Annotated in this window: 108 protein-coding genes and 1 other RNA gene (1 of these 109 cut by a window edge); 64 read left to right on the forward strand and 45 right to left on the reverse strand. The window is 66.4% G+C overall.

From position 1 onward, the window contains the following. Window positions 1–96: 96 nt before the first annotated feature. The 8 genes from HNR60_RS09250 to HNR60_RS09285 all read right to left on the reverse strand — a co-directional run bounded on the left by HNR60_RS09250 (window position 97) and on the right by HNR60_RS09285 (window position 6,857). The gene (locus tag HNR60_RS09250) at window positions 97–2,229 is read right to left on the reverse strand and encodes a heavy metal translocating P-type ATPase (protein ID WP_347339331.1); all 2,133 of its coding nucleotides are present in this window, start codon (window positions 2,227–2,229) and stop codon (window positions 97–99) included. Beyond that, window positions 2,213–2,716 (reverse strand): hypothetical protein, encoded by a 504-nt coding sequence (locus HNR60_RS09255; protein ID WP_184256665.1) that lies wholly within the window; start codon window positions 2,714–2,716, stop codon window positions 2,213–2,215. Before HNR60_RS09255 ends, HNR60_RS09250 begins: the two co-directional genes overlap by 17 nt. 29 nt (window positions 2,717–2,745) lie before the next feature. Further along, window positions 2,746–2,961, reverse strand: coding sequence for a hypothetical protein (locus HNR60_RS09260; RefSeq protein WP_184256668.1), 216 nt, complete (start codon window positions 2,959–2,961; stop codon window positions 2,746–2,748). A 27-nt stretch (window positions 2,962–2,988) separates the two neighbouring features. Then, window positions 2,989–3,345, reverse strand: a complete 357-nt coding sequence (locus HNR60_RS09265) for a heavy-metal-associated domain-containing protein (RefSeq protein WP_184256669.1) — start codon at window positions 3,343–3,345, stop codon at window positions 2,989–2,991. Between the two features lie 333 nt (window positions 3,346–3,678). Beyond that, the gene (locus tag HNR60_RS09270) at window positions 3,679–3,969 is read right to left on the reverse strand and encodes a hypothetical protein (RefSeq protein ID WP_347339332.1); all 291 of its coding nucleotides are present in this window, start codon (window positions 3,967–3,969) and stop codon (window positions 3,679–3,681) included. Between the two features lie 247 nt (window positions 3,970–4,216). Next, complete coding sequence (locus HNR60_RS09275; protein WP_184256673.1) at window positions 4,217–4,873, reverse strand: response regulator transcription factor; 657 nt, start codon at window positions 4,871–4,873, stop codon at window positions 4,217–4,219. Then, on the reverse strand, window positions 4,870–6,354 hold the full coding sequence (locus tag HNR60_RS09280) for a histidine kinase (protein WP_184256675.1): 1,485 nt from the start codon (window positions 6,352–6,354) through the stop codon (window positions 4,870–4,872). Before HNR60_RS09280 ends, HNR60_RS09275 begins: the two co-directional genes overlap by 4 nt. Next, window positions 6,354–6,857, reverse strand: coding sequence for a hypothetical protein (locus tag HNR60_RS09285; RefSeq protein ID WP_184256677.1), 504 nt, complete (start codon window positions 6,855–6,857; stop codon window positions 6,354–6,356). The genes HNR60_RS09280 and HNR60_RS09285 overlap by 1 nt, the downstream gene beginning before the upstream one ends. A 414-nt stretch (window positions 6,858–7,271) precedes the next feature. Here HNR60_RS09285 and HNR60_RS09290 point away from each other — a divergent pair, with 414 nt between their 5' ends. From HNR60_RS09290 to HNR60_RS09345, 12 genes are all read left to right on the forward strand, one after another. Continuing rightward, the gene (locus HNR60_RS09290; RefSeq protein WP_184256679.1) at window positions 7,272–9,146 is read left to right on the forward strand and encodes a methanol/ethanol family PQQ-dependent dehydrogenase; all 1,875 of its coding nucleotides are present in this window, start codon (window positions 7,272–7,274) and stop codon (window positions 9,144–9,146) included. A gap of 120 nt (window positions 9,147–9,266) precedes the next feature. Continuing rightward, a complete protein-coding gene (moxJ, locus tag HNR60_RS09295) occupies window positions 9,267–10,196 on the forward strand; it encodes a methanol oxidation system protein MoxJ (RefSeq protein WP_184256681.1) in 930 nt (309 codons plus the stop codon). Between the two features lie 56 nt (window positions 10,197–10,252). After that, a complete protein-coding gene (gene moxG, locus HNR60_RS09300; RefSeq protein WP_184256683.1) occupies window positions 10,253–10,867 on the forward strand; it encodes a cytochrome c(L), periplasmic in 615 nt (204 codons plus the stop codon). Further along, window positions 10,861–11,157 (forward strand): methanol dehydrogenase [cytochrome c] subunit, encoded by a 297-nt coding sequence (locus tag HNR60_RS09305; protein ID WP_184256685.1) that lies wholly within the window; start codon window positions 10,861–10,863, stop codon window positions 11,155–11,157. The genes moxG and HNR60_RS09305 overlap by 7 nt, the downstream gene beginning before the upstream one ends. Window positions 11,158–11,297: 140 nt before the next feature. Continuing rightward, the gene (locus HNR60_RS09310; protein ID WP_246432882.1) at window positions 11,298–12,338 is read left to right on the forward strand and encodes an AAA family ATPase; all 1,041 of its coding nucleotides are present in this window, start codon (window positions 11,298–11,300) and stop codon (window positions 12,336–12,338) included. Between the two features lie 14 nt (window positions 12,339–12,352). Beyond that, on the forward strand, window positions 12,353–13,225 hold the full coding sequence (locus HNR60_RS09315; RefSeq protein ID WP_246432883.1) for a DUF58 domain-containing protein: 873 nt from the start codon (window positions 12,353–12,355) through the stop codon (window positions 13,223–13,225). After that, complete coding sequence (locus HNR60_RS09320) at window positions 13,222–14,133, forward strand: nonribosomal peptide synthetase MxaA (RefSeq protein ID WP_184256691.1); 912 nt, start codon at window positions 13,222–13,224, stop codon at window positions 14,131–14,133. Before HNR60_RS09315 ends, HNR60_RS09320 begins: the two co-directional genes overlap by 4 nt. Then, entirely contained in the window at window positions 14,133–15,131 is a 999-nt protein-coding gene (locus tag HNR60_RS09325; protein WP_184256693.1) for a vWA domain-containing protein, read from the forward strand. Before HNR60_RS09320 ends, HNR60_RS09325 begins: the two co-directional genes overlap by 1 nt. After that, complete coding sequence (locus HNR60_RS09330; protein ID WP_184256695.1) at window positions 15,128–15,745, forward strand: hypothetical protein; 618 nt, start codon at window positions 15,128–15,130, stop codon at window positions 15,743–15,745. Before HNR60_RS09325 ends, HNR60_RS09330 begins: the two co-directional genes overlap by 4 nt. Further along, window positions 15,742–16,713 (forward strand): vWA domain-containing protein, encoded by a 972-nt coding sequence (locus HNR60_RS09335; protein ID WP_184256697.1) that lies wholly within the window; start codon window positions 15,742–15,744, stop codon window positions 16,711–16,713. Before HNR60_RS09330 ends, HNR60_RS09335 begins: the two co-directional genes overlap by 4 nt. Before the next feature lie 12 nt (window positions 16,714–16,725). Further along, window positions 16,726–17,256 carry an SRPBCC family protein gene (locus HNR60_RS09340; protein WP_184256699.1) on the forward strand — a complete coding sequence of 177 codons (531 nt, stop codon included), beginning with the start codon at window positions 16,726–16,728 and terminating at the stop codon, window positions 17,254–17,256. Between the two features lie 315 nt (window positions 17,257–17,571). Then, window positions 17,572–17,946, forward strand: a complete 375-nt coding sequence (locus tag HNR60_RS09345; protein ID WP_184256903.1) for a hypothetical protein — start codon at window positions 17,572–17,574, stop codon at window positions 17,944–17,946. Window positions 17,947–17,952: 6 nt separating this feature from the next. On the opposite strand, the gene HNR60_RS09350 is transcribed toward HNR60_RS09345, so the two are convergent. Together HNR60_RS09350 and HNR60_RS09355 are read right to left on the reverse strand one after the other, a co-directional pair. Next, the gene (locus tag HNR60_RS09350) at window positions 17,953–19,251 is read right to left on the reverse strand and encodes a polysaccharide deacetylase family protein (protein ID WP_184256701.1); all 1,299 of its coding nucleotides are present in this window, start codon (window positions 19,249–19,251) and stop codon (window positions 17,953–17,955) included. A 137-nt stretch (window positions 19,252–19,388) separates the two neighbouring features. Then, a complete protein-coding gene (locus HNR60_RS09355; protein ID WP_184256703.1) occupies window positions 19,389–20,162 on the reverse strand; it encodes a polysaccharide deacetylase family protein in 774 nt (257 codons plus the stop codon). Window positions 20,163–20,329: 167 nt separating this feature from the next. On the opposite strand from HNR60_RS09355, the gene mgtE reads away from it, so the two are divergent. From mgtE to HNR60_RS09370, 3 genes are all read left to right on the forward strand, one after another. Further along, complete coding sequence (gene mgtE, locus HNR60_RS09360) at window positions 20,330–21,751, forward strand: magnesium transporter (protein ID WP_184256705.1); 1,422 nt, start codon at window positions 20,330–20,332, stop codon at window positions 21,749–21,751. Window positions 21,752–21,850: 99 nt separating this feature from the next. Next, entirely contained in the window at window positions 21,851–22,669 is an 819-nt protein-coding gene (locus tag HNR60_RS09365) for an aldo/keto reductase (RefSeq protein WP_184256707.1), read from the forward strand. Between the two features lie 41 nt (window positions 22,670–22,710). Further along, window positions 22,711–23,511, forward strand: a complete 801-nt coding sequence (locus HNR60_RS09370; protein WP_184256709.1) for a YdcF family protein — start codon at window positions 22,711–22,713, stop codon at window positions 23,509–23,511. 3 nt (window positions 23,512–23,514) lie between these two features. On the opposite strand, the gene HNR60_RS09375 is transcribed toward HNR60_RS09370, so the two are convergent. After that, complete coding sequence (locus HNR60_RS09375; protein WP_184256711.1) at window positions 23,515–23,790, reverse strand: DUF3253 domain-containing protein; 276 nt, start codon at window positions 23,788–23,790, stop codon at window positions 23,515–23,517. Window positions 23,791–23,903: 113 nt separating this feature from the next. On the opposite strand from HNR60_RS09375, the gene HNR60_RS09380 reads away from it, so the two are divergent. From HNR60_RS09380 to HNR60_RS09395, 4 genes are all read left to right on the forward strand, one after another. Further along, on the forward strand, window positions 23,904–24,554 hold the full coding sequence (locus HNR60_RS09380; RefSeq protein WP_184256713.1) for a glutathione S-transferase family protein: 651 nt from the start codon (window positions 23,904–23,906) through the stop codon (window positions 24,552–24,554). Between the two features lie 255 nt (window positions 24,555–24,809). Next, window positions 24,810–25,001, forward strand: coding sequence for a hypothetical protein (locus tag HNR60_RS09385; protein ID WP_011473765.1), 192 nt, complete (start codon window positions 24,810–24,812; stop codon window positions 24,999–25,001). Window positions 25,002–25,157: 156 nt separating this feature from the next. Then, window positions 25,158–26,102: a hypothetical protein gene (locus tag HNR60_RS09390; protein ID WP_184256715.1), complete on the forward strand. Its 945-nt coding sequence runs from the start codon at window positions 25,158–25,160 to the stop codon at window positions 26,100–26,102. Between the two features lie 34 nt (window positions 26,103–26,136). Beyond that, entirely contained in the window at window positions 26,137–26,574 is a 438-nt protein-coding gene (locus tag HNR60_RS09395; protein WP_184256717.1) for a DUF1489 family protein, read from the forward strand. Here the strand turns inward: HNR60_RS09395 and HNR60_RS09400 are convergent. After that, window positions 26,569–27,495 carry a LysR family transcriptional regulator gene (locus tag HNR60_RS09400; protein ID WP_184256719.1) on the reverse strand — a complete coding sequence of 309 codons (927 nt, stop codon included), beginning with the start codon at window positions 27,493–27,495 and terminating at the stop codon, window positions 26,569–26,571. The two genes, HNR60_RS09395 and HNR60_RS09400, sit on opposite strands and share 6 nt — an antisense overlap. A gap of 90 nt (window positions 27,496–27,585) precedes the next feature. On the opposite strand from HNR60_RS09400, the gene HNR60_RS09405 reads away from it, so the two are divergent. Then, on the forward strand, window positions 27,586–28,416 hold the full coding sequence (locus HNR60_RS09405) for an NAD(P)H-dependent oxidoreductase (protein ID WP_184256721.1): 831 nt from the start codon (window positions 27,586–27,588) through the stop codon (window positions 28,414–28,416). Here HNR60_RS09405 and panC read toward each other — a convergent pair whose 3' ends face one another. Further along, window positions 28,417–29,268 carry a pantoate--beta-alanine ligase gene (gene panC / locus HNR60_RS09410; protein ID WP_184256723.1) on the reverse strand — a complete coding sequence of 284 codons (852 nt, stop codon included), beginning with the start codon at window positions 29,266–29,268 and terminating at the stop codon, window positions 28,417–28,419. Between the two features lie 453 nt (window positions 29,269–29,721). Here panC and HNR60_RS09415 point away from each other — a divergent pair, with 453 nt between their 5' ends. The 3 genes from HNR60_RS09415 (at window position 29,722) to HNR60_RS09425 (ending at window position 32,208) form a co-directional block, all read left to right on the forward strand. Next, window positions 29,722–30,579 carry an alpha/beta hydrolase gene (locus HNR60_RS09415; RefSeq protein WP_184256726.1) on the forward strand — a complete coding sequence of 286 codons (858 nt, stop codon included), beginning with the start codon at window positions 29,722–29,724 and terminating at the stop codon, window positions 30,577–30,579. Window positions 30,580–30,666: 87 nt separating this feature from the next. Further along, window positions 30,667–31,419, forward strand: a complete 753-nt coding sequence (locus HNR60_RS09420) for a VWA domain-containing protein (protein ID WP_184256728.1) — start codon at window positions 30,667–30,669, stop codon at window positions 31,417–31,419. A 60-nt stretch (window positions 31,420–31,479) separates the two neighbouring features. Continuing rightward, the gene (locus HNR60_RS09425; protein WP_184256730.1) at window positions 31,480–32,208 is read left to right on the forward strand and encodes a DnaJ domain-containing protein; all 729 of its coding nucleotides are present in this window, start codon (window positions 31,480–31,482) and stop codon (window positions 32,206–32,208) included. 313 nt (window positions 32,209–32,521) lie between these two features. On the opposite strand, the gene HNR60_RS09430 is transcribed toward HNR60_RS09425, so the two are convergent. Continuing rightward, window positions 32,522–34,279, reverse strand: coding sequence for a serine hydrolase (locus HNR60_RS09430; protein WP_184256732.1), 1,758 nt, complete (start codon window positions 34,277–34,279; stop codon window positions 32,522–32,524). A 359-nt stretch (window positions 34,280–34,638) separates the two neighbouring features. Here HNR60_RS09430 and HNR60_RS09435 point away from each other — a divergent pair, with 359 nt between their 5' ends. After that, on the forward strand, window positions 34,639–34,977 hold the full coding sequence (locus tag HNR60_RS09435; RefSeq protein ID WP_184256734.1) for a phasin family protein: 339 nt from the start codon (window positions 34,639–34,641) through the stop codon (window positions 34,975–34,977). Between the two features lie 75 nt (window positions 34,978–35,052). Here the strand turns inward: HNR60_RS09435 and HNR60_RS09440 are convergent, their stop codons facing one another. Continuing rightward, entirely contained in the window at window positions 35,053–36,486 is a 1,434-nt protein-coding gene (locus tag HNR60_RS09440; RefSeq protein WP_184256905.1) for a TadE/TadG family type IV pilus assembly protein, read from the reverse strand. 511 nt (window positions 36,487–36,997) lie between these two features. Here HNR60_RS09440 and clpS point away from each other — a divergent pair. Further along, window positions 36,998–37,330: an ATP-dependent Clp protease adapter ClpS gene (gene clpS, locus HNR60_RS09445; RefSeq protein ID WP_184256736.1), complete on the forward strand. Its 333-nt coding sequence runs from the start codon at window positions 36,998–37,000 to the stop codon at window positions 37,328–37,330. A 196-nt stretch (window positions 37,331–37,526) separates the two neighbouring features. After that, entirely contained in the window at window positions 37,527–39,935 is a 2,409-nt protein-coding gene (gene clpA, locus HNR60_RS09450; RefSeq protein ID WP_184256738.1) for an ATP-dependent Clp protease ATP-binding subunit ClpA, read from the forward strand. 96 nt (window positions 39,936–40,031) lie between these two features. Here clpA and HNR60_RS09455 read toward each other — a convergent pair whose 3' ends face one another. The 3 genes from HNR60_RS09455 to HNR60_RS09465 all read right to left on the reverse strand — a co-directional run bounded on the left by HNR60_RS09455 (window position 40,032) and on the right by HNR60_RS09465 (window position 43,526). After that, window positions 40,032–41,894 (reverse strand): glycosyltransferase family 39 protein, encoded by a 1,863-nt coding sequence (locus HNR60_RS09455; protein WP_347339334.1) that lies wholly within the window; start codon window positions 41,892–41,894, stop codon window positions 40,032–40,034. A 248-nt stretch (window positions 41,895–42,142) separates the two neighbouring features. Continuing rightward, on the reverse strand, window positions 42,143–42,490 hold the full coding sequence (locus HNR60_RS09460) for a PilZ domain-containing protein (protein WP_184256741.1): 348 nt from the start codon (window positions 42,488–42,490) through the stop codon (window positions 42,143–42,145). 97 nt (window positions 42,491–42,587) lie between these two features. Next, window positions 42,588–43,526, reverse strand: coding sequence for a glycine/sarcosine/betaine reductase selenoprotein B family protein (locus HNR60_RS09465; RefSeq protein WP_184256743.1), 939 nt, complete (start codon window positions 43,524–43,526; stop codon window positions 42,588–42,590). 105 nt (window positions 43,527–43,631) lie between these two features. Between HNR60_RS09465 and HNR60_RS09470 the strand changes: the two genes are divergently transcribed. The 4 genes from HNR60_RS09470 to tsaA all read left to right on the forward strand — a co-directional run bounded on the left by HNR60_RS09470 (window position 43,632) and on the right by tsaA (window position 46,442). Further along, window positions 43,632–44,702, forward strand: a complete 1,071-nt coding sequence (locus HNR60_RS09470) for a lytic transglycosylase domain-containing protein (protein ID WP_246432885.1) — start codon at window positions 43,632–43,634, stop codon at window positions 44,700–44,702. A gap of 132 nt (window positions 44,703–44,834) precedes the next feature. Continuing rightward, window positions 44,835–45,572, forward strand: a complete 738-nt coding sequence (locus tag HNR60_RS09475) for an AzlC family ABC transporter permease (RefSeq protein WP_184256911.1) — start codon at window positions 44,835–44,837, stop codon at window positions 45,570–45,572. Next, window positions 45,569–45,913 (forward strand): AzlD domain-containing protein, encoded by a 345-nt coding sequence (locus HNR60_RS09480; protein WP_184256745.1) that lies wholly within the window; start codon window positions 45,569–45,571, stop codon window positions 45,911–45,913. The genes HNR60_RS09475 and HNR60_RS09480 overlap by 4 nt, the downstream gene beginning before the upstream one ends. A 67-nt stretch (window positions 45,914–45,980) precedes the next feature. Then, the gene (gene tsaA / locus HNR60_RS09485; RefSeq protein ID WP_184256747.1) at window positions 45,981–46,442 is read left to right on the forward strand and encodes a tRNA (N6-threonylcarbamoyladenosine(37)-N6)-methyltransferase TrmO; all 462 of its coding nucleotides are present in this window, start codon (window positions 45,981–45,983) and stop codon (window positions 46,440–46,442) included. 238 nt (window positions 46,443–46,680) lie between these two features. Here tsaA and HNR60_RS09490 read toward each other — a convergent pair whose 3' ends face one another. From HNR60_RS09490 to HNR60_RS09505, 4 genes are all read right to left on the reverse strand, one after another. After that, the gene (locus tag HNR60_RS09490; RefSeq protein WP_184256749.1) at window positions 46,681–47,106 is read right to left on the reverse strand and encodes an HIT family protein; all 426 of its coding nucleotides are present in this window, start codon (window positions 47,104–47,106) and stop codon (window positions 46,681–46,683) included. A gap of 51 nt (window positions 47,107–47,157) precedes the next feature. Continuing rightward, window positions 47,158–48,366: a GNAT family N-acetyltransferase gene (locus tag HNR60_RS09495; protein WP_184256751.1), complete on the reverse strand. Its 1,209-nt coding sequence runs from the start codon at window positions 48,364–48,366 to the stop codon at window positions 47,158–47,160. Window positions 48,367–48,465: 99 nt separating this feature from the next. Further along, window positions 48,466–49,218, reverse strand: coding sequence for a glycerophosphodiester phosphodiesterase (locus HNR60_RS09500; protein WP_184256753.1), 753 nt, complete (start codon window positions 49,216–49,218; stop codon window positions 48,466–48,468). A gap of 10 nt (window positions 49,219–49,228) precedes the next feature. Then, complete coding sequence (locus HNR60_RS09505; protein WP_184256755.1) at window positions 49,229–49,696, reverse strand: RidA family protein; 468 nt, start codon at window positions 49,694–49,696, stop codon at window positions 49,229–49,231. A 197-nt stretch (window positions 49,697–49,893) separates the two neighbouring features. Here HNR60_RS09505 and HNR60_RS09510 point away from each other — a divergent pair, with 197 nt between their 5' ends. Further along, on the forward strand, window positions 49,894–50,766 hold the full coding sequence (locus HNR60_RS09510) for a cell envelope integrity EipB family protein (RefSeq protein ID WP_184256757.1): 873 nt from the start codon (window positions 49,894–49,896) through the stop codon (window positions 50,764–50,766). A 209-nt stretch (window positions 50,767–50,975) separates the two neighbouring features. Here the strand turns inward: HNR60_RS09510 and HNR60_RS09515 are convergent, their stop codons facing one another. Beyond that, entirely contained in the window at window positions 50,976–52,274 is a 1,299-nt protein-coding gene (locus tag HNR60_RS09515) for a DNA polymerase IV (protein ID WP_184256759.1), read from the reverse strand. Continuing rightward, window positions 52,271–52,570: a DUF3572 domain-containing protein gene (locus tag HNR60_RS09520; RefSeq protein ID WP_184256761.1), complete on the reverse strand. Its 300-nt coding sequence runs from the start codon at window positions 52,568–52,570 to the stop codon at window positions 52,271–52,273. The genes HNR60_RS09515 and HNR60_RS09520 overlap by 4 nt, the downstream gene beginning before the upstream one ends. Before the next feature lie 128 nt (window positions 52,571–52,698). Between HNR60_RS09520 and HNR60_RS09525 the strand changes: the two genes are divergently transcribed. From HNR60_RS09525 to murB, 6 genes are all read left to right on the forward strand, one after another. Continuing rightward, window positions 52,699–53,064 carry a response regulator gene (locus tag HNR60_RS09525; protein ID WP_011473739.1) on the forward strand — a complete coding sequence of 122 codons (366 nt, stop codon included), beginning with the start codon at window positions 52,699–52,701 and terminating at the stop codon, window positions 53,062–53,064. 9 nt (window positions 53,065–53,073) lie between these two features. After that, window positions 53,074–54,447 carry a PleD family two-component system response regulator gene (locus HNR60_RS09530; RefSeq protein WP_184256763.1) on the forward strand — a complete coding sequence of 458 codons (1,374 nt, stop codon included), beginning with the start codon at window positions 53,074–53,076 and terminating at the stop codon, window positions 54,445–54,447. 151 nt (window positions 54,448–54,598) lie between these two features. Continuing rightward, window positions 54,599–55,750 carry a putative lipid II flippase FtsW gene (gene ftsW, locus HNR60_RS09535; protein ID WP_184256765.1) on the forward strand — a complete coding sequence of 384 codons (1,152 nt, stop codon included), beginning with the start codon at window positions 54,599–54,601 and terminating at the stop codon, window positions 55,748–55,750. 24 nt (window positions 55,751–55,774) lie between these two features. Beyond that, window positions 55,775–56,902: an undecaprenyldiphospho-muramoylpentapeptide beta-N-acetylglucosaminyltransferase gene (murG, locus tag HNR60_RS09540; RefSeq protein ID WP_184256767.1), complete on the forward strand. Its 1,128-nt coding sequence runs from the start codon at window positions 55,775–55,777 to the stop codon at window positions 56,900–56,902. Between the two features lie 149 nt (window positions 56,903–57,051). Beyond that, a complete protein-coding gene (murC, locus tag HNR60_RS09545; protein WP_184256769.1) occupies window positions 57,052–58,455 on the forward strand; it encodes a UDP-N-acetylmuramate--L-alanine ligase in 1,404 nt (467 codons plus the stop codon). After that, complete coding sequence (murB, locus tag HNR60_RS09550; protein WP_184256771.1) at window positions 58,413–59,384, forward strand: UDP-N-acetylmuramate dehydrogenase; 972 nt, start codon at window positions 58,413–58,415, stop codon at window positions 59,382–59,384. The genes murC and murB overlap by 43 nt, the downstream gene beginning before the upstream one ends. Window positions 59,385–59,420: 36 nt before the next feature. Here murB and HNR60_RS09555 read toward each other — a convergent pair whose 3' ends face one another. Both HNR60_RS09555 and HNR60_RS09560 read right to left on the reverse strand, forming a co-directional pair. Then, on the reverse strand, window positions 59,421–60,245 hold the full coding sequence (locus HNR60_RS09555; protein WP_184256773.1) for a bestrophin-like domain: 825 nt from the start codon (window positions 60,243–60,245) through the stop codon (window positions 59,421–59,423). Window positions 60,246–60,255: 10 nt separating this feature from the next. Further along, window positions 60,256–61,422: a glycosyltransferase family 4 protein gene (locus HNR60_RS09560; protein WP_184256774.1), complete on the reverse strand. Its 1,167-nt coding sequence runs from the start codon at window positions 61,420–61,422 to the stop codon at window positions 60,256–60,258. Between the two features lie 121 nt (window positions 61,423–61,543). Here HNR60_RS09560 and HNR60_RS09565 point away from each other — a divergent pair, with 121 nt between their 5' ends. The 8 genes from HNR60_RS09565 (at window position 61,544) to ligA (ending at window position 73,136) form a co-directional block, all read left to right on the forward strand. Beyond that, window positions 61,544–62,470 carry a D-alanine--D-alanine ligase gene (locus HNR60_RS09565; protein WP_184256775.1) on the forward strand — a complete coding sequence of 309 codons (927 nt, stop codon included), beginning with the start codon at window positions 61,544–61,546 and terminating at the stop codon, window positions 62,468–62,470. Further along, on the forward strand, window positions 62,437–63,429 hold the full coding sequence (locus HNR60_RS09570) for a cell division protein FtsQ/DivIB (RefSeq protein WP_184256776.1): 993 nt from the start codon (window positions 62,437–62,439) through the stop codon (window positions 63,427–63,429). Before HNR60_RS09565 ends, HNR60_RS09570 begins: the two co-directional genes overlap by 34 nt. Continuing rightward, complete coding sequence (gene ftsA / locus HNR60_RS09575; RefSeq protein ID WP_184256777.1) at window positions 63,426–64,748, forward strand: cell division protein FtsA; 1,323 nt, start codon at window positions 63,426–63,428, stop codon at window positions 64,746–64,748. Before HNR60_RS09570 ends, ftsA begins: the two co-directional genes overlap by 4 nt. 96 nt (window positions 64,749–64,844) lie before the next feature. Further along, window positions 64,845–66,626 (forward strand): cell division protein FtsZ, encoded by a 1,782-nt coding sequence (gene ftsZ / locus HNR60_RS09580; protein WP_184256778.1) that lies wholly within the window; start codon window positions 64,845–64,847, stop codon window positions 66,624–66,626. A gap of 345 nt (window positions 66,627–66,971) precedes the next feature. Beyond that, window positions 66,972–67,931 (forward strand): UDP-3-O-acyl-N-acetylglucosamine deacetylase, encoded by a 960-nt coding sequence (lpxC, locus tag HNR60_RS09585; protein ID WP_184256779.1) that lies wholly within the window; start codon window positions 66,972–66,974, stop codon window positions 67,929–67,931. Window positions 67,932–68,196: 265 nt separating this feature from the next. After that, window positions 68,197–69,105: an outer membrane protein assembly factor BamD gene (locus HNR60_RS09590; RefSeq protein WP_184256780.1), complete on the forward strand. Its 909-nt coding sequence runs from the start codon at window positions 68,197–68,199 to the stop codon at window positions 69,103–69,105. Between the two features lie 12 nt (window positions 69,106–69,117). Beyond that, window positions 69,118–70,803 (forward strand): DNA repair protein RecN, encoded by a 1,686-nt coding sequence (gene recN / locus HNR60_RS09595; protein ID WP_184256782.1) that lies wholly within the window; start codon window positions 69,118–69,120, stop codon window positions 70,801–70,803. Window positions 70,804–71,012: 209 nt separating this feature from the next. Continuing rightward, complete coding sequence (gene ligA, locus HNR60_RS09600; protein ID WP_184256785.1) at window positions 71,013–73,136, forward strand: NAD-dependent DNA ligase LigA; 2,124 nt, start codon at window positions 71,013–71,015, stop codon at window positions 73,134–73,136. Between the two features lie 144 nt (window positions 73,137–73,280). Here the strand turns inward: ligA and HNR60_RS09605 are convergent, their stop codons facing one another. Then, window positions 73,281–74,567 carry a multidrug effflux MFS transporter gene (locus tag HNR60_RS09605; RefSeq protein WP_184256787.1) on the reverse strand — a complete coding sequence of 429 codons (1,287 nt, stop codon included), beginning with the start codon at window positions 74,565–74,567 and terminating at the stop codon, window positions 73,281–73,283. 89 nt (window positions 74,568–74,656) lie between these two features. Then, entirely contained in the window at window positions 74,657–76,510 is a 1,854-nt protein-coding gene (locus HNR60_RS09610) for an aminopeptidase P family protein (RefSeq protein WP_184256789.1), read from the reverse strand. A gap of 190 nt (window positions 76,511–76,700) precedes the next feature. Here HNR60_RS09610 and HNR60_RS09615 point away from each other — a divergent pair, with 190 nt between their 5' ends. Then, the gene (locus tag HNR60_RS09615; RefSeq protein ID WP_184256791.1) at window positions 76,701–76,874 is read left to right on the forward strand and encodes a hypothetical protein; all 174 of its coding nucleotides are present in this window, start codon (window positions 76,701–76,703) and stop codon (window positions 76,872–76,874) included. 54 nt (window positions 76,875–76,928) lie between these two features. On the opposite strand, the gene HNR60_RS09620 is transcribed toward HNR60_RS09615, so the two are convergent. Together HNR60_RS09620 and HNR60_RS09625 are read right to left on the reverse strand one after the other, a co-directional pair. Then, window positions 76,929–77,819 carry a 50S ribosomal protein L11 methyltransferase gene (locus HNR60_RS09620; protein ID WP_184256793.1) on the reverse strand — a complete coding sequence of 297 codons (891 nt, stop codon included), beginning with the start codon at window positions 77,817–77,819 and terminating at the stop codon, window positions 76,929–76,931. A 200-nt stretch (window positions 77,820–78,019) separates the two neighbouring features. After that, window positions 78,020–79,633 (reverse strand): phytoene desaturase family protein, encoded by a 1,614-nt coding sequence (locus tag HNR60_RS09625; protein ID WP_184256795.1) that lies wholly within the window; start codon window positions 79,631–79,633, stop codon window positions 78,020–78,022. Window positions 79,634–79,829: 196 nt separating this feature from the next. Here HNR60_RS09625 and HNR60_RS09630 point away from each other — a divergent pair, with 196 nt between their 5' ends. Beyond that, window positions 79,830–82,109 (forward strand): spermidine synthase, encoded by a 2,280-nt coding sequence (locus HNR60_RS09630; protein WP_184256797.1) that lies wholly within the window; start codon window positions 79,830–79,832, stop codon window positions 82,107–82,109. A gap of 40 nt (window positions 82,110–82,149) precedes the next feature. On the opposite strand, the gene HNR60_RS09635 is transcribed toward HNR60_RS09630, so the two are convergent. Continuing rightward, a complete protein-coding gene (locus HNR60_RS09635; protein WP_184256799.1) occupies window positions 82,150–82,932 on the reverse strand; it encodes a L,D-transpeptidase in 783 nt (260 codons plus the stop codon). Between the two features lie 259 nt (window positions 82,933–83,191). Between HNR60_RS09635 and HNR60_RS09640 the strand changes: the two genes are divergently transcribed. Then, window positions 83,192–83,533 carry a hypothetical protein gene (locus HNR60_RS09640; RefSeq protein WP_184256800.1) on the forward strand — a complete coding sequence of 114 codons (342 nt, stop codon included), beginning with the start codon at window positions 83,192–83,194 and terminating at the stop codon, window positions 83,531–83,533. 80 nt (window positions 83,534–83,613) lie between these two features. Here the strand turns inward: HNR60_RS09640 and HNR60_RS09645 are convergent, their stop codons facing one another. Continuing rightward, window positions 83,614–84,375, reverse strand: a complete 762-nt coding sequence (locus tag HNR60_RS09645; protein WP_041802961.1) for an ABC transporter permease — start codon at window positions 84,373–84,375, stop codon at window positions 83,614–83,616. 2 nt (window positions 84,376–84,377) lie between these two features. Beyond that, complete coding sequence (locus tag HNR60_RS09650) at window positions 84,378–85,298, reverse strand: ABC transporter ATP-binding protein (protein WP_184256802.1); 921 nt, start codon at window positions 85,296–85,298, stop codon at window positions 84,378–84,380. Window positions 85,299–85,524: 226 nt separating this feature from the next. On the opposite strand from HNR60_RS09650, the gene HNR60_RS09655 reads away from it, so the two are divergent. After that, window positions 85,525–86,019, forward strand: coding sequence for a hypothetical protein (locus HNR60_RS09655; protein ID WP_184256804.1), 495 nt, complete (start codon window positions 85,525–85,527; stop codon window positions 86,017–86,019). A 177-nt stretch (window positions 86,020–86,196) separates the two neighbouring features. Here HNR60_RS09655 and HNR60_RS09660 read toward each other — a convergent pair whose 3' ends face one another. The 4 genes from HNR60_RS09660 to HNR60_RS09675 form a co-directional block, all read right to left on the reverse strand. Further along, window positions 86,197–86,475, reverse strand: a complete 279-nt coding sequence (locus tag HNR60_RS09660) for a type II toxin-antitoxin system HicB family antitoxin (RefSeq protein WP_184256806.1) — start codon at window positions 86,473–86,475, stop codon at window positions 86,197–86,199. A gap of 32 nt (window positions 86,476–86,507) precedes the next feature. After that, window positions 86,508–86,798 carry a type II toxin-antitoxin system HicB family antitoxin gene (locus tag HNR60_RS09665; protein ID WP_184256808.1) on the reverse strand — a complete coding sequence of 97 codons (291 nt, stop codon included), beginning with the start codon at window positions 86,796–86,798 and terminating at the stop codon, window positions 86,508–86,510. 8 nt (window positions 86,799–86,806) lie between these two features. Next, window positions 86,807–87,001 carry a type II toxin-antitoxin system HicA family toxin gene (locus HNR60_RS09670; RefSeq protein ID WP_184256810.1) on the reverse strand — a complete coding sequence of 65 codons (195 nt, stop codon included), beginning with the start codon at window positions 86,999–87,001 and terminating at the stop codon, window positions 86,807–86,809. Between the two features lie 68 nt (window positions 87,002–87,069). Next, window positions 87,070–89,685: an ATP-dependent helicase gene (locus HNR60_RS09675; protein ID WP_184256812.1), complete on the reverse strand. Its 2,616-nt coding sequence runs from the start codon at window positions 89,683–89,685 to the stop codon at window positions 87,070–87,072. 281 nt (window positions 89,686–89,966) lie between these two features. Between HNR60_RS09675 and HNR60_RS09680 the strand changes: the two genes are divergently transcribed. Beyond that, window positions 89,967–90,140 (forward strand): DUF1328 domain-containing protein, encoded by a 174-nt coding sequence (locus HNR60_RS09680; RefSeq protein WP_184256814.1) that lies wholly within the window; start codon window positions 89,967–89,969, stop codon window positions 90,138–90,140. On the opposite strand, the gene HNR60_RS09685 is transcribed toward HNR60_RS09680, so the two are convergent. Continuing rightward, a complete protein-coding gene (locus HNR60_RS09685; protein WP_184256816.1) occupies window positions 90,141–90,659 on the reverse strand; it encodes a thioesterase family protein in 519 nt (172 codons plus the stop codon). Between the two features lie 94 nt (window positions 90,660–90,753). On the opposite strand from HNR60_RS09685, the gene HNR60_RS09690 reads away from it, so the two are divergent. Both HNR60_RS09690 and HNR60_RS09695 read left to right on the forward strand, forming a co-directional pair. Continuing rightward, the gene (locus tag HNR60_RS09690) at window positions 90,754–92,172 is read left to right on the forward strand and encodes an FAD-linked oxidase C-terminal domain-containing protein (protein ID WP_184256818.1); all 1,419 of its coding nucleotides are present in this window, start codon (window positions 90,754–90,756) and stop codon (window positions 92,170–92,172) included. Window positions 92,173–92,536: 364 nt separating this feature from the next. Then, complete coding sequence (locus HNR60_RS09695) at window positions 92,537–96,322, forward strand: AsmA family protein (protein WP_184256820.1); 3,786 nt, start codon at window positions 92,537–92,539, stop codon at window positions 96,320–96,322. A 74-nt stretch (window positions 96,323–96,396) separates the two neighbouring features. Here HNR60_RS09695 and HNR60_RS09700 read toward each other — a convergent pair whose 3' ends face one another. From HNR60_RS09700 to ssrA, 5 genes are all read right to left on the reverse strand, one after another. Further along, window positions 96,397–96,660 (reverse strand): ribbon-helix-helix domain-containing protein, encoded by a 264-nt coding sequence (locus HNR60_RS09700; protein WP_184256822.1) that lies wholly within the window; start codon window positions 96,658–96,660, stop codon window positions 96,397–96,399. After that, window positions 96,657–96,842 (reverse strand): DUF4169 family protein, encoded by a 186-nt coding sequence (locus HNR60_RS09705; protein WP_184256824.1) that lies wholly within the window; start codon window positions 96,840–96,842, stop codon window positions 96,657–96,659. Before HNR60_RS09705 ends, HNR60_RS09700 begins: the two co-directional genes overlap by 4 nt. A gap of 267 nt (window positions 96,843–97,109) precedes the next feature. Continuing rightward, window positions 97,110–98,528, reverse strand: a complete 1,419-nt coding sequence (gene fumC, locus HNR60_RS09710; protein WP_184256827.1) for a class II fumarate hydratase — start codon at window positions 98,526–98,528, stop codon at window positions 97,110–97,112. A gap of 67 nt (window positions 98,529–98,595) precedes the next feature. Then, window positions 98,596–99,099 carry an SspB family protein gene (locus HNR60_RS09715; protein ID WP_184256829.1) on the reverse strand — a complete coding sequence of 168 codons (504 nt, stop codon included), beginning with the start codon at window positions 99,097–99,099 and terminating at the stop codon, window positions 98,596–98,598. 154 nt (window positions 99,100–99,253) lie between these two features. After that, window positions 99,254–99,607, reverse strand: a transfer-messenger RNA (tmRNA) gene (gene ssrA / locus HNR60_RS09720). Between the two features lie 134 nt (window positions 99,608–99,741). On the opposite strand from ssrA, the gene HNR60_RS09725 reads away from it, so the two are divergent. From HNR60_RS09725 to HNR60_RS09780, 12 genes are all read left to right on the forward strand, one after another. Then, complete coding sequence (locus tag HNR60_RS09725) at window positions 99,742–100,518, forward strand: tripartite tricarboxylate transporter TctB family protein (protein WP_184256832.1); 777 nt, start codon at window positions 99,742–99,744, stop codon at window positions 100,516–100,518. 7 nt (window positions 100,519–100,525) lie between these two features. Beyond that, complete coding sequence (locus HNR60_RS09730; protein WP_184256834.1) at window positions 100,526–102,043, forward strand: tripartite tricarboxylate transporter permease; 1,518 nt, start codon at window positions 100,526–100,528, stop codon at window positions 102,041–102,043. A 100-nt stretch (window positions 102,044–102,143) separates the two neighbouring features. After that, window positions 102,144–103,127, forward strand: coding sequence for a tripartite tricarboxylate transporter substrate-binding protein (locus HNR60_RS09735; RefSeq protein WP_184256836.1), 984 nt, complete (start codon window positions 102,144–102,146; stop codon window positions 103,125–103,127). 185 nt (window positions 103,128–103,312) lie between these two features. Next, entirely contained in the window at window positions 103,313–104,107 is a 795-nt protein-coding gene (locus tag HNR60_RS09740) for a thymidylate synthase (protein WP_184256838.1), read from the forward strand. Between the two features lie 2 nt (window positions 104,108–104,109). Beyond that, on the forward strand, window positions 104,110–104,529 hold the full coding sequence (locus HNR60_RS09745) for a HEPN domain-containing protein (RefSeq protein WP_184256839.1): 420 nt from the start codon (window positions 104,110–104,112) through the stop codon (window positions 104,527–104,529). Continuing rightward, window positions 104,508–104,894 carry a hypothetical protein gene (locus HNR60_RS09750; protein ID WP_184256841.1) on the forward strand — a complete coding sequence of 129 codons (387 nt, stop codon included), beginning with the start codon at window positions 104,508–104,510 and terminating at the stop codon, window positions 104,892–104,894. Before HNR60_RS09745 ends, HNR60_RS09750 begins: the two co-directional genes overlap by 22 nt. 20 nt (window positions 104,895–104,914) lie before the next feature. Beyond that, a complete protein-coding gene (locus HNR60_RS09755; protein WP_184256913.1) occupies window positions 104,915–105,427 on the forward strand; it encodes a dihydrofolate reductase in 513 nt (170 codons plus the stop codon). Between the two features lie 158 nt (window positions 105,428–105,585). Beyond that, the gene (gene hflK / locus HNR60_RS09760; protein ID WP_184256843.1) at window positions 105,586–106,737 is read left to right on the forward strand and encodes an FtsH protease activity modulator HflK; all 1,152 of its coding nucleotides are present in this window, start codon (window positions 105,586–105,588) and stop codon (window positions 106,735–106,737) included. After that, on the forward strand, window positions 106,734–107,633 hold the full coding sequence (gene hflC / locus HNR60_RS09765) for a protease modulator HflC (RefSeq protein ID WP_184256845.1): 900 nt from the start codon (window positions 106,734–106,736) through the stop codon (window positions 107,631–107,633). The genes hflK and hflC overlap by 4 nt, the downstream gene beginning before the upstream one ends. 155 nt (window positions 107,634–107,788) lie before the next feature. Beyond that, window positions 107,789–107,989 (forward strand): DUF2065 domain-containing protein, encoded by a 201-nt coding sequence (locus HNR60_RS09770; RefSeq protein ID WP_184256847.1) that lies wholly within the window; start codon window positions 107,789–107,791, stop codon window positions 107,987–107,989. A 189-nt stretch (window positions 107,990–108,178) separates the two neighbouring features. Next, a complete protein-coding gene (locus HNR60_RS09775) occupies window positions 108,179–109,675 on the forward strand; it encodes a Do family serine endopeptidase (protein WP_184256849.1) in 1,497 nt (498 codons plus the stop codon). A gap of 280 nt (window positions 109,676–109,955) precedes the next feature. Continuing rightward, complete coding sequence (locus HNR60_RS09780; protein WP_246432886.1) at window positions 109,956–110,498, forward strand: hypothetical protein; 543 nt, start codon at window positions 109,956–109,958, stop codon at window positions 110,496–110,498. A gap of 70 nt (window positions 110,499–110,568) precedes the next feature. Here HNR60_RS09780 and HNR60_RS09785 read toward each other — a convergent pair whose 3' ends face one another. After that, complete coding sequence (locus HNR60_RS09785; protein ID WP_184256853.1) at window positions 110,569–110,778, reverse strand: hypothetical protein; 210 nt, start codon at window positions 110,776–110,778, stop codon at window positions 110,569–110,571. 158 nt (window positions 110,779–110,936) lie between these two features. Then, window positions 110,937–111,268 carry the final stretch of a phosphoserine phosphatase SerB gene (gene serB, locus HNR60_RS09790; RefSeq protein ID WP_184256855.1) on the reverse strand. 562 nt of this gene lie beyond the right edge of the window, so only the last 332 of its 894 coding nucleotides appear in the window; its start codon lies beyond the right edge, outside the window; it ends in the stop codon at window positions 110,937–110,939.

Consider the following 111,268-nt stretch of genomic DNA (forward strand, 5'->3'; position numbering starts at 1 on the left):
TTGTGGATGTTCATCCGGTCCTCCTTGGATGCCTGAACTTCGCAACCTCAGTTTCCTCGGTCTGGATCGGATGAACAACCTATTGAAAGCTCACACCTAGCGCGGCACCTCGGCCTTTTTGCTCGACTGGGTGCCGACATCGGCTGCGGTGATGGCGTCGAGCAGGATGCCGATCGTGGTGCCGTTGTGCAGCAGCGACGACAGCACCGGCGGCAACCATCCGAACGATGCGCCGGCCATGATCGCGGTGTTGACGCCGATCGCGGTTTTGAAGCCGCGCTGGATCCGCGTCACCGCGCTGCGCGCCGCGGCGACCGCATCCGGCAACCCGTCGAGCCGATCGTCGAGCAGCACGACGTCGGCGCTGGCCCTCGCGATGTCGGCGGCCTGCGGCATCGCGATGCCGATATCGGCGGTCATCAGCGCCGGCCCGTCATTGACGCCGTCGCCGACGAAGGCGACACGGTGGCCGTCCTGCTTGAGATCGCGCAGCACCGAAGCCTTGCGTTCCGGATCGGCCTCATAGATCACCTCGTCGAGATCGAGCCCGGCGGCGACCCGCAACGCCGCCTGGCGCTGATCGCCGGTCACCATCACCAGCCGGCGAATGCCGAGCCCGCGCAATTTGCGCAGCGTCGCCGCGGCCTCCTCGCGCGGCCGGTCGCGCAGCGCGATGACGCCGAGCGGCTTGCCGTCGAGCGCGACGTGCAGCAGCGTCTTGCCGTCCTGCTCCAACGCGGCAAGCGCCGCATCGTAAGGCGCCAGCTGCACCTGCTCGTGATCGACCAGATAATGCCGGCTGCCGATCCGCAGCAGTCCGTCGTCGATCCTTGTCGAGAGGCCGTGGCCGATGAAGAAGTCGACCTCCTCGTGGCCGATATGAACCATCGCCTCGGCGCGTGCCAGCCGCACCACCGCCTTGGCGACCGGGTGGGTGGAGTGCTCCTCGACCGAGGCGATGGTGGCGAGGAAGCGCGCGCGCGGCCACAGCTGCGGATCGTAGGTCAGCGTATCGGTGACCTCGAGCTCGCCATGCGACAGCGTGCCGGTCTTGTCGAACACCATGGTGTCGATGTCGGCCAGCGTCTCCAGCGCACCACCGCCTTTGACCAGGATGCCGCGTCGTGCGCAGCCGTACAGCGCCGCCTTCACGGTGACCGCGGAGCCGAGCTTGATGGCGCAGGAATAGTCGACCAGGAACATGGATTCCAGCCGCCGGGCGTCGCGGGTCAGCGCGTAGACCGCGGCGCCGGAGCCGAGGCTGATCCACACCCTGCGGTCGGCCAGCGTTTCCGCCAGCCGCTGCGTGGTGCCGCGCCGGCCCAGCGCCTCGCGGATGAAATGCGAGATCCGCGCCGTGGTGGTGGCGTCGCCGACGCGCTCGGCGATGAACACCAGCCGGCCTTCTTCCAGCACGGTGCCGGAGAGCAGCGGATCGCCGGCCTCCTTGGGGATCGGCAGGCTCTCGCCGGTGACCGAGGATTGGTTCACGGTGGCGCCGCCGTCGGCGACGGTGCCGTCCGCCGGCACCAACTCGCCGGCATTGACGTGCACCCGGTCGCCGGCGAGCAATTCGGCGAACGGAATAGCGGTCACCACGCCGTCGCGTTCGACCATCGCCGAAGCTGGATTCGGCCGCAGCAAATTGCGGATCAGCTCGTCGGAGCGTCGGCCGGTGGAGGCCTCGATGTATTCCGAGAGTTCGATCAAGAACTGCGCGGCGCTGGCGGTGAAATACTCGCGGCGCAGCACCGCGACGCCGATCGACACCGCGTCGAGCACCTGCACCTTGACGCCGCGCGTCGCCAGCGTCCAGCCGCCTTTCGCCAGCGTCGGGGCGGTGCTGGCGAGCGTCAGCATCAGCCGCAGCGGCGTCGGCAGCACGATGGCGCCGAGCGCAGCCAGAGCGGCCAGCGCCAGGCGGCCGCCGGAGGGAGCTTCGTCGTCGTCATGGTCGGCCGGAGGCGCCGCAGTGTCGCGGGGCCGCCATGAGGTCAGACCGTCGAGAATTTGCGCGCGCGTTGCGGCGCGCCCGTCGTAGCTCACCACCGCGCAACGGGCGCGGCTATTGATCCGCACTGAACGGACACCCGGAAGCGCGCCGAGATCGGCGGCGAGCTGGCCGCCACCACCGTTGAGCGCGTGCGCGGACGTTCGAAGGCGCAGACGCCGCGGCAATTCGTGAACCACCACGAACTGCCGCTGCGCCGCGTTACTCCGGCTTGGCACCGGCGCCGTCTTCCGCTGCGGCCTTTGCCGCGGTCACCTCGGCTTCCGCATCGCGGATCCGTTCTTTGACTTCCTCAAGGCCGCCCTGCACGGTGGCCCAGAGCGACACCGCGGTGCGGATCACGCTGCTCTGTATTTTGTCGTTGCTGAGCAGATAGGCCGCGGCGGCGCCCACCACCACGCCGGCCAGCAGGTCGTGATGCTGGGCGTGATGTTGATTGCTGGCCGGCCCGACCTTGGGCTCGGGAGCGGCCGCGGCGGCGGGCGGCACCCACCATGGCCCCGCGGCGTAGCCGGGGTGGCCGTGCCATCCGCCGTGCAAATGGTGAGGATAGGGCGCCGCACCGGCCCAGGGCGGCGGCGCCCATGCGCCCGGCGGCGGGCCGGGCTGCGGATATCCCGCGGCCGCATAGGGCCAAGGTGCGGAGGGCGCGAAGCCCGGTTGCTGCTGGCCTTGCGCCGCCGCGTGATCATTGTGGTCCGACATGGTGTGATGTCCTGATGGTCGTTGGATCGTTAGTCTTCGCCCGGCGCCTTGCTACGCGCGCGTTTGGCTTCGGCGGGATGCGAATTCAGCAGCAGCACCGCGCCGGCGCCGATCGCCGCGCCGACCCAGAAGCTGCGGCTGCTGAGGTTCGGCACCCGCAGCAGCGAGGTCTGGTCGACATTGCCCGACAGCAGGTTGCGCACCATGGCGTCGAAGGGCGGCGGGAGAACGTGGTCGTCGGACATTGGCAGTCTCCGGGGGGTGGTGAGGGGTCAGGAGGAAGCGAGGAGCCGCGCCACCAGCGCGGCGGCAGAGGCCGGCGAGCCCTCCAGCAACAGCTCCCAGTCGGCCGGCGGCAGCGTCGTCGGGTCGTAGTGGACGATCAGGCTGCAGGCCGCGAGATTGATCTCGGTGCTGCGAATACCGCGCAGCCGCCGCAACGCGGTCTCCAGCGTTGCGGCGCGGCCATGCAGCAGTGCCGCCAGCGCAGATAGCTCGAAGCGCAGACGAATCCGGCCGTCGACATGATGGACCATCCGAAAGTGCCGCCGCGCCGCGAGGATCAGCTCGGCGTCGATAGCGCCGCGTGGCGGGGCGGCGATGGGAGTGAAGCTCTGGTCAAGCGGCATGATACAACGCAACAGCGCCGATACCCGTTGCGATCGACGGCGTCCGCCGATCGACGATGGATCGTCGCAGCCAAGTAATATCCGGCGAGCGCTGCAAGCGGGATCGACAATGAATAGGAGCCGCGCCAACGGCGCGGCGCTCTCGTCCGGGCATTGATTACTCCGCGCCGTGCATCCTGATGCCGAGCGTTATCCCGCTTGTCTGATAGGATCAACCAAGCGCGCGGCGAGATTTGAGATATTCTAATTCAGCCATGCCGCTGCGTCGCGGGTAGCACCGTACTGATCGCGTGCGGCGGCCTCTAAGGCCAACGGCGCACCGGCGCGAAGCGGTCAGGCGCGGCCGACGGGCGCCATCGCCCAGAGGTCTTCCTGATTGACGACGGCGCAGGCCAGCGCCGAGCGCATCAGCTCGACATCGGTCACCGGCGAAGGCTGCCAACCGCAGCTGCATCGCCCAGCCTGATGGGTCGCGGCGACGCCGGCGTAGGCCTTGCCCAATGCGCTTGCGATCATCCGCATCACCACGACCGGGGGCAACCGCGTGTTGTTCAGCGTGCGGCAGAACGTCGCCATCAACACACGGTTGATTTGGTCCTGGGCGGTTTGCTGATCGGTCAGCACGGCGGGGCCGTCTTGCGGAGTGAACATCGATGATTTCTCGCTCTGATCGACCAGCTAATCGTTGCGCAAATCTATCCGCTGTGCGGCTGCTACTCAATATCCCGCGGCCCTCGGCAGATTGGAAAATCTCGAAGTCGGCGGTGGCGTCGGTCGGCCGTGAACGTCTCCAAGCAGTGTGCGGGGAATCGACCGTGGGAGAACGGCTGCTTCTGGTGCAGCACGACGATCCGCGGCCGACGACCAGCGTCTAGCGCCGGGGCGCCGCCGTCGACTCGATCGAGGGCAATTGGTCGATGGCGATCCGCATCAGTTCCGGCAGCGTGCGGACGCCGAGCTTGTTCTTGATCAGCGCCACCGAATTGGCCACCGTCTTGTAGCTGACGTTGAGTTCGTCGGCGATCACCCCATAGGGCTTGCCCTCGGCCAGGATGCTCAGCAGTTCCAGTTCGCGCAGCGTCATGGCTTGCAGCCGGTGCTTCTGGCCGCGGGTTTCCATCATCACGATGTCGGCGGCGAGTTCGTCGCTGATGAAGGGGCGGCCGTCGCCGACGCGCTTGATCGCCTTCAGCAGGTCTTCGGCGGCGGAATCCTTCAGCACATAGCCCGACGCGCCGGCCTGCAGCGCGCGGCTGACGATCACCGGATCGCGATGCATGCTGAGCACCAGGATCGGCACCCGCCGGTTGACCACGCGCAGCCGTCGGATGAACGACAATCCGCTGAGCAGCCCGCTGTGCATCGTCAGATCGACGATAATGACGTCGGGGTCCTGCTGCCGATACAGCCGGAACCCCTCCGCCATGCTGACCGCGGTCAGCACCTTGATCGGTCCGTTGGCCTCCAGGATCCGCGCGCAGCCCTGCAGCACGATCGGATGGTCGTCGATCACCAGCACTGTGGTCATGAGGAGCTCCGGTTGGCGGCGGTCGGGCCGGGCCACGACAGCGGCAGCGATGCGGTGATGGTGACGCCGCAGGGCCAGTTCTGCGACAGCTCCCAGATCCCGCCCAGCGACTGCACGCGCTCGCGCATCACCGCGAGGCCGAAGCCCGGCGTCGCCGCCGCGGCGATGCCCTGGCCGTCGTCGCGCAACGCCAGCAGCAGCGCGGTCGGTGCCGCCGCCGAGGTCGGCGCAACCTCGCTGAGTTCGACGCTGACGCAGCTCGCCTTGCCGTGCCGCAGCGCGTTGACGATGCCTTCCTGAATGCAGCGATAGATCGTGAGGTCGACCACGTCGCCATAGCTGCGCGGCGCGATGCTGAGTTCGCTGACGAAGCGGACGTCGCGATAGCGGCGGGCGAAGTCCGCCACCAGGTCGCCGATCAATTCGCCGAGCGTCACCTTGCCGAGCGCGATCGGCTGCAGCCGTTTCATGATCTGGCGATTGAGCGCGGTCAGGCGCCCGGCGATGCTGGCGATCTCGGCCAATTGCCGGCTGATTTCCGCCGCCTCGTCGTGGTGGCCGCGCGCCATCCGGGCTTCGATCGCCGCCGCCGTGGTGGTGATGCCGAACAGGCAGGGGCCGGCCTCGTCGTGCAGTTCGCTGGCGATCTGCCGGCGCTCGTCCTCCTGCACGGTGATCAGTTCGCGGTACAGCCGGCCGTTTTCCTCGCGGGCGGCGCCGAGCGCCGCGGCCAGTCCGTTGAAACTGCCGATGATGGCGTCGAATTCCGGCACCCGCGGCGGATCGATCTTGACGTGATAGTTTCCCTTGCCGAGATCGGCCATGCCGCGCGACACCGTGACCAGGGGCTGCAGGATCCGGCCGAGAATGAAATAGAACGCCGCGATCATCACCGCGTTGGCGGCGAGCCACACCACCGCCTGATGTTGCGCCTCCTGCCACACCTCGGCCAATTCGTCGGAGGCGTCGGAATTCAGGATCACGGTGCCGATCCGCCGCTCGCCGGCGGTGAGCGGAATTTCGCGGTGCTCGGCGATGTTGCCGGCCAAGGCGGCGAACCAGCGCGGCACCTCGCTTTCCGACGGCTGCGGCTCCTCGGTGCTGCGCGGCAGCGCGACGCTGTTGCCCGCGGCATCCAGCACGCTGACCTTGAGGTGGCGGATGTGCCGCAGCTGCATCGCCAGCGCGAGCGGCAGCGTCGTGAGCAGCTTCTCGTCGGCGGCGGAATTCCGCGTGGTCTGCAGGATGTATTGCTCCGCCAGCGCGGTGGGAGAGATGAACTCGGCTTCGATGCGGTTTCGGATGCCGACCAGGGTGGCCGCGCCTCCGAGCACCGAGATCACCGCGCTCAGCGTCACCAGCGCGATCAGGATCCGGGCGCGGACCGGCCGTCCGTACCATAGTAACTGTACGAGCCGCCGCGTCGCCACGCGTCGGCCGAACTCGGGAACGTTGGATGTCGCGGTGGCGGTCACTTGCATCAATCCTTGGCGTTGGATGCGCGGAGCGCGGACAAGGCTTGCTGCTTGGATGGCGATCGAATCCGCAGCAGATAGTATTGCTGGCAGCGCGCGCCGAAGCCTTCGGCGCGGCGTTCTGGCGGCAGCGCGAACGACAGCTCATCGAGCAGCTCCAGGGCGTTTTCATCGATGCCTTGTCGCGCCAGCATCGCCTCGAGCTGCACCACGCGGTTGGCGATCATCCGCGGGGAATCCGCGAAGTTCTGCGCGGCCTTGGCGAGGCGATCGTGGATCTGCGCGGCCGGCGGCGCTGCGGCTTTGGCCCTGAGCTGATGATCGAGCAGCCAATGCTCCGGTGCGATGCCGTCGTTTGGCGCCAACCAGGGCTGCGGTCCTGCCACGGCGGGGCGGTCGTTGCGCTCCGGCGGCAGCTCCGGCGCGGCCTCGTTGCTGCACCCCGCCAGCACCTGTGCGACCACCGTGAGATGACGAATCCGCCTGGCATTGCGACCGCCGATGATCACCGCTGTCTTCTCCCGGGATGCCGCACCTTGGGGCGCGTGCAAGCTTGAAGCATCAGGCTACATCAAAATTTTCCCTGGGTGCATGGAAATACTTCCCGGGTGTTATTGGCAGTCGGACTAAAGACGCCGCCCGATGCTTAGCCCTATGTTCAATTCTGGCCACATAGGCTGCACGGGGATACCCAGACTTCAGCAGCGCCTCATCCGCACGGCGCAACTCACGATGCAGTGCAACAATACGCAGTGCAATAAGACGAAGCGGCAATAACGAGACAAGAGCGGCCATCGCACGCGCGGGGGGCGTTGGGAGTATCGATCGAGAAATCCAAAACACACTACAGTGAGACGGCGCCCCAGCAGAGGGACATAACAAACGCCGCCTTGGGACCGGGAAACGACAAAGGGAGGCTGTTGATGAAACGCGCACGGTTTGCGTTGCTGCTTGCTGCGTCTGCGTTGGCGCTGTCAGTTCCGTTTGGGAACGCGGCGTTCGCCAATGACAAGTTGGTCGAATTGGCGAAAAGCAACCAGAATTGGGTGATGCCGGGGAAGAACTACAACTCCGACAATTTCAGCCCGATGACCCAGATCGACGACAAGAACGTCAAGCAGTTGAAGGCCGCCTGGAGCTTCTCGACCGGGCTGCTGCATGGCCATGAAGGCGCGCCGCTGGTGGTCGAGGGCGTGATGTACGTCCACACCTCGTTTCCGAACTACACCTTTGCGCTCGACCTGAAGGACCCGGGTCACATCCTGTGGCAGCACAAGCCGAAGCAGGATCCCGCCGCCCGCTCGGTCGCCTGCTGCGATCTGGTCAACCGCGGCCTGGCCTATTGGCCGGGCGAGGGCTCGACCCCGCCGCTGATCCTGAAGACCCAGCTCGACGGCAATGTGCTGGCGCTCAACGCCAAGACCGGCGAAGAATTCTGGAAGGTCGAGAACTCCGACATCAAGGTCGGCTCGACGCTGACGATCGCGCCCTATGTGGTGAAGGATCTGGTGCTGGTCGGCTCCTCGGGTGCCGAGCTCGGCGTGCGCGGCTATGTCACCGCCTACGACGTCAAGACCGGCGCGCAGAAATGGCGTTACTACGCCACCGGCCCGGACGAGGATGTCGGCCTCGCCGACGACTTCAACAAGGCCAATCCGCATTACGGCCAGAAGGGCCTCGGCACCGCGACCTGGGAAGGCGACGCCTGGAAGATCGGCGGCGGCACCAATTGGGGCTGGTACGCTTATGACCCCGGCACCGACCTGTTCTATTACGGCTCCGGCAATCCGGCGCCGTGGAACGAAACCATGCGGCCCGGCGACAACAAATGGACCATGACGATCTGGGGCCGCGACGCCGAAACCGGCAAGGCCAAATTCGGCTACCAGAAGACCCCGCATGACGAATGGGACTATGCCGGCGTCAACGTGATGATGCTGTCGGATCAGAAGGACAAGGCCGGCAAGGCGCGCAAGCTCTTGACCCATCCGGATCGCAACGGCATCGTCTACACGCTCGACCGCGAGAACGGCGAACTGGTCTCGGCCGACAAGATCGACGACACCGTGAACGTCTTCACCCAGGTCGATCTGAAGAGCGGCGTTCCGGTCCGGGTGCCGGAGAAGGGCACAAGGATGGATCACGTCGCTCGCGACGTCTGTCCGTCGGCGATGGGCTACCACAATCAGGGCCACGACAGCTACGATCCGGATCGCCAGCTGTTCTTCATGGGCATCAACCACATCTGCATGGATTGGGAGCCGTTCATGCTGCCCTATCGGGCCGGCCAGTTCTTCGTCGGCGCCACCTTGTCGATGTATCCGGGACCGAAGGGCGACCGCCAGAACTCGCTCGGGCTCGGCCAGATCAAGGCCTACAACGCCATCAGCGGCAAGTACAAATGGGAGAAGATGGAGAAGTTCGCGGTCTGGGGCGGCACGCTCGCGACCAAGGGCAATCTGGTCTTCTACACCACGCTGGACGGCTTCCTGAAGGCGCGGCACGCCGACACCGGCGAGTTATTGTGGAAGTTCAAGCTGCCGTCCGGCGGCATCGGCTATCCGATGACCTACGAGCATGACGGCGTGCAATACGTCGCGGTGATGTACGGCGTCGGCGGTTGGCCGGGCGTCGGCCTGGTGTTCGATCTGCAGGACCCGACCGCCGGTCTCGGCGCGGTCGGCGCCTTCAAGGAGCTGCAGAACTACACCCAGATGGGCGGCGGCGTGATGGTGTTCTCGCTCGACGGCAAGGGCCCCTATGACGACGTCAAGGTCGGCGAATTCGAGGCCAACTGATCCTGAATGAACCGCGGCGGTCGGTCTCGACCGCCGCGGAGCTCGCGGCACGGCGCGCGACAGCGTCGATGAACTCAAAGAATTCAAAGAAGAAGACTGCTTCAGGGAAGGGACCGATCCATGGGTCGATGTGGTGGACGAATCCGCGCAGGACGAACCACGCGCAGCGCACAGCGCGTTAGCTGGCGGTCCGGCGCGTTGCTGGTCGCATTGGGGCTTGGCGTGGTGCCGGCCCTGGCCTCGGACGAAAACCCCTATGCCGACGACAAGACCGTGCTGCGGGTCTGCGCGGCGTCGGAGGAGGAGCCGTATTCCGTCAAGGACGGCAGCGGCTTCGAGAACAAGATCGCCGAGGCTCTCGCCGCCGCGATGGGCCGCAAGGCGGTGTTCAAATGGTACAACAAGCCCGCGATCTATCTGGTGCGCGATCAGCTGTCGTTGAAGCTGTGCGACGTCGTCGTCGGGCTGGATACCGGGGACCCGCGGGTGCTGACCTCGGCGCCGTATTATCGGGCGCCCTACGTCTTCATTCAGCGCAAGGATTCCAAGTTGTCGATCAAGGACTGGAGCAGTCCGGATCTGGCCAAGGCCGACAAGATCGGCTTCGTGCCCGGATCGCCGGCGCAGACCATGATGGAAAAGATCGGGCTGTTCAACGTGCATTTCAACTACATGCATTCGCTGACCGATTTTCAGGACCGGCGTAACAAATACACCCGGATTTCGCCGCGCCGCGTGGTCGGCGAGGTGGCCAACGGCACCGCCAACGCCGCGGTGATGTTCGCGCCGGAAGTCGCGCGTTACGTCAAGGCCAATGCCGAGTTGGCGATGACGGTGATCCCCGACGACAATGTCGGCGCCGACGGCGCGAAGATTCCGCAGCATTTCGACCAGTCGTTCGGCGTGCGCGAGGACGACCGCGAGCTGCGCGACGCGATCGACGCGGCGTTGCCCAAGGCGCGTCCGAAGATCGAGGCGATCTTGGCCGCGGAGGGCATTCCGCTGCTGCCGTTGCCGAAATCACAGCCGGTCCGCGGACCGCGGTCGTGAGCGATCAGCGTCGGCGGAAGGCAATGCGAGCGGGGGCTACGGAGCCAGGAGCCACAATGAGAATGCCGTCACTCAATCGATCCGTCGTTGCCGCAGCCGCCGTTGTGGCCGGCCTGCTGACGCCCGCCGTGGCGCAGGAAGTGTTCCGCCACACCGTCACCGGCGAAGATCTGAAGATCATGGAAAGCAGCCAGCCGGGCGGGCGCGATACCGAGGCGGTGCGCAGCTTTCTCAACACCGGCGTCAATCCCTACACCGAGGTCAAGGAACATCTGCCGAAGGGCGAAGAGACATTTCTGTCGGCCTGTTCGGGCTGCCACGGTCATTTCGGCGAAGGCAAGATCGGTCCTGGTCTCAACGATTCCTATTGGACCTATCCGAAGAACAAGACCGACAAGGGCCTGTTCGAAACCATCTACGGCGGCGCCCAGGGCATGATGGGGCCGCATCACGATCTCGAACTCGACGAGATCCTGACGGTGATGGCCTGGGTTCGGCATCTCTACACCGGGCCGATCGAAGAGGCGGATTGGCTCGACGACGAGCAGAAGCGCGCCTTCACGCAATTCGCGCAGAAGCACAAGGACGACGACACGGCCTGTTCGGGGCAGACCTTCGAGCGCGCCGATGCCGCAAATCACGACGTCAAACCGGAGAAAACAGCATGTTGAAGCGAACGGGTCTTGGATTAGCCGCCGCCTTCGTCGTGGCAACGCTGAGCGCCGGCGGCGCGCTCGCCTATGACGGCACCAAATGCAAGGCGCCGGGCAATTGCTGGGAGCCGAAGCCCGGCTACCCGGAAAAGGTCGCCGGTTCGAAATACGATCCCAAGCACAATGTCGCCGAGCTCAACAAGCAGTCCGACTCCATCAAGGCGATGGAGCAGCGCAACGAATTGCGCGTCGCCAATTTCAAGAAGACCGGGAAGTGGGTCTACGAGGTCAACAAGATTCCGAAATGATCGACGTGACGTGAACGCGTAGCGTCGCAACGAGATGATCAGCTCCCAATTATCAGCTCCCATGGGGGGCGCGGCTCGCCCCCCTTTTTTTTATTTGCCTGGGTCATCCGATGATCGCAAGACCGATGAGGGCGCTCGGCATGGCTGGCGAGGAGAGCGCAGGCGAGGACGGCGTCGACCTCGCGGCATGGCGCGACGTCGCGCGGCAGTTCGAAGCCGAACTCGGCAAGGCGATCCTCGGCCAGCAGCGGGTGATCCGTCTGCTCACGGTGGCGATCTTCGCCCGCGGCCATGTGCTGCTGGAGGGCGATGTCGGCGTCGGCAAGACCACGCTGCTGCGGGCCGCGGCGCGTTGCCTCGGCGGCAGCTACGAGCGCATCGAAGGCACTATCGATCTGATGCCGGCCGATCTCGTGTACTACACGTTTCTCGGCGAGGACGGCCGGCCGCGCGTCGAGCCCGGTCCGGTGCTGCGCCGCGGCGAAGACCTCGCGATCTTCTTTTTCAACGAGATCAACCGCGCCCGCCCGCAGGTGCATTCGCTGCTGTTGCGGCTGATGGCCGAGCGCACGCTGAGCGCCTTCAACCGCGACTATGCGTTTCCGCATCTGTTGGTGTTCGCCGACCGCAACCGGATCGAGCGCGAGGAGACCTTCGAGCTCCCCGCCGCGGCGCGCGACCGCTTCCTGATGGAGATCGCGATCGACACCCCGGCCGACCCCGAAGTTCGCCGCTGCCTGATGTTTGACACAAGATTTCACGACGCCGATCGGCTGGTCGGCGCGCTGCGCCAGGTGGTGCCCGACCACCGTGCGCTCGACGGCGTCGGCCGCGCGATCCAGCAACATGTCGGTGCCAGCGAGGCGTTGCAGCACTATGCATTGAGGCTGTGGGATGCGGTGCGCTATCCGGGACGCCACGGCATCACGCTGGCCGGACTCGACAGCGAGCATCTGGTCGAGGCGGGGGCGAGCCCGCGCGGCATGAGCTTTCTGCTCCGCGCCGCCCGCGTCGTGGCCTGGCTCGACGGCCGCGACAAAGTGGTGCCGGAAGATCTGCGCGAGGTGTTCTTCGAGGTGATGGCGCATCGGATCTTTCTTGATCCGATCCACGAGATGCGCCGCGCGGAGATCATGCCGGGGCTGATCAGCCAGCTGTTCGAGACGGTGCCGGCGCCGTAACGCGGAGTGTGATGATGGCGGATCTTGCGTCCCTGCAATCGGGGCCCTTGCGCGATCTGCCTTATCGCGTGGCGTGGCGCGCCCGCGGCGTCCATGCCGGCGCGCATCGCGGAACGAGCTCCGGCGCCGGCGGATTGTTTCGCGACCTCGCGACGCTGTTGGAAGCGCCCGATCCGCGCCGGCTCGATCTGCGCGCCAGCCTGCGCGATCCGTTCGAGCAGCTCTATGTGCGGCGCTTCGAGCGCAGCACGGCGATCACCATCTACGCGCTGATCGACGTCTCGGCGTCGATGGGTTTCGTTGGCAACATGCGCAAGCTCGAGGTGGCGGCGGCGATCTGCGCGGCGTTGTCATTCTCGGCGCGGCGGATCGGCGATCGTTTCGGCGTGATCGGCTGCGACCGCGAGATCGTGCCGGAGTTGCATCTTCCGGCTGCGCGTGCACGCGCCGGCGCGGTGGTTGCCGCGCTGCGCACGTTCCGGCCGACGCGGCGCGGCGCCGGTGGCTTGGTGGACGCCGCAGCGCAAATCGCGGGGCGTCGCAAGCTGGTGCTGCTGATCTCCGATTTTCAGATCGCCGCCGATGAGTTGGCGGCGGTGTTCGAAGCCTTGGCCGCGCACGACACCGTTCCGATCCAGTTGATCGACAGCGCCGAGGCGGCCAGCCTGCCGCGCTTTGGATTACTGCCGCTGGCCGACCTGGAGACGGGGCGGCGGCGCTTGGTGGTGTTGCGACCATCGCTGCACGCCGCGTGGCAGCGGGAGCGTGCCGAACATGAGGCGCTGCTGGCGTCGCTGGCCGCGCGCTACGCCCGGCCACCGTTCCGGATCGTCGACCGGCTGGACTGGGACCGGCTCGCCGCGCATCTGATGGAGGCGCGCGGATGAGCGCGCGCGGTGTTCTCGGGGCGTTGCTGCTGCAGATGTTGCCGCTGATGCTGAACCCAGCGTCCGCGGTCGCTGGTCTGCGTTGGCTGCGGATGGAGGAGCCGCGCAATTTCGGTTATTTCGTCGGCGATACGCTGCAGCGGCACGCCTACATCCTGGTCGATCCCGACGATACGCTGCAGGCCGCGTCGTTGCCGAAACCGGGCGCGGTCAACTACTGGCTGGATCTTGTGAGCGTCGAGGTTCGCGAAAGCCGGGCGCAGGGCGGCAAGCTCTATCGGGTGACGCTGGTCTATCAGAATTTCTACGTGCCGCTCGATCCGCGCAAGCTGACGGTTCCGGAATGGCCGCTGCAACTCGGCGGCGGCAGCGCAGTGATCCCGGCCTTCGCCTTCACCGCGTCTCCGATCCGCGAATTGTTTCCCGAGAAGAGCGGCGAGACCGTTGATACGTTTCTCAAGCCCGACGCCAGAGCCGCGCTGGTCAGTGCGGGCTGGGCGCCGCACGGGCTTGCGCTCAGCGCCGCCGTCGCGCTGCTCACACTGGCGCTGCTGGCGTGGCACTACGCGTGGTGGCCATTCGGGGCGCGGCCGGACCGGCCGTTCACCCGCGCGGCGCGCAAGATAGCGGCGCTCGCCGGCAATGCCGTCGCGACGGCAAATTATCGCGCGGCCTTGCTGGCGCTGCACCGCGCGTTCGACGCCGCCGCCAAGCGCCGGCTGCTGGCCGACGACGTCGATGGCTTCCTGGCGCAACATCCGGAATTCGCGGCCTGCCGCGCCGAGATCGCGAAATTCTTCCAGAGCTCGCGGGAGGTCTTCTTCGGCGGCAGTGTCGCGCCGCTGATGCCGCTCGACGCCGTCGAGACGCTCGCCGCGCAACTGTCGGCGGCGGAGCGGACACGTTGATGGCGCTGGCGCTCAGCACTCCGGCGGTGCTCTGGCTCGCGCCGCTGGCGCTGCTGCCGCTGATCGTTCGACTCCATGCGCCGCAGCCCTATCCGTCGCTGGCGTGGCTCGGCGGCGATCCGCTCTCGACCGCGCTCGAGGTCGGGCTGCGGCTCGCCGGAGCGCTGGCGATCCTGGCGCTGCTGCTCGGCATCGGCGGGCTGCATCTCGCAGGGCAGACTACCCGGCAGATCGGCAACGGCGCGCATATCGTGCTGGTGATCGACCGCTCCAGCAGCATGGACGACAGTTTCGCCGGCAGCCGCCCGACCGCCGAGCAGGCGTCGAAATCCGCCGAGGCCCGGCGCTTCCTGCGATCGTTCGTCTCCAACGGCGAGCACGACATGTTCGGCGTCGCGATCTTTTCGACCGCGCCGCTGCAGGCGCTGCCATTGACCAGCCACCGCGAGGCGGTGCTGGCCGCGGTCGATGCGATCGACCGCCCCGGCCTCAGCGAGACCGACATTGCGCGCGGCATCGCGATGGCGCTGTCGATGCACGACGACGATCCGTCGGCGGCGTCGCGCGCCATCGTGCTGGTGTCGGACGGCGCCGGCGTGATCGACCGCCGCGTCCAGGAAAAACTCCGCGCCGCGTTCCGCAAGCGCCCGATCAATCTGTATTGGGTGTTCCTGCGCACCGCCAATACCCGCGGAATTTTCGAGCCGCCGGGCGCGGGCGAGCGAGACGTGCCGCAAGTGGCGCCGGAGCGGCACCTGCATCGGTTCTTCGAGAGTCTGAAAATTCCCTATCGTGCCTTCGAGGCGGAACGGCCGGACTCGATCGGCGACGCGGTCGCCGAGATCGCGCGGCTGGAACGGCATCCGATCGCCTATGTTGAGCGCACGCCAGCGAAGAACTTAAGTCGGCTCGCCTACGCGATCGCGGCGCTGGCGCTGGCGCTGTTGGTGGCGGCTCGCTTGGCCGAGGTGCGGATCACCGCGGAGCGGGTGCCATGAATGCGTGGCGTCTTCGCTTGCAGCAGCTTTGGCGCGGCGCCGGGACCGCGCTGCGTGCGGCGCGGGGAGGGCTGCTCGTCTCGGTGTTGATCGTCGGCTTGGTGGGGATGGCAGCCGCGATCGCGGCGATGATCGAGACCAGCCGGCAGAACGCCGTGATCGCGCAATTGGCCGATGGCCGCGACGTCGCCGTCGATCCCGCCGCAGCGCCGGATGCGCTGTTGCTGGCCCGGCATCATTTTCTCATCGTCCATGACCAGTTGGACGAAGCACAGATCTTCGCCGAAATCGCGGCGCCGCGCGCATCGCCGCATATTCGCGCGCTGCTGCTCTACAATCTCGGCAATGCCCGGGTGCGGCAGGCGTTCGGCTACATCGAGACTGCCGATCTCGACCGCGCCGCTTCGGCGATCGGGCTTGCCAAGGCGAACTATCGCCAGGCGCTCGGCATCGAGCCGCAGAACTGGAATTTGAAGCACAATCTCGACGTCGCCCAACGGCTGGTCCGGGACCTGCCGCGCGGTTCCGCGTCGGAGGAGGACGACCCGCCGCCGGGCGAGAAGGCCAAGCCGCTGTGGAGCGATCTGCCTGGCCTGCCGCGGGGCCTGCCATGACGCTTGCCCGGTTCGACAGCAAAGCGTGGCTGCTGGTCGTGGCGCTTGTTGCCGCGCTGGCTGCGGCGCTGATGCCGCCGCTCGGGCTGCAGCAAGACGTCTACGACATCGTCGCGGTGGTCGACATCACCGGCAGCATGAACACCCGCGACATGGGCGACGTCGGGCGGCCGCTCAGTCGGCTCGCCGCCGCGCGCGACGGTCTCGAGCAACTCGCGGCAAAGCTGCCGTGCAGGTCGCGCATCGGGCTCGGAGTGTTCACCGAGCGGCGCGCCTTGCTGTTGTTCGAGCCGGTGCCGGTATGCGCCAATTTCGACGCCGTCACCGGCGCGATCAGGCAGCTGGATTGGCGGATGGCGTGGGAGGGCGACAGTTACATCGCCAAGGGGCTGTACTCGGCGATCGAGCTGGGTGCCAACCTCGACGCCGATCTGCTGTTCTTCACCGACGGCCACGAGGCGCCGCCCTTGGCCGGCGGCCGGGTGCCGGAGTTTGACGGCAAGCCCGGCGCGGTCAGCGGCTTGATCGTGGGAGTCGGTGGCGACGTGAAATCGTCGATCCCTAAATTCGACGACAGCGGCCGCGAGATCGGGGCCTATCGTCCGCATGACGTGGCGCAGGACAACCGCCACGGCCTGCCCCCCGCAGGCGGCGAGGCGGTCGCCGGCTGGCATCCGCGCAACGCGCCGTTCGGTGCGGCGGCCGCAATCGGTGATGAGCATCTGTCGTCGCTGCGTGAGCCGCATTTGCGCGAGCTCGCCGAGCTCACCGGGCTCGGCTATCGGCGCCTCGGCTCGGATCGCGCCTTGCTCGACGCCGTCCATCAGACGCTGCGCCGGCGCAGCTTGGTCGAGCCGACCGAGATCGGCGTCTATCCCGCCGCCGCCGCGCTGGTGCTGCTTGCCGTGCTCTACGGGCTGTTGCCGCTGTTCTCCCGCGCGCCGTCGTCGCGTTCCAAACTGACATGAAAGGAAACCCCGATGCCGAGATTGCTCACCCTCATCGCCGCGTTGCTGCTCGCCCCCGGCTTGGCCTTCGCCCACGGGCCGACGCCGCAGAAGATCGAGGAGACCATCGTGATCCAGGCGCCGCCCGCCGCGGTATGGCTGATGGTCAAGGATTTTGCCGGACTGGCGAAGTGGCACGCGGCCGTCGCCAATTGCGACGGCCAGGGCGGCAATGCCAACGGCGCCACCCGCACCGTCACGCTGAAATCGGGCGGCAAACTGGTCGACGGCCTCGACGAGTACGACGACGCCGGCAAGTCCTACGGCTACCGGCTGGCGCAAGAAAACCTCGAAGCCTTTCCGGTCAGCTACTATTCGGCGACATTGACGGTGCGCGCCAAGGGCGACGCCAGCGAGGTGGAATGGACCGGCCGATACTACCGCGGCGACACCGGGAACTATCCGCCCGAGACCCAGGACGATGCGGCGGCGACGGCGGCGATGAGCAAATTCTTCCGGGATGGATTGGAGAGCCTCAAAGCCAAGCTCGAAGCCACGCGATGACGCGGCCTGCTGCCGCGCCCGTGACCCACGACCGATCCGGCTCCACGCGGTTTTACGCATGAACCGGGCGACGCCGCGGAGCGTTCCGGCTTCGGAAATATCGTCATGAAATCGCGCTAAAGGATTGTTGACACGCGGTCCGGAACCGGGACAAACGATCCGGCCCCCATAACGGATATTTCATCCGGATGGCGAAGATTGCTGCCGTGGCGGGAGCCGAACTGCGACCGGGTTGCAAGTCGCATGCGCCTGCCGCCGCGGACAAATTCACCTCCTGACGTCGATCTGCCGGCGCTTCCACGATTGATGCAATCCATGGTCTTCCTCAGCTATCTGAACCGCTTCGTATCCAACTTCGTGCTGTTGGCGGTCGCCTATTACAGCTTGAACGCGATGGATAAATATCAGCAGCGCGCAATTCTGGCGTTCTTGATCCTGATCTACGTCGCGATGCGCGCGGTGTCGGCGCTGCGCTCGTTCAATTTCTTTCACCGCATCGAGCGGCTGGAGAAGGAAGCCCGGCGGCTCGGCGGCATGCTCGGCCTTGGCCCGGAGGAATCGCTGTTCCGCCGGCAGATCATTACCGACGTTGCGGTGATCCGGCGCAGCGGCGAAATGAAGTCGTATATCGACCTGATGTTCCTGCTGCTGATCGTGCTGATCTGCGTGGCGAAGATCGTCACCGATTGAACGCGGCTATTGCGGCAAGGGCTCGGTCCGCCGCGATTGGCTGGTCATTTCGCTGGGGCGCACCGGCCGGCGACGCAGGCCGCCGCCGTCGATCCCGTTCAATCGCGCCGTTGCGTCGGCCGCGGTCGGCGGCGTCGCGATTTCGGCGGCGCGCCGCGGCAGCAGGGTGACCGCCTTCAGCTCGGCATGCACCCGTTCCGGAATCTGAAACACGTCGCGGGCAGGGACCGGCATGTCGAGCGTGGCGGCCGGCGCCTGCAGCAGCCGTTGTCGCGGCCAGGGTGCGGCTTGCGGCAGCGGCACGGCGCCGCGCGCCAGACGCGGGCGGCGCGCGGCCAACACGAGCAGCTGGCCATCGTGCACGTCGGAGTCCGACAGCGCCGGGCCGGGAAGCATCTCCGCATTAGCGAACACGAAGTTCGGGATCTTCGGCCAATGCGAGGTCGCCACCGTCTCGGTGATCGGATGCAGCCGCCACTGGCCGGGCTCGGTCGGGGTGGCCGGCCGCTCCGGCGTCGCCGGAACCACCTGGACGATCCGATAACCGCGGGCCTTCAGTTCCTGCAGGATATGCGGCAGCGCGCCGACCGTCCGGGCCTGGATGTCGTGCAGCAGCAGGATGCCCTTGCCCTTGGCCTCGAGCCGGCTCATCGCCAGGCTATAGACCTGCGCGGATGAAATATGCCGCCAGTCGTCGGCCGGGAAATCCGCGCTCCAGGTCTGGATGCCCTGCGAGGCGAGATAGTCTTCGACCGCTTCGGCGCGCAGCAGCCCGGGAATCCGGAAGAACGGCGCCAGCGCCTTGGCGTCGCCGAGCGCCGCGGTGACCGAGGCGATGCCGGCGTCGACCTCCTGCTTGGCCTGCTCGACCGACATCCGGTTCATGCTGAGCGGATGGTTCTGGCTGTGGGTGCCGATGGTGTGGCCGGCGTCGCGCAGCTTGCGGACGCCCTGCGGATGCTCCTGCGCCATCCGGCCGACCACGAAGAACGTCGCCTTGACGCATTGCGCCGCGAGAATCGCCAGCACCTGGTCGCTGTTGCGCGGGATCGGGCCGTCGTCGAAGGTCAGCACCACCTCGTGGTCCTGCAGCGGCAGGGTTTCGGCATATTGCATGGTGCCGATGCGCTTATGCTCGCGCGGATCGACCACCAGCGTGCGCGAGGTGCCGAGCGCGTCGGGATTGCCCGGACAATCGCCGGCCGATGCCGGATTTGTTGCGAAACAGGCGGTGGTGGCCAGAATTCCGAAGCACAGCGTCGCCAAATGTCGGGCCCGTTGGCCGACCGATCGATTACCCGACATCAAATACCGCAATCCGTGACTCGCATTGGTTGCCGGAAGCCTACAACCGGCGCTGTGAACGGGGCGTTAACCAAAGATTTCTGCACCGGCTTTTTGCCTCCCATCGACCAGGCCCGATCGGGCCCAGGCTCCGGACCTCAATGCGTGACATTGGCGGCCGGCGGCTTCGCCACGACATGCACCACGCGATAGTGGTTGTCGCGCAGATAGCGCAGGAAATCCGGCAGCATCGCGGCAGTTTGCGCCCGCGGGTCGTGAAACAGGATGATGCCCTTGCGGTTTGCTTCGAGTCGCGCGGTGATCAAGGTGAGCTGCTCCTGCGGCGTCATCTTGTTCCAGTCGCTGGCCCAGAAGTCGGCGCCAAACACCACGATGCCGCGCGACTGCAGTAGCTCGAGCAGGGCAGGCGTCGAGTCGAAATAGGGAAACCGGAAGAACGGCGTGGTCGGCACGTGGCTCGGCTTGCCGCGCAGCGCGGTTTCCACCGCGGCGATGCCGCGGTCGATTTCCTCGGCGGCTTGCTCCGGCGGCAGGTGTTTCAGGTTCTTGTGCGACCAGGTGTGGGTGCCGATGCTGTGGCCTGCGGCCGCCACCCGACGCACCAAAGTCGGCAGCGCGGTGACGCCAGTGCCGACCATGAAGAAGGTGGCCTGAACGCATTCGTTGGCCAGCGCCGCCAGCACCTGCGGCGTGGTCTGCGCCGGGCCGTCGTCGAAGGTCAGCACCACCTCCTTGTCCGCCAGCGGCAGCGTGTCCGGAAAGCTCTTCAGCCCAACGCGGGGCGTGCTCGCCGCATCGACGCTGAGCACCCGCGCGGTGCCGAGCGTGCCGGGGCGCGGGCAGTCCGCGGCGTGCGCCGAACTCATCGCCGCCAGCAGGACGGCAAGGGCGAGGACTCGTGACGCGATCATGACGGTGGGCTCCGGGCAGCTGATTGTGCGGTCGGTTGTACATTTTTCATTGCACTTTGCATCGCCTATTGGCTATTGCCTCGAACACTCTTCGGCGATCGACCGAACAGCAATGTGTCGCCTGACCGGGCGCAGGATCCGCAACCAATCACGTGGCGAGGTGCGGCATGGCCGACAATGCTGACGAGGGCCGTGCCGCTGCCGACGTGCTGCTCGAACGGCTGCCGATGCGCGACGACGAAGGCGACATCCGGCCGGAATTCGTCGCCGAAATCTCCCGCGCCATCGCCGCCAAGGACGACGGCTTCCTGCGCGAAATCGTCGCCGAGCTGCACGAGGCCGATCTCGGCGATCTGATCGAAGCGCTGGAGACCGACGAGCGCGTCAGCCTGGTCGAACTGACCGGCGCCGACTTCGACTTCTCCGCGCTCAACGAAGTCGACGATGCGGTCCGCGAAGAGATCCTCGAGGAGCTGGAGCCGCAGACCGTCGCCGAAGGCGTCCGCGAACTCGACTCCGACGACGCGGTCGAGCTGTTGGAAGCGCTCGACGAGGAGGACCAGGACGAAATTCTCGACAAGCTGCCGCCCTCGGAGCGTGACGCGCTGGAGCGCAGCCTGGACTATCCGGAAAACTCCGCCGGGCGGCGGATGCAGACCGAGTTCATCGCGGTGCCGCTCGACTGGACCGTCGGCCACGCGATCGACCACATGCGGGAATCCCCGGAGCTGCCGGAGCGGTTCTACGAGATCTACGCCGTCGACGGCGCGCAGCATTGGCAGGGCGCGGTGCCGCTCGACGCGCTGCTGCGCTCGGGCCGGCAGGTGCCGCTGGCCGACCTGATCGACGAGGACCGCCGCAAGGTCTCGGTGCTCGACGACCAGGCTGAAGTGGCGCGGCTGTTCGGCAAGTACAATCTGGTCGCAGCACCTGTGCTCGACGTCGACAGCCGGCTGGTCGGCGTCATCACCATCGACGACGTGGTCGACGTCATCGAGGAAGAAGCCGAGGAAGACATCAAGGCCTTGGGCGGCGTCGCCCGCGACGAAGAATTGTCCGACAACGTCTGGACCATCGCCCGCGGCCGCTTCAACTGGCTGTTGGTCAATCTCGCCACCGCGTTCCTGGCCTCATCGGTGCTCGGCATGTTCGAAGGACAATTGGAGAAGATGGTGGCGCTCGCGGTGCTGGCGCCGATCGTGGCGAGCCAGGGCGGCAACGCCGCGACCCAGACCATGACGGTCGCGGTGCGCGCGCTGGCCACCCGCGAGCTCGGTGCCAGCAACGCCTATCGCATCGTGATGCGCGAGGCGCTGGTCGGTCTGGTCAACGGCATCGCCTTTGCCGTCATCACCGGCGTGGCGGCGGTGGCCTGGTTCAAGATCCCCGGCCTCGGCGTGGTGATCGGGCTCGCCATGCTGTGCAACCTGATCGCCGGCGCGTTGGGCGGCATCCTGATTCCGATGGTGCTGGAGCGATTCCGCGCCGACCCGGCGGTGGCGTCCGGCACATTCGTCACCACCATCACCGACGTGGTCGGGTTCTTCTCGTTCCTCGGCATCGCGACGCTGTGGTTCGGGCTGAGTTAACGAGTGGCCCGCCACGGCCCTTCATGGCCCATTAACGCCGATCGCCGATGATCGATGGCCCGCCAATTGGCGGCGCATTCGGCTGAACGGACGGGCGACATGCAATTCGTTGAAGCCCACGGCGCCAAAATTCCGGTGCTCGGCCTGGGGACCTGGGAGCTGAGCGGGCGGATCTGTTCGCGCGTGGTCGAGCAGGCGCTTCGGCTCGGCTACCGCCATATCGACACCGCCCAGATCTACGAGAACGAGCGCGAGGTCGGCGAAGGCCTGCGCGCCTCCGGGATCCGCCGCGACGATGTGTTCGTGACCACCAAAGTCTGGACCACGCATTTTACGCCGCACGATCTGTTGCGCTCGGCCAAGGACAGCCTGTCGAAGCTGCGGCTCTCCGAGGTCGATCTGCTGCTGCTGCACTGGCCCAACCCGCATGTACCGTTGGCGGAAACCCTGGGCGGGCTCGGCCGTGTCAAGGAGCTGGGGCTGGCTCGGCATATCGGCGTGTCGAATTTCACCGTCGCGCTCATCGAAGAGGCGGTGAAGTTGTGCCCGCAGCCTTTGGTGTGCAATCAGGTCGAGTATCACCCGTATCTCGATCAGACCAAGGTGATCAACGCCTGCCTCGATCACGGCTTGGCCGTGGTGGCCTACAGCCCGATCGCCAAGGGCCGCGCCAAGAATGCCGAGACGCTGACAAGGATCGGTGCCGGCTACGGCAAGACCGCGGCGCAGGTTTGCCTGCGCTGGATCGTGCAGCAGGACATCGTCGCGATTCCGCGGACCTCGAAGCTCGAACGGCTGTCGGAGAACATCGGCATTTTCGATTTCGAGCTGACCGAAGAAGAGATGCGCGCGATCTTCGCGATGGCCACGCCGAAGGGGCGGCTCACCGATTTCGGCTTCGCGCCGAAATGGGACTGAGCGGCGGCCGGCGGCTTGATCGCAGCAGGGTCGGTTGAGCGATGTTCTTTTTGGCTTCGAAGCTTGTCGGATTTTTTGCGGTGCCGTCGAACGCGATGGTGATGCTTTGCGTGCTCGGCGCGCTGCTGCTGCTGACCCGCTGGCGACGCGGCGGCCGGCGCTTGCTGATGCTTGGGCTGGCGCTGTTGCTGATCGCCGGATTTTCGCCGCTCGGCAACGTGCTGCTGTTGTCGCTGACCGAGCGGTTTCCGGCCTGGCAGTTCGACGGCCGCGCGCCCGACGGCGTCATCGTTCTCGGCGGCGCCATCGACTCCGAAGCCTCGCTGGCGCGTCACGCGCTGGAAGTCGACGGCTCGGCGGAGCGGGTGGTGGCGATGCTGCAGCTGGCGCAGCGATTTCCCAAGGCGCGGATCGTGTTCAGCGGCGGCAGCGCCAACCTGCTGCAGGCTCCGGTGCCGGAGGCGCCGCTGGCCGGCGAACTGCTGCAGAGTTTCGGAGTTGCCGCCGATCGCATCGTGCTGGAAGACCGCTCGCGGACCACCGCGGAGAATGCCGCCTTCACCCGCGAACTGATCGCGCCGAAGCCCGGCGAGCGCTGGCTCTTGGTGACCTCGGCGTTTCACATGCCGCGATCGATCGCGGCATTCCGGGCGGTCGGCTTCGACGTCGAGGCCTATCCGGTGGATTGGCGCACCCGCGGTTGGAGCGATGCGGTGAAGCCGTTCGATCAGATCAGCGCCGGCCTGGCGCGGACCGACGTCGCGGTGCACGAATGGGTCGGCCTGATCGCCTATCGCCTCGCAGGGCGCAGCGCCGAGCTGGTGCCGGGGCCTGCAAAGTAAGCGTCAATCGTGCCGCGGCAGGCCGAGCCGATAGACGCCGCGAAAGTCGTTCGGATCCGCCGGCTTGCCCTTGCGGTAGATCACCAGCCGGCCGGCCAGCGCCAGCGCCACGGCGGCGCGTCGGATCGGCATCAACAGCCCGTGCCAGTCGCCGTCGGGCGCCAGCGCATGGGCGATTTCCGGCGCGCTCAGCGTGCCGCTGCCGGCATTTGCCAGGACTTTCAGAATGCCATCGTCAAGCGACGGGGCGGGGGCGGGGGGCGAATCTTGCAGGGTCATGCGTCTGCAGTGACGCATCGCGCGGCGCGCCGCAAGCGCTGCCTTGGTTGCCATGCGCGGGTTGATCGCGCCCCGCGGCGCGTGGCAGATTGCGCGCCGCAAGGAGATCGGCAATGGCGCTTACTCTGGTGATTGGCAACAAGAACTATTCGTCATGGTCGATGCGGCCGTGGCTGGCTTTGCGCGCGACCGACATCGCCTTCGACGAGGTGGTGATCCCGCTCTACACCGGCGCTGCCGACAAGCAGCGGATTCTCGATGTCAGCCCGGCCGGCAAGGTGCCGGTGCTGGTCGACGGCGACATCACGGTGTGGGATTCGCTGGCGATCATCGAATACGCCGCCGAACGATTTCCTGAGGCAAACCTGTGGCCGCAGGATCGCGCCCGTCGTGCCCATGCCAGATCAGTTTCGGCGGAAATGCATTCCGGCTTTCAGGCGCTGCGCAATGAATGCGGCATGAACCTTCACCGTCCGGTGGGCGCAAAACCGCTGTCGGCGGCGGCCGAGGCCGACATCGCGCGCATCCAGGCGATCTGGTCGGAGTGCCGGCAACGCTACGGCGGTCCGTATCTGTTCGGCGGCTTCAGCGGCGCGGATGCGATGTACGCGCCGGTGGTGCACCGCTTTCTGACCTATGCGATCGCGACCTCGGAGGAGGTGAGCGCCTACATCGCAGCGATGACCGCGCTGCCGGCATTTCAGCAATGGACAAAAGCGGGTCTGGCGGAAACTCTGGTGATCGAGAAGTTCGAACAGGATTGAAAGGCTTAAGGATTGGTTAACCTCGCCCGTCGCAATTGCGAATGACTCGCAACAGTGCGCTCGCCAGGAATCGCCGATCGCCCGATAAACAACATCCATCATACTGAAATGGTTGCAAATTCCGGGCAGTTGCTATGCCCGGATGCAACTGGCCAAAATGCCCTCCTGCGTGCTATATGCAACCCAAGCTTTCGGCCGGGACTGCCGCGGGGCTGGGGCAAGCCGGCGTTTCTCGTTGCGTGATGGAGAGGGTCGTTGAAGCATAAGTTTATCGTTGGAGAGAATGTCTATTTTACCGCTAGCAATGTGGCCCGTCCGGCCGCCAGCGGCATTTACGAGGTGATCCGGTTGCTGCCCACCGAGGGCGACGATTTCCAGTATCGGATCAAGAGTTCGACCGAAGCCTTCGAGCGCGTCGCCAAGGAAAGCCAACTCGACGTTTGCTGACGGCGCTTTGATTCCCATCAGAACCTCCTAAAGTTCAGGACCATCGGCCGCATTCTGCACAGAATGCGGCCGGTCTTGCTTCTGTCCGCCAAAACTTGCGCATAATTCGCCTGCAAGACCGGACTTCGTCGATGCGGCGCGCAGGGGACAACGCGGATGAATTGGGCTTGGGCAAATTCGATCGATCAGCTGTGGCGTCAGCCCAGCTTTCCGATCTGGCTGACGATCGCAGCCGCGGGGTTTTTTGCGATCATCCTGTTCATCACGCTGCTGCGGGCGCAGAAATCGGTGGCCAACGGCGCGCTCGCGGTGATCGCGCTGCTGGCGATCGCCACCGCGGCGGCCGCCACCATCCGCGGCTTGGCGCCCGGCGAGGCCGGCACGCGCCTGGCGATGGGCTCGCCGCCGGCTGCGGCCGCGGTGCCGGCGCTGGCGTGTCTCGACGAACTGGCCGGCGAGGCGGTGCTGGCCGGCTGTGAGAAGCAGCTGTTCGGCTCGCCCGATACGATCGCTGCCGCGGTGGCCGCCACCGCGAGCCGGCTGGTGCGACTCGGCGCTGCCGGCGATGGCGCTGCCGCGACCCCGGAGTTGGAACGGCTGCGGCGTTCGCTGGAACGCGACCGCTACGGTCTTGTCGCCTATGTGCTGATGGCGCGCGATCACTGCCAGGCCAATGAATGCGCGGCGTACAAGATGCTGACCAATCACGACCAGATCGCAGCCAATATGGACCAGCGGGTCTATGAGGGGCTGGTGGTGCGTTACGCCTCGAGCTGGAACAGCCCGGCGATCACGGCTTCGGCGGCTTCCGCGGTGGCGGCGTTGCCGCCGTCGCTGCCGACCGGCAAGCCGACCACCGCGGACTTCCCGACCTCGGCGTCGATCCCGCCGGTGAATATCATGACGCCGGAGCCGACCGCCTCGGCCAAACCGGCGACGCCCGCCGCCAACGCGGCCAGTGCCGCGCCGGGCGCCGCCAACGCCCAGGCTGCGGTGCGACCGGCGCCGAAGAAGCCGGCCGCGCCGAAACCGCGCCCGGCGGCGCCGGTTCAACTGGCACCGGCGCAGCCTGCACCCGCCGAGGCGGGCGCCGAACAGTAGCCATCCGCCCGGTTCTGGAGTATCCGCTGCGACCATGCCGCTGCATCTCATCAAGCTCGCCGTCGGCTGTGAATCGGTGAAGGACTTCGAAAGCCGGGTCGCGGAGCGGGCGCGGCTCGCCAAGGCGCAGGGCCTGCCGCGGCAGCACATCCACGTCACCAGGATGACGCCGAAGCGCGACGCCGAACTGCTCGACGGCGGCTCGATCTATTGGGTGATCCGCGGCGAGATCGCGGCGCGCGAGAAGATCTTGGCGATCGAGCCGTTCCGGGATGGCGACGGCATCGCGCGCTGCCGGCTGATCATGCAGCCCAAGGTGTTTGCGGTGGCGCCGCGGCCGATGCGGCCGTTCCAGGGCTGGCGCTATCTGGTGGCCGCCGACGCGCCGCCCGACCTCGGCAGCGCCGCCGCCAGCATCGCGGCGATGCCGGAGCCGATGCGCCGCGAATTGCGCGAACTCGGGCTGCTATAGCCGGGCGCGTTCGATGCCGGGCAGGCGGCCGATCTCGTCGACCAGGAAATCGATCAGCAGCCGAACCCGCGCGATGCCGGCGCGCTCCGGCACGATCAGCATGCTGAGCGGCATCGTCGGCAGCTTGAAGTCCGGCAGGATCGCCTCGACCCGACCCGCGGCCAACAGATCGTCGACCAGCCAGCGATGCGACGCGGCGATGCCGCGCCCCGCGACCAGCGCCTTGCGCACCGCGAGGCCATGGTCGACCACGAAGCGTCCGACGAACGGCACCTCGTGGCGTTCGCCATCCGGCCCCTGCAGCGCCAGCGTGTCGCTGCCGGCCACGTTCGACATCCGAATACACTGATGGGCAGCCAGGTCCTGCGGCACGGCGGGGCGGCCTCGCGCTGCCAGATAGTCCGGCGACGCCACCAATAGACGCTGGCTCTGGCCGAGCGTCCGCAGCTTCATCGAGCTGTCGGTCAAAGGCGCCAGCCGGATCGCGAGGTCGATGCCCTCGCGCACCAGATCGACCCGCTGGTCGGACAGGTTGAGATCGATCCCGATGTCCGGATAGCGGTCCTGAAACGCGAAGATCAGCCGGGTGAGATGCAAGACGCCGAAACCTGCGGTGCAGGAGATCCGGATGGTGCCGGCCGCAGCACCCCTTGTGCCGCGCACCTCGTCGCCGGCCTGCTCGACGAGCCGCAGGATCTGCACGCAATCGGCATAATAGCGGCTGCCCTCGGTGGTCATCGTGACCCGCCGGGTGGTCCGGCTCAGCAGCGGCACGCCGACCGCCTGCTCGAGTTCGCGCAATTGCCGCGTCACCGTGGATTGGCCGATGCCGAGTTCGCGGGCGACCGCCGACAGATTGCCACGCTCGGCGACGCGGACGAACGTCCGCAGCCGCTCCAAGGTGACGTCTGACTTATCCATTATTCGGAATAATCCTATGCATTGCCAAGATATAGTGCGACGAGCGATCACCGACTAGCCAAGGCTCAGGTCCCTTAAAGGAGTCTGGCCATGAACGTCCTTCTCGTGTTTGCCCATCCCGAACCGCGCTCGCTCAACGCCGCGTTGCGTGACGTCGCCATCCAGCAACTTGAGGCCCAGGGCCATCAGGTGCGGGTGTCGGATCTCTATGCCGAGCGCTGGAAAGCGCAGGTCGATCGCGGCGACTTTCCGGCGTTGCCGCTCGGGGAGCGGCTCAAGGTGCCCGCCGCGTCGGGCGAGGACTTTACTGCCGGCGCGCTGACCGACGACGTCAAGGCCGAGCAGCACAAGCTGCTGTGGGCGGATGCATTGATCCTGCAATTTCCGCTGTGGTGGTTTTCGATGCCGGCGATCCTCAAGGGCTGGGTCGACCGGGTGTTCGCCCGCGGCTTCGCCTATGGCGTCGGCGAGCACAGCGACCGCAAATGGGGCGAGCGCTACGGCGAAGGAGTTTTTGTCGGCAAGCGCGCCATGCTGATCGTCAGCACCGGCGGTCGCGAAACCCACTACGACGCTCGCGGGGTCAACGGGCCGATCGACGACCTGCTATTCCCGATCCAGCACGGCATTCTCTACTATCCGGGCTACGACGTGCTGCCGCCGTTCGTCGTCCACAGTGCGGATCGCCTGAAGGAGACCGAGTTCGAGCCGATCGCCGAGCGCCTGCGCGACAGGATGCGAACGCTGGCGACCACTGCGCCGATCGCCTATCGGCCGCAGAACGGCGGCGACTATCTGATTCCGAGCTTGCAGCTCCGCCCGGGAGTGGGTGAACCCGGCGCAAGCGGTTTCGCGCTTCACGTCAAGCCTGCGGCCGCCGTTGCGGAGGTTGTCGTCGGCGACGCTCAGCGCGTGGGCTGATCACACCGCCACGTTGTCGATCAGCCGCGTGGTGCCGATCGTGGCGGCGACCAGGAGCCGGATCGGGCCGTCCTTGCGCGCGGCGATCGGCGCCAGGGTTTCGGCGTGGCGGGCTTCGAGATAGTCGAGCTTGAAGCCGGCCGCGGTGATCGACGCGGCGCCCTCGGCCAGCGCCGGCGCGAGCTTGTCGCCGGCGCGGATCCGCTTGGCGGCTTCCTTCAAGGCGCGGTACAGCGCAGGCGCGCTGGCGCGGTGCTCCGGCGACAGATAGCGGTTGCGCGACGACATCGCGAGCCCGTCGCGCTCGCGGACGATCTGCACGCCCATCACCTTGACGCCGAGATCGAGGTCGCGCGCCATCCGCGCCACCACCCGCAACTGCTGAAAATCCTTCTCGCCAAACAGCGCCAGGTCCGGTCGGACCTGGGCGAACAGCTTGCCGACCACGGTGGTGACGCCGCCGAAGAAATGCGGCCGGAAGCGATCCTCGAGCCCGGCCAGCGCCGGGCCTTCGGTGAGAATCTTGCTGGCGAAGCCGGCCGGATACATCGTCTTGGCATCCGGATTCCAGATCAGGTCGACCTTCTCCTCGGTGAGCCTCGCGAGATCCGCCTTCCAGGTCCGCGGGTAGGCGGCAAAATCCTCGTTCGGGGCGAACTGCGCCGGATTGACGAAGATCGACACCGCGACCTTGCCGGCGCGGCGCTTCGCCTGGCGGACAAGCGAAACGTGGCCGTCGTGCAGCGCGCCCATGGTCGGCACCAGCGCAAGGCTGGCGTTGCGGGTGCGGAGTATATCCAGCGCGCGGCGCAAGGCCGGCAGGGTGCGGACGATAACGGGAGGACGGGACATCACGACTCGATTGCTGCAGACGGCGGGGCCTAACTCTACCAAGCCCGGCGCGACACCGCCAACGCCGCATGTCCGAGCGGCGACATGCAGCATCGAGGGACCGGCGGTTTGCGTTGGCGCAACGCCCCCGCCTTCGATTCGCGCGATCGGTTGCGGGCCGTGTGGCGGCCGCGACAGCCAACCCATGTGGCTCAAGTTTGCGTTGAATTGTCGCAACTTTGGACGGCGGTGCGGGCGATCATGCTCGTTCCGGATGCAGGGCGAAACGATCAGGTCTGATGGGTGCCGGTGCGGAGCATATTTCAGCAATATGACACTCTGCACAATGATCGGGCCGTAGCACCTATTCTTTGTTCGTGGTGTTGGTCGCGCGCTGGGTATAATAGGTATATTGGATGTCCAGTACGATCGGTTGAACCGCGGGCAAGCCGGCTCTGCCGATCAGGATCGCAGATGAAACGCGGAATTTACATTCTGAGTTCGCTTTGCTTGGTATTTGCCGTCGGTTACTTCACCGCGAGCAAATGGGCGATCCGTCACGAGACGCTGACCTTCTATGACACGACGCGCAGCCGGCCGGTGCAGGTCGATATCGCGGTGCGCCGCGACCGCGAAATGCAGTCGACGGCGGGCATGTTGAAGCTGCCGGTCGCGATCCTCAATCACGGCAACACCGTCAAATTCACCGAGTACTCGTTCCTCGCCAATCTGTTCGCCGCGCGCGGCTACATGGCGGTGAGTATTCAGCACGACCTCGACACCGACGCGCCGCTGGTCACCAATGTGGGCGAGCCCTATGTCGGCCGGCTGCCGGTGTATCAGCGCGGCGTCGCCAACATCAATTTCGCGATCGACCGGCTGAAGAGCATCCAGCCGAACTCGGACTACGACCATCTGACCATGGTCGGTCATTCCAACGGCGGCGACATTTCGATGTACTTCGCCAAGATCAACCCGGACCGGATCACCAAGGTGGTGACGCTGGACAATCTGCGGGTGCCGTTCATGATCGACGGCAAGTTCAAGATCCTGTCGTTCCGCTCCAAAGACCCCGAGTTCAAGCCCGATCCGGGCGTCGTTCCGGAGACCGAAATCTGTGCGAGGGCCGGGATCACCGTGGTGAACACCGGCTTCCAGCATACGCAAATGAGCGACCGCGGGCCGGAAAGCGTCAAGACCGACATCAAGGGCGTGGTCGACAAGTTCCTGCAGGACAGCGAGGGCGCGTCGCGCGCCCCGCGGACGCCGCCGGTGATGGCCACCGGCGCGTGGCCGGAGGCCAAGACGGTCGCGCACGGTCATGGCCATTGAGCGTGGCGGGCCATAGCGCCGCGGCCGCGATGCATTGACCGCGGGGCGCACACTCGCCACATAAGCTCGCCACGCCTGCGAGCCGCCATGTCCCGCCAACCGATGAAACCTCCGGTCGACACCTCCGCGCCGCCGGCCGCGCGCGGCGGTGCGCTGCCCAACAGCCGGGTGTCGCCGTCGGAGGAGATCGCGGCGTTCGTCGCCAAGGCGCGGGCGATGTCGCCGCACGCCCCGGGCGCGCGCGGCCGGCTGGTGTTCGCGCTCGACGCCACCATGAGCCGGCAACCGACCTGGGACATGGCTTGCAGCCTGCAGGCCGAGATGTTCCGCGAGGCCGCCGCACTCGGCAGCCTGGACATCCGGCTGGTGTATTATCGCGGCATGAACGAGTGCCGGGCCAGCGGCTGGATCTCGGAGCCCGCCAAGCTGGCGACGCTGATGGCGAAGATCGATTGCCGCGGCGGCAACACCCAGATCGGCAAGGTGCTGTCGGAAGCAAGGCGCGACGCGGTGGCGTCCGGCGTGCGCGCGGTGGTGTTCGTCGGCGATGCGATGGAAGAGCCGGCCGATGAGCTTTGCGTCAAGGCCGGCGAATTGGGGCTGCTCAAGGTGCCGATGTTCCTGTTTCAGGAGGGCTACGACGCCACCGCGGAAGCCACCTTCCGCGAGATTGCAAGGCTGACCGGCGGCGCCTGGTGCCGGTTCGATCCGGGCGCCGCGGCGCAATTGCGCGAGCTGCTGCGCGCCGCTGCCGCCTATGCGGCCGGCGGCCGCGATGCCTTGCAGCGGCTGTCGCGAACCGATGGCGGCGCGGCGCGGCTGCTCGGCCAGATGAAGTGAGCGCGGGATGCGGCTGCGGATAGCGGTGCATTTCTCGCGCGCCCGCACTATATGGGTGTCATGCCTACGCTGATCGCCGGCGTCGTCGCCGTCATAGTGCTGTATTCGCTGCTGCAGATGTTCCGGGCCGCCAACCCGGCGGTGCTGGCGCGTGGCATCAAGATCGGCGGCGGCGTCGTGACGCTGGCGGTGGCGGCGTTCACCGGGGTCAAGGGCGAGCTCGCGGTGGCGATCCCGCTCGGCATCTTCGGTGCCGGGCTGCTCGGCTGGGCGCCGTTCGGCTCCGGCGCTTTCGGCAATCTCGGCACGCTGTTCGGATCGCGCGGCAAACGCTCGGCCGGCCAGAGCTCGCGGGTGGTGTCGCAATATATCGAGATGATGCTCGACCACGACAGCGGCGCGTTGAGCGGCCGCTTTCTGGCCGGGCCGCAGGCCGGCCGCTCGCTCGACGAGTTCGATCTGCCGCAACTGGCGGCGATGATCCCTTCGTTCGACGCCGAGAGCTGCGCGCTACTTGAAAGCTATCTTGACCGCCGGTTTCCCGCTTGGCGTCAGAACGCGCAGGGCGACCGGGCAGGGCGGCAGAGCCGCGAGACGTCGAGCGGCAAAATGACGGACGAGGAGGCCTATCAGATCCTTGGCCTGAAGCCGGGCGCGGGGCGCGCCGAAATCGGGCAGGCCCACCGTACGCTCATGAAGAAACTGCATCCCGACCAAGGGGGGTCGACGTACCTTGCCGCCCGCGTAAACGCGGCCAAGGATACTTTGCTTCGCACTCATCGCAGCTAACTCCAGCACGCTACATACGCTACCGAACTGTGAGTTGCTTCTGGTCTCTGCCTAACGCCCCGGGGGGCCGCCCGCCGTTTGCCGACGTGGTCAACCCTCAGCATCCGTTGTAGCCGGCAATCCTTGATGAGTGGTTTTCAGCGGATGTTTTTTATCGGCCGTCAACCATGCCGGCGCAAAGCGCGGCGCGGACAGCCGGGGCGGCGCGCGGCGGCGGGCCGAAGCCCGCGCCGACCACGTGCCGGGGCCGCGTGACGACGCCGCGGCGTCGTCAGTTCTTGCGGATCAGTTCTTGCGGATCAGTTCTTGCGGATCAGTTCTTGATGGTGATGCAGGAAATCTCGGAGCGCTTCAGCGCGCGACAGACCGCCTCGGCCTGGTCGCGGTCCAAGCCGGCAAAGCGGGCGCGATACAGCTTCTTCTCGCCTTTGGCGATGGTTTCGGTGAACGGCTCGGCCTTGGCGAGCGTGCCGCGGGCCTGGTCGCGCGCCGCCTCGAGCCGCTGCCGGGCTTCGGATTCGCTGCCCAGCGCGCCGACCTGAACGATCCAGCCGCTATGCACCGCGGGCTTCACGGTGCCGTTCTGCTGCGTCGCCAGCGGCTGGCCGCGCGACGGATCGGCATAGGCCATCGCCTGCGAGGAGGGGCCGCCCGAGGCGGGCAGCACGCCGAGAATGCCCTGGCCGGTGCCGTGATTGAGCGGCTGCGGCGGCATCAGGCGCGACGGCTCCGTCCGCATATCGGCCTTGGCGATCATCGAGCCCGAAGTCTCCGCCACGTCGGCGCGCGCCGGGATCGCATTGGTGATCGGCGGCGCCGACTGCGCTGGGCCCGCCGAGGCCAGCTTGACCGCGCCGGCTTTGACCTGGACGGTCTTCACCCGCACCGGCTTCATCGGCTCGTTCGAACCCGGAATGGCGGCCTGCTGCTGGGATTGAATGACGCCGGAATTGAGCGGACCGGGTTCCGGCTTCTGCACCGCCTGCGGCGGGATCAGCGATCGCGCCATCGACGCCGCGGGGCGCGGGGGCGCGACCGGCTCGGCCGTCGCCGAGGCGACCTGCACCGGGGCCTGGATGCCGCCCTGGACCTGGACGGTCTTGGTCGGGCGGCTCTCGGACTCGTCCTCGGCGACATCGGCATTGGCTTCGGCGCTGCCGCGTTCGGAGACCGCGGCGACGGTGCGCCGGGTCGCGGCCTTGTCGAGGTTTTCGGCGAGCAAATTGCGCATGATGGCGTCGCGCGAGCCGCCGCTGCGGCCGCCCAACACGACGCCGATCAGGTGGCGGTTGCCGCGGTGCATCGAGGTGACGAGATTGAAGCCGGAGGCGCGGGTGTAGCCGGTCTTGATGCCGTCGACGCCTTCGACGCTGCCGAGCAGGCGGTTGTGATTGCGGATCGCGTTGCCGCGGTAGTTGAAGACGCTGGTCGAGAAGAAGCGATAATAACGCGGGAAGCGCTCTTGGATGGCGCGGCCGAGCGTCGCCTGATCGCGCGCGGTGGTGACCTGGTCGTCGTCGGGCAGGCCCGAGGCGTTGCGGTACACCGTCCGGGTCATGCCGAGCGAGCGCGCCTTCTTGGTCATCAGCTTGGCGAAATCGCCTTCGTCGCCGGCGATCGCTTCGGAGATCACCACGGCGGCGTCGTTGGCCGAGCGCGTCACCAGCGCCTTGATGGCGTCCTCGACGCGGATGCTCTGGCCGGGACGCAGCCCGAGCTTGGTCGGGGCCTGAACAGAGGCGTGTTCGGAGACGTCCATCTCGCTGTCGAGCTGCATCTTGCCGGATTCCAGCCGCTCGAACAGCAAGTACAATGTCATGATCTTGGTCAGCGACGCCGGGTGGCGCAGGCCGTCGGGACTGTTGGCGGTGAGCACTTCGCCGGAATTGCCGTCGACGATGATCGATGCGAAGGCCGGATTGTAGCTTTCGGTCGCCACGTGATGACGGACATGGCGAGCGCGGTGACGGCGGGCATCGGCTGAGTCGGTGGTGTAAATGATGGCCGCGACGGTGGCCAGCCCGAGCACGCAAACCCGAAGGGTGCGCGAAACTGAGGTTTTGCGATGCATAAAGGTCCCCGTCCGATTCTCAGTACATCACCGGTCCGTGAGGCTAAATTATGCCCGACGCCCGCCGACCGTCGTCGCGGGTTGCGCCGTGTTCGGTCCGCCGGCCGGGCAAAAGCAGCCTGTATTTCCGGCTAACTCGCTGTCACCAAGCGATTATTATCTCTAGCGATCGTGCAAAGAGCAGGGTAGGCCGGGCGAGTTTCGAAAAGGTTAAGCAACTGTTGCACGGCCACGTTGAATTTATCCGAAGTCCGGATTGTGCGGCGCACAATTACCATTGACATTTTTGTGCAGTGCAGTATGTTCGCCTGGTGAAAAGCCGGGTCGCCCGGCGACAGCAGTCTGGGAAGGACGCGAAAATGGTCAACGTGGAAGAGATCCAGCAGTACGGCAAAGAGCAGTTCGATACCGCGGTTGCGTCGGCGAGCAGCGTTCAGAAGAGCTATCAGGCGATCGCCACCGCGGTCGGCGACTACACCAAGAAGTCGTTCGAAGACGGCAATGCCTTCGTCGAAAAACTGTCGGCGGTGAAATCCTTCGACAAGGCGATCGAGTTGCAGACCGAATACGCCAAGAGCGCCTATGAGACTTTCGTCGCGGAGTCGCAGAAGATCGCCGGCCTCTACAGCGATCTGGCGAAGCAGAGCTTCAAGCCGCTCGAAGGCATCGCCGCGAAATTCGTGCCGGCCGCGCGCTAATCTCGATCGTTAATTCAAACATGCCAAAGCCCGGCCGCAGACAGCGGTCGGGCTTTTGTTGTGCGAGCCGCGAAACTATTGCGCGAGCCGCAATTTGGTCAGCGACGAGCCGATCGACTGGAATGCGACTGCGATTTGGTCGGCGGTGGTCGATTGAAAGAACTGGCCGTCGCTGGCGCAATATTTCAGCACCGCGGACTCATCGTCGCCGTCGGTGTTCACCTGAATTGTGAAGATCGTCGTCGTGCCGTTCAGCGGGTCTTTGATATTGTCGCAAAGCTTCTTTTGCCTGGCGTCGATCACGGAGACGGAACTGCTGTAGCCGCTTTGGGTGTTGTCGCCGTCGGATAGCAGGATGATGGCGTCGGTGTATTTGTAATCCGTGTCTTTGACTGGCGTATTCAGTGGATCGCCGAGTTGGAGCGACATCCACGCCCAGAACAGGCCGATCGGCTGGTTAGTATTGCCCTCGGCGTCGAGCTTGTTGATTTTGCCTTTCAGTGTGGTCACGTCGGTGGAGGTGTCCGACTCGGTCGCTTTGTAGGCGGATTTCATCGGCAAGAGGGACAAAGGACAGCTGGAGTAGGGCTGCGCCAGGAACAACGTCGCCGGCGTCGCCGTCGTGGGCGCGGTTTTTTTGATGTCGTAATCGCCCGTGGTGGTGCGATCGGTGACGCAGCCCTGCCAGTTGCTAACGTTGCTCGCGGTCCAGGTCTCGCCGGCTGCCACACATAAACTCTTCCGTGTATATTTGGATATGCAGCTATTGTTGCTCCAAGTCTCGCCCGCGGCCTGACAGGTCGACTTCTTGGTGTTGTTGGATTTGCAACTGCCGTAATTGGTGTCCCAGTCGAGCCAGGTCGCATTCTTGTTGGCGGTTCCGACGTCGACCATGACGTTGAAGGGAACGATGGAAATATAGACGTCCTCGTCGGTCGTCGCGGAGGCCTTCAGCGTATTGACGAGCTTGATCGCCGCGGTCTTCATCGCCGCGAGCTTGTCGTCGTATTGCATCGAGCCGGTGACGTCGAGCGCCATCGCGACGCGCAACCGGGTGGCGCCCCAGGTCGACGTCGACGTCGCCGCAAATGGAATCTCGGTGAAGCCGGCGACCTTGAGGAAGGAGGTCGGCAGACTGCCCGTGGTTTTCAACACGACGGTCGACGTGCCGTCAGCGGATTTGGCCGTATAGGTCGCCTTGACGTCGAGAGAGCCTGCACCCGTGCCGGTATACAGCGCTCTGAAGTACTTATCCGCGGTGGTCTGGATATCGCTCTGTTGGATGACGCCGGAGGCATAGTCCTTGGACACCATCAGCGTGGCGGAATCCACCGCCGCCTGCATGGCGGTGCGGGCGGCGGCGGCTCGGCTGTAATCGACGGCGACCCCGACGAAGCTGATCAGCGGAATGATCGCGAGGCCGAACAGCACCGCGATGTTGCCCTGGTTGGCGGTTCGAAATGCCTGCGCCGCGCGGCGCAGCCGGCGAAGAGGGGAGGCGAGAGGCATGGCTTTTCCCAAAATGCGCGTTCTGTGCGGGCATTTCGGGCCGATGCCATGAACGCTGGGTAAAGATCTCCTGCAAAACAAGGTCAATTGCCGTACATTTCCGAGGCGCGCGGGCTTCGCCGTCGTGCCATTGTCAACGGCAGATGAATCGCCGCGACGAATCCTGGCTGGTTCCCGTTAACGTCGCCGAGGCGCGGGCGGAGCGGTCGCGCGGCGGCCGGTCGTCGTAACGATCCAGAATCGCTATAAATCTCTGCGCTTGCGGCCAAGCTGATGCTGACCCATATTCATGCGATCCGATCCAGTCGGCGGATCGGCCGCTGCCGTTGAGCGGCTCCCAACGTGCTGGATTGAACGCATTCAAGGGGCTCATTTGGGGGGCGCCTGTCGTTTGCCGTCAATCGCCTCCCTGGATTTCGAACGCCTAACCATGCTGCACGCGACGCCATATCGAGCATATTCGCCCTTCCAACGGTCTTCGACGCGGGACCTCGTTCGGTCCGGCCCGCGAATGGGCAATGACGAAGGCCGCTCCGGCGGTCCGGGCAACCCGGCGACCTCGGTCATCACCAAGGTCAAGCCGAAGACCAAGCGGCCCAATCTGTACCGCGTGTTGATTCTCAACGACGATTACACGCCGATGGAATTCGTCGTGCATGTGCTGGAGAAGTTTTTCCAGATGGACGTCGAAGCCGCCACCCAGGTGATGTTGCACGTGCATCATCACGGAATCGGCGAGTGCGGCGTGTTCACCTACGAAATCGCCGAGACCAAAGTGACTCAGGTGATGGATTTTGCCCGCAAGCATCAACACCCTTTACAGTGCGTGATGGAAAAGAAGTGACGCGGCCGGGGACGCTGAAATCCGGAACGGGTCTTGCATCGGGTCTTGCATCGAGTCTTTCGGCGAGCACTTCACCGCGCATCGGCCCGCGCGGAACCGGACTTTCGCCGCGAGGTTGGATCACTATATGAGCAAGGTTGTTGTTGCCTGACCAAGCATCGGCGGCCATGATAGGCGGGGGCCATAGAGGACGAGAATGCCAACATTTTCACAGAGCCTTGAGCAATCCCTGCACCGCGCCCTCGCGATCGCGAACGAGCGCCATCATCAATATGCGACGCTCGAGCACTTGCTGCTTTCGCTGGTGGACGACTCCGATGCCGCGGCAGTGATGCGGGCCTGCAGCGTCGATCTCGACAAGCTGCGCACCAGCCTCGTCAATTATCTCGAGACCGAATTCGAGAACCTGGTGACCGACGGCGCCGACGACGCCAAGCCGACCGCCGGATTCCAGCGGGTGATTCAGCGCGCCGTGATCCACGTGCAGTCGTCCGGCCGCGAAGAGGTCACCGGGGCCAACGTTCTGATCGCGATCTTCGCCGAGCGCGAGAGTCACGCCGCGTATTTCCTGCAGGAGCAGGACATGACGCGCTACGACGCCGTCAATTACATCAGCCATGGCATTGCCAAGCGGCCCGGAGTGTCCGAGGCGCGGCCGGTGCGTGGGGTTGATGAGGAGACCGAGACCAAGGGTGGCGAGGACAGCAAAAAGAAAGGTGACGCTTTGGACACCTATTGCGTCAACCTCAACAAGAAGGCTCGCGACGGCAAGATCGATCCGGTGATCGGCCGTAACTCCGAAATCAACCGCGCGATCCAGGTGCTGTGCCGCCGGCAGAAGAACAACCCGCTGTTCGTCGGCGAAGCCGGCGTCGGCAAGACCGCGATCGCCGAGGGCCTCGCCAAGCGCATCGTCGACTCGGAAGTGCCGGAGGTGCTGGCTGCCGCAACCGTGTTCTCGCTCGACATGGGCACGCTGCTCGCCGGCACGCGCTATCGTGGCGACTTCGAAGAACGCTTGAAGCAGGTGTTGAAGGAGCTGGAAGCGCATCCCAACGCGATTCTGTTCATCGACGAGATCCATACCGTGATCGGCGCCGGCGCCACCTCCGGCGGCGCGATGGATGCCTCGAATCTGCTCAAGCCTGCCCTCGCATCGGGCACCATCCGCTGCATGGGTTCAACCACCTACAAGGAATATCGCCAGCACTTCGAGAAGGACCGCGCGCTGGTGCGCCGGTTCCAGAAGATCGACGTCAACGAGCCGACCGTCGAAGACGCGATCGCGATCCTCAAGGGGCTGAAGCCGTATTTCGAGGACTACCACAAGCTGAAATACACCAACGAGGCGATCGAAGCTGCGGTACAACTATCGTCGCGCTACATCCATGACCGCAAACTGCCGGACAAGGCGATCGACGTGATCGACGAATCCGGCGCGGCGCAGATGCTGGTGTCGGAGAACAAGCGCAAGAAGACCATCGGCATCAAGGAAATCGAGACCACGGTCGCGACCATGGCGCGGATCCCGCCGAAGAGCGTGTCGAAGGACGACGCCGAGGTGCTGAAGCATCTCGAAACCACGCTGAAGCGCGTGGTGTTCGGCCAGGACAAGGCGATCGAAGCCTTGGCGGCGTCGATCAAGCTGGCGCGCGCCGGCTTGCGCGAACCGGAGAAGCCGATCGGCTCCTATCTGTTCTCCGGCCCAACCGGCGTCGGCAAGACCGAGGTGGCAAAGCAACTCGCAGCCTCGCTCGGCGTCGAGCTGATCCGCTTCGACATGTCAGAATACATGGAGCGGCACACCGTGTCGCGGCTGATCGGCGCGCCTCCGGGCTATGTCGGCTTCGACCAGGGCGGCCTCTTGACCGACGGCGTCGATCAGCACCCGCATTGCGTGGTGCTGCTCGACGAAATCGAGAAGGCGCATCCGGATCTTTACAACGTGCTGTTGCAGATCATGGATCATGGAAGGCTGACCGATCACAACGGCAAGCAGGTCAACTTCCGCAACGTGATCCTGATCATGACGACCAATGCCGGCGCCGCCGATCTGGCCCGCCAGGCGTTCGGCTTCACCCGCAACAAGCGCGAAGGCGACGACCACGAGGCGATCAACCGGCAGTTCGCGCCGGAATTCCGCAACCGTCTCGACGCCATCGTGTCGTTCGCGCATCTCAATGCCGACGTCATCGGCATGGTGGTGGAGAAGTTCGTGCTGCAGCTCGAGGTGCAGCTCGCCGATCGCGACGTCACCATCGAACTGTCCGAGCCGGCGAAGGCCTGGCTGGTGCAGCACGGCTATGACGAGCAGATGGGCGCGCGGCCGATGTCGCGGGTGATCCAGGAGCACATCAAGAAGCCGTTGGCCGACGAGGTGCTGTTCGGCCGGCTGAAGGGCGGCGGTCACGTTCGCGTCGTGCTGGTCAAGGACGAAGCGGTCGCCGGGGTCGATCTGGAGAAGATCGGTTTTGAATATGTCGAAGGCCCGGTGACGCCGAAGCCGGAGAAGCTGCCGGGCGCCCGCAAGCGCAGCGCGCGCAAGCCGAAATCCGGCGGCGGCTCGGACGGGCCGTCCTCGAAGGGACCGCTGGTCAAGGTTTGATCAGCAGGCGGCCGTCAGGCTGCCATCCGAAGAGTCAATCAGACGGGGCCGGCGAGCGATCGCCGGCCCCGTTGGTTTGTTACGGTTGGGTGGATCTCACGGCTGCTTGGGTGCGCCGGGGGGCGGCGCCAGCGTCGGCGTGCCTTCCGGCAGCATCACCGCCCAGCCATAGGTCTGCGATTTGCCGTGGCCGAGCGGCAGCACCATGGTGCCAAGCGTCGGCGTCAGCCCTTCGAGCGCCGCGCGATACGGCTCCGGAATCTCGTCGGTGCGCGGGAAGTCCGAGGTCGCCCAGATCACCAGGGTGCCGGATTGCTTCAGCCGCTCCGGCGTCACCCACGGGCTCTTGCGGAAATCGGCGTCGATGAACACCGACGGCCGCGGCGAGGCGTAGAGCGCGACGAAGCCGGCCTGCTTGAAGTCGCCGGTGACGATGTCCAGCCGGCGCAGCGACTTGCTGTTCCAGATCGCCTGCATCGCGCCGGACAATTCCCGCGCCGGCCACATCTGGGTCGGCACCTGGCCGCTGCCATTGGCCTTGGCGTTGATGAACACCACGTGGCCGATCGGCAGGCCGATCAGCACCAACAGCCAGATCGTGGTGACCAGCCGCGGCGCGCGCAACACGCTGCGCTGCGGCAGCAGCATCACCATGGCGAGCCCCGACAGCGCCACCAGCGAGCCGCCGATTTCCGGCCGTTGATCGACGCCGGCCCAGGACGTCATCGCGCCGATCATCAACAGCGGCAGAAACGCCGCCATCAGCACCAGCGACTTGTCGAACAGGCTCGGTCGCCCCAGCTCGATCGCGACCGGCTGGCCCTGCAGCGGCAGCTTCGGGATCATCGCCAGCAGCACCACGACGATGAGACCGGCGTGATAGCCGAGCTGCGCGAACAGGAATTTCAGCCCCGCCCAGACCCGCGGCACCAAGCCTTCCACCGGCGGGCGGTCGAAGGCGAAGGTGAAGGGCAGGAAATTGCTGTGCACCAGCCAGATCAGGTTCGGCAGCAGCACGACCAGCCCGACCAGTGCGGCGACGTAAGGCCCGCGGCTCAACAGCTGCCGGCGGCCCTGCGGCATCAGCAAGAGATGCAGGACCAGCACCGCGAGCAGCAGCGCGCCGGAATATTTGGCGTACATCAGGATCGCCGCGGCGACGCCGAGCAGCACCCAGTTCGACAGCTTCTCGCCGAGCACCGCCTTGCGATAGATGTAGACGGTGGCGGCAAAGATCGGCAGCTGCCCGACGTTGTGGTTGTACATCGTCACCGGCGGGCCGAAATAATAGATCAGGATGGTGAGCGCGACGGCGAGCGTCGCGCCGGTCTTGCCGACGGTCTCCGTGCCGATCAGGTAGACGAAATAGAACGTCACCAGGATCGAACCGATCGCCAGCACGAAATGCGAGCTGATCCAATGGAAGGTGAGCTGATAGGCGATCTCGGTCAGCCATGGCTCCAGCGGCGGGTGCTTCCAGTAGCCCCACTGCATCTCCTTGCCGAACAGGAACATCTCGTAGCTGTCGAACGGCATCGCCGGAAAGCTGACCGTGCTGGAGAACCACAGCGCCCCATAGGCGCCCATGATCCACAGCAGCAGCCGGTTAGGCGAGGTCTGCAGCGCATCGAGGAAGGAATCGCAGGTCTCGGCGTAGAGCTTGGCGAACGAAAAGCCGGGCGTGGCTTTGCCAGCGGCGGGGGCTGCCGGGGCGACGCCGGGGGCGGGCGCTGCGGCGGCCGGCTTCGCGGCTTTCGCGCGCGGTGCTGCGGATGCATTGGCTTGGGACGAAGCGGCTTGGGACGAAGCGGCTTGGGACGAAGCGGCTTGGGACGAAGCGGCTTGGGACGAAGCGGCGACGCGCGGCGCCGGCGCCGCCGCCCGTGGTTCGGCGACCGGCACAGATCCATGATCGACCGCGGCCGGAACCTCGGTCGCCGCGACGGCCGGCTTCGGCACGGGCCGCTGCGAAACCGGCGGACCGGACCCGTGGCGCTTCTTCGGCGGGCGGTTCTTGGGCTTCTTGCGCTTGATGCTCGTCGTCCTTGGCAGAGCGGCGCGCAACCGGCGAGCGGGCGCAACCGATCGTGGGGTCACGACGACGTTTTAATCAAATCGCCCGGCAAGGCAATTGGCGGCGGCGACCGGCGCCAGGCGAGACGCATGGGGGCACCGCTTGCGCGGGACTTGCCCACAGCTCAGCGTGATCAGCCTTCGCCGAGCAGCATCCGGATCTTGCGCTTCAACTCGCGCTGCTTCTTCTCGCTCTTGCGCAGCCGCTCGTCGAGGTCGGAGGCGGGCGCGGCTTCGGCAAACGCCACGCCGACCGCGGTGGCCCTACGCCAGACGATATTCGCGGAAAACGAGCGGCCTTTGCGGGCGATGGTCAGGCCGAGGTTGTCGGGAAGCCCGACGGTGCTGCCGAATTCCAGGCGGGCGCCCTGGTCGGAGATGTTGCGCACGACGCAGTCACGCGTCGCGCCGCTGTCGCTGCGCGTGGCCACCGCGCCGTAAATGACTTTGTCCCGCAAGTGTCGACGCCGATCGATCGTCATCTGCCATCCCGCGCTGGAAAGCGAGAACTCTACACCGCACGCGGCCGCAGGGAAGGCCGGTGCGCCGACGAGCTGGCGTTAAGGTAAATCGCGCGCATCAGCCGGCTGCCCCCTCGCGCACCGCGCGGGCGCGCTGTTTCTGCGCGTCGAACTCGCGCCGCCGCCGCGCCAGTTCCTCAGGGCTCAGCGCGGCGACGTTGTTGTAGTCGCGCTTCCACGCGGCGTCGTCGCGCCAGCGCAATGGTGATTGCACCGTGGTCTGCGGACCGGGCGCGGTTTCCAAGAGCCGCAGCGCCAGTTCCAGCGTCAACGCCTGCGAGGCTTGGTCATGCGGCTTGCCGGCGGAATTGCCGAGCGGAAAGTCGCTGAACAGAAACCGCGGCACCGCAACGTGTTCGACGATGTCCTTGGCGCAGCCCATCACCACGGTGGAGATGCCGCCTTGTTCGAGACGCCGCGCCACCAGGCTGACGGTTTGATGGCAGACCGGACAGTTCGGCACCAGCACCACCGCATCGACGGCGTCGGCGCGGCAGCGCGCCAGAATCTCCGGCGCGTCGGTCTCGATGGTGACGCGATGGCTGCGGTTGGTCGGCGCGCCGAAGAACCGCGGCGCGACCTCGCCGATCCGTCCGGCGGCAGCGAGGCGCTTGAGCTGCGGCAGCGGAAACCAGCAATTGCCGTCTTCGGCGCTGGTGTGGATGCGATCATAGGCGATGTGCGAGATCCGCAGATCGTGCGGCTTTCCGCTGTCGCCGTCATAGACCTGATAGAACTTGGCGCCGCCATTATACGGCGCACCGGGGCCCTGGTCGCCTTTCGCCGGATCGAACGGCGCCGCCGTGGTGACGAGCGCGATGCGGGCGCGCTCCAGCGGCTTGCGCAGCGGCTGGAACGGCGCGCCGACGTGATGCGCCCAGCGATACGGCTCGGGGTAGCCGATCGCGGCGTAATACGCGCGGGTGCGCGCCATATAGGGGATCGGCACGTCGTCGTCGGCCGCGAAACCGGGTTGCTCGTGCAGCGTTACAGCCATAACTTTGCCCCGGCTTGGGATCTCACAGGCGAATTGTTGTCGCGTTGCGCGTCGTGTCAAGTCGCGGCGCGCCGATCGCAAACCGCCATCGAAATGGACGTCTGAATGCCAGCACGGCGCGCCTCGGTGATATGCTTGCTGATGCTGGCCGCGCTCGGCCTCAGCGTGCCGCTGCGCGCCGAAGATGCGTCGCCAAGCGGCGAGGCGGCGACCAAGGATGCGCCGGCGGCGCCGCCGCCGAACCGCGATGCTGCCGCGCCGAAGCAGGACGCGCAGCCGCAGCAGTCTCAGCAGCAGCCCGAACAAGCGCCGCCGCAGCAGGCGTCGCCACCCCAAGTTTCGCCGCCGACGGAAAGCGCGGGCAATGGCGACACCCGCGAGTCGATCTGCCTGATGATCGAATCGGCTGCCAAGGCGAACGACCTGCCGCTGGAGTTTTTCGCCCGCGTGATCTGGCAGGAAAGCCGGTTTCAGCCCGACGCGATCGGTCCGTTGACCCGCAGCGGCAGCCGCGCCCAGGGCATCGCGCAGTTCATGCCCGGCACCGCCAATGAGCGGCGGTTGCTCGATCCGTTCGATCCGGTGCAGGCGTTGCCGAAATCCGCGGAATTCTTGAGCGAGCTGCGCGGCCAGTTCGGCAACCTCGGGCTTGCGGCCGCGGCCTACAATGCCGGGCCGCGCCGGGTGCAGGACTGGATCGCCGGCAACGGTTATCTGCCGCAGGAGACCCGCAACTACGTCTCGGCGATCACCGGCACCTCGGTCGATGATTGGGCGGCAATCGGCCGCAACGGCAAGGCCGCCGAGCCGGCTCCCGCCACCAGCTGCCGGACCTTGATGGCGCTATTGACGCGCGCGCCCAATCCGTTCGTGACGCAACTCGCAGAGCGCGTGAAACTCGGTGCCGACCGGCCATGGGGCGTGCAACTCGCCGCCGGCTTCAATCGCGACCGCGCGCTGTCGCTCTATGCCCGCGCGATGACGCGGCTCGGGTCGGTGATCGGCGATCAGGATCCGAACCTGTTGGGATCGGTGTGGCGCAGCCGCGGCACCCGCACCTTCTATCAGGTGCGGATCGGCGCCGAGACCCGGGGCGCGGCGGACAATCTGTGCAGCAAAATTCGCCGCGCCGGCGGCGCCTGTCTGGTGCTGCGCAATGCGCGGCTCAATGGTTGATCGACCGGCGTCGATGGCGGCGGTCTGGTCGTTGCACTGACGGCAAAACAAATTTTCCTGTCCACCGGCCGCTTGACGGGGGGCTTCTTGATCACGCCAATGAGCGACGGCTTCACGCAATTCACGGGTCTCATGGCGCTTCCGGCTCTCGACTCACCGATATGGCAAAGCCCCGCGGCTGCTTTCAGGCAGGGCCTGCGCGCGGTCGCCACCACGATTCTGACCGCGGTGTTGTTCGCGACCTATCTGGGCATCGGCGCGCTGGCGCATGATACGCACTTCAGCCTCGGCTGGGTGCTGGCGTCGACCTTCTTTGTGTGGGCGGGCCCGGCGCAGATCATCCTGATCTCGACATTGGGCTCCGGCGCGACCGTGGCGCAGGCCGCGATCGCCGTCACGGTGAGCGCGATCCGGCTGTTCCCGATGGTGGTCGCGGTGCTGCCGATGATGCGTACGCCGACCACCAAGAAGCGACACCTGATCCTGCCGGCGCATTTCATCGCGGTGACGCTGTGGGTGGAGTGCTTCCGGCTGTTTCCGATGGTGCCGCGCGAGCGCCGGATCCCGTTTACGCTGGGGCTCGGCTGCGGCCTGGTCTCGGTCTGCCTGGTCGCCAACGTGGTCGGCTTTCAGCTTGCGGCCAATCTGCCGCAATCGCTCGGCGCCGCGATCCTGCTGCTGACGCCGTTGGCGTTTCTGCTGTCGACCGCGCGCAACTGCCGCGAACTCGCCGACGTCGTAGCCCTTGGGCTTGGGCTGGCGCTGTTTCCGCTGGTCTCGCTGCTGCACACCGGCGTCGATATCCTGATCAGCGGCGTGTCCGCCGGCACCATCGCTTACGGCGTACACCTGTGGAGGAAGCGCCGATGAGCGAGTTCATCGGCGACTGGCACGCGCTCGTGGTGCTGCTGGTGGCGGGCTTTCTGCCGAATGAAGTGTGGCGGATGCTCGGGCTGTGGCTCGGCGGCGGGCTCGACGAAGGCTCGGAAATCCTGGTGTGGGTGAGGGCGGTGGCGACCGCGATCCTCGCCGGCGTCATCGCGCAAATCCTGGTGCTGCCGCCGGGCGCGCTCGCCAGCGTACCGGGGCCGCTGCGCTATGGCGCTGTCGCGGTCGGGCTGGTGGTGTTCATCGTGGCGCGGCGCTCGATTCTGCTCGGCGTGCTGGCAGGCGAAGCCACCATGCTGATCGGCAAATGGGCGCTCGGATAGCGCTTGCCGCGGCGGCCTCGTTGGTCTACCGCGAGATTGTCTTTCTCGGCATAAGCTGGACTGCGCCATGGACTACAGTGACATCCGCGACGGCGAAATCGCCGTCACGCCGCCGCCCGCCACCGACGCCGGGCTGATCTTCATCGGCCGGATCCGCACGCCCTGGACCTCGCGCGACCAGACGCCGCGACAGGGCGCGCTCGACGGGCCGGTGTGCCGGCTGGAGATTATTGAGCCGTGGCTGCCCGCGCTGCAGGGGCTGGAGAAATACGCCTATCTCGAAGTGCTGTATTGGCTGCATCTGTCGCGGCGCGATCTGGTGCTGCAGAAGCGCCGCGGCGACGAAGCGCGCGGCACGTTTGCCTTGCGCTCGCCGCTGCGGCCCAATCCGATCGGCACCTCGCGGGTGACGCTGGTCGGCATCGAAGGCGCGACCGTCTTGGTGCGCGGGCTGGATTGCCTCGACGACACGCCGCTGATCGATCTGAAGCCCGACCGCTTTCAGTGCGCGATGCCGGAGGGGAAGTAGCGCGATTTGGCGCGCGAACTTCGTCTCTCTTTTCTGTTGTTTGCTGGGCGTCAAAAACACAGGAGGTCGTCATTCCGGGGCGCGAGTTCGTCAGAACGAGCGAACCCGGAATCTTGCCGCGGGGGCCGAGAGCCCGCCGCGGGTTGCGAGATTCCGGGTTCACGCGCAGCTTGCGCTGCTCGTGCCCCGGAATGACGAGGTGGTGAACGCGCAATCCGGAATGACAGCTCAGTTCGACTTAGCCCTGCAGCGCCGCGATCAGTTTCTTCGCCTGCGCCTCGAGCACCGCGGCGTCTTCCTTGCGGCTGGCGGGCGGCAGCAGCGCCACGCCGTCGTGGCGCGGGATCACGTGCATGTGCAGGTGAAACACCACCTGGCCGCCGGCGGCTTCGGAAAACTGCTGCACGGTGATGCCGTCGGCGTCGAACGCGGTCTTGGCGGCGCGGGCGATGGTATGCGCCCCGCGCGCTACATCGGCGAAATCTTCCGCTGAAATATCCAGGATGTTGCGCGCCGCCGCCTTCGGAAGCACCAGCGTGTGGCCGGGCGCGCGCGGCATGATGTCGAGAAACGCCAGCACGTGGTCGTTCTCATAGACTTTATAGCAGGGAAATTCGCCGCGCAGAATCTTGGCGAAGATGTTGTCGGGATCATAGGCGGTCATGACGACTCCGAAATTTGATGGGCGCGACTGTCGCTGCCGCGCGCGACGCGGTCAAGACGGCTCGTCGGCGCTCTTGCGGAACGGGCCGGCCTCGGTGAGTTCGCGCGCCGCCGCCGCCACATAGGCGCGCTCCTGCTTAAGGTAGTCCGCGACCGCGCGGCGCAGACCCGGATCGGCGATGAAATGCGCCGAATAGGTGGTTTGCGGCAGGTAGCCGCGCGCGATCTTGTGCTCGCCCTGTGCGCCGGCTTCGACGGTGGCAAGGCCGCGCAAAATCGCGAACTCGATCGCCTGATAGTAGCAGACCTCGAAATGCAGGAACGGGTGATGCTCGATGGCGCCCCAGTGCCGGCCGAACAGCGCGTCGCCGCCGATGAAATTGATCGCGCCGGCGATGAAGCGGCCGTCGCGCTTCGCCATCACCAGCAGCACCTGATCGCTCATGGTGCGGCCGATCTCGCTGTAGAACGCGCGGGTCAGATACGGCCGGCCCCATTTGCGCGATCCGGTCTCCATGTAGAATTCGAAGAACGCATCCCAAGCTTCCTCGGTGATCGCGGCGCCGGTCAAGGCCTCGATGCTGATGCCGCCCGCCAGCGCGTCGCGGCGCTCGCGCTTGATCGCCTTGCGATGCCGGGAGGCGAGGGTGGCGAGAAAATCATCGAAGCTGCTGTAGCCGGCATTGTGCCAGTGGAATTGCTGGTCGGTGCGCTGCAGGAAGCCCTGTTGCGCCAAGAATTTCCACTCCTGCTCGCGGGCGAAGGTGACGTGCACCGACGACGCTTTGCTGACGCCGCACAGCGCCACCAGGCCGTTCGCCAGCGCGGTGCCGACCTGTTCGGCATCGACGCCGGGGCGGATCAGCAGGCGCGGTCCGGTCGCCGGCGTGAACGGCACCGAGACCTGCAGCTTTGGATAATAGCGGCCGCCGGCGCGCTCATAGGCGTCGGCCCAGCCGCGGTCGAACACGTATTCGCCCTGCGAATGCGACTTCAGATAGCACGGCACGATGCCGACGATTGTGCCGTTCTGCCGGGCGATCAGATGGCGCGGCCCCCAGCCGGTGCGGGCGCAGGCCGAGTTGGAATCTTCCAGCGCGGCGAAGAACGCGTGCGAGGTGAACGGATTGTACGACGAGGGGGGCGCGCAGCCGTTGCCGGGCGGCACGCCGGCCTGCAGCGGCGAGGCCGCGCAGGCGTCCCAATCGGCGGCCGCGATCTGCTCGACCGAGCCCACCGCTTCGAGCGTGATCTCCGTCATCGATCAGCGAACCGGGCGAAAACAGCGGGCAAATCGGGATCGAGCATCGTCGGCGCCATCCTGCTGATTTGTGCATTGTCCGCTTGAGTTCAAGGCCGCTCAATCCTCCGGGCGAAAGCCTTCGAAAATCATCTGGTCGGCATAGCGCGCGGCGTGCTGCCGCTGCTCCGGCGTCCGCACCGTCCAGGTCAGCAGCGCGCAGCCGAACAGGTTGCGGGCGATCCACGGCGCCGGCGCCGGCAGGTCCTGCACCCAATAGGCGATGAAATGCGGCTGGGTCTGCAGGCCGTGGCGCAGATGCAGCATGGTGTTGCGCTTGGCCGGCGCGAGATGGTCCCAATACGGATCGTCGTAGCGGCGCTGCGCGGTGACGCCGCGCGGCAGCTGCGGCAAGGCTTCGCGCAACGCCAGCACCTGGTCGGGATCGAACGACATCACCGCCGCCGGGCCGCTGTAATTTGCCAGCACCTGCGCCATCCGCGCCACCAGCTTGCGGTCGCCGTCGAAATGGCTCTTTACCTCGATCAAGAGCGGCACCGCGCCATCGACCAAGGCGCAGAGATCGCCGAGCGTCATCATCCGCTCCGGCGTGTCCTTGAACGGCACCTGCTTGAGCTGCGCGGCGGTCTGCGTGGCCAGCGCGCCGCTGCCGTCGGTCAGCCGGCCCAGCGCATCGTCGTGATGCACCATGGCCTCGCCGTCCGACGTCAATTGCAGGTCGACCTCGATGCCGAACCGGCCGGCGATCGCCGCATGGACCGCGCCCGGCATGTTCTCGACCACGCCGCGGGCGCGATCATGCAAACCGCGATGCGCGATCGGTCGCGCGGTCAACCAGTCGGGCGCCCGCATACTCACCTCGCTAAGCGACTTCGAACACCGCGTCGACCTCGACCGCGGCGTCGGCCGGCAAGGCTGCGACACCGACCGCGGCGCGGGCGTGGCGGCCCTTGTCGCCGAACGCTGCGACCATCAGGTCGGAGGCGCCGTTCACCACCTTGGGCGCGTCGAAGAAGTCCGGCGCGGCGTTGACGAAGCCGCCGAGCCGCACCACGCGCACCACCTTGTCGAGATCGCCGAGCGCCGCCTTGACCTGCGCCAATAGATTGATGGCGCAGCCGCGCGCGGCCGCGACGCCCTGTTCGAGCGTGACGCCCGCGCCGAGCTTGCCCTTGGCGATCAGCTGGCCTTCGGCGTCGGAACAGATCTGACCGGAAACGAACAGCAGGTTCCCGGAGCGGACGAAGCCCACGTAGTTCGCGACCGGGCTCTTGGGCTCGGGCAGCGTCACACCCTGTGCCGCAAGCTTCTGCTCAACCGTTCCTGCCATGCTGTTCCCCGATGATTGTTGTGTGTCGCCCGCCGCGAGGCCGCGAACGGGACGCTGCATTGTTTCGCGCAAAGCGCTGCGACATGCAAGCAACCGCAAAAACCGGTGGCAACGCGAGCAAACCGCCACGTCCAAGCCATGGTTGCGGCGCAATGCCGGAGCCAGTATTCTCGCGGTTTCAACGCAAGGGAGGTTTGATGCGCCGATTGTGGCCTAATTCGCGGTTTCGAGTGTCGCTGGTGGCGATCGCCGTGGCCGTGTTGCCCGCTGGGTTCGGCGGCAGCGCCGCCCAGGCCGGTGCCCCGCCTGCATTCCTCGCGCATCAGGCGCTGTACGAACTCAGCCTGCTGAAAGCCCGCGGCAACGCCTCGGTCAACAGCGTGCGCGGCCGCATTCTGTACAACTTCTCCGGCAGCGCCTGCGAAGGCTACAGCTCGGATTTCCGCCAGGTCTCCGAACTCGACAGCGGCGAGGGCAAGAACACGCTGAGCGATCTGCGCTCGACCAGCTGGGAAGACGGCGAGGGCAAGAGCTATCGCTTCAAGATCGACACCAAGATGAACGATGGCGATCCGAGCTCGGTCGACGGCATCGCCGAGCGCAACGGCGATCACGTCACCGTCAAGCTGAAGAAGCCCGCGGCCAAGACCTTCAACCTGGACGGCTCCACGGTGTTTCCGACCGAGCAGATCCATCGCATCATTGCGGCGGCGCGCGACGGCAAATCGGTGCTCGAGCTGTCGGTCTATGACGGCTCGGACAATGGCGAGAAGGTCTACAATACACTGACGGTGATCGGGCAGCCGATCCCCGGCGACCGCGCGGTCGCATCGCCCGATCCCTCCACCAGCGCCCACGCCATGAAGTCGCTGACCCGCTGGCCGGTGACGGTGAGTTACTACGACCGCGAGGCCAAGGCCAATGCCGGCGAGCAGACCCCGGTCTATGCGATGTCGTTCGAACTCTACGAAAACGGCGTGTCGCGCGCGCTGGTGCTCGACTACAATGACTTCGTGATCGCCGGTGCGCTCGGCAAGTTCGACGTCAAGGACACCAAGCCCTGCAAGTAAGCGTGCTGGCTTAGTTTGCGGAGTGGTGACGTTTGCAGAGTGCTGACCGTGTCCCGGGCGCGGTGCAGCGCGTAGTGCTGCTCCGCAGAACCGGGACCGTTACGAAGGCAGCATCCGTACGGCCCCGGCTCTGCGGCGCACCACGCCGCAAGTGCGGCGCGCTGCACCGCGTCCGGGGCACGCAACTTTTCGGTTAACTCGCGCTCAGCTCACTCGCGCTCGTCGCGTTTCTCCGGCCCGTCATAGGCGATGCCCTTGATCACTGCGGCGTTGCCGAATTTCTTGCGCAGGTCGTCCATCGCGCGTTCGGCGTGGGCGGCGCGGGCGTCCAGCATGTCGGTGTCGTCGGCCTCTGAACCCGGCGTCAGCGCGCTGACCCCGGTGCCGATCAGCCGGAACGCGGTGCCGTCGATTTCCTTGGTCAGCATCTCGCGCGACAGCGCGAAAATCTTGCCGGCGAGTTGCGTCGGCGCCTGAATGGTCTGCGCGCGGGTGCGCTGGCGGAAGTCTGCGGTCTTCAGCTTCAGCGTCACCGTGCTGCCGGCGAGATCGGCGCTCTTCAGCCGCGACGAGACTTTCTCCGACAGTCGCCACAGCACTTTCTCCAGCGTCGCCAGATCGCGGATGTCGGTCTCGAAGGTGGTTTCGTTGGAAATGCTCTTGGCGCCGCGGTCCGGCACCACGGCGCGATCGTCGATGCCGCGCGCCAGCCGCCACAGCCGTTGCCCCTCGGCGCCGAACTGTTTCATCAGATCGGTTTCGGCGGCGCGCTGCAGATCGCCGATCAGCCGATAGCCGCGCGCGTTGAGCCGTTGCTCGGTGGCGGGGCCGACGCCGAAGATGAAGCCGACCGGGCGATCCGCCAGCATGGCGCGGGCGTCGTCCTGATCGAGCACCGCAAAGCCGCGCGGCTTGTCGAGATCGGAGGCGATCTTGGCGAGAAACTTGTTGCACGACAGCCCGACCGACACGGTGATGCCGATCTCGCGCTCGACCTTGGCGGCGAACCGCGCCAGCACCTTGGCGGCGATCATGCCGTGCACGCGTTCGGTGCCTGACAGATCGAGGAACGCCTCGTCGATCGACAACGGCTCGACCAAGGGCGTCAGCGCCAGCATGGCGTGGCGTACTTCGCGGCCGACGCGGACGTACTTCGCCATGTCGGGCCGCACCACCGCGGCGTTCGGGCAAAGCGCCAGCGCCTTGAACATCGGCATCGCCGAACGCACGCCGTAAGTGCGGGCGATGTAGCAGGCCGCCGACACCACGCCGCGCTTGCCGCCGCCGATGATCACCGGACGATCGGCGATCGCCGGATTGTCGCGCTTCTCCACGGTGGCGTAGAACGCGTCGCAGTCGATATGCGCCAGCGTCAGCGCGGCGAGCCTTGGGTGGCGCAGCAGCCGCGGCGAGCCGCAGGCAACGCACCGCACCGCCGCCGCGCCGTCCTGTTCGGCGAGGCAGTCGCGACAGAAGCCGCGGGCGACGGCGGGCGGCGCAGAACTCACGGCACGTCGCGCTCCCACGGCAACTCGTCGAGCGCCTGGCGCGCCGCCGCGATCGTCGTGGGGTCGAGTTCGGAGGCCGCGGCGAACGCTTTCACGGTGTCGTCGTCGCGCAGCACGAAGTCCAACACGCCGGCGAGAAACTGCGGATCGGCCGCGGCGAGCCGCAGGGTTTCCGGCCCGAGCCCGGTCTCGGCCAGGAACCGGCCCAGTCGCTCGGGCTCCGAGGCGACGAAGGACAGCGCTTGGACCGCTACGATTTCAGCCACTTGGCGGGTTTTCCGTTGATCCTTGGTCATTCGCAATGTTTGCCTTTCCGTAACTTATAGTCTCTATTTTGAATCCATCATGCCCGAGTCTTGCGGCGTGGCGAACAGGTTCGCTGGTCGCAGATCCGGGCATTGGTTTTTGGGGATTGGAGGGCGGGATGGCGAAAACCGTCCTGATCGTGGAAGACAACGAGCTCAACATGAAGCTGTTTCGCGACTTGCTGGAAGCCCATGGCTACCAGACGTCGGGAACCAGCAACGGTTACGAAGCGCTCGAACTCGTCCGCAAACTCCGCCCCGACCTGATCCTGATGGACATTCAGTTGCCGCAGGTGTCCGGTCTCGAGGTCACCCGCTGGATCAAGGACGATCCCGAACTGCGCGCGATTCCCGTCGTCGCGGTCACCGCCTTTGCGATGAAGGGCGACGAAGAACGAATCCGCGAAGGCGGCTGCGAGGCCTATCTGTCAAAACCGATCTCAGTCGGCAAGTTCATCGAGACCGTTCGCCGTTTCATCGGTTAGGAGAGTTCGATGTCCGCGCGCATTCTCGTCGTCGACGATATTCCGGCCAATGCCCGGCTGCTCGAAGCCAGGCTGTCGGCTGAATATTTCGACGTGCTGACCGCCTCCAACGGCGCCCAGGCGCTGGAGATCTGTTCGCGCGCCGCCTGCGATATCGTGCTGCTCGACGTCATGATGCCGGACATGGACGGCTTCGAAGTCTGCCGGCGGCTGAAGTCGAACCCGGCGACGCATTTCATTCCGGTGGTGATGGTGACGGCGCTCGACAGCCCGTCCGATCGGGTACGCGGGCTGGAAGCCGGCGCCGACGATTTCCTCACCAAGCCGGTGGCCGACGTGGTGCTGATCGCGCGGGTGCGCTCGCTCACCCGGCTGAAGATGATGACCGACGAATTGCGGATGCGGGCGCTGACCTCGATGGAGATCGGCGTGCAGGCGCCGGAGCGCGAGGCGGTCGCCGAAACCGGCAAGGGCGGCCGCATTCTGCTGGTCGACGACCGGCCGTCGTCCTACGAGCGGCTGGCGCCGGTGCTCGCCACCGAGCACGCCGTCGACGTCGAGACCAATCCCTCGGAAGCGCTGTTTCACGCCGCCGACGGCAATTACGATCTCTTGATCGTTTCGCTCGGGCTCGAGGAATTCGACGGGCTGCGGCTGTGCAGCCAGGCCCGCTCGCTGGAACGCACCCGGCACGTGCCGATCCTCGCCATTGCGGATGCCGACAACAACGCGCGGCTGCTGCGCGGCCTCGAGATCGGCGTCAACGATTACTTGATGCGCCCGGTCGACAAGAACGAGCTTTTGGCCCGCGCGCGCACCCAGATCCGGCGGCGGCGCTACACCGATCATCTGCGCGACAACGTGCAGAACTCGATCGAGATGGCGATCACCGACGGGCTCACCGGGCTGCACAACCGCCGCTACATGGAATCCCACCTCGCCACGCTGGCCGAGCAGGCCGGGATGCGCGGCAAGCCGCTCGCGCTGATGATGCTCGACATCGACTTCTTCAAGGCGATCAACGACAGCTACGGCCACGACGCCGGCGACGACGTGCTGCGCGAATTCGCGGTGCGAATCCGCAAGTCGATCCGCGGCATCGATCTGGCCTGCCGCTACGGCGGCGAGGAATTCGTCGTGGTGATGCCGGAGACCGATCTCAGGGTCGCCAGCATGGTGGCGGAGCGGCTGCGCCGCGCCATCGCCGGCGAACTGTTCGCGATCGAGAAGGGCACCAAGCGCATCGAAGTCACGATCTCGATCGGGCTCTCCACGTTGGAAAAGAAGGGCGAGCCGATCGCCGACGTGTTGAAGCGCGCCGACGTCGCGCTGTATCGCGCCAAGCACGACGGCCGCAATCGCGTGGTCGCCGCCGCGGCGTAACGACCCCGGCGCCGCGCTCGCAGTCGTGTTGCGGAACCGGCGTGCGCTGCCCGATCGGTGCCGCAATCGCGATCAAATCATTTCGACTTCGTTAACCCTCTGGCAACCACGATGGGGGAGCAATGGGGAAACCCTTTGCCCAGGATGACCGATGATCTCCCGTGAACAGCGCACCCCGTTCAGCGAATGGTGGTGGACCGTCGACAAGCTGCTGTTGGCGGCGATCATCGTGCTGATGCTCGGCGGGGTGATCCTGTCGCTGGCGGCGTCGCCGCCGGTGGCGACACGGATCGGGCTCGACCCGTTTCACTTCTTCAATCGCCATGTCTTGTTCTTGCTGCCGTCGTTCATCGTGCTGATCGCGGTGTCGTTCCTGTCGCCGCGGCAGATCCGGCGCTCGGCGCTGATCGTGTTCGCGATCTCGATCGCGCTGATCGTGGCGACGCTGCTGCTCGGGCCGGAAGTGAAGGGCTCGCGGCGCTGGATCACCATTCTCGGCCTCAACATCCAGGCCTCGGAATCCGCCAAGCCGGCCTTCGTGGTGCTGGCGGCGTGGCTGTTTTCGGAATCCGCACGCCGGCCTGAGATGCCCGCGACCTCGATGGCGGTGACACTGTTGATCATGCTGGTGTCGCTGTTGGTGATGGAGCCGGATTTCGGCCAGACCATGCTGATCCTGATGGTGTGGGGCGCGGTGTTCTTCATCGCCGGGATGCGGATCGTCTGGGTGATGGGACTGGCGGGGCTCGCCGCGGGCGGGCTGTTCGCCGCCTATCTGTTCGTGCCGCACGTCGCCGGCCGTATCAAACGCTTCATGAATCCGGCCTCCGGCGACACCTACCAGGTCGACACCGCGATGGAGGCGTTCAGCAATGGCGGCTGGTTCGGGCTCGGGCCGGGCGAGGGCATCGCCAAGCGCAGCCTGCCGGACAGCCACACCGATTTCGTGTTCGCGGTCGGCGCCGAGGAATTCGGCATCATCCTTTGCCTGGCGCTCTTGCTGTTGTTCGCCTTCATCGTGATCCGCACGCTGTCGCGGGCCTATTCCTCCGAGGATCTGTTCTCGCGCTTCGCCGCCTCCGGCCTCGCCATCCTGTTCGGGATCCAGGCCGCCATCAACATGGCGGTGAACCTGCAACTGATTCCCGCCAAGGGCATGACGCTGCCGTTCATCTCCTATGGCGGGTCGTCGATGATCTCGCTGGCCTATGGCGTCGGCATGATGTTGGCGCTAACCAGACTGCGGCCGCGGGTCGAGATGGAATCGATCGGCGACGCCACCGCGGCGCCGACCTACGCCTGACCGCGGCGATGATGGCGAATTGAGATGAAGCCCATGGCACCGTTGATCATGCTCGCCGCCGGCGGCACCGGCGGTCATCTGTTTCCCGCCGAGGCGCTCGGCGTCGCGCTGATGAAACGCGGCTTGCGGGTGCGGCTGGTCACCGACCTGCGCGCGCTGCGCTACAGCGGGCTGTTCTCGCGCGACATGGTCGACGTGGTGCCGAGCGAAACCTTTCGCGGCCGCTCGCCGGTGGCGATCGCCCGCACCGCGCTGCGGCTCGGCACCGGCACCCTGATGGCGCTCAGTCTGATGCTGCGGCTGAAGCCGGCCGCGGTGATCGGCTTCGGCGGCTATCCGACGCTGCCGCCGCTGCTGGCGGCGCGGATGTTCGGCATTCCGACATTGGTGCACGATTCCAACGCGGTGATGGGCCGCGCCAACCGCTTCCTGTCGAACAAGGTGACGGCGATCGCGACCTCGTTGCCGGGCGTGCTGGATCGCGATCCGGCGCTGGCGGGCAAGACCACCACCACCGGCACGCCGATGCGTCCGGCAATTCTCGCCGCCGCCGCGGTGCCGTTCGTGGCGCCCGAGGCCGAAGGGCCGTTGCGGCTTCTGGTGGTCGGCGGCAGCCAGGGCGCCCGGATCATGGCCGACATCGTGCCCGGCGCGATCGAGAAGCTTGGCCCGGCGTTGTGGCCGCGGCTGGTCTTGGTGCAGCAGGTGCGCGACGAGGACATGGCGCGGGTCCGCGCGGTCTATGACCGGCTGAAGCTCAATTTCGAACTCGAGCCGTTCTTCAACGATCTGCCGGCGCGGCTCGCCGCAAGCCATCTGGTGATCTCGCGCTCCGGCGCCGGCACCGTGGCCGAACTGGCCGCGATCGGCAGGCCCTCGATCCTGGTGCCGCTGCCCGGCGCGCTTGATCAGGATCAGTTCGCCAATGCCGGCGTGCTGTCGCAGGCCGGCGGCGCGATCCGCATCGCGCAGGACGAATTCACACCGACGCGGCTCGCGGCCGAAATCTCCGCACTGGCCGGCGAACCGGCGCGATTGACCGCGATGGCCGCCGCCGGCCGCGCCGCCGGCCGGCTCGACGCCGCCGAACGGCTCGCCGATCTGGTCGTCAAGGTCGCCGGGATTTCCTCGAACACCGCGCATTTTCAATAGGTTGTCGGCGATCAAGGCGGTCCCGCGCGACTTGATGCTTTAATTCAGCGCGCGCTCGGTATACCGAGGGCCACGCATCCACACCCAGACGGCGCCGTGGATGGCCGGCTCCGCGCCGGAGCGCACATAACTTTAAGCGAGATCATCCCATGAGACTGCCGCGCGAGATCGGACCCATTCACTTCGTCGGGATCGGCGGCATCGGCATGAGCGGCATCGCCGAGGTGCTGTGCAATCTCGGCTACACCGTGCAGGGCTCCGACGCCTCCGAAGGCGCCAACGTCAATCGGCTGCGCGACAAGGGCATTGCCATCCATGTCGGCCACCAGGCCGAGAACGTCGCCGGCGCCGACGTCGTCGTGGTCTCGACCGCGATCAAGCGCGACAATCCGGAATTGCTGGCGGCGCGCGCGCAGCGCATCCCGGTGGTGCGCCGCGCCGAAATGCTGGCCGAACTGATGCGGCTGAAGAGCTGCGTGGCGATCGCCGGCACCCACGGCAAGACCACCACGACCTCGATGGTCGCGGCGTTGCTCGACGCCGGCGAATTCGATCCCACCGTGATCAATGGCGGCATCATCAACGCCTACGGCACCAACGCGCGGTTGGGCGCCGGCGAGTGGATGGTGGTGGAGGCCGACGAAAGCGACGGCACCTTCCTGAAGCTGCCGGCCGACGTGGCGATCGTCACCAATGTCGACCCTGAGCATCTCGATCACTTCAAGACCTTCGAGGCGGTGCAGGACGCGTTCCGCGATTTCGTCGAGAACGTGCCGTTCTACGGCTTCGCGGTGATGTGCATCGACCACCCGGTGGTGCAGACTTTGGTCGGCAAGATCGAGGACCGCCGCATCATTACTTACGGGCAGAATCCGCAGGCCGACGTCCGGCTGCTCGATCTTAAACCCAACGGCGGCAGCTCGGCGTTCCGGGTGGCGTTCCGCGACCGCAAGGCCGGCACCGAACATGAGATCACCGATCTGGTGCTGCCGATGCCGGGCCGGCACAACGCGCTCAACGCCACCGCGGCGATCGCGGTCGCGCATGAGTTGGGTCTCTCCGACGACACCATCCGCAAGGCGCTGGCCGGCTTCGGCGGCGTGCGGCGGCGCTTCACCAAGACCGGCGAATGGAATGGCGTCACCATCATCGACGACTACGGCCATCATCCGGTGGAAATCGCCGCGGTGCTGAAGGCGGCGCGCGAGTCGACCAAAGGCAAGGTGATCGCGGTGGTGCAGCCGCATCGCTTCACGCGGCTGCAGTCGCTGTTCGAGGAGTTCTGCACCTGCTTCAACGACGCCGATACGGTGATCGTCGCCGAAGTCTATCCGGCCGGCGAGGCGCCGATCGAAGGCGTCGACCGCGATCACTTCGTGCTCGGCCTGCGCGCCCACGGCCACCGCGAGGTGATCCCGCTGCAGGAGTCCGCGGCGCTGGCCAGCGTCGTTCATGGCGCCGCGCATAGCGGCGACTACGTGGTTTGCCTCGGCGCCGGCAACATCACCCAATGGGCCTACGCGCTGCCGGGCGAGCTGAAGGCGCTGGACTGATCGTGGCTTTGTTTCCCGATCTCGTTCCCGAACTCAAAGCCGCGATGCCGCAACTGCGCGGCCGGCTTTTGGCCAACGAGCCGTTGGCGCCGCTGACCTGGTTTCGCGTCGGCGGGCCTGCGCAGCTGCTGTTCACGCCGGCCGATGCGGATGACCTCGGTTACTTCCTCGGCGCCTTGCCGCGTGACATCGACGTCACCGTGGTCGGCGTCGGCTCCAACCTCATTGTGCGCGACGGAGGCCTGCCGGGCGTGGTGATCCGGCTCGGCGGGCGCGGCTTCGGCGAGACCAGCGCGGACGGCGATGTCGTGAGCGCCGGCACCGCCGCGCTCGACAAGCGCGTCGCGGAAGCCGCGGCCAACGCCGGGCTCGGCGGCTTGGAATTCTACCACGGCATCCCCGGCACCATCGGCGGCGCGCTGCGGATGAACGCCGGCGCCAACGGCCGCGAGACCAAGGACGTGCTGATCGAGGCGAGTGCGATCTCGCGCGACGGCACGCTGCATCGGCTGAGCAATGCCGAGATGGGCTTCAGCTATCGGCACAGCGGCGCCGATCCGGCGCTGATTTTTACGTCAGCGCGGTTTCGCGGCGAGCCGATGGACCGTGCGACGATCCGCGCGCGGATGGACGAGGTGCAGCGCCATCGCGAGACCGCGCAGCCAGTGCGCGAGAAAACCGGCGGCTCGACCTTCAAGAATCCGCCGGGCCAATCCGCCTGGAAACTGATCGATGCCGCGGGCTGCCGCGGCTTGCGCGTCGGCGGCGCGCAGGTCTCCGAGATGCACTGCAATTTCCTGATCAACACCGGCAGCGCGACGGCGCAGGATATCGAAACGCTCGGCGACACCGTGCGGGCGCGGGTGAAGGACCACAGCGGCATCGAGCTGCAATGGGAGATCAAGCGGATCGGCCGCGCGCTCGATTGAGGGCAGGCCGCGCCGGATGCGGCGGGCTCCAAGCGATTACTTCGGTGGGAGCGGGGCGGCCGGGCTCGTCAAAATCTCAGGCACCGCCGGCGTATCGGCCAGCGCCAGCAGTCGTTCCAGCGGCTGCGGCGACACCTTGAAGATGCCGTCGAACGGGTCCTCCTGCAGCGCCACCAGCCCGAGCGCCACGATCGCCCCGGAGGCGAACACGGTCAGCGCCGCCAGCATCGCGCGCGGTCGCTCCAGATGCACCAGCGCCAGCGCCACCTGGGTGATCAGGCCGAGGATCAGCACCGAAATCCATTTCAGATCGTTGGTGCGGTCGGACGACAGGCTGAGGCGGATCGCGCGCGCGGTGGCGACCCGCACCGCGGCGTTGAGCAATGCGCCGTGTACCGCGTTGCTGTCGTCGCGGCTGATCGCAGGATCGCTGATCCGTCGCAGCAACTCGTCGAAAGCGGCGTCGGTTTGCGACGAACTGCCGCCTTCCACCGCCGGCCATTCGTCATGCACCACGGAGCCGGCATAGGCCTTCAGCGCGATGCGGATCGCCTTCATGTCGGAGACTGCCGCGACGCTGAGGGTGTAGATGTTGCGTAGTTCGCCGGCCTCGCTTTGCACCGCGCGCGTGGCTTGCCGATTGCGGTCGCCGACGTCGTTGGCGAGAAAGCCGGTCAGCAGCGCGAACAGCATCGCCACCGAGGAGAAGAACGGCGCCACCAGTCCGTTCAGGGTTTTGATGCGCGGCCCGAGCGGCGACAGGAAGATCACGCCGACCAGCGCCAGCGCCGTCCCATAATAAAGGATGCCGAGCGTGGCAAAGGTCCCGAAGGTCGAGAGGTCGAGCCAGGCGCGGATCATCGCATGTCCTCTATGAGGGGGAAGTGCCGCACAATTCGGCGGCGAAGCCGAGCCACGGCCGGTTCTTGATCGCGGCGGCCTCGCGCAGCACGGCCTCGGTCTGCGGCGCCAACACGCTCATGTCATACTTGGTGCGCGCGGTGGCCTGCGCGGCATCGCCCATCGCTTTGCGGCGCTCGGGATCGGCGGCGAGCGCGATCAAATGCCGGCTGATGGCATCGACGTCGCCGACTTGCACCACATGGCCGGTGACGTTCTCGGCCACGAAGTCCGACAGCATGCCGACGTCGCTGGCGATCACCGGCAAGCCGCGCGACATCGCCTCAAGGACTGCGAGCGGGCTCGACTCCTTGCGCGACGCCAGCACGAAGGCGTCCATCGCGGCGAGCAGGGCTGGGACGTCGTTGCGGCTGCCGGTGGTGATGAGCTGCGAGGCCACGCCCAACTCGTCGACCACCTTGGTGAGTTCGTCGAAATATTCCTTGAAGCGGCCGCCGACCAGCAGCAGCCGGGCCTTCGGTTCGGTCTTCAGCACGTTGGCGAGTGCGCGGACCACGTCGATCTGCCGCTTGCGCTCGCAGATGTCGCCGACGCAGCCGATCACGAACGCGTCTTGCGGCAATCCAAGCGCCTCGCGCGCCGCGCTACGCTCGTCGTCGCCGATCACCGGAAACGAGCGGGTGTCGATGAAACTCGGAATCATCCGCATCGCCCGCCGCGACACCCGGTTGACTTTAATATGGTGCGCCTCGGCGTCCGGCGAGGTGGCGATCACCCGATTGTTGAACCACCAGTGCAGCTGCAGCGAGGTCGAGTGCGCGGTGGCGACCACCGGGCGGCGGCTGAGAATCCGCGCCAGCATGCCATAGGTGTGGGCGCTGCTCATATGGGTGTGCAGCACCTCGGGCTTGAAGGCGTTGAGCCGCTTCGTCACCCGGATCAACTCGCCGGGGCTGCGGCCGAACGAGGTGACGAATTTCTCCGCGCCGTCGAGGCCGGGGCGGTCGGCGATCCAGGCGCCGGGGCGATGCAGCAGCAGCACGCGATGGCCGCGGCTCAAGAGGTACTGCACCAGCAGCAGGCAATGCATCGCGACGCCGTTGACGCCGGTGCCGGAAATCAACAGGGCGATCCGCATCGGGGCGGAGAAGGGCGGCGCTGCGGGATTGACGGTCATGGCCGGAGGAGGGATCACAGGTGGTCGGAGAGGCTTCTCCGAATCAGGAAAATCGACGAAATTTCAACGCCGGGTACGGTTCGCATCGTTTCATCGCGCCGCGGCAGTTTGAGGACATCAAGTGACAAAACGCAAGCACGTCGCGGTTCTGCTCGGCGGCTGGTCGTCCGAGCGGGAGGTTTCGTTGCGCTCGGGGAAGAGCTGCGCCGACGCGCTGGAGCGCTGCGGCTATCAAGTGACGCGGGTCGACGTGCAGCGCAACATCGGCACCGTGCTTGACCAGTTGAAGCCGGACGCCGCTTTGGTGATGCTGCACGGCCGCCCCGGCGAGGACGGCACCATCCAGGGCGTGCTGGAGACCTTAGGGATTCCGTACAGCCACTCCGGGGTGCTGGCCTCGGCTTTGGCGATGCAGAAGGATCTGGCCAAGACCGTGATGGCGACCGCCGGGGTGCCGGTGGCCGAAGGGCTGACGCTGTCGCGCGCCGAGGTCGCCAAGCGCCACGTGATGGCGCCGCCTTATGTCATCAAGCCGGTCGCCGACGGCTCCAGCGTCGGAGTCTTTATCGTGACCGAGGCCCATGAGCATCCGCCGCAGGAGCTGTTCCGCGACGACTGGCCCCATGGCGACCAGCTGCTGGTGGAGAAATACGTCGCCGGCAAGGAACTGACCTGCGCGGTGGTCAAGGGCGAGGCGACCGGCGTGATCGAGATCGTTCCGACGGTCCGGTTCTACGATTACGAGGCAAAGTATTCTCCGGGCGCGTCAAAACACATCCTGCCTGCATCTCTTTTACCCTTTGTTTACCAGGAGGTCCGAAGGTTAACGCTGGCGGCGCACGTGGCGCTCGGCTGCCGGGGCGTTAGCCGGGCGGATTTCCGCTTCGACGACCGCATCGAGGGAACGGGTGGCCTCATCTGCCTCGAGGTCAACACCCAACCCGGCATGACCGAGACGTCACTTGTGCCAGAGCTCGCGGCGGACGCGGGCATAACATTTGACGAGCTCGTGCAATGGATGGTGGAGGACGCCTCGCTCGGTCGGTAAGACGGCAGAGGCTTCGGTCTGACCTGAGAGCGGCAGCCATTGGGGTTGTCGTGCTGTTGCGTGAGCGGCTGCAGCGCGGCCGCCGCGCCAGGCTGGCGCGCCGTCAGGAGCGGACCAAGAGCCCGCATCGCTTCATCGCCTTTCTGGAAACCTACGCGCCGCCGCGGATCGGCGTGCTGTTCACCGCGCTGGTGCTGCTCGGCAGCGTCGCGCTCGGCATCGTCAAGGGCGGCCACCTCGAAGAGGTGACCACGGCGTTCAGCGACGCCCGCAACGCGGTCGCCAACGTCGCCGGGTTCCGCATCACCAATGTGGCGGTTTCCGGCCGCAAGCAGCTCACCCACGACGAGGTGCTGGCGATCGGCGGCGTCACCGGCCGCTCCTCCTTGTTGTTTCTCGATGCGGCGACCGTCCGCGACAAATTGAAGGCCAATCCGTGGATCGCCGACGCTACCGTGCTGAAACTCTATCCGGGCCAGCTCACCATCGACATCACCGAGCGCTCGGCCTTCGCGCGCTGGCAGTTGCAGGGGCGGCTCGCGGTGATCGCCGATGACGGCGCCGTGCTGGAGCCCTATGTGGCGCGCCGCTTCGCCTCATTGCCGCTCGTGGTCGGCAAGGGCGCCGAGAGCCACGCCAAGGATTTCATCGCGCTGCTGCAGCGCTACCCGCAGGTCAATTCCGTGGTGATGGCCGCGGTGTTTGTCGGCGAGCGGCGCTGGAACCTGCGGCTCACCAACGGCCTCGACATCCGGCTGCCGGAAAACGAGGTCGGCAATGCGCTGGCGACGCTGAGCAAGCTCGACGTCGAGGGCCGGCTGTTGTCGCGCGACATCGTCGCCGTCGACATGCGGCTGCCGGACCGGCTGACGGTGCGGCTGTCCGAGGACGCCGCCAAGGCGCGCGAAGAGCTCTTCAATAAAGACAAGAAGACCAAAAAGAAGGCCGGCGACGCATGAGCGGCCTTGATCACAACCAGGCGCCGAAGACCCGGCCGATGTCGCACAAGCGCTCGGCGCTGGTGGCGTCGCTCGATATCGGCACCAGCAAGATCGCTTGCCTGATCGCCCGGCTGACGCCGTGCCCGCCCAACGAGGCGCTGCGCGGCCGCAGCCACGCCATCGAGCTCGTCGGTTACAGCCAGATCCAGTCGCGCGGCGTCAAGGCCGGCGCGGTGATCGATCTCGCCGAATGCGAACGCGCGGTGCGCCAGGCGGTGGCGCTGGCCGAAGGCATGGCCAAGGTGCGCGTCGAATCCGTGCTGCTGTCGGTGTCGGCCGGCCGGCTGCAGGGCCAATTGGTCGAAGCCTCGGCGGAAATTCGCGGCGGCGCGGTGACCTCGGACGACGTCACCCGGGTGACCAGCGCCGGCATGCATCACGCCACGCCGCAAGGCCGCACCGTGCTGCACACGCTGCCGGTCAGCTACACGCTCGACGGAGTCAAAGGCATTCGCGATCCGCGCGGCATGGTGGCGCGCGCGTTCGGCGTCGACATGAACGTCGTCACCGTCGATGCCACCGTCGCCAAGAACCTGATGCTGGTGGTGGAACGCTGCCACCTCAACGTCGAAGCCATGGCGGCGAGTCCTTATGTCGCAGGGCTGTCGGTTTTGACCGACGACGAAGCCGATATCGGCGCCGCGGTGGTCGAAATGGGGGCGGGAACTACCACGATCGCCACCTATACGGCCGGACGCTTCGTCCACGCCTCCGGATTTGCGCTCGGCGGGCAACACATCACGATGGATCTGGCCCGCGGACTGGGTACTTGCATTGCAGATGCCGAGCGAATCAAGACGTTATATGGCACCGTGCTGACTGGCGGTTCCGATGCTCGCGAGTTGATGTCGGTGCCTAGCGCCGGGGACAACGAGCGGGACGCCCCGCAGATTATCTCCCGCGCTCAGATCGCGAACATCGTGCGGCATCGGGCCGAGGAGATTTTTGAAATGGTGAGGGACCGGCTCGCAGATTCCCCGTTTGCGGCAGAGCCGCGGGCGCGGGTGGTGCTGAGCGGCGGCGCCTCGCAACTCACCGGCCTGCCAGAACTCGCCACCCGGATCCTCGGCCGTCCGGTGCGGATCGGCCGTCCGCTCGGTTTCGGCAAGCTGCCCACGGAGGCCAAGAGCGCGTCCTTCGCGGTGCCGACCGGGCTTCTGGTTTATCCGCAATATGCGCATCTCGAACACGTCGAGCCGCGCAACATGCGCCATCATAAGACCGGCACCCACGGCTACTTCGGGAAGGTCGGTCGATGGCTGCGCGAGGGCTTCTGATGACTGTCGTTTCTTCACCCCTTCAATTCCCATCCACTCTCCCGGTTGTCGGCCGGGGACATCGCGATTCAACGCGCGCGTAATCGAGAGGCACCCATGACCATCAATCTCAACGTCCCTGATATTCGCGAGCTGAGGCCCCGGATCACCGTGTTCGGTGTCGGCGGCGCCGGCGGCAACGCCGTCAACAACATGATCACCGCCGGCTTGCAGGGCGTCGATTTCGTGGTCGCCAACACCGACGCGCAGGCGCTGACGATGTCGAAGGCCGAGCGCCTGGTGCAGATGGGCACCCAGGTGACGCAGGGCCTCGGCGCCGGTTCGCAGCCCGACGTCGGCGCTGCCGCAGCCCAAGAGGTGATCGACGAGATCCGCGATCATCTGTCCGGCGCCAACATGGTGTTCGTCACCGCCGGCATGGGCGGCGGCACCGGCACCGGCGCCGCTCCGGTGATCGCCAAGGCCGCGCGGGAGATGGGTATCCTGACGGTCGGCGTGGTCACCAAGCCGTTCCACTTCGAGGGCCAGCGCCGGATGCGCACCGCGGAGTCCGGCATCACCGAATTGCACAAGGTGGTCGACACGCTGTTGATCATCCCGAACCAGAACCTGTTCCGGGTCGCCAACGAGAAGACCACCTTCGCCGACGCCTTCGCGATGGCCGACCAGGTGCTGTATTCCGGCGTCGCCTGCATCACCGACCTGATGGTCAAGGAAGGCCTGATCAACCTCGACTTCGCCGACGTCCGCGCGGTGATGCGCGAGATGGGCAAGGCGATGATGGGCACCGGCGAAGCCTCCGGCGAGAAGCGGGCACTGACCGCCGCCGAAGCCGCGATCGCCAACCCGCTGATCGACGATTCCTCGATGAAGGGCGCCCGCGGCCTGTTGATCTCGATCACCGGCGGCAAGGACCTGACGCTGTTCGAAGTCGACGAAGCCGCCACCCGCATCCGCGAGGAAGTCGACCAGGACGCCAACATCATCGTCGGCGCGACCTTCGACGAAAGCCTCGACGGCATCATCCGCGTGTCGGTGGTGGCGACCGGCATCGAGCAGGCCCAGTTGGCCCGCAATCTCGCCGCTCCGGCCGGCGCTGCGCCGTCCGCTCCCGCCAATGGCAGCACTCCCGACAGCCGGCTTGCCGATCTGACCGCGCGGCTGCGCGCCGACCAGCAGCGCTCGGCGCCGGAAGCCGCTCCGGCGGCTCCGCGCCCGACCAATGCCGCGGCGCCGCGCGCGCCCTCGAACAATGTCGAGCGCGCCGCATTGGCGGCGATCGCCGCCGCGGTCGGCACCGAGCAGATGCCGCAGGGCGTGGCGCCGCAGCCGACGTCCTATGGCGACGTCACCGTCCGCGCCATCGCGCAGAAGCCGTCGCTGTTCCCGGATCCGGAACCGGCGCGTCCGGTGGTCGACGACGAGCCGCCGACCCCCGAATCGTTCATCCCGCAGCAGCCGGACCGCGCCGCGATCCGTTCGCCGCGGATGCCGAAGTTCGAAGAATTGCCGATGCCGGCGCAGAACGAAATCCGCCACGCCCAGGGCGAGGCCGAGGACGAGCATCCGCACAAGACCCGGATGTCGCTGTTGCAGCGCCTCGCCAATGTCGGCCTCGGCCGCCGCGAAGACGACAGCGAGCCGCCGGTCTCGGCGCGTCCCGCAGGTCCCGCGATGGCGCCGATGCCGCCCTTGCCGGAGCGCAAGCCGCAGCGCAGCGTCGCCGAGCAGATGGCGTCCGAGCCGGTTTCCGAATACGCCCGGCGGCCCGCGCCGCAGGGTCTCGACCTCCATGGCCGCCCGGCACCTGTGGCCCATCCGCCACAGGGCGACGACCATCTCGATATCCCGGCCTTCCTGCGGCGGCAGTCGAAGTGACCGGACTGTAACAATCTGGGCAACCGGATGGCCTCGGCGGAACCTGCCGAGGCCATTATTCCTTCGTAGGGCAACGTCGCAAGTTCAACATAAGATATTGAGAAGACTTAAGAAAATAGGACCGTGGCGAGATTTGCAAAAGCGCCCGCTGCCACGATCGGTAAGGAATTCGGTTAACGGGCGGCGCTAATGCGGCGGAGTTAGGGTAACAATTCGTAAAAAAGCGTGAGTTGGTGCGGTTTGTGACAGTGGGTATGGTTTTCTGACATTGGGGACATTGAAGTCGAGTCGCGGATCTTCGCTGAGCTTCGATCTTCAACTGGGTCATTGGTGGGCAGACTTGCTATGAAATTCAGTCGTCAGACCACGCTTCGTTCGCAGGCCACGGTGACGGGCGTCGGTGTCCATTCCGGCCTTCCAGTGAATCTGACCATCGGGCCCGCAGACGTAAATGCGGGTTTTATTTTTGTCCGCACCGGCCTCGATGGCTCCGACCGTGAAGTCCGCGCCTCGGCGAAATCGGTGATCGCCACTGAGCTTGCCACCGTGCTGGGCGACAGCAGCGGTCCCTTGGTCTCCACCGCCGAACACGTCCTCGCTGCATTGCGCGGCATGGGCATCGACAACGCCGTGATCGAAGTCGACGGCCCGGAAGTGCCGATCATGGACGGCAGCGCCGCCGCCTTCGTCGCCGCGATCGATCAGGCCGGGATCCGCGAACAATCCGCGCCGCGCCGTTTCATCCAGGTGTTGAAGCCGATCCAGGTCGCGATCGGCGACTCCTTCGGCGAGTTGCGGCCCAACGCCAACGGCTTCCGCGCCGAAGTCGAAATCGACTTCGCCCATCCGCTGATCGGCCGCCAGAGCTACATTCTCAATCTCAGCCCGGAAAACTTCCGCCGCGAAGTCGCGCGCGCCCGCACCTTCGGCAGCATGACCGACGTGGCGCGGCTGTGGAGCCTGGGCTACGCGCTCGGCGCCTCGTTCGACAATTCCATCGTGTTCGACGACACAAGGATGCTCAACACCGAAGGGCTGCGCTACGCCGACGAATGCGCGCGCCACAAGGTGCTCGACGCGGTCGGCGATCTGGCGCTGGCCGGCCTGCCGCTGCTCGGCGCCTATCGCTCGGTGCGCGGCGGCCACAAGCTCAACCATGCCGTGCTGACCGCGCTGCTGGCCGATCACAGCGCCTGGCGGGTGATCGAGGCCGAGCCGGCGCGGCGTCCGCGCGGCCACGCCGAGGTGGTCACCGGCATGCTCGGCGGCATGGTGGCTCCGGCCTACGGCCCCGACGTTTCCTGAAGTCTCCGTCTCCCGAACGACGTCTGGCCGTCGGTGTTGCGGCCGGATATGGTTGCGCGCGGCTGGCGCCTGGCAGTTAACCACAACCCTCCGCAGGTGCCACGCGGTCGCCTTATTCCGGGCGAAATGCCTGCGTACTCGGTTGGTTAATCGACCCTTTTGGGCTAAACCGCCTGCGGTCGCGCGTCCACGGCCGAGCATGGCTTGTCCATGACGGGGTCACGGATTGCGCAGCGGGCAGGGCATCACAGGCATCAGGTAACATATGTCGGCACAACGCATGACGCCCGGTTTGCGGGAACTGGTTGTCCATCTCGGCGGCGCGCGCTCCATGCGCGGTCTGCGGTTCGCCGCCGGGCTGATCGTGCTGACGCTGCCGCTCAGCGGCTGCGGCACCGGCGCGTTGTGGGACAAATTCGCCGCCAAGGACGAGACCTACACCGACGAGCCGGCCGACAAGCTCTATAACGAGGGCTTGTACCTGATGAACAAGGGCAAGGATCCCAAGGCAGCTTCGAAGAAGTTCGAGGAGGTCGACCGCCAGCATCCGTATTCCGACTGGGCGCGCAAATCGCTGCTGATGTCGGCCTACGCGTTTTATGAGGCCGGCGACTACGACAGCTGCATCGGCTCGGCGACGCGCTACGTGACGATGCATCCCGGCAGCCCGGACGCCGCCTACGCGCAGTACCTGATCGCCGCCTCGCATTACGACCAGATCCCGGACATCTCGCGCGACCAGGGCCGCACCGAAAAGGCGATCGCCGCGCTCGAAGAGGTGATCCGCAAATATCCGACCTCGGAATACGCCACCAGCGCCAAGAAGAAGCTGGAAGGCGCCCGCGACCAGCTCGCCGGCAAGGAAATGAACGTCGGCCGCTATTACATGGAAAAGCGCGACTACACCGCCGCGATCAACCGCTTCAAGACCGTGGTGACGCGCTATCAGACCACCCGCCACGTCGAAGAGGCGCTGGCGCGATTGACCGAGGCCTATATGGCGATCGGCATCGTCGGCGAGGCGCAGACCGCCGCCGCGGTCCTTGGCCACAACTTTCCTGACAGCAAGTGGTACCAAGACGCATACAATCTCGTAAAGTCCGGCGGCGTTGAGCCGAGCGAGAATCGCGGCTCTTACATCAGCAAGGCCTTCAAGAAGCTCGGCCTCGGTTAGGAACATCTTTGCATGCTGGCCCGCCTGTCGATCCGTGACATCGTCCTGATCGAACGGTTGGATATTGAATTCGCCCGCGGCCTCGCGGTGTTGACCGGCGAGACCGGCGCCGGCAAATCGATCCTGCTCGATGCCTTCGCGCTGGCGCTCGGCGGCCGCGGTGACGCCGGCCTGGTGCGCCACGGCGCCGAGCACGGCCAGGTCACCGCGGCGTTCGACGTCGCCCGCGGCCATCCGGCGTTCGCGATTCTCGCCGCCAACGGCCTCGACGACGCCAGCCCCGACGATTCTTCCGAAATGATCCTGCGCCGGGTGCAACTCGCCGACGGCCGCACCCGGGCTTTCATCAACGACCAGACCGTCAGCGTGCAGACCCTGAAGGCGGTCGGCGCCTCGCTGGTCGAGATCCACGGCCAGCACGACGAGCGCGCGCTGGTCGACGCCGCCACGCACCGCCGGCTGCTCGACGCCTTTGCCGGGCTGGAGAAGGACGTCGCGGCCCTCGAGACGCTGTGGGACGCGCGGCGCACCGCGCGCTCAGCACTCGACGAGCACCGCGCCGGCATGGAGCGCGCCGCGCGCGAGGCGGATTTTCTGCGTCACGCCGCCGACGAATTGAAGAAGCTGCACCCCAAGGACGGCGAGGAGACCTCGCTGGCCGAGCGCCGCACCACGATGATGCAGGGCGAGAAGATCGCCGGCGATCTGCGCGAGGCGCAGGACGCGGTCAGCGGCCATCATTCGCCGGTGGCGGCGCTTGCCGCCGCGGTGCGCCGGCTGGAACGCCGCGCCGGCAACGCGCCGGCCCTGATCGATCCTGCCGTGAAGGCGATCGATGCGGCGATCAACGCGCTGGAGGAGGCCGACCAGCACCTCACCGCGGCCCTGATCGCGGCGGATTTCGATCCGCTGGAACTGGAGCGCATCGAGGAACGCTTGTTCGCGTTGCGCGCCGCCTCGCGAAAATATTCGACGCCGGTCGATGGCCTTGCGGCGCTCGCCGCAAAATACGCCGCCGACGTCGCGCTGATCGATGCCGGCGCCGGGCAGTTGAAGGCGCTGGAGCAGAAGGCCGGCGAGGCTGACACGCGTTATGCCGCCGCCGCCGCCAAACTCTCGGCGGCGCGGGCGAAGTTCGCGGAAAAACTCAACAAGGCGGTGAACGGCGAGTTGGCGCCGCTGAAGCTCGAGCGCGCCAAATTCATGACCCAGGTCGAGACCGATCCGGCGTCGCCCGGCCCGCAGGGCTGCGACCGCGTCGAGTTCTGGGTGCAGACCAACCCCGGCACCAAGCCCGGGCCTTTGATGAAGGTCGCCTCCGGCGGCGAGCTGTCGCGCTTCCTGCTGGCGCTGAAAGTGGTGCTGTCGGACAAGGGTTCGGCGCCCACCTTGGTGTTCGACGAAATCGACACCGGCGTCGGCGGCGCGGTGGCGGACGCGATCGGCGCCCGGCTGGCGCGGCTCGCCTCCAAGGTCCAGGTGATGGCGGTGACCCATGCGCCGCAGGTCGCCGCACGCGCCGACCAGCATCTGCTGATCTCCAAGGACGCGCTCGACCGCGGCAAGCGCGTCGCCACCCGCGTCGACACGTTGCAGACCGACCGCCGCCGCGAGGAGATCGCCCGCATGCTGGCCGGCGCCGAAATCACCGCCGAGGCGCGGGCGGCGGCGGACCAGCTGATCAAGGCGGCGGGGTAGGGCTCTTTCCCTCGCCCCGCGTGCGGGGAGAGGGTGGCGCGACAAGCGAAGCTTGTCGGGCCGGGTGAGGGGGCGCCTCGGCATAACGCAGCGCCCCCTCACCCGACCCGGCTTCGCTGGCGCTCCGCCGGGTCGACCTCTCCCCGCAAGCGGGGAGAGGTGAGGGCGCTGCGCTTTTCTCTGATCGCACTTCATTGTATCGCTTGCCGATGGCCAAGAAACCCACCGCTCCCGCCGACCTCGACACCCTCAGCAAGGCCAAAGCCAAGGTCGAGCTGAAACGGCTGTCGCTGGAAATCGAGCGGCATAACAACGCCTACTACCAAGACGACGCGCCGAAAATTTCCGATGCCGATTACGACGCGCTGCGCCGCCGCGTCGAGGCGATCGAGGCCAAGTTTCCCGACCTGGTCAGCGCCGACTCGCCGACCCAGACCGTCGGCGCGGCGCCGGCGCGCGGCTTTGCCAAGGTGCAGCACGCGGTGCCGATGCTGTCGCTCGGCAACGCGTTTTCCGACGACGAGGTCGAAGAATTCCTCGCCCGGGTGCGGCGTTTTCTCAAACTCGACGCCGATGAAATTCCCGCGATTGTCGCCGAGCCGAAGATCGACGGGCTGTCGCTGTCGCTGCGCTACGAGCACGGCGAATTGGTGCGCGCCGCCACCCGCGGCGACGGTTTTGTCGGCGAGGACGTCACCGCCAACGTCCGCACCATCAAGGACATTCCCAATGAACTCGCCGTGGCCAAGCCGCCCGCCGCCTGCGAATTGCGCGGCGAGGTCTACATGCTGAAAAGCGACTTTCTGGCGCTGAATGAAAAGCAGGAGGCCGCCGGCGAAGCGCCGTTCGCCAATCCGCGCAACTCGGCCGCGGGCTCTCTGCGGCAGAAGGACGTCGCGGTCACCGCGTCGCGGCCGTTGAAATTCTTCGCCTATGCCTGGGGCGAGATGAGCGACTATCCGATGGACCAGCCGACCCAGTCCAAGATGCTGGACTGGCTGAAGCGCGCCGGCTTCACCGTCAATCCGCGGATTACGCCGTGCAAGAATGTCGACGAGGCGCTGGCGTTCTATCGCAAGATCGGGGAAGAGCGCGCGCAGCTGGCCTACGACATCGACGGCGTGGTCTACAAGGTCGATCGGCTGGACTATCAGGAACGGCTCGGCTTCGCCGGCCGCGCGCCGCGCTGGGCGATCGCGCATAAATTCGCCGCCGAACAGGCCACCACGGTTCTCAACGGCATCGAGATTCAGGTCGGCCGCACCGGCGCGCTGACGCCGGTGGCGCGGCTTGCGCCGGTCACCGTCGGCGGCGTGGTGGTGCAGAACGCCACGCTGCACAACGAGGACTACATCAAGAGCCTCGACATCCACATCGGCGACACCGTGATCGTGCAGCGCGCCGGCGACGTCATTCCGCAGATCGTCAGCGTGGTGATCGACAAGCGGCCGAAGCACGCCGAGGCGTATCAGTTTCCGCACAAATGCCCGGTGTGTCACAGCCACGCCACGCGCGAGGAGGGCGAGGTGGTGTGGCGCTGCAGCGGCGCCTTGATCTGTCCGGCGCAGGCGATCGAGCGGCTGAAGCATTTCGTCTCGCGCAACGCCTTCGATATCGAAGGGCTCGGCGAAAAGCAGGTGCAGGAATTCTACGACGACGGCCTGATCATGCATCCGGTCGACATCTTCACGCTGCAGCAGCGCGACGCCCGCTCTCGTACGAAGATCATCGACCGCGAAGGTTACGGTGAGACCTCGGTGCGCAACTTGTTCGCCGCGATCGACGCCCGCCGCAGCATCGAGCTGCATCGTTTCATCTATGCGCTCGGCATCCGCCATATCGGCGAGGGCAACGCCAAGCTGTTGGCGCGGCACTACGGGACGATCGCGGCGTTTCGCGACGCCATGCTGGCGGCCGCCGCCGGCCAGAGCGCGGAAGGCAACACGTCGGAGGCCTATCAGGATCTCAACGACATCGGCGGCATCGGCGATATTGTCGCCGACGCGGTGGTGGAGTTCTTCGCGGAAGACCGCAACGTCAAGGCGGTCGACGAATTGCTGCGAGAGATCCAGGTGCGTCCCGCCGAGCAGCCGAAGCAGGCGACGCCGATCTCCGGCAAGACCGTGGTGTTCACCGGCTCGCTCACCAAATTCACCCGCGATGAAGCCAAGGCCGCGGCCGAACGGCTGGGCGCCAAGGTGGCCGGCTCGGTGTCGAAGAAGACCGACTACGTGGTGGCGGGCGAGGACGCCGGCTCAAAACTCACCAAGGCCCGCGACCTCGGCGTCGCGGTGCTGAGCGAGGACGAGTGGCTGGCGCTGATCGAGGGGTGAGCTGCGTGTCCCGGACGCCGTGCAGCGTGCTTGACGCTGCATGGCGAACCGGGACCGTTACGGATGTTGAGCTTGGGACGGCCCCGGCTCCCGTCGCATCGCTTCGCGCTGCGTCGCGTCCGGGGAACAGTTAGTTCTCTGCCTCTACAACAACCCGGTCTCTTCTTCCTCGGCCTTCTCGATCAGATCTTCGGTCGCCACCGCGCCGTCGCGCGGCACCAGGAAGAACATCGCTGCCGCGCAGGCCAAGGACAGCACCACCAGCGCGATGTTGAGCGGCACCGGGGTTGCGAAATGGCCGCCGAGCCAGGCGCCGAATTGCGAGCACAGCGCGCCGAATCCCATCTGCAGGAAGCCCATCAGTCCCGACGCGGTGCCGGCGGCCTCCGGCTTGACGCTGATGGCGCCGGCCGCGGAATTCGACAGCACGAAGGCGGTGGCGAAGGTGATCAGCATGTGGGTGCCGAACAGCCAGCTCGGCTGCTGATTGTAGCCGAGCAGGCCCCAGACCAGATTGAGCGTGGCGCCGAGCAATTGCAGCGCGAGGCCGAACCAGATCAAGCGTTCCAGCGAGTGCCGCGGCGAAAACCGCACGCAGCCGAGATTGCCGATCAGATAGGCGAGGCCGGAGGTCGCGAACCAGGCGCCGTATTCGGCGGACGAGCGGTGCATCTGCATCACCACCACATAGGGCCCGCCGCCGGCGAAGGTGAAGATGATCGAGGACGCCAGCACCTGGCACAGCACATAGCCGACGAAGGCGCGGCTGCTGGTCAGGCTGCGGGCGTCCGACAAAAAGCTCGCGCCGGGCAGCCGATCGGCGGCGCGCCGCGTTTCCGGCAGCGCCACCGCGACCAGAATGGTGACCAGCACCGAGACCAGCGCGAGGACGTAGAAGATCGCGCGCCAGCCGAGGCTGATCTCCAGCACGCCGCCGAGCAGCGGGCTCAGCATCTGCGCGATCATCATCACCGCGACCACCAGGCTGATCATGCTGCCGACGCGCTCGCGCGGGTAGAGGTCGCGGATGATGGCGCGGCCGATCACCATGCCGCAGGCGCCGCCCAGCGCCTGCAGGAAACGCGCGGCGATCAGTTGCGGCAGGGTCTCGGCGAAGATGCAGCCGACGCTCGCTACCATCATCAGCGCCAGCCCGCCGAGCATCACCGGCCGGCGGCCGAGCTTGTCCGACAACGGGCCGAGTACGACCTGCGAAAACGCGATCCCGACCATGAACAGCGACACCGTCATCTGCGCGATCGAGATGTCGCGGCCGAAGTCGCGCGCCAGCATCGGCAGCGCCGGCACCAGAATATACATCGCGACCGGCGCGGCGCCGGTCATCGCGACCAGCACCAGCAGCATCGAGCGGGAGATCAGTTTGTCGGCGTGAGTTGCGGTCGGCGGCGTCTTGCCGGTCTGTCCGTGCATGAGGTGGCGTGCCAGTCCTAACCGAAATCTGCAATGGTTGGACTGTACCGACGCCGCAGCCGTGCGAGCAGCGGCTTTTCGGAATACGGCTAGGCGATTTTCGGGACCGTGGGGCCGTGCGCCAGCGGCTCGGTGGCCTCATCGAGCCAGAGCTTGGTCGCTTCGTCGAGCAGCGGGCGCACCTCGCTGCGCACCCTTGCGTGATAGTCGTCGAGCCAGCCGATCTCGGCGTCGCTCAGCGAACCAAGATCGATCAGCCGGCGATCGATCGGCGCCAGCGTCAGCGTCTCGAAGCCGTTCATCGGCTTTTCGGCGCCGGCGATTGTTGTCTCCACCACCAGTTCGAGATTCTCGATGCGGATGCCGAACGCGCCGGCCTTGTAGTAGCCGGGCTCGTTGGACAGGATCATGCCGCGCTTCAAGGGCGTGGTGCCGAGCTTGGAGATCCGCGCCGGGCCTTCATGCACCGACAGATAGCTGCCGACGCCGTGGCCGGTGCCGTGCTCGAAATCGATCCCGGCCTGCCAGAGAAACTGCCGCGCCAGGGTGTCGAGCTGCGCGCCGGTGCTGCCGTCCGGGAAGACCGCGCGCGCGATCGCGATATGGCCGCGCAGCACCCGGGTGAAGCGGTCGCGCATTTCGGCGGTCGGCTCTCCAATGGCAATGGTGCGGGTGACGTCGGTGGTGCCGTCCTGATACTGCGCGCCGGAATCGATCAGCAACAGGTCGCCCGGCGCGATCCGGCGGTTCGACTTGCGGGTGACGCGATAATGCACGATGGCGCCGTTCGGCCCGGTGCCGGAAATGGTGGGGAAGGAGACGTCCTTCAGCGCGCCGGTGTCGCGGCGGAAGCTTTCCAGCGCTTCCACGGCGTCGATCTCGGTGAGCTTGCCGCTTGCCGCCTCGCGATCGATGAAGGCGAGAAATTTTGCCAGCGCCACCGCGTCGCGGCGATGCGCGGTCTTGCTGCCGGCGATCTCGGTTGGGTTCTTCACCGCCTTCAACAGCGTCACCGGATCGGCGCCGCGCAGCGGCTTGCCGCCGGCGGCGGTGATCAGCCGGGTCAGTGCATCGGCGGCGGTGGCAGTGTCGAGCGCGATCGCAGCCCCGGTCATCGCCAGCGCCTGCAGCGCCGGCGTCAGCGCTTCTGGCTCCTTCACATCGGCGCTGTGTTCGAGATGATCGCGCGCGCTGTTCGACAGCTTGCGATGATCGATGAACACGGTCGGCCGGCCGTCCTTCGGGACGAGCGCGTAGGACAGCGGCAGCGGCGTATGCGAGACGTCGGCGCCGCGGATGTTGAAGGTCCAGGCCACCGCGTGGGAATCCGACAGCACCAGCGCGTCGGCGCCGAGCGGGGTGAGTTCGGCGCGGATGCGCGCCAGCTTGTCGGCCTCGCTCTCGCCGGCAAATTGCAGTCCGTGCACCGCCACGGCTCCCAGCGGCGGCGCCGGGCGCTCGGACCACACCGTATCGAGCGGATTGCTGTCGACCGCCACCAGCTCGGCGCCGGCCTTGGCGCAGGCCTGGGCAAGCCGCTCGGCTGCCGCGGAAGTGTGCAGCCACGGATCAAAACCGAGGCGGTCGCCGGGTTTCAGTTGCACGCCAAGCCAGTGTTTCGGCGGCGGCTCAACCAAAGGCTGCACGCTCCAGGCCCGGCCATCGACCTGTTGGGCGGCTTGCAGCGTATAGCGGCCGTCGACAAATACCGCGGCTTGGTCGACCAGCACGATCGCCAAACCCGCCGACCCGGTGAAGCCCGTCAGCCAGGCCAGCCGCTCCTCGGAGGGCGCGACATATTCGTTTTGTTGCTGATCGGCGCGGGGAATCACGAATCCGCTGAGCTTGCGCCGCAGCAATTCCTCGCGAAACGCCGCGAGCCGCGCGGAGAGCGCGACGCCGCTGTCAGGCTCTTCGAAGGTTTGAAACAGGGCTTCGAACATCGCTCACCATCCTCGCTCGACCGCCGTCACCGCAATCGTGATGCAAATTACCCTCGTAGTGGCACGAGTTGTGCATGAAATATAGTGCTTAAGACGCAAAAGCGAAATCGATTTGCCGTCAAGGCGCGGTCTCGCCGAGCAACTGGGGGAAATCCCAGGAGTGTTTCAACTCAACGATGAGGGGATACACATGCCTGCATTCACGTTTGAGAAAATATCGCCACCGGCGCGGGGCGGCGCCAGTCCCAAACCGGAAAAGAAAAAACACGGCATCATCATCCAGCTTCTGGATCGTTTCGTCGACCGCCGGCGCTCCCATTCCGAGGACGACGAGGCGACGGGCGAGCAATCCCCGCCCAAGTAAAAGTCCAAGTAACAGCCCAAGTAACCACGCCTGCCATCGCTATTTGCCGACTGCTCAAGCGCCGCGACGGAGCAGCACGCTGCTCCAGCCTTCGACGATGATCGGCTTGACCAGCACCAGGCCGCGGGCGCGGTACGCCGCGATCACGCCGCGAGTCTGATGCGGCAATAGGCCGGACAGGATAACGTCGGCGGAGCGCGCCAGATGCGCCGCCATCGGCGTCGCCAATTGCCGCAGCGGGTTGGCCAGGATGTTGGCCAGCACCAGATCGAACGGCGCGGCGGCGCCAAACTGCGCATCGGCAAAGCCCGCGGCGCAGATCCCGTCGAACAGATTGCCGACGCCGTTCAGCCGCGCATTGTCGCGCGCCACCCGCACCGAGACCGGATCGATGTCGCTGGCGGTGACGCGCTGCTGCAATGCCTTGGCGGCGGCGATCGCCAGCACGCCGGTGCCGGTGCCGAGGTCGAGCACGTTGCGCGGGGTGCGCCGCTTCAACACCTCGTCGAGCAGCAACAGGCAGCCCCGGGTGGTGCCGTGGTGGCCGGTGCCGAACGCCAGCGCCGCCTCGATCTCGATGCCGAGCTTGTTCGGAGCGATGTTGTCGCGGTCGTGCGCACCATGCACCACGAAGCGGCCGGCCGGCACCGGATCGAGCCCCTCCAGGCTGGCGCGGACCCAATCCTTGGCCTCCACGGTGTCGAAGCTAAGCGCCGCGGCGACGTCATCGCCGGCGGCCAGCGCCACCAGGCTGCGCACGGAGGCCTGCTCGGGCGGCTCGGCGAAGTTCAGCGCGAGCTCCCAGGCTCCGTCGCTGCGCTCGAACGCGGTGACGGCGGCGGCGCCGTCGTCGAAGCATTCGGTCAACAGATCGACGACGCGGCGGGCAGTCGGTTCATCGCCGATCGCGGCGCTGGCGCGAAAGGTGGTCGGGGTCAGGGGCATGGCATCTCAACTCGGTCGGGGGCGGGGCTGCTTTGTCACAGTCTATCAGCAGCTTATCCAGAGGTTTTCATCACGTTACGCACCGGCTTATACAGGACTTATGCACAGCTTATGCAGCGGTTTTGCAGGGCTTTTCCAACATTCGCCCGAAGCTTCTGAGTTCCTTTTATTGCTGCCTTACCAGTTGCTTGCCGCGGGCATCAAAACCGATTTGTCATGAACAGCGCGCGATGGTCGCTCAAGATCGCCTTTGCCGCGTTGTGGCCCGGTGCGCCGGTGACGCCGCCGCCGGGATGGGCGCCGGAGCCGCAGTGGTAGAGCCCCTTCACCGCGCCGCGGTAATTGGCGTAGCCGAGCATCGGCCGCGCCGAGAACAATTGATTCAGCGACAGCGCGCCGTGGAAGATGTCGCCGCCGAGCAGGCCGAAGTCGCGCTCGAGGTCGAGCGGCGACAGCGCCTTTCGGCCGATCACGCTTTTGGCGAAGCCCGGGGCGTGGCGGTCGACGGTGGCGATCATCAGGTCGGCGACGGCGTCGCGGTGCTGGTCCCACGACGAGCCGTCGGGCAGGGACGGTGCGACGTGCTGGCAGAACAGGCTGGCGACGTGCTGGCCGGCCGGCGCCAATGAGTCGTCGAGCGTTGAGGGGATCAGCATCTCCACCACCGGCTCGCGGCTCCAGCCGTGTTCGCGGGCGTCGTGCCAGGCGCGGTCCATATAGCCGAGGCTGGGCGCGATGATGATGCCGGCGCTGAGGTGGTCGCCTTCGCCCGGCAGCACGCTGAAGGAGGGCAGTTCGCTCAGCGCGACGTTGATCCGGAAGGTGCCGGAGCCGTTGCGCCAATGCGTCATGCGCTCGCGAAATCCGTCGGGCTGCGCGTTGGCAGGCAGCAGCTTGGTGTAGAGCAGCTTCGGGTTGACGTTGCTGGCGACATATTTCGCCCGCACGGCGCGGCCGTCGTCGAGCGTGACGCCGACCACGCGGTCGCGCTCGACCAGAATCTCGCGGACGCCCGCGGAGGTTTCGATCTCGGAGCCGGCGCCGCGCGCCGCCGCCGCCATCGCCTCGGAGATCGCGCCCATGCCGCCCAGCGCGTGGCCCCAGATTCCCTTCTTGCCGTTCACCTCGCCGAAGGCGTGGTGCAGCATCACGTAAGCGGAGCCGGCGGCGTAGGGGCTGGCGTAATTGCCGACGATGGCGTCGAAGCCGAACAGCGCCTTGACCAGATCGCTCTCGAACCAGTCGTCCAGCATGTCGCCGGCGGAGCCGGTGAACAGGTCGAGCAGGGTGCGCTGCTGCGCAAGCGAAAGCCCGCGCAGAATATTGGCGGTGCCGAGCGCGTTGACCGCCTCGCGGATCGCGCCGAGGCCGAAGCCTTCGACCAGATTCGGCGGCGCGCGCAGCACGAATTGCCGCAGCACGTCGGCGATCGCTTCGAGCTCGGCCATGAAGCGGTCGATCTTGCCGGCGTCGCTCTTGCTGAGCTTCTTCACCGAGCGTTGGGTGCGGCCCTCGCCGGTGAGCAGGTAGCGGCCGTGCGGCCCGGGCAAGAAGTTCTGCGCCCGGCGCTCGACGATGCGCAATCCATGATCGTGCAGCTTGAGGTCGGCGATGATCTTCGGATTGAGCAGGCTCACCGTGTAGGCGGCGACCGAATTGCGGAAGCCGGGGTGAAACTCCTGCGTGACCGCGGCGCCGCCGACCACGTTGCGGCGCTCGACCACCTTCACCCGCAACCCGCTCATCGCCAGGTAAGCCGCGCAGGTCAGGCCGTTGTGGCCGGCCCCGATGATCAATACGTCACAATCCGACATCTGGTTCACGACGGTTCGGTGAAATTCGGCGGCCTCGGCGGCCACGCCACGCGTGGGCCTTTATCGAAGAGTTGGGTGACGGGCACAAGCGCGCCGTGGTAGATCACCTGATCTCCGCTTGCTTCGCCTGCCTCGCTCGTCGCTGACGCGAGCCCGCCGTCCGCCCGGCGCCCAGCCGGATCACGTTGGAGTCCCCATGACGTCGTCGACGCCCGCCGCCGCCTCGGAACCGATCCCCCGGTCCCGCAACGGTCTGATCCTGATTGTCTATACCGCGGCGATCTTCACCAGCGCGCTGCTGCTGTTTTCGGTGCAGCCGTTGTTCACCAAGATGGTGCTGCCGCGGCTCGGCGGTTCGCCGGCGGTGTGGTCGGTGGCGATGGTGTTCTTCCAGTCGCTGCTGCTCGGCGGCTACGCCTATGCGCACTACCTGATGCGGCTGCAGAGCCGGACCATCCCGGTGGTGGTGCATCTGTTGCTGCTGGTGGTGGCGTTTTACGGCCTGCCGCTGTCGATCGCGGGCGGCTGGGGCACGCCGCCGTCGAGTGGCTACCCGTTCTGGCTGCTCGGGCTGTTCGCGGTGTCGATCGGCCTGCCGTTCTTCGCGCTCGCCGCCAACAATCCGCTGCTGCAGGCCTGGTTCGTCCGCACCGGCCATCCCGACGGCCACGATCCGTATTTCCTCTACGCCTCGTCGAACATCGGCAGCTTCCTGGCGCTGTTGTGCTATCCGCTGCTGCTGGAGCCGATGCTGTCGCTGCGCACGCAGAACCTGGTGTGGACCGCCGGCTACGCGCTGTTGATCCTGCTGATCCTCGGCTGCGGCTGGCTGCTGCTGCAGTCGCCGGGCGTCACGCTGCGCGACGAGGCCGACGCCACCCCGGCGCCGCCGCCGACCTGGGCGGTGCGGGCGCGCTGGATCTTTCTCGCCGCGGTGCCGTCGGGGCTGTTGATCGCGGTCACCGCGCATATTTCCACTGACGTCGCCGCGGCGCCGTTGCTGTGGGTGCTGCCGTTGTCGCTGTATCTGTTGACCTGGGTGCTGGTGTTCCAGTCGCGGCCGCTGCTGCCGCACAAATGGATGCTGGCGCTGCAGCCGCTCGCCATCGCCGGGGTGCTGATCCTGTTGGCCTATGGCGGCGAGCAGAACCTGTTGCTGACGCTCGGCGGGCACCAGCTGTGCTTCTTCATCATCGCGATGGCCTGCCACGGCGAACTGGCGCGCACCCGCCCGGCCGCCAGCCATCTCACCGGGTTCTACGTCGCGCTGTCGTTCGGCGGCATGGTCGGCGGGCTGTTCGCCGGGCTGGTCGCGCCCTACACGTTTTCCTGGATCGCCGAATATCCGATCCTGCTGGCGCTGGCGGCGCTGTGCCGGCCGCCCGCGGCCGAGCCGTTGCCGCGCTGGACGCGCTGGTACTGGCCGGTCTTGGCGGTGGTCGCGGTGGCGCTGCTGGCGCCAAGCCTCAACGGCGGCACGCTGTTCGACTGGCTCGAGACCCACCGGGTGGTGGTGATCGGCGATGTGGCGTTGCTGGCCACTTTTGCCGCGCTGGTGCTGCGCGCCAATCGCTGGAAGGTGTTCGCCACCGTGGCGTTGGGGCTGGTGCTGCTGCGCGTCTACCCTTACGAGGACGGCCGGGTCGACACGGTGCGTAGCTTTTTCGGCGTGCACAAGATCGTGGTGACGCCGAACGGCCAGTACCACGTGCTGATGCACGGCACCACGATTCACGGCGCGCAGAAAGTGCTGAACGACGACGGCTCGCCGGTCACCGGGCGGCCGGAGCCGATTTCCTACTATCACCAGGACGGCGGCATCGGGCAGGGCATCAGCGCGATCCGCGCCCGCAAGGGTGCGCCGCTGCGGGTCGCGGTGATTGGGCTGGGCTCAGGTACCTTGACCTGTGCGGCTGCGCCCGGCGAAAGCTGGCGCTTCTTCGAGATCGACCAGTCGATGGTGGATACCGCGCGCGACCCGAAATACTTCACGTTCGTCAAGACCTGCGCGCCGGATCTTGCGCCGGTGATGGGCGACGCCAGGCTGACCTTCGCGCAGGAGCCGGACGGGCTCTACGACCTGATCATCGTCGACGCCTATTCGTCGGACGCGATCCCGATCCATCTCGCCACCCAGGAGGCGATGGCGATCTACAAGGCCAAGCTTTCGCCGCAGGGCGCGGTGCTGATGCACGTCTCCAACCGGCATCTCGAACTCGCCAGCGTGGTGGTCGGCATCGCCGACGCCAACGCGCTGAAGAGCTGGGTGTATTCGGAGGACTCCGGCCGCGACGCCGAATACATCTTCTCCACCTCGGTGGTGGTGTCGGCGCGGCAGGATGCCGACGTGGGCTCCATCGCGTCGTCGGACAAATGGGCGCTCACCGCGCCCGACAAGACCCAGCGGGTGTGGACCGACGACTATTCCAACGTTTTGGGCGCGGTGTGGCGACGTTTACGCGACGGCGAGCAGTGACGGCGGCGGCGCCGCTGCTTGTTGGCGCGGTGTTGCCGGCTTAGTCGTCGTAGCCGTAATAGCTGCGCGGGGCGTAATACGGCCGCGGCGCGTAGGCTTGCGGCGCATAGGTCCGGGCGCTGCCATAATACTGCACCTGCGGCTGCGGCGCGGCCTGGGCGTCCTCGTAGCGGCGATAGCCGCGCGGCGCCGGATAGCGCGCCTGGTCCGAACTGCCGTCGGCCGGGTAGATGTAGCCGTCATCGGTGACCTGCGGGGCGATCCGCCGCGGCGCCGGCTGCGCCGCAAGATCGACCGGCGCGCCGGCGGCGGCGTCGTAATCCGCCGCAGCGGGCGCGCGCCGCGCCACCGCGGTGTTGGATTTCGGCTTCGGATTGCGCGCCAGCGCCACCTGCGCCGAGCCGCTCAGGCTGACGGTGGTGTTGAGCACGCCTTCGCTCTGCACCAGCGCGTAGAGCGTCGAGGCATTGGCGCGCGACAGCCGGACGCAGCCGTGCGACGCCGGGCTGCCGAGCCGGCTGACCGAATCGGTGCCGTGAATGGCGTGGCCGACCTTGGTGAAGAAGATCGAGTGCGGCATCGGCGCGTCGTCGAATTCCTTGGAGTAGTGATCCTCCTCCATGCGGAAGGCGCGGAAGCTGCCGTTCGGGGTTTCGTGCGACGGATTGCCGGTCGACACCGGCCAGCGATAACGCTCGACGCCGTCCACCGCGACGGTCATCTGCTGCGCATCCTTGTCGACGGTGATCGCGACTTTGGCCTGCGCGAGGTCGCCGCCGACCAGAAACATCAGGGCGGATAACGCAACGAGATACAAACGCATGTGAAGTGAGGCCTCCTGGCCTTGATCCGACGTGCACCCTCCGTCCCCGTGTCTATATGCGCATCGGTCGCAAAAGTTTCCAGGGGCCGCTCGGCGCAGCGTTAATGCGCCGTGATGGCGACAGCGTGACCGCGACGCCCACCGCCGCAACGCTGACCGACGAAAGCCGCAGGGCTGTGGAACTTTCGTTCCGGAGCGCCGTTACCATCGGCGCGTTCCGAACGCTGGGACAGGGACGGCAGCCAGAGGGATTCCAATCATGAACAAAAAGATTTCAACGCTCGCGCTTCGCGCCGAACGGTCACCTGCGAAGCTGTTGTTGGCGACTGCGGCGCTCGCGCTGGCGCTGCTGGCCATTCCGCACACCAGTAACGCCCAGGGCATCATCGGCGGCGCCGAGCGCGGCTCCCGCGAGGGCAATCGCGCGGCCGGTCCGGTCGGCGGCGTGGTCGGCGGCGCGATCGGCGCCGGTGTCGGCGGCGTGGTCGGTGGCGTCAACGGCGTGCTCGGCGTGCCGGATCGCGGCTATCGTCGCGGCCATCGCGGGCCGCGCTGCCGCGGTTACTATACGCGGAGCGGCAACTATCGCTGCTACCGCTAAAATTCAGCTTTGAAAAAAGAAAAGCGCGGCCGATCGGGCCGCGCTTTTTCGTGTCCGCGGTTTGCCGGGCCGCCGCCCGGTTAGTTCTTCAGCCGATAGCCGGTCTTGAAGATCCACCACACCGTCGCCATGCAGATCGCGAGAAAGCCCAGCGTGATGCCGAGGCTGGCGCCCAGGCTGACGTCGGAGATCTCATAGAAGCTCCAGCGGAAGCCGCTGATCAGATACACCACCGGATTGAACAGCGCGACGGTCTGCCAGGCTTCCGGCAGCATGTTGATCGAGTAGAAGCTGCCGCCGAGGAAGGTCAAAGGCGCGATCACCAACAGCGGGATCACCTGCAGCTGCTCGAAATTGCCGGCCCACACCCCGATGATGAAGCCGAACAGGCTGAAGGTCACCGCGGTCAGCACCAGGAAGGTGAGCATCCAGAACGGATGCATGACGTGCAGCGGCACGAACAGCCAGGCGGTGGCCAGGATGATCAGCCCGAGGATGATCGATTTGCTGGCGGCAGCGCCGACGTAACCCAGCACGGCCTCGAAGAACGACACCGGCGCCGACAACAGTTCGTAGATGGTGCCGGAGAATTTCGGAAAGTAGATGCCGAACGAGGCGTTGGACACGCTCTGGGTCAGGATCGACAGCATGATCAGCCCCGGCACGATGAACGTGCCGTAGCTGACGCCCTCGATTTGGGTGATGCGCGAGCCGATCGCGGCGCCGAACACCACGAAATACAGCGAGGTCGACAGCACCGGCGACACCACGCTTTGCAATAGCGTGCGCCAGGTCCGCGCCATTTCGAACAGATAGATCGCACGTACTGCCCGGTGGTTCATGATCACGCCCTCACCAGGCTGACGAAGATGTCTTCCAGCGAACTCTGCGTGGTGTCGAGATCGTGGAAGCGGATGCCGGCCTCGCGCAAGGCGGCGAGCAGGCCGGTGATGCCGGTGCGCTCGGCCTTGCTGTCGTAGGTGTAGATCAGCTGGCTGCCGCCCTCGGACAGCGCCAGATTGTAGTCCGCGAGTTGCGGCGGGATCGCCTCGACCGTGCCGAGCAGATGCAGCTTCAGCTGTTTCTTGCCGAGCTTCTGCATCAAGGCGGCCTTCTGCTCGACCAGGATGATCTCGCCCTTGTTGATGACGCCGATGCGGTCGGCCATCTCCTCGGCTTCTTCGATGTAATGCGTGGTGAGGATGATGGTGACGCCGGTGGCGCGCAGCGCCCGCACCACTTCCCACATCCCCTTGCGCAACTCGACGTCGACGCCCGCGGTCGGCTCGTCGAGGAACAGGATCTGCGGCTCGTGCGACAGCGCCTTGGCGATCATCACCCGGCGCTTCATGCCGCCGGACAGCGTGATGATCCGGGAATCCTTGCGGTCCCACAGCGACAGGTCGCGCAGCACCTTCTCGATATAGGCGGGGTTGGCCTTCTTGCCGAACAACCCGCGGCTGTAGCTCACCGTCGCCCACACCGTCTCGAACGCGTCGGTGTGCAGTTCCTGCGGCACCAGCCCGATCATCGACCGGGCGGCGCGGTAGTCGGCGACGTTGTCGTGGCCGTCGACCAGCACCTGGCCGGCGCTCGGATTGGCGATGCCGCAGATGATGCTGATCAGCGTGGTCTTGCCGGCGCCGTTCGGCCCCAGCAGCGCGAAGATTTCGCCGCGGTCGATGTCGAGCGAAACGTCGTTGAGCGCCTTCAGGCCGGAGCCATAGGTCTTCGACAGGTGGGAAATGGAGATGATCGGGGGCATCAAGCTCTTCGGGTCTGACAGGGCGAGGATCGGCGCAAGCAATAGGCCGAGGCGGCGCGGCGCGGGAGGGCGCGGGGGACGGCTCAAATAGGAACTGCGCCAGCGGTTTGCAATCCGCTGCCGATGATCATAGCCGAGCGGTGCATTTTCAATGACTTAGCGATGGCCGCGCGCTGCGTTTCGGCGTTTTCCGTGGAACCAGTGCGCTGCAACGACGTTGCCACGCATGGTTGAATCACTGCCGTCCGAGCCCGCCGAGAGCACCCGCCGCGGCGCCGCCGACCCGACCAAACGCCTGCTCGTGGTGGCGCTGGCCGCGCTGTTGATCGTCGGCGGCGCGGTGGCGTGGCGGGTCACCGGCAATCCGGCGGCATCGCCGACCGTCGCCAAGCTGGCGCCGCCGCCGAAGAACCCCCAGCTCGACGCGCTGATCGAGACCACCAGGGCGCTGCAGGATTCGCAACAGCAGGCGATCGATCAGTTGCAGGAGGTGCAAGATCTGCTGCGCGCGCAACAGGCCGAGACGAAGAAGGCCTCCGATCGTGTTGCGGGGTTGAGCGCCAGACTCGATACGCTGCAGCAATCATTCGCCAGCATCGCCCCGCCGGTGACCGAGGAGGCCGTGCCGGACAAGGCGGAGCCGGCGCCCCGCGCGCAAACCAGCAAGGCGAAGAGCGGCCGCTCGGCGCGCACCAAGCGGCAGCGTAACGCCCGCCGCTAGCGCTGTTCGAGTTGGAATGAGGCGCATCAAGATTCCCAGGCTGTCATTCCGGGGCGCGAGCAGCTTTAGCTGCCAGTGAGCCCGGGATCCATAATCACCGCAGGGAGTATGGATTCCGGACTTGCTCGTTCTTGCGAACTCGCAATCCGGAATGACGGCTGTATTTGGGTTGGACGATCAGTCCGCGACCGGCCACTCGATCTCGACCAGGGTGGCGCCTTCGGCCAGTGCGAGGAAAGCCGGATCGTCCTGCAGCTCGTCGAAGCTGCGCGGCGGCTTCAGCCCGGTCGAGCCGTCCGGATTGGTCCACTCCTCGCCGGCCTCTTCCAGCGCTGCGACGGCTTCCTCGACGGCCTCGTCATAATCGTCGCCGGCGGTGACCAGCCCCGGCACGTCGGGAAACGACACGGTGAAATGCCCCGCGTGGTCGCGGATCACGGCGATGTAGAGCGGCATGGGAGATTTCCTGTTACGCGGGAAGCGCCCGCTTACTCCGCCGCATCGGCGCGATCACGCAACTGAATGACGGCGAACATGTAGTTGGCGAGATCGGGGGCGACCTCCGGATCGGCCTTCAATTCCCTCAGCGAGCGCGCCTTGGGCAGCGGCTTACCGTCTTGTTCAAAGTCCTCAAGGTAGAGCTCCATCGCCTCCGGCGCATTGCGCAGCGCGTCGTCGAGGTCGTCGCCGGCGGAGAAACAGCCCGGCAGATCCGGAAACCAGACGCCGACGGCAAAGTCCGGCCCGGCGTCCTCGATGATGGCGATGTAATGGGTCATGGCGAACCTCAATCGGGCTTCCAGCCTGCGCCCTTATAAATGGCACGAACCAGGCCTTTTCCCAAGTCCTTCTTGGGATGCGGGACGGTAACGATGTCTTTGCTCTTCGGATGCTTGAAGACGTGATGCGAGCCGGTCACACGGACCAGCATCCAACCTTCCTGTCCAAGACGGCGAATAATTTCGCGGCTGTTCGTTAGCATTCGGCTGGCCCCCGTCGAACCATATGACGGAAGATTGCCAGGGGCCAGCGGCGTTAAGTGAGCGAGGACTACACCCGCTCCACGAAACTATCGACCACCTTCTTTTCGCCGGCCTTGTCGAAGGCGATGGTGAGTTTGTTACCGTCGACGCGGACCACGTCGCCATAGCCGAATTTCTGGTGAAACACCCGGTCCTGCAGCGCGAAGTCCGAATTGGCGCCGGTGGATTTCGCTACCAGTTCGCCCTCGATGGTCAGCGGCGCGCGCTTCTTGGCGAAACTGTCGGACTCGTTCCGCGATGACGAGAACGGCGATTGCTCTTCGCTGAAGCCGCCATTGTTGCCGCCGCCGCCGCGATTGTTGCGCGCGCGCTCCGCCTGGGCGCGCTGCCAGCCCGGCGTGGTGTAGCTGGAGCCGAACGATTCCATATTGTCGAAGCGCGACGAGCCGTAGCCGCCGGCGCCGCCCCAGCCGGAGCCGCCCTTGGATTCGGTGATCTCGACATGGTCGGCCGGCAGTTCATCGAGAAAGCGCGACGGCAGCGTCGTATTCCAGGTGCCGTGAATCCGCCGGTTGGAGGCGAAGTACAACTTTGCGCGCTTGCGGGCGCGGGTGATGCCGACATGGGCGAGGCGGCGCTCTTCCTCGAGCCCGGCGCGGCCCTGTTCGTCGAGCGCGCGCTGATGCGGAAACAGCCCTTCCTCCCAGCCCGGCAGGAACACGTTGTCGAATTCCAGGCCCTTGGCGGAATGCAGCGTCATCACGCTCACCGCGTCCTCGTCGGCGCCGCCCTCGCGGTCCATCACCAGCGAGATGTGTTCGAGAAAGCCCTGCAGGTTCTCGAACTCTTCCATCGAGCGGACTAATTCCTTCAAGTTCTCGAGCCGGCCGGCGGCGTCGGCGGAGCGGTCCTTCTGCCACATCTCGGTGTAGCCGCTCTCGTCGAGCACGATCTCGGCCAACTCGGTATGCGTCTTCACGTCGCGCTGCATCCGCCAGCGGTCGAACGAGGTCATCAGGTCGCGCAGGCTGCCGCGCGCTTTCGGCTTCAACTCGTCGCTGTCGACGATAGCGCGCGCCGCCTCGGTCAGCGGGATCTTTCGCTTGCGGGCGTGGTCGTGCAAGAGCTGCACGGTGGCGTCGCCGAGGCCGCGTTTCGGCACGTTGACGATGCGCTCGAAGGCGAGGTCATCGGCCGGCGAATTGATCACCCGCAAGTAAGCGAGCGCGTCGCGGATTTCGGCGCGCTCGTAGAACCGCGGGCCGCCGATCACCCGGTAGGGCAGGCCGAGCGTAACGAAACGGTCTTCGAATTCGCGCATCTGAAACGAGGCGCGCACCAGGATCGCGATGTCGTTGAGCTTGTGGCCGTCGCGCTGCAGCTGCTCGATCTCTTCGCCGATCGCGCGGGCTTCCTCTTCGGAATCCCACGAGCCGGTGACGGTGACTTTCTCGCCGTCGACGTCCTCGGTGCGCAGCGTCTTGCCGAGCCGGCCTTCATTGTGCGCGATCAGATGCGAGGCGGCGGCGAGGATGTGGCCGGTGGAGCGATAATTGCGCTCCAGCCGGATGATTTTCGCGCCGGGGAAGTCGTGGTCGAAGCGCAAAATGTTGTCGACCTCGGCGCCGCGCCAGCCATAGATCGACTGATCGTCGTCGCCGACGCAGCAGATGTTTTTCGGCGGCGGAGAGGTGGGCACGGCCTGCTCCCTCTCCCCGCTTGCGGGGAGAGGGGTGGGGTGAGGGGGCGTCTCCGGCTCCTGAGAGTCCGCGATCTGCTGGGGCGCCCCCTCACCCGGATTACTGCGCAATCCGACCCCCGGGTCGTAGCCCGGGGGCAGGCTCTCTCCCCGCAAGCGGGGAGAGGTGGAAGACGGCGCCTGCGCCAGCAGCCGCAGCCAGAGATATTGCGCGACGTTGGTGTCTTGGTATTCGTCGACCAGAATGTACTTGAAGCGCTGCTGATACTGCCGCAGCACGTCGGGATGCTCGCGGAACAGCCGGATGTCCTCCAGCAACAGATCGCCGAAATCCGCGGCGTTCAGAACCTTCAGCCGCTCCTGATAGGCGGCGTAGAGCTTGCCGCCGCGGCCGTTTCCGAACATCGCGGCTTCGCCCGCCGGCACCTGCGACGGCGTCAGCCCGCGATTCTTCCAGCCGTCGATCAAGCCGGCCAGCATCCGCGCCGGCCAGCGCTTGTCGTCGATATTGTCGGCCGCCAGCAGCTGCTTCAACAGCCGGATCTGATCGTCGGTGTCGAGCACGGTGAAGTTCGATGTCAGCTGCACCAATTCGGCGTGATAGCGCAGGATGCGGCCGCCGATCGAATGGAAGGTGCCGAGCCACGGCATGCCTTCGACCGCCTGGCCGAGCATCTGGCCGAGCCGCAGCTTCATCTCGCGCGCGGCCTTGTTGGTGAAGGTCACCGACAGGATTTCGGCGGGGCGGGCGCGGCCGGTGGAGAGGATATGCGCGATCCGCGAGGTCAGCACGCGGGTCTTGCCGGTGCCGGCGCCGGCCAGCACCAGCACCGGGCCGTCCAGCGTCTGCACCGCGTCGCTCTGCTCGGGATTGAGGCCGGAGAGATACGCCGGCATCGCCTGGGCGCGGGCGCGCGCGGCAATGCCGCCCGCGGCGGGCTGATAGCCGGGCAGGTCGTTGGGCAGCTTGGTCGGGTCGGTCATGCGAATCGTCATCCCACCCACGATGGCACCATGGGCCAGCAAAGAGGAGCCTCCAAAGCAGGATTATCCGCCATATAAGCCCTGTGCGCGCAGGTTGACAGAGTTGTCTTGCGACCCCTGCTGCGCGCCCGCCCGCAACGCCCGGAAACCCTCGCTTTTCCGTGATTTTGGCGGCTCCGCGGCGCCGGAACTTTTGTTCCGGCGACGGATTGTTTCGCCAGAACGCGCGACGGCAAGGCTGACGCGCTCAGTCGAAACGGACAGTGAAAACGGAGAGTGTCATGCTGGGTTGGGTCGTTACGTTCCTCATCGTTGCGTTGGTGACCGGCGTTCTCGGCTTCGGCGGCATCGCCGGCGCCTCGATCGAAATCGCCAAAATCATCTTCTTCATCGCCGTGGTGCTGTTCCTGGTGTCGGCCGTGGTCGGCCTGGCGCGCGGCCGCACGAGGGTCTAGCTAACCGCGCTTCGAAGGCATCGCCACGCTGCGGCCGATGCCTTCGGGGCGCGTGACGCCGCGATGCGCGTCCGCCACCGCCGCAATGCGGGCGCGAATATCAGGCGGAAACGGCGCGGTCTTCCGCGTGCTCATGTCGACATGCAGCGTCATGTTTTCCGAGGTGGCGGAGAGCCAGCCGTCGGTCGCGTGGCGCAGTTCCTCGAAGGTGTGCAAACGTTTGTCGTCGGCTTCCACCAGCAGGATCGTCACCTGCGCGGGGTCGCCGAGGTGCAACTCGCGCAGATAGCGCACATGGCATTCCGCCGTGAAGGTGGAGCCGCCGCGCCGCTTCACGTAGTCCGCGCCGATGCCGAGATGCAGCCACAGCTCGTCGATCGCGCGGTCGAACAGCACGTTGTAATAGGCCATGTTGAGATGGCCGTTGTAGTCGATCCAGTCCGGTTCGATCGGCATCACCTGTGAGACGAACGGAACCGGCAGCAGATTGAGATCGTCGGCGGCTTGCAGCGTCGGCATTGGCTCTCCTTGTGCGGCGCATTCGCCGATTCTTCCCATTGACCCCTTCGGCGGCTTTTGACACTTTCGCGGCCCTGCCTTGAGGAGTCGTGACGTGGGCCTGACCATCACCAATCAACCGCAACGCGCGGAGCCTAAGGCGGTCGCCGCCGCCATTGAAGCGCTCGCCGCACGGTTCGGCAACCGTCTGGTCACCTCCATGGCGGTGCGCGAGCAGCACGGCCACACCACCACCTGGCTGCCGACCCAGCCGCCGGACGCCGTGGTGATGGCGCAGGAGACCGCCGACATCCAGGACGTGGTGCGGATCTGCGCCAAGCACAGCGTGCCGGTGATCGCGTTCGGCACCGGCACCTCGCTGGAGGGCCAGATCAACGCCCCGGCGGGCGGCGTCTGCATCGACCTGCGCGACATGAACAAGATTCTGGCCGTGCATCCGGAAGATCTCGACTGCGTGATCCAGCCCGGCGTCACCCGCAAGGCGTTGAACGAGCATCTGCGCGACCAGGGCGTGTTCTTCCCGATCGATCCCGGCGCCGACGCCTCGATCGGCGGCATGGCCTCGACGCGGGCGTCGGGCACCAATGCGGTGCGCTACGGCACCATGCGGGACAACGTTCTCGCGTTGAAGGTGGTGCGCGGCGACGGCGAGATCATCAAGACCGGGACGCGGGCGAAGAAATCCGCCGCCGGCTACGATCTCACGCATCTGTTCATCGGCGCCGAAGGCACGCTCGGCATCATCTCCGAACTCACCATCAAGCTGCGCGGCATTCCGGACACCATTGCTGCGGCAGCGTGTTCGTTCGAGACCGTGGAGGGCGCCTGCCAGGCCACCATCCTGGCGATCCAGACCGCGATCCCGGTGGCGCGGATCGAACTGCTCAACGCCGCCCAAGTGCGCTGCTGCAACGCCTATTCGAAACTGACGCTGCCGGAGACCCCGTTGCTGCTGCTGGAATTCCACGGCAGCGAGGCCGAAGTCGCCGAGCAGTCGAAGAATTTTCGCGAGATCGCCGCCGAGTGCGGCGGCGGCGATTTCACCTGGACGACGCGGCCGGAGGATCGCAGCAAGCTGTGGCAGGCCCGGCACGACGCCTATTGGTCGGTGCGGGCGCTGCGCCCCGGCGCCGGCGTGGTCGCCACCGACGTCTGCGTGCCGATCTCGCGGCTGGCGGATTGCGTGGTGGAGACCGAGCAAGACTTGAAGCGGCTCGGCCTGGTGGCGCCGATCGTCGGCCATGTCGGCGACGGCAATTTCCACTGCTCGCTGTTGTGCGACACCGGCGACGCCGACGAGATGGCGCGCGGCGATGAATTCATGCACCGGCTGGTGGAGCGCGCGCAGGCGATGGACGGCACCTGCACCGGCGAACACGGCATCGGGCAGGGGAAGCAGAAGTATTTGAAAGCCGAACTCGGCGGCGAGGCGCTGGATGCGATGCGCGCGGTGAAGCGCGCGCTCGATCCGCAGAACATCTTCAATCCGGGGAAGATTTTGCCGCAGCCGTAGCGGCTGAAATAGCAACTCCTGGCGAGAGTTGGATCGATGCGCTTCAAAATTCCCAGGCCGTCATTCCGGGGCGCGAGCAGCGCAAGCTGCAAGCGAGCCCGGAATCCATAACCCCCGCAGGGAGTATGGATTCCGGACTTGCTCGTTCTTCGAACTCGCAATCCGGAATGACGGCTGCCTTTGGATCGGATGCTTCAACCACATCCGAAAATGCTCCAGCGCCGATCAAACGGTTTGCTGATCCATCTCTGGCTTAAGGCTGTGAACTTGCCATAGTCTTCTGCCAAGGTGCTGCACCGGCGTTTTGAGTCCCGCGCGGGCTCCGCTTGCGCAAGTAGCCGGTCGACCCACAGAAGGAGACCGCGTGCAGACGACGCTGCTCGGCTTGGCGATGGCACTGATCATTGCGCTGATCGCCGCATTGGTCGGGCCGTTGTTCATCGACTGGAACCAGTTCCGCCCCCGCTTCGAGGCCGAGGCGGCGCGCGTCGTCGGCGCGCCGGTGCGGGTCGCGGGCGCGCTCGACGCCCGGCTGCTGCCGACGCCGACGCTGCGGCTGCGCTCGGTGGAGGTCGGCAAGGCCGGCGATCCTGGCGAAGTGCGGGCGGACAAGCTCGACGTCGAGTTCAGCCTCGGCGATCTGATGCGCGGCGAGGTCCGCGCCACCGAACTCAGCATCGGCGGCCTGGCGCTCGATGTCAGTCTCGATCCGCAGGGCCGGCTGGACTGGCCGGCGGGCTCGGCCTTCGGCAGTCTCGGCGCGCTGTCGATCGACCGGCTCAATTTGACCGGCCGGATCGCGCTGCATGACGCCGCGAGCCGCAGCAGGCTGGAGTTGAGCGACATCGCCTTCAGCGGCGAGGTGCGCGGACCCGCCGGATCGCTGCGCGGCGACGGCAATGTCATGGTCGCCGGCGAGCGGCTGCCGTTCCGGTTGTCCGCCGGCCGCGCCGCGCAGGGCCCCGGCGCGCGGCTGCATCTGAATGTGGACTCGCCCGCGCGCGCGGCGTCGTTCGATCTCGATGGGCTGCTGAATTTCGAGGATCGTGCGCCGAGCTTCGACGGCGTGGTGACGCTGGCGTCGGCTGCCGCCGTGCCGGCCGCGAATGCCGATGCGGCGGCGCGGACGCCGTGGCGGCTCGCCGCCAAGCTGAAGGCCGATTCCGCCGCCGCGCGGTTCGAGCAGCTGGAGGCGAGCTACGGCGCCGAGGCGGTGGCACTGCGGCTCGCCGGCGCCGCCGAGTTGCGGCTTGGCGCGGCGCCGCAGCTTTCGGCGAAATTGTCGGCGCGGCAGCTCGATGCCGACCGCATGCTCGGCCATGCCAAGGACGCCGCGACGCCGATGCAACGTCTGCAGCGCCTGCCGCAGCTGATCGCGGCGCTGCCGGAGGCGCGGGTTGCTACGCGCATCGAGATGGCCGCCGAGCAGATCATGCTCGGCGGCCGCGCGGTGCAAAATCTCGCCGCCGAACTGCATAGCGAAGCGCAGGGCTGGGCGATCGATCGGCTTTCGCTGCGGGCGCCTGGCGGCACCCAGACCACGCTTAGCAAGACGCTGATCCATCCGTCGGCGGCCGAGGGCCTGCAGGCCATCGTCGCGCTCGACTCCGCCGATCCGGATCTCTTGGCGGCGTGGCTGACCGGCCGCGCCGAGCCCTCCGCGCGGGCGGCGCAGAAGCCGCTGCGCGCCACCGGCGAGCTCAGCGTCGCCGATGGCGGCTTTGCGATCGAGCGGCTGAAAGCCGAGCTTGACGGCGGCGCCGTCGCCGGGCGGCTGGCGCTGTCGCGTGACGCCGCGGGCTCGCGCGTCGACGCGACGCTCACGGCCGACCGGCTCGATCTCGACGCCGCGACGGGCTTCTTCCGCGCGCTCGCCGGGCCGCAGGGCGAATGGCCGGATGCGGCGCGGCTGACGCTCGAGGTCGGCGAGGCGATCTCCGCCGGGCAATCCTTGAAGCCGTTGTCGGCTGAACTCGGCTACGGGCCGGGCGGGGTGAGCGTCGATCGGTTGCGGATCGGCGACGCCAAGACCGTGCTGATCGAGGGGTCAGGCGCGCTCGACCGCACCGCCGCCACCGGCAAGCTCCATCTCAACGCCACCGCGGCGTCGCTCGGTCGGCTGGCCGAGCTGATCGCCCCCGTGGCGCCGGCGGCAGCCGAGCGGCTCGCCGCGGTCGGCGCCGAGCCCGGGCCTGCGCGGCTGACATTCGCCATGGCGCTCGCGCCGCGCGGTGCCGCCACGGATCGTGGCGCCGCAACCGCCACGCTCGATCTCGACGCGCCGCAGCTGAAAGGCCACGCCAGCCTCGCCGCCGGCCCGGCGCTGGCGGCGATTCGCAGCGGCGATCTGCAAGCCTTGCAGACCAGCGAGCTGAAGCTTGATACCAGGCTCTCCTCGGATCGCGCCGCGCCGCTGTTGGTTGCGCTCGGTCTCGACCGGCTGATCGCCGCCGGCAACGGCGCTGCGAAATTCGAAGCCTCGGCAGCGGGGAGTTGGCGCGCGCCGTTGCGCCTCGAGGCGAAGCTGCAGGGCGGCGAACTCGACGCCGAGCTGAAGGGCACCGCCGATCCCTGGGCCTCGGCGGCGACGCTGAGCCTCGGCATCCGCCGCGCCGATGTCGCCCCGTTGCTGGCGCGCAACGGCGCCGAGGTGGCGGCGGCCCCGGTCAGCTGGTCGTCGCGGCTCGGCATCGCCGGGCCGAAAGTCAGCTTCGACGACATCGACGGCACGATCGCCGGATCGCGGCTGCGCGGCCGCGTCGCGCTGACATGGAGCGACAAGATTTGGAGCGACAAGATTTGGAGCGACAAGATTTGGAGCGACGACGTGACCGTCGACGGCGCGCTCGGGCTGGATTCGCTGGAGCTGGCGCCGCTGCTGAAGCTGGCGCTCGGCGCCGCCGGCAAGGATGAAAGCGCGCCGCTCAGCCCCGGACTGTTGCAAGGCTGGCGCGGACAGCTCGCCTTCGAGGCGCTGCGCGGCGTCGCGCCGGGCGGGCTCGAACTGCGGCCGCTGAGCGGCCTGCTACGCAGCGACGGCACCGCGCTGGTCATCGACAAGCTTGTCGCCAAGATCGGCGGCGGCACCGCGACCGGCGATATCGCCGCCCGCCGCTCCGCGGACGGCGTGGCGCTGGACGGCCGGCTGCAATGGTCCGGCGTCGACGGCGCGGCGCTGCGTTATCGGGCGCTGGCGATGCCGGCCGGCAAGACCGCGCTGCAGATGACGCTGTCGAGCCAGGGCCGCAGCGCGGCGGCGCTGGCCTCGGCGCTGACCGGCGGCGGAATGCTGACGATCGACGCCGCCAAGATCGCCGGCCTCGACGCCAAGGTGTTCGCCCGCGCCATCGCCGCCAGCGACGCCGGCGCGCCGATCGATGACGACAAACTGCTGCAGCTGGTCGATCCGATGCTGGCGCGCGGGACGCTCGCGGTGGCGCGGGCGCAAATTCCATTCAGCATCGAGCAGGGCCGCTTTCGGGTCAGCCCGACGCCGCTCGACGGCGACGGCGGGCGGGTGCTGCTGTCGGGCGGCTACGACGCGGTGGCCGATCAGGCCGACCTGCGCGCCAGCCTGACCTCGACGGCGACGCCGGCCGACCCGCGGCCGCCGGACATCGCGATTCTCGCCGCCGGATCGCCCGACGGACTGATCCGAATCGTCGACGTCGGCGGGCTGTCGGCGTGGCTGGCCGGGCGGCGGATCGATGCCGAGACCCGGCGGCTGCAGGCGATGGAGCGGGACGAGGTGCCGGCGTCTCCGACCCCGGTGGCGATTCCGCCGGCCGCGCCCGTCACCCGGCCGGCGCAGCCGGCGCCGCCCGCCGATCCGCCCTTCGCGGCCTCCGAGAGTCCGGTGTCCAACGTGCCGATGCCCGAGCGCGACCCGCGCGAGCCCGCCCCGAAATCGGCAAAACCAAAGGCAAATGAGGTGCGTGCGCCGGAACGTCCGGCCGAGCGTCCGCCGGCGCGGGCGTCGACGCCGAGCGCGCAGCTGAGCGGAGAGCGCGTCGCGCCGCTGCCGCCGCCGATCAATATCAGGCCGGCGCCCGGTGATAACCGGCCGGCCGCCGGCGATACCCGGCAAAGGCCGCGGCCGCCATTGCAGCTGACGCCGCCGGTCGCGCTGCAAGGGCGACCGGCGTATTGAGCTGAGCCTCGGAACGCGGCGCGGCCCTGCGACCGAACCTCCGGCCGACGGCCGTGGGGAGAACGGCCGCGCGATCAGTGCGCGGCCAGGCTTTCGGTTTTCACTTCCGGGATCGGCTGGACCGCGCGGGTGCGGAAATAATCCAGTACGAACAGGCGGATGGCGGAGGACAGGTTGCCCTGCTGGCGGTTGCTGTCGATTTCGCCGACCAATTCCGACAGCGTCATGTCGCGCAGGCCGGAGATTTCCTTCATGCCGTTCCAGAACGCCTCTTCGAGGCTGACACTGGTTTTGTGGCCCGCGACCACGATCGACCGTTTCACGACCGGCGATTTCATGTCAGGTCCCCGGTGATTTGATGTTGATCCAAAAGTTGGTCCGCACGGCTGGTGCGCCGTTCGTCCAAAGCGCGTTCGGCCTTCGTGCGGCCGAACTTGGCGCGGTTGGCATCCGCTTGGACCGCGGACTGCGCGCGCGCCGTGCGCTTCTTGAAACGTTTCAGGTTGATCACATCCGCCAAGACCGCCCTCCCTCAGAGTGGCGACGGGCGACGCGTTCGGTCCGGCGTGTAGGACTTAGCGGGGCCTTGGTCGGCTCGATCACCATCACGACAACTTCCTCATCGCTGCTGATGCATGGGAACCGCCTGGTCCGCTACCCGCGGTTGTTCAGTGGCCACCATGCAGCAACGCTGCAGCATCAGTTGATCGATCCAAGAGGTCTGGGGATATGATTTACATCAATTCTTCGTGGGAGTTTTGGTCTAGCTACCTCTGGACACCGGAAATCAGCCGGGGTGCGTCATTATGTCAGGTCGGACCAGCCGGTCGAACACCGCTTCGGTGACCAAACCCAGCCGAATCGCCTCTTCTTTCAGCGTGGTGCCGTTGGCATGCGCGGTCTTGGCGATCTTGGCGGCGTTGTCGTAGCCGATTTCCGGCGCCAGCGCCGTCACCAGCATCAGCGACTGCTCCATCAGTTCGCGAATGTGTTTTTCATTCGCTCGGATCCCGACGACGCAATGTTCGGTGAAGGAGCGGGTGACGTCGGCGAGAAGTTCGATCGAGCCGATCATGCAGTGCGCCATCACCGGCTTGTAGACGTTGAGCTCGAAATGGCCCTGGCTGCCGGCCATGGTGATCGCGGTCTGGTTACCAAACACCTGGCAGCACACCATGGTCATCGCCTCGCACTGCGTCGGGTTGACCTTGCCGGGCATGATCGAGGAGCCGGGCTCGTTCTCCGGCAGGATCAGCTCGCCGAGCCCGGAGCGCGGCCCGGAGCCGAGCAGCCTGATGTCGTTGGCGATCTTGAACAGCGCGGTGGCGATGGCGTTGATCGCGCCATGCACGAACACATAGGCGTCGTTGCCGGCCAGCGCCTCGAACTTGTTGTTAGCACTGGTGAACGGCAGCTTGGTGATTGAGGCCGCGTGCTTGGCAAAGGCCTTGGCGAATTTCGGCGGCGAGTTCAGCCCGGTGCCGACCGCGGTGCCGCCCTGCGCCAAGGGATACAGTTCTCGCGCGGCGTGCTTCAGCCGGGCGATGCCGTTTTCGACCTGCGCGGCGTAGCCGGAAAACTCCTGGCCGAGCGTCAGCGGGGTGGCGTCCTGGGTATGGGTGCGCCCAATTTTCACGATGCCGGCGAAGGCCTGCTGCTTGGCGCGTAGCGCCGCGTGCAGCTCGGTGAGGGCAGGGATGAGATCGGCGGCGATCAGCTGGCTGGCCGCGATATGCATCGCGGTCGGAAAGCTGTCGTTCGACGACTGGCTCATATTGACGTGGTCGTTGGGATGCACCGGGCTCTTGGCGCCGAGCTTGCCGCCCAATAGCTCGTTGGCGCGGTTGGCGATCACCTCGTTGAGGTTCATGTTGCTCTGGGTGCCGGAGCCGGTCTGCCACACCACCAGCGGGAAATGCTCGTCGAGCTCTCCGTCGATCACTTCGCGCGCCGCCCGCACGATGGCGCGGGCGCGCCGCTGATCCAACAGGCCGAGTTCGCGGTTGGTTTCGGCGGCGGCGAGCTTGACGATGCCGAGCGCGCGGACGATCGGCAGCGGCATCCGGTCATGGCCGATCCGGAAGTTCTGCCGCGAGCGTTCGGTCTGGGCGCCCCAATAGCGATCGGCGGGAACGTCGATCGGGCCAAAGCTGTCGGTTTCGCTGCGCGTCTTGATCGGACGCGGCGGTTTAATGGCTTTAGCCATGGTGCCTCATTGGAATGCGATGTGATCGGTGTCGCCGCGCTCCTGGACCGCCAGAGCCGCCACGCGGCTATTTCTTGCGGAAGCGATCCAGCCGCACCACTTCGGCGCCTTCGCTGGGCTTCGGCGGTTCGTCGGCGTCGGTCTCCGCCGCGGCGTCGTCCACCGCCACCGGCGCGGGGCTGGCCGGCGCATTGGCGGCGGCCGGCTCCGCGGTCAGGTTCGGCTCGAACTGCAGGCCGAATTCCACCGACGGATCGAAGAAGCTCTTGATCGAGTGGAACGGCACCACCAGCCGCTCCGGGATGCCGCCGAACGACAGTCCGACCTCGAAGCGATCCTCGGTCACCACCAGGTCCCAGAACTGGTGCTGCAGGATGACGGTCATCTCCTGCGGATACTGCGCCAGCAGCCGCGGCGACAGTTTGACGCCCTCGGCGTTGGACAGAAAGGTGATGAAGAAGTGGTGCTCGCCCGGCAGGCCATGTTCCGCAGCGTCGGTCAGAACCCGCCGCAGCACGCCGCGCAGCGCGTCACTGGTCAAGACATCGTATCGGATAAGGTCGGTCGCCATGGTCGGTCCCGTCGTGCTTTCGCCTGCGCGCCGATCGGCGCCAAAAATTTGATCGCCCGAGTCGGGCGTTGCCTTACCGTACCCCGCCCGTGGCCGCAGGTCAGCAGGGCTGAGTCTGCAAAAGGCCGATTCGCGCCGGCCGCGGCAAAAAGGCAGTGGAGGCTTCTGTTGCCAGGCGCCTCCGAACCCCGCCCGACGGAGCTTAACCCGCCAGGGCTTCAGCGTGGTCTTTCAAACGGCGTTACGCCGCCTGAGCAACCGGAGCATAGTTGTCGTTGGCAACTATTGCATGGCCCGATCACGGCGGAACCATACCGGACAAAAGCTCGCCCTTTACGCCCTCGTCGATCCTGGATCGCCCCCGCCGAAGCCCGCCGGACTTGCGGGCTTGGGTGGAGGCGCCGGGTACTGCCCCCGGGTCCGAATGGTTTATTGCGACGGCACTTTATTGTCATAGCCGGCGAACCGGCCTGCGAAATATAGGCGCGAATTGGCGCAACGGAAGGCCGCGGGCAGGGCGGCGGCGAGCGCGCCGGCGCGGTTTCACTGGCATCATGGGGGGAATTTCGTTAGGCAGAATGCCGGGTGGGACGAAAGATCCAGTCAGAACAGATGGGCCGCCAAGGCCGCGGGGAAAAAGCCATGGCTGACACGGTCGGTCGGTTGCCCGAGCAGACGCGACGGGCCGCGCGCAATGGCTCCGGCGCGCTGGCGGTGCTGCTGTTGGCGCTGGCACCGCAGTTGGTGCACGTGCTGTGGGCGGCGGTCAGCCCGCTGTATCGCGTTCCGATCGGCAACCCGGCGCAGATCGCCGTCGACTACGCCACGGCGCTCGGCACCGCGCTGCCGGCCTGGCTGGGCGCGACGTTCGGAACCGTGCCAAGCCCGCCGCTACCCTCAGCCGTGCTGCTGGCGCTGATCTACTGCTATCCGCTGATCGCGCTGGCGCTGCTGACGCTGATGGTGCGGCCGCGCGGGCCGCAGGATTACTACGGCGGCATCGTGCTGATCGCGATCGCCGGCCTGGCGCTGTGGGCGTCCAGCGATCTCGAGGGCATGCAGGGATTTTCCGTCGGCGCCGGCACGGTGCCGCGGCTGTGCGGCGTGCTGCTGATGGGGCTCGGCGCGGGGATCGTCGCGGTCGGACTGTTCAGCGAAGGCCCGGCGCTGGCGCGCTATGCCTGGCGCGGGCCGCTGTTCGTGTCGCTCGCCATCCTCGGCTTCGCTTTGGCGATCCGGCCGCTCGGCCTGGTGATCTCGGCCTTCGCCAGTTTCATGGTGGCGGCGCTCGGCACGCCCGAGACGCGCTGGCGCGAAACCACCGTGGTGGGGATCGCCCTCACGGCAGGCTGCAGCCTGTTGTTTCCCTATGCGCTGGGCTTGCCGCTGCCGCTGCTGCCGCGTTTCCTGCTGCCGTGAGGGCCGGATGGTCGAGCTGTTTTCCAATCTCGCGCTGGGCTTCCAGGTCGCTCTGTCGCCGATCAATCTGCTGCTGTGCCTGATCGGCGCGCTGGTCGGCACGCTGGTCGGCGTGCTGCCGGGGGTCGGCACCGTGGCGACCGTGGCGATGCTGCTGCCGATCACCTTCGGGCTGCCGCCGGTCGGCGCACTGATCATGCTCGCCGGCATCTATTACGGCGCACAGTATGGCGGCTCCACCACCTCGATCCTGATCAACATTCCGGGCGAAGCGACCTCGGTAGTGACCACGCTGGATGGCTTCCAGATGGCCAAACAGGGCCGCGCCGGTCCGGCACTGGCGATCGCGGCGATTGGTTCGTTCTTCGCCGGCTGCGTCGCCACGGTGCTGATCGCAATGCTGGGCGCGCCGCTGACCCAGCTGGCGCAAAAATTCGGTCCGGCAGAATATTTCTCGCTGATGGTGCTGGGACTGATCTTCGCGGTGGTGCTCGCCAAGGGCTCGCTGTTGAAGGCGATCGCGATGATCGTGATGGGCTTGCTGTTGTCGATGGTCGGCTCCGACGTCATCACCGGCGCCTCGCGGATGGCGTTCGACATTCCGGAACTCGCCGACGGGCTCGGCTTCGCGACGGTGGCGATGGGGGTGTTCGGCTTTGCCGAGATCATTCGCAACCTCGACGCCGGCGCCGACATCGACCGCGAACTGGTGCAGCAGAAGATCACCGGACTAATGCCGACCAAACAGGATCTGATCGAGTCCGCGCCGGCGATTTTGCGCGGCACGATGCTGGGCTCGATCCTCGGCATTCTGCCGGGCGGCGGCGCGGTGATCGCCTCGTTCGCGGCGTATACCTTTGAAAAGAAGATCGCGCGGGATCCGTCGCGGTTCGGCCGCGGCGCCATCGAAGGCGTTGCCGCGCCGGAAAGCGCCAACAATGCCGCCGCGCAGACCTCGTTCATCCCGCTGTTGACGCTGGGCATTCCGCCCAACGCCGTGATGGCGCTGATGGTCGGCGCGATGACGCTGCACGGCATCGTGCCGGGGCCGCAGGTGATGCAGAAGCAGCCGGAATTAGTCTGGGGCATGATCGCCTCGATGTGGATCGGCAATCTGATGTTGCTGGTAATCAACCTGCCGCTGGTCGGCATCTGGGTGCGGCTGTTGCGGGTGCCGTATCGGCTGATGTTCCCGGCGATCGTGATCTTCTGCGCGATCGGGATCTATTCGATCAACAACTCGCCGCTCGACGTGGTCCTGGCCGGCGCGTTCGGTCTGCTCGGCTACTGGCTGATCAAGCATGATTTCGAGCCGGCGCCGCTGTTGCTCGGCATGGTGCTGGGGCCGCTGATGGAGGAGAATCTGCGCCGCGCGCTGCTGATCTCCCGCGGCGATGCCTCGGTGTTCTTCACCCGTCCATTGTCGGCGGGCTTGATGGCCGCAGCCGCTCTGCTGCTGGTGCTGGCGGTATTGCCCTCGCTGCGGAAAAAGCGCCGCGAAGTCTTCGGGGAATCCGAGAATTGAGCGGGACCTGGCTGCGACCTCGACGTACTTGACGCGGCAAGATGATGCTGAGCAAGTAGTCGCTTTCCTGATTTGGTGCCGGTCTCCCGGGGAGACGCAAATGAATTTCCTGCATCGCTTGCTGGCGGTCACCCACCTGGCGTTTATTGGTATTTTGGTACTTCTTGCTTATCCCGCTGCAGCCGACGAGTATCCGTCGCGCCCGATCACCGTGATTGTTCCGTTCGCCGCAGGCGGCCCGACCGACGTGGTCGCCCGTATCGTCACCGCCTCGATGGCGCAGACGCTCGGCCAGAAGATGCTGATCGAAAACATCGTCGGCGCCGGCGGCACCACCGCCGCGACGCGTGCGGCGCGCGCCGCCAATGACGGCTACACGCTGATCGTCGGCCATATGGGAACCCACGCCGCAGCGGTGCCGCTGTATTCGCGACTGCCCTATGATCCGCAGACCGACTTCGCGCCGATCAGTCCGCTCGCCGGCACCCCGATCATGATTCTGGCGCGCAAGGACTTCCCCGCCAAGGACCTGCAGGAATTCATCGCCTACGTGAAGGCCAACACCGAGAAGCTGAACGCCGCGCATGCCGGGGTCGGCTCGGTGTCGCATGCCTCGGGCGAGTTGCTGAACTCGGTGCTGGGGATCCGGCCGACCGGCGTTCCGTTCAACGGCACCGGCCCGGCAATGGACGCGCTGGTCAGCGGCCAGGTCGATTACATGTGCGACCAGATCGTCAACGCGGTGCCGCCGGTCAGGAGCGGCACCATCAAGGCCTATGCGGTCGCCACGCCGGCGCGCAACGCCGCGCTGCCGCAGGTTCCGACCACCACCGAGGCCGGGCTGCCGTCATTCCAGGTTCAGGCCTGGAACGGCATCTTCGCGCCGAAGGGAACCCCGCCCGCGGTGATCGCCACCCTCAATGCGGCGGCGGCGAAGGCGTTGGGTGACGAGGCGGTGCGCAACCGGCTGCTCGACCTCGGCAGCGTGATCCCGCCGCCCGCCGAGCGCACGCCGGAGGCGCTGGCCACCCTGGTCAAGAGCGAGATCGCACGATGGACCCCGGTGCTGACGCAGCTGCATTGACCGGGCCGCAAGGTCAGCGGGGGACGACGCCGATTCCCGGCTTGTTTCGGACGCCGCGATAGGCATCTTGGGGGGAGGCGTCCGCCCCGACTCGCCGCAGCCGTCGCTGCGTGAGAGCAGGGCGGCGCCCTGAGCGTCCGGAACCCGTTTTCCGGGCACGGTCCGCAGCACCAGCCAAGCCTGACATGAACCAGTATCACCAACTGCTCCAACGGATTCTCGACGACGGCGCCGAGAAACACGACCGCACCGGAACCGGCACGCGGTCGGTGTTCGGCCATCAGATGCGGTTTGCGCTCGACGCCGGGTTTCCGATGCTGACCACCAAGCGGCTGCCGCTAAAGGCGATCGTGCATGAGTTGCTGTGGTTCCTCAAAGGCGACACCAACATCAAATATCTCAAGGACCACGGCGTCTCGATCTGGGACGAATGGGCCGACGAGAACGGCGACCTCGGGCCGGTGTACGGCTCGCAGTGGCGCTCCTGGCCGACCGCCGATGGCGGATCGATCGACCAGATCGCCAATGTCGTCGAGATGATCAAGCGCAATCCGGATTCCCGGCGGCTGATCGTCACCGCGTGGAATCCGGCCGAGATCGACCGCATGGCGCTGCCGCCGTGCCACTGCCTGTTCCAGTTCTACGTCGCGAACGGCCGGCTGTCGTGCCAGCTCTATCAGCGCTCGGCCGACGTGTTTCTCGGCGTGCCGTTCAACATCGCCTCCTACGCGCTGCTGACCATGATGGTGGCGCAGGTCACCGGGCTGAAATCCGGCGAGTTCATCCACACGCTCGGCGACGCGCATCTGTATTCCAACCATCTCGACCAGGCCCGGCTGCAACTCACCCGCGCGCCGCGCGATCTGCCGGTGATGACGATCAACCCGGACGTGCAGGACATCTTCGGCTTCCGTTTCGAGGATTTCTCGCTGCACAACTACGACCCGCATCCGCATATCAAGGCAGCGGTGGCGGTTTAGCCATGACGTTTCTGTCCCGGGGCTCTCTGCAAAAAGCCGCGAAAGCAAAGATTGACGATGCCCGGTTGCTGTTTGAGAACGGGCGTTTCTCAAACGCCTACTATCTATATGGTTACGGAGTAGAATTGGGTTTGAAGGCTTGCATCGCGCGCCAGATCATCGCCGAAACGGTGCCGGATCCGAGCGTGCTCAAGGGCTTTCTCGACCACAATTTTACAAGGCTGGTGGGACTGTCAGGTCTGGCCGAGCCTTTGAGACTGAGACGGCAAGACCCAGAATTCGACAGCCGGTGGTCGATCGTAACCGAGTGGTCAGTCGAATCGAGATACGATATGATTGATGCAATAACTGCCACCGCCATGCAGGATGCGATCGAGAGTCCAGACCACGGAGTATTTCTATGGCTGCATCAGTATTGGTAGAAGCAGACGTCGAAATGGGGCGTGAACTCCTCAAGATTCTGGATGCGGCCAATTTTCCGGTCACCGGAGCGGCATGGGTCTATTATGCCGATGCTGGTGAATGGCGGTTGCTCATTCGAACTCCGAAAGCTGAAAGGGATCTTCTTGGCGCATTGCGCGAAGTCGCGGGCGCTATGGATGCCGTCGGGGATCTGAGAGGTCGCATCGACTTGACGCGTATCAAGTTGGTTCCGCCGAAGGATAGAACGCTTGCAGCAATGAGCAGTGTCGTGAGGGTGGAAGGTATCTCGAGCGTTCGTTTCAGTCGCAACATGATAAACGGCATACTTATCGACGACGCGTTGATTTATCGTTTGGCAGCCTGACGTTGCAGGAACGTTCGCAGATCCAAATCGTCCTGATCGTCGCGGTGGCCGACAACGGCGTGATCGGCGCCGGCGGCGGCTTGCCGTGGCGGCTGAAATCCGACCTGCGCCGCTTCAAGCAATTGACGCTCGGCAAGCCGATCGTGATGGGCCGCAAGACGTTTGCCTCGATCGGCAAGCCGCTGCCCGGCCGCACCAACATCGTGGTGACGCGGGACGCCGGACTGACCTTACCCGGCGCGGTCGTGACAACGTCGATTGACACCGCGGAAGCGATCGCGCGCGGCGATGCGCTGCGGCGTTTTGCCACCGAGATCGCGGTGATCGGCGGCGCCGAAATCTACGCGCAATGGCTGCCGCTCGCCGACCGTATCGAATTGACCGCGGTTCACGCATCCCCTCAGGGCGACGCGCATTTTCCGCCGCTCGACGCTGCAACCTGGGAAGAAGTCGCTCGGACCCGCAACGCCGCGGCGGCCGACGACAGCGCGGAGTTTTCCTATGTGACGTATCGCCGCCGAACGTTGCGTTAACCGCGCGAAATGGCGATTACATTGACAATTACGGGTTCGAGCTTAGCTGCTGACGGCGAGAACCTGCGTTGTAAGGGCGGTGGCCGTCCCCTATAAGGCCGAGCAGATGTTGCAAGCCGGGTCCTCGCGACGCTGGACCCGTGCGGAGGAGACTGTTGATGCCATGGAAGAATCAAGGCGGCGGCCCCTGGGGTTCGGGGCCGAAGGGACCGTGGGGCAATGGCCCGCAATCGGCGGGACCGCGGCCGCCGGATCTTGAAGATCTGCTGCGGCGCGGTCAGGACCGGCTGCAGCAAATGCTTCCCGGCGGGCATCTCAGCAGCATGGGCATCGCGCTGGTTCTGGTCGCCGCCTTGGCGATCTGGGGGCTGTCGGGTTTCTTCCGCGTGCAGTCCGAAGAGCTCGGCGTGGTGCTGCGGTTCGGCAAGCACGTCCGCACCGTGCAGCCCGGCCTGAACTATCACCTGCCGTATCCGATCGAGACCGTGTTGCTGCCGAAAGCGCTGCGCGTCTCCACCATCAGCATCGGCATGACGGTGGTCAACGATACGACACGGCGCGGCGCAACCATGCGCGACGTTCCGGAAGAGAGCCTGATGCTGACCGGCGACGAAAACATCGTCGACGTCGACTTCACCGTGTTGTGGCGGATCAAGCCCGACGGTGTCGGCAACTACCTGTTCAACATCCAGAACCCGGAGGGCACCGTGAAGGCGGTGGCCGAAAGCGCGATGCGTGAAGTGGTCGGCCGCGCCAGCATTCAGCCGATCCTGACCGGCGCGCGCACCACCACCGAAGCCAGCGTGCAGGAGCTCATGCAGAAGACGCTGGACGGCTACGGCGCCGGCGTTCTGGTGCAGCAGGTGCAGATGCAGAAGGTCGATCCGCCGTCGCAGGTGATCGACGCGTTCCGCGACGTGCAGGCGGCCCGCGCCGACCTCGAGCGGTTGCAGAACGAAGCCCAGACCTACGCCAACCGCGTGCTGCCGGATGCGCGCGGTCGCGCCTCGCAGATCCTGCAGGTCGCCGAGGGTTACAAGGAGCAGGCGGTCGCCGAGGCCAAGGGCCAGAGCGCGCGCTTTCTCAAGGTCTATGACGAGTACAGGAAGGCGCCCGACGTGACCCGGCAACGCATCTATCTGGAAACCATGGAGCGCGTGCTCGGCGGCGCCGACAAGCTGGTCTATGACGGCGGCGGCGCGGGATCGCAGGGGATCGTGCCGTATCTGCCGCTGAGCGAGCTGTCGTCGCGGCGTCCGCCCGCCGCTACGCCCGGCCAGCCGCAACAGCAGAGCGGGAGCACCCGATGAAGACCGGAATTGCAGGAATCGTAGCGCTGGTGGTGCTGGTTGCCGCCATCGTCGTCGGCTACAGTTCGATCTTCACCGTGAGCCAGACCGAGCAGGTGCTGTTGGTACGCTTGGGCGAGCCGGTGCGGGTCGTCACCGAACCGGGGCTGAACTTCAAGGCGCCGTTCGTCGATACCGTGATCAGCATCGACAAGCGGATCCTCGATCTGGAAAATCCGTCGCAGGAAGTCATCGCCTCCGATCAGAAGCGGTTAGTGGTCGATGCCTTCGCCCGCTATCGCATCAAGAACGCGCTGCGGTTCTATCAGAGCATCGGGTCGGTGCCGGCGGCCAACATCCAGCTGACGACGCTTTTGAACGCGGCGTTGCGCCGGGTGCTGGGCGAGGTCACCTTCATCGAGGTGGTGCGCGACCAGCGCGAAGCCCTGATGACCAAGATCCGCGATCAGCTCGACAGGGAAGCCGGCGGCTACGGCATTTCGGTGGTCGACGTCCGGATCCGCCGCGCCGACCTGCCGGAGCAGAACAGCCAGGCGGTGTATCAGCGGATGCAGACCGAGCGGCAGCGCGAAGCCGCCGAGTTCCGCGCCCAGGGCGGCCAGAAGGCGCAGGAGATCCGCTCCAAGGCCGACCGCGAAGCGACCGTGATCATCGCCGAAGCCAACTCCACCGCCGAACAGGTGCGCGGCGAAGGCGACGGCGAGCGCAACCGGCTGTTCGCCGAGGCCTATGGCAAGGACGCCGACTTCTTCGCGTTCTATCGCTCGATGACCGCCTACGAGAACGGCTTGAAGAGCTCAGACACCCGATTCCTGCTGCGGCCGGATTCGGACTTCTTCAAGTTCTTCGGCAATTCCAGCGGCAAGCCGCCGGAAACCGCCGCGGCGAAGCCGTAGCAGGCTGCTTGGAAGGGGAGGCAGGCCGGCGCCCGCCGGCTTTGCCTTCCCGTCCGCGCTCCTTTACAGAAAGCGCGACGAGGGCGGCCTAGCACCGCCGGCTCGCCGGACGAGGCCGTCGGCAGCAGCGCCGACCGCGTGGAGGATTGAGCTCGATGAGGTCTATTGCGTTCGGCGACTTCCTCATCGGCCTTGGGATTCTGTTCGTGCTGGAAGGCGTGCTGTTCGCAGCCAGCCCGTCCTGGATGCGCCGCGCCATGAAGAGCGCGATGGCGTCGTCGGATCAGCTGCTGCGCATCGCCGGCATCGGCTCGGCGATCGCCGGGTTGATCCTGATCTGGCTGGTGCGTCGCTAGAGAGAGTATAAAAATACCTGCTAGGCGCGACCCGATCCACGGCAACGTGAGCGCGAACCAGCGTTTTAGGCCGCAACCCGGCGGATCGATGGGGTATCCTGCGGCCTCTGCTTGCGCCGATCCAAGGATCCGGCACAGTGTTGCGGACATCCAATCACCTCCGCTCCCGATTCAGGAGACATCTCGACCATGCCCGCTGCGATTTCAGCCCTTAGCCTCCGCCTGCGCCCGATCGTCGTGGCCGTCGGCCTTGCCTGTGCCGCCGCGTTGAGCGTCGCCCCGGCACAGGCCCGCGGTCCGGACGGCATCGCCGACGTCGCCGAAAAGGTGATCGACGCGGTGGTCAACATCTCCACCACCCAGACCATCGAGGCCAAGGCCGGCCCCGGCGACGGCAACAAGGGCGCTTCGCCGCAGCTGCCGCCGGGATCGCCGTTCGAGGAGTTCTTCGACGACTTCTTCAAGAACCGCCGCGGCGGCGACAAGGGCGGCGGCCCGCGCAAGACCAATTCGCTGGGCTCCGGCTTCATCGTCGACACCGCCGGCATCGCCGTGACCAACAATCACGTCATTGCGGACGCCGACGAGATCAACATCATCATGAACGACGGCACCAAGATCAAAGCCGAGCTTGTCGGCGTCGACAAGAAGACCGATCTGGCGGTGCTGAAGTTCAAGCCGCCGGCGAAACCCTTGGTCGCGGTGAAGTTCGGCGATTCCGACAAGCTGCGGCTCGGCGAATGGGTGATCGCGATCGGCAACCCGTTCTCGCTCGGCGGCACGGTCACCGCCGGCATCGTCTCGGCGCGCAACCGCGACATCAATTCCGGACCCTATGACAGCTACATCCAGACCGACGCCGCGATCAATCGCGGCAATTCCGGCGGCCCGTTGTTCAACCTCGACGGCGAAGTGATCGGCGTCAACACGCTGATCATCTCGCCGTCCGGCGGCTCGATCGGCATCGGCTTTGCGGTGCCGTCGAAGACCGTGATCGGCGTAGTGGATTCGCTGCGGCAGTTCGGCGAATTGCGCCGCGGCTGGCTCGGCGTGCGGATCCAGCAGGTCACCGACGAGATCGCCGAGAGCCTCAACATCAAGCCCGCGCGGGGAGCGTTGATTGCCGGCGTGGAAGAAAAAGGCCCGGCGAAGCCCGCCGGCATCGAGCCCGGCGACGTCGTCGTCAAGTTCGACGGCAAGGACATCAAGGAGCCGAAGGACCTGTCGCGCGTGGTGGCCGACACCGCGGTCGGCAAGTCGGTCGACGTGGTGATCATCCGCAAGGGCAAGGAAGAGACCAAGCAGGTCACGCTCGGCCGGCTCGACGACGGCGACAAGCCGGTGCCGGCCTCGGTGAAGAGTCAGCCGGAAGCCGAAAAGCCGGTGACGCAGAAGGCGCTCGGCCTCGATCTGGCGGGGCTCAGCAAGGAGCTGCGCGCCAAGTACAAGATCAAGGACAGCGTCAAAGGCGTGCTGATCACCAGCGTCGATATCGGCTCGGATGCGGCAGAGAAGCGGCTGGCTGCCGGCGACGTCATCGTCGAGGTGGCGCAGGAAGCCGTCGGCAATGCCGGCGACGTCAAGAAGCGGATCGAGGCGATCAAGAAGGACGGCAAGAAATCCGTGCTGCTCCTGGTCTCCAACGGCGACGGCGAACTGCGCTTCGTCGCGCTCGGCGTGCAGTAGTCTCTGCAAAGTGCTTTGACGCGAACCCCACCCCAACCCTTCCCCGCAAGGGGGAGGGGAGTTCGCTGCGTTGCGCGGGACGTCCCGCCTTCAAATCCAGGCTCGGTCCCAGATAAATTGAGCGTCGAGAGTTGCATTGCGAATGAGCAATGAGCCGCCGATCGTTGCTTTTGAAGGCGCCGCCGAGTGCTGCCCGCTTCGCTCTCCCTCGCGGGGAGGGGGCGGGGTGGGGGTAACTGTACCGGGTCGCGGTGTTGGATTGGTGGGCAGGTAGATGTCGATGGCCAGCGTCAGCGCGTTTCAACAATTCCTGCAGGATCACGACACCGCGACCGCGGCGATCGTGGCGTGGTGCCGACGTCATCAGCCGGGTAGCGGCGATGACCTGGCGGCGCGGGTGCTGCTCGATCGCGAGGCCGATCCCGGCGACTATGACGGCCTGCTGCAGCTCGACGCCGGCGAGCCGATCCGCTGCCGGCGCGTGTTGCTGACCTGGGGCAATCAGGTCGTTTCCGAAGCGGAGAACTGGTATTTTCCGCGGCGGCTTCCGCGCGAGATGCAAACCGCGCTGACTGGCAGTGAGCCGTTCGGCGCCGTGGTGGCCGGTCTGGCGCCGCGGCGTACCACCATCGCCGTTCATACCAGCGACGACATTCTGAAGGGCGGCAAAGCTGTCGAAAGCTGCCTTGCGGAACTTGAGCGGGCGGCGGTGTTCTCGCCGGTCGAGGCCTTCGTGCTTCACGTCACCGCGGTGATGGAAGCCTCAGGCGTGGTGCTGGCGGAATTGCGCGAACATTATCGCAGGGAGTTGCTGGCGTTCTGATTCGAAGCCTGGCCGATGACGCAGGCGGCAGCGATCCCGCCAGGTTCCACCGTGCGAGCGGGCGAGCGCCTCACACGCCGGGAACAGTTAATTCCTGATCCTGAGAGGACTCGGAAGCGCGGTGCTCCTCCGAGATCACGTTATCGCAGGAGAAGCAGCGAAACACGTGCACCGACGGACGCAGCAGGATTCGCGGAAGCCGGCCAATCAACGTCATGGCGGCGTTGCAGGATTCACAACTTGGCGGGGCCAAGCTGCCCCCGCCGTCGATCGATGCCATGGCAAGCGCCTTTTATAAACTTCAACCGACGATATGTCCGCAAACGAACATACGCAGCTAGAGTTTCATCTGGCTGCTCAATTTCGCTCATTTCGTGGATTTTGGATGGCTTCGGCGGGACATTCTGCGGCCCGTGAAGACGGGCCGCGTCCCAAACCTCAGCCGGTGACGAATTCGCTGCGTTTGAAGCCCTGGGCGTAGAGCAGCGCGGTGAGGTCGCCGAAATCGATCCGTGCATGCGCGGCGGCGGCGACCGCCGGCTTGGCGTGATAGGCGACGCCGAGGCCTGCGGCCTGGATCATGCCGAGGTCGTTGGCGCCGTCGCCGACCGCCAAGGTGTCGACTTCGTCGAGATCGAGCTGTTCGCGCAGGTCGAGCAGCGCGGCGAGCTTGGCGGCGCGGCCGAGGATCGGCTCGGCCACCATGCCGGTCAGCACGCCGCCGTCGACCAAGAGCTCGTTGGCGCGGTTCTCCTGAAAGCCGAGTTTGG

The sequence above is a fragment of the Rhodopseudomonas rhenobacensis genome (genome assembly GCF_014203125.1).
Taxonomy (GTDB): Bacteria; Pseudomonadota; Alphaproteobacteria; order Rhizobiales; family Xanthobacteraceae; genus Rhodopseudomonas_A; species Rhodopseudomonas_A rhenobacensis.

Excerpts from the sequence above, each read along its gene's own strand:
- lpxC (WP_184256779.1), top strand. The coding sequence starts at position 66,972 with ATGAAATTCAGTCGTCAGACCACGCTTCGTTCGCAGGCCACGGTGACG.
- HNR60_RS09430 (WP_184256732.1), bottom strand. The coding sequence starts at position 34,279 with ATGCATCGCAAAACCTCAGTTTCGCGCACCCTTCGGGTTTGCGTGCTC.
- HNR60_RS09630 (WP_184256797.1), top strand. The coding sequence starts at position 79,830 with ATGACGTCGTCGACGCCCGCCGCCGCCTCGGAACCGATCCCCCGGTCC.
- HNR60_RS09510 (WP_184256757.1), top strand. The coding sequence starts at position 49,894 with ATGCGCCGATTGTGGCCTAATTCGCGGTTTCGAGTGTCGCTGGTGGCG.
- HNR60_RS09355 (WP_184256703.1), bottom strand. The coding sequence starts at position 20,162 with ATGATCGCGTCACGAGTCCTCGCCCTTGCCGTCCTGCTGGCGGCGATG.
- HNR60_RS09660 (WP_184256806.1), bottom strand. The coding sequence starts at position 86,475 with ATGCCGCTCTACATCGCCGTGATCCGCGACCACGCGGGGCATTTCACC.
- murB (WP_184256771.1), top strand. The coding sequence starts at position 58,413 with ATGGGCCTACGCGCTGCCGGGCGAGCTGAAGGCGCTGGACTGATCGTG.
- HNR60_RS09670 (WP_184256810.1), bottom strand. The coding sequence starts at position 87,001 with ATGCTAACGAACAGCCGCGAAATTATTCGCCGTCTTGGACAGGAAGGT.
- HNR60_RS09275 (WP_184256673.1), bottom strand. The coding sequence starts at position 4,873 with ATGACCACAGTGCTGGTGATCGACGACCATCCGATCGTGCTGCAGGGC.
- HNR60_RS09665 (WP_184256808.1), bottom strand. The coding sequence starts at position 86,798 with ATGACCCATTACATCGCCATCATCGAGGACGCCGGGCCGGACTTTGCC.
- HNR60_RS09425 (WP_184256730.1), top strand. The coding sequence starts at position 31,480 with ATGCCTACGCTGATCGCCGGCGTCGTCGCCGTCATAGTGCTGTATTCG.
- HNR60_RS09525 (WP_011473739.1), top strand. The coding sequence starts at position 52,699 with ATGGCGAAAACCGTCCTGATCGTGGAAGACAACGAGCTCAACATGAAG.
- HNR60_RS09350 (WP_184256701.1), bottom strand. The coding sequence starts at position 19,251 with ATGTCGGGTAATCGATCGGTCGGCCAACGGGCCCGACATTTGGCGACG.
- HNR60_RS09395 (WP_184256717.1), top strand. The coding sequence starts at position 26,137 with ATGCCGCTGCATCTCATCAAGCTCGCCGTCGGCTGTGAATCGGTGAAG.
- HNR60_RS09380 (WP_184256713.1), top strand. The coding sequence starts at position 23,904 with ATGGCGCTTACTCTGGTGATTGGCAACAAGAACTATTCGTCATGGTCG.
- HNR60_RS09625 (WP_184256795.1), bottom strand. The coding sequence starts at position 79,633 with ATGTCGGATTGTGACGTATTGATCATCGGGGCCGGCCACAACGGCCTG.
- fumC (WP_184256827.1), bottom strand. The coding sequence starts at position 98,528 with ATGGCTAAAGCCATTAAACCGCCGCGTCCGATCAAGACGCGCAGCGAA.
- HNR60_RS09730 (WP_184256834.1), top strand. The coding sequence starts at position 100,526 with ATGGTCGAGCTGTTTTCCAATCTCGCGCTGGGCTTCCAGGTCGCTCTG.
- ftsA (WP_184256777.1), top strand. The coding sequence starts at position 63,426 with ATGAGCGGCCTTGATCACAACCAGGCGCCGAAGACCCGGCCGATGTCG.
- HNR60_RS09715 (WP_184256829.1), bottom strand. The coding sequence starts at position 99,099 with ATGGCGACCGACCTTATCCGATACGATGTCTTGACCAGTGACGCGCTG.
- HNR60_RS09330 (WP_184256695.1), top strand. The coding sequence starts at position 15,128 with ATGAATGCGTGGCGTCTTCGCTTGCAGCAGCTTTGGCGCGGCGCCGGG.
- HNR60_RS09685 (WP_184256816.1), bottom strand. The coding sequence starts at position 90,659 with ATGCCGACGCTGCAAGCCGCCGACGATCTCAATCTGCTGCCGGTTCCG.
- HNR60_RS09770 (WP_184256847.1), top strand. The coding sequence starts at position 107,789 with ATGAGGTCTATTGCGTTCGGCGACTTCCTCATCGGCCTTGGGATTCTG.
- HNR60_RS09505 (WP_184256755.1), bottom strand. The coding sequence starts at position 49,696 with ATGGCAGGAACGGTTGAGCAGAAGCTTGCGGCACAGGGTGTGACGCTG.
- HNR60_RS09490 (WP_184256749.1), bottom strand. The coding sequence starts at position 47,106 with ATGACCGCCTATGATCCCGACAACATCTTCGCCAAGATTCTGCGCGGC.
- HNR60_RS09280 (WP_184256675.1), bottom strand. The coding sequence starts at position 6,354 with ATGCAAGTGACCGCCACCGCGACATCCAACGTTCCCGAGTTCGGCCGA.
- HNR60_RS09420 (WP_184256728.1), top strand. The coding sequence starts at position 30,667 with ATGTCCCGCCAACCGATGAAACCTCCGGTCGACACCTCCGCGCCGCCG.
- HNR60_RS09340 (WP_184256699.1), top strand. The coding sequence starts at position 16,726 with ATGCCGAGATTGCTCACCCTCATCGCCGCGTTGCTGCTCGCCCCCGGC.
- HNR60_RS09605 (WP_184256787.1), bottom strand. The coding sequence starts at position 74,567 with ATGCACGGACAGACCGGCAAGACGCCGCCGACCGCAACTCACGCCGAC.
- HNR60_RS09460 (WP_184256741.1), bottom strand. The coding sequence starts at position 42,490 with ATGACGATCGATCGGCGTCGACACTTGCGGGACAAAGTCATTTACGGC.
- HNR60_RS09635 (WP_184256799.1), bottom strand. The coding sequence starts at position 82,932 with ATGCGTTTGTATCTCGTTGCGTTATCCGCCCTGATGTTTCTGGTCGGC.
- HNR60_RS09310 (WP_246432882.1), top strand. The coding sequence starts at position 11,298 with ATGGCTGGCGAGGAGAGCGCAGGCGAGGACGGCGTCGACCTCGCGGCA.
- recN (WP_184256782.1), top strand. The coding sequence starts at position 69,118 with ATGCTGGCCCGCCTGTCGATCCGTGACATCGTCCTGATCGAACGGTTG.
- HNR60_RS09640 (WP_184256800.1), top strand. The coding sequence starts at position 83,192 with ATGAACAAAAAGATTTCAACGCTCGCGCTTCGCGCCGAACGGTCACCT.
- HNR60_RS09435 (WP_184256734.1), top strand. The coding sequence starts at position 34,639 with ATGGTCAACGTGGAAGAGATCCAGCAGTACGGCAAAGAGCAGTTCGAT.
- HNR60_RS09650 (WP_184256802.1), bottom strand. The coding sequence starts at position 85,298 with ATGCCCCCGATCATCTCCATTTCCCACCTGTCGAAGACCTATGGCTCC.
- HNR60_RS09345 (WP_184256903.1), top strand. The coding sequence starts at position 17,572 with ATGGTCTTCCTCAGCTATCTGAACCGCTTCGTATCCAACTTCGTGCTG.
- HNR60_RS09290 (WP_184256679.1), top strand. The coding sequence starts at position 7,272 with ATGAAACGCGCACGGTTTGCGTTGCTGCTTGCTGCGTCTGCGTTGGCG.
- HNR60_RS09325 (WP_184256693.1), top strand. The coding sequence starts at position 14,133 with ATGGCGCTGGCGCTCAGCACTCCGGCGGTGCTCTGGCTCGCGCCGCTG.
- HNR60_RS09440 (WP_184256905.1), bottom strand. The coding sequence starts at position 36,486 with ATGCCTCTCGCCTCCCCTCTTCGCCGGCTGCGCCGCGCGGCGCAGGCA.
- HNR60_RS09470 (WP_246432885.1), top strand. The coding sequence starts at position 43,632 with ATGCCAGCACGGCGCGCCTCGGTGATATGCTTGCTGATGCTGGCCGCG.
- HNR60_RS09560 (WP_184256774.1), bottom strand. The coding sequence starts at position 61,422 with ATGACCGTCAATCCCGCAGCGCCGCCCTTCTCCGCCCCGATGCGGATC.
- HNR60_RS09530 (WP_184256763.1), top strand. The coding sequence starts at position 53,074 with ATGTCCGCGCGCATTCTCGTCGTCGACGATATTCCGGCCAATGCCCGG.
- HNR60_RS09675 (WP_184256812.1), bottom strand. The coding sequence starts at position 89,685 with ATGACCGACCCGACCAAGCTGCCCAACGACCTGCCCGGCTATCAGCCC.
- HNR60_RS09750 (WP_184256841.1), top strand. The coding sequence starts at position 104,508 with ATGGCTGCATCAGTATTGGTAGAAGCAGACGTCGAAATGGGGCGTGAA.
- HNR60_RS09405 (WP_184256721.1), top strand. The coding sequence starts at position 27,586 with ATGAACGTCCTTCTCGTGTTTGCCCATCCCGAACCGCGCTCGCTCAAC.
- HNR60_RS09655 (WP_184256804.1), top strand. The coding sequence starts at position 85,525 with ATGGTTGAATCACTGCCGTCCGAGCCCGCCGAGAGCACCCGCCGCGGC.
- HNR60_RS09320 (WP_184256691.1), top strand. The coding sequence starts at position 13,222 with ATGAGCGCGCGCGGTGTTCTCGGGGCGTTGCTGCTGCAGATGTTGCCG.
- HNR60_RS09590 (WP_184256780.1), top strand. The coding sequence starts at position 68,197 with ATGTCGGCACAACGCATGACGCCCGGTTTGCGGGAACTGGTTGTCCAT.
- HNR60_RS09480 (WP_184256745.1), top strand. The coding sequence starts at position 45,569 with ATGAGCGAGTTCATCGGCGACTGGCACGCGCTCGTGGTGCTGCTGGTG.
- tsaA (WP_184256747.1), top strand. The coding sequence starts at position 45,981 with ATGGACTACAGTGACATCCGCGACGGCGAAATCGCCGTCACGCCGCCG.
- moxJ (WP_184256681.1), top strand. The coding sequence starts at position 9,267 with ATGGGTCGATGTGGTGGACGAATCCGCGCAGGACGAACCACGCGCAGC.
- HNR60_RS09400 (WP_184256719.1), bottom strand. The coding sequence starts at position 27,495 with ATGGATAAGTCAGACGTCACCTTGGAGCGGCTGCGGACGTTCGTCCGC.
- HNR60_RS09375 (WP_184256711.1), bottom strand. The coding sequence starts at position 23,790 with ATGACCCTGCAAGATTCGCCCCCCGCCCCCGCCCCGTCGCTTGACGAT.
- HNR60_RS09775 (WP_184256849.1), top strand. The coding sequence starts at position 108,179 with ATGCCCGCTGCGATTTCAGCCCTTAGCCTCCGCCTGCGCCCGATCGTC.
- clpS (WP_184256736.1), top strand. The coding sequence starts at position 36,998 with ATGGGCAATGACGAAGGCCGCTCCGGCGGTCCGGGCAACCCGGCGACC.
- HNR60_RS09305 (WP_184256685.1), top strand. The coding sequence starts at position 10,861 with ATGTTGAAGCGAACGGGTCTTGGATTAGCCGCCGCCTTCGTCGTGGCA.
- HNR60_RS09390 (WP_184256715.1), top strand. The coding sequence starts at position 25,158 with ATGAATTGGGCTTGGGCAAATTCGATCGATCAGCTGTGGCGTCAGCCC.
- HNR60_RS09780 (WP_246432886.1), top strand. The coding sequence starts at position 109,956 with ATGGCCAGCGTCAGCGCGTTTCAACAATTCCTGCAGGATCACGACACC.
- HNR60_RS09725 (WP_184256832.1), top strand. The coding sequence starts at position 99,742 with ATGGCTGACACGGTCGGTCGGTTGCCCGAGCAGACGCGACGGGCCGCG.
- ftsZ (WP_184256778.1), top strand. The coding sequence starts at position 64,845 with ATGACCATCAATCTCAACGTCCCTGATATTCGCGAGCTGAGGCCCCGG.
- HNR60_RS09785 (WP_184256853.1), bottom strand. The coding sequence starts at position 110,778 with ATGGCATCGATCGACGGCGGGGGCAGCTTGGCCCCGCCAAGTTGTGAA.
- HNR60_RS09255 (WP_184256665.1), bottom strand. The coding sequence starts at position 2,716 with ATGTCGGACCACAATGATCACGCGGCGGCGCAAGGCCAGCAGCAACCG.
- HNR60_RS09520 (WP_184256761.1), bottom strand. The coding sequence starts at position 52,570 with ATGACCAAGGATCAACGGAAAACCCGCCAAGTGGCTGAAATCGTAGCG.
- HNR60_RS09740 (WP_184256838.1), top strand. The coding sequence starts at position 103,313 with ATGAACCAGTATCACCAACTGCTCCAACGGATTCTCGACGACGGCGCC.
- HNR60_RS09370 (WP_184256709.1), top strand. The coding sequence starts at position 22,711 with ATGTTCTTTTTGGCTTCGAAGCTTGTCGGATTTTTTGCGGTGCCGTCG.
- HNR60_RS09475 (WP_184256911.1), top strand. The coding sequence starts at position 44,835 with ATGGCGCTTCCGGCTCTCGACTCACCGATATGGCAAAGCCCCGCGGCT.
- HNR60_RS09335 (WP_184256697.1), top strand. The coding sequence starts at position 15,742 with ATGACGCTTGCCCGGTTCGACAGCAAAGCGTGGCTGCTGGTCGTGGCG.
- hflC (WP_184256845.1), top strand. The coding sequence starts at position 106,734 with ATGAAGACCGGAATTGCAGGAATCGTAGCGCTGGTGGTGCTGGTTGCC.
- HNR60_RS09500 (WP_184256753.1), bottom strand. The coding sequence starts at position 49,218 with ATGCGGGCGCCCGACTGGTTGACCGCGCGACCGATCGCGCATCGCGGT.
- murG (WP_184256767.1), top strand. The coding sequence starts at position 55,775 with ATGAAGCCCATGGCACCGTTGATCATGCTCGCCGCCGGCGGCACCGGC.
- hflK (WP_184256843.1), top strand. The coding sequence starts at position 105,586 with ATGCCATGGAAGAATCAAGGCGGCGGCCCCTGGGGTTCGGGGCCGAAG.
- HNR60_RS09315 (WP_246432883.1), top strand. The coding sequence starts at position 12,353 with ATGGCGGATCTTGCGTCCCTGCAATCGGGGCCCTTGCGCGATCTGCCT.
- murC (WP_184256769.1), top strand. The coding sequence starts at position 57,052 with ATGAGACTGCCGCGCGAGATCGGACCCATTCACTTCGTCGGGATCGGC.
- HNR60_RS09620 (WP_184256793.1), bottom strand. The coding sequence starts at position 77,819 with ATGCCCCTGACCCCGACCACCTTTCGCGCCAGCGCCGCGATCGGCGAT.
- HNR60_RS09260 (WP_184256668.1), bottom strand. The coding sequence starts at position 2,961 with ATGTCCGACGACCACGTTCTCCCGCCGCCCTTCGACGCCATGGTGCGC.
- HNR60_RS09570 (WP_184256776.1), top strand. The coding sequence starts at position 62,437 with ATGGATGGTGGAGGACGCCTCGCTCGGTCGGTAAGACGGCAGAGGCTT.
- HNR60_RS09615 (WP_184256791.1), top strand. The coding sequence starts at position 76,701 with ATGCCTGCATTCACGTTTGAGAAAATATCGCCACCGGCGCGGGGCGGC.
- HNR60_RS09415 (WP_184256726.1), top strand. The coding sequence starts at position 29,722 with ATGAAACGCGGAATTTACATTCTGAGTTCGCTTTGCTTGGTATTTGCC.
- HNR60_RS09555 (WP_184256773.1), bottom strand. The coding sequence starts at position 60,245 with ATGATCCGCGCCTGGCTCGACCTCTCGACCTTCGGGACCTTTGCCACG.
- HNR60_RS09265 (WP_184256669.1), bottom strand. The coding sequence starts at position 3,345 with ATGCCGCTTGACCAGAGCTTCACTCCCATCGCCGCCCCGCCACGCGGC.
- ftsW (WP_184256765.1), top strand. The coding sequence starts at position 54,599 with ATGATCTCCCGTGAACAGCGCACCCCGTTCAGCGAATGGTGGTGGACC.
- panC (WP_184256723.1), bottom strand. The coding sequence starts at position 29,268 with ATGTCCCGTCCTCCCGTTATCGTCCGCACCCTGCCGGCCTTGCGCCGC.
- HNR60_RS09700 (WP_184256822.1), bottom strand. The coding sequence starts at position 96,660 with ATGAAATCGCCGGTCGTGAAACGGTCGATCGTGGTCGCGGGCCACAAA.
- moxG (WP_184256683.1), top strand. The coding sequence starts at position 10,253 with ATGAGAATGCCGTCACTCAATCGATCCGTCGTTGCCGCAGCCGCCGTT.
- HNR60_RS09745 (WP_184256839.1), top strand. The coding sequence starts at position 104,110 with ATGACGTTTCTGTCCCGGGGCTCTCTGCAAAAAGCCGCGAAAGCAAAG.
- clpA (WP_184256738.1), top strand. The coding sequence starts at position 37,527 with ATGCCAACATTTTCACAGAGCCTTGAGCAATCCCTGCACCGCGCCCTC.
- mgtE (WP_184256705.1), top strand. The coding sequence starts at position 20,330 with ATGGCCGACAATGCTGACGAGGGCCGTGCCGCTGCCGACGTGCTGCTC.
- HNR60_RS09735 (WP_184256836.1), top strand. The coding sequence starts at position 102,144 with ATGAATTTCCTGCATCGCTTGCTGGCGGTCACCCACCTGGCGTTTATT.
- HNR60_RS09610 (WP_184256789.1), bottom strand. The coding sequence starts at position 76,510 with ATGTTCGAAGCCCTGTTTCAAACCTTCGAAGAGCCTGACAGCGGCGTC.
- ligA (WP_184256785.1), top strand. The coding sequence starts at position 71,013 with ATGGCCAAGAAACCCACCGCTCCCGCCGACCTCGACACCCTCAGCAAG.
- HNR60_RS09465 (WP_184256743.1), bottom strand. The coding sequence starts at position 43,526 with ATGGCTGTAACGCTGCACGAGCAACCCGGTTTCGCGGCCGACGACGAC.
- HNR60_RS09495 (WP_184256751.1), bottom strand. The coding sequence starts at position 48,366 with ATGACGGAGATCACGCTCGAAGCGGTGGGCTCGGTCGAGCAGATCGCG.
- HNR60_RS09680 (WP_184256814.1), top strand. The coding sequence starts at position 89,967 with ATGCTGGGTTGGGTCGTTACGTTCCTCATCGTTGCGTTGGTGACCGGC.
- HNR60_RS09365 (WP_184256707.1), top strand. The coding sequence starts at position 21,851 with ATGCAATTCGTTGAAGCCCACGGCGCCAAAATTCCGGTGCTCGGCCTG.
- HNR60_RS09645 (WP_041802961.1), bottom strand. The coding sequence starts at position 84,375 with ATGAACCACCGGGCAGTACGTGCGATCTATCTGTTCGAAATGGCGCGG.